Origin of the sequence: Leisingera sp. MMG026, from assembly GCF_021654205.1 — a bacterium.
Taxonomy (GTDB): domain Bacteria; phylum Pseudomonadota; class Alphaproteobacteria; order Rhodobacterales; family Rhodobacteraceae; genus Leisingera.
Genome location: NZ_JAKFZM010000017.1, coordinates 1 through 107,432 on the forward strand (window position 1 = coordinate 1; position 107,432 = coordinate 107,432).

Sequence of the window (107,432 nt, forward strand, 5' to 3'; positions counted from 1 at the left end):
AATCATAGGGACGGACCACTTCTTTGGGGGAGGCTCAAGCTGGCCCTTTCACGGCGCGCCGCGCCGTCTGGCCCCCGATTGCACACTGTGCGGTTGGGGAATTGAAGGAAAGAACCTGGCCAGGTGTGAGCTTCAGTCCTGCTCAATACGGCTGTTTCAGTCAACAGGTGGCGCTGATCTTCGGAGGGGAAACGGATCCCTTCAGCATGTAGAAGGCAGAGATCACATAAGTCATTGTTTTAAAATAAAACCACCGGCCGAAGATCGGCCGGTGGCAATTAACCTCGTGTCAGAATGGCAGAAAACCCCCACCAATGGCAGTTATTTCTTGGGTCCGACATCAGTCAACAGGAGACGCTTCACTGCAAGGGTAAGCCGGGTCCGATGACCAAAGAAATCCGGGGGCATTGGGTCTGAATTCTTCACGGGTCATCCCAGCCCCCCGCAACTAGGGTCTCGGTTAAGGAATTGGCGGCACTTCCGGGCCTGCAGGGCGTGCCGCATCCCACACGCAGGCAAGGGAAACAAACGCATGAAAACCCATGCACAGGCAGTTGTTATCGGCGGCGGGCTGGTCGGCTGCTCTATCCTCTACCACCTCGCGAAACTTGGCTGGACCGACGTGGTTCTGCTGGAACGCGACGAGCTGACCGCCGGCTCCACCTGGCACGCGGCGGCCAACATCCACGGGCTGCACGACAACAACAACGTGACCCGCGTTCAGCACTACACGATGAATCTTTACAAGGAGCTGGAGAAGGAAACCGGCCAGGGCTGCGGCGTGTTCCAGCCCGGCTCGCTGTACCTGGCCAAGACCGAACAGCGCGAGCACCAGTTGCGCCTGCAGGAGGCCAAGGCGAAGTATTATGGCCTGAACTTCCACGAGGTCAGCCGCGAACAGGCCAAGGAGCTGCACCCGCTGGCGCAGTTCGACGATATCCGCTGCATCATGTTCGAACCCGACGGCGGCAACGTGGACCCTTCGGGCGTGACCATGGCCTATGCGGCCGGCGCCCGCGCCATGGGTGCGCAGATCGAACGGTTCTGTCCGGTGATCGGCACCGAACAGCAGCCCGACGGCAGCTGGATTGTGAAGACGGAAAAGGGCGACATCCATGCGCAATGGGTGGTGAACGCAGGTGGTCTTTGGGGCCGCGAGGTGGCGGCGATGGCGGGCCTCACCCTGCCGCTGCAGCCGACCGAACACCAGTATTTTGTGACCGAGTCCATCGACGAAGTGGCGAACATTGGCCGCCGCCTGCCCTCGATCGCGGACCGTGACGGCGAATACTACTTCCGGCAGGAGGGCAACGGCTTCCTGATCGGCGCTTATGAAAAGGACATGCGGTTCTGGGCCGAAAACGGCACGCCCTTGGACTTTGCCCATGAGCTGTTCCCCGACGATCTGGACCGGATCATGGAGAACGTTATCCGCGCCACCGAACGGGTGCCCTGCGCCGAAACAGCCGGCGTCAAGCGCGTGATCAACGGCCCGATGATCTGGTCGCCGGATTCTAATGCCATCTGGGGCCCGGTGCCGGAACTGAAAAACTACTTCTGCTGCACCGGCATTATCCCCGGCTTCTCGCAGTCCGGCGGCCTCGGCCTGCTGGCCGCCCAGTGGATGATCGAAGGCGAGCCGCAATACGACATGTTTGCCTGGGATCTGGCGCGGTTTGGCGACTGGGCCGACAAGGCATTCACCAAATCCCGCGTAGAAGACCAGTATGCACACCGGTTCGCCATTCACTTCCCGAACGAGGAACGCAGCGCCGGCCGTCCGGCCCGTGTGCGCCCGGCCTATGAAATGCAGCAGGAACTGGGCTGCGTCTTTGGCCTGAACTGCGGCTGGGAACATCCGCTGTGGTTCTCCGGCACCCCCGGCACCAAGGACACCAACAGCTTCAACCGCCAGAACTGGTGGGAGCCGGTGGGCCGCGAGGTCAGCATGCTGCGCGAAAACGTCGGCGTGATCGACATCTCGAACTTCGCCAACTACGTGGTCAAGGGTCCGGGCGCGTTTGACTGGCTGGACAAGCTGGTCGCCAACAAGGTGCCAACCGAAGCGGGCCGTTCCTGCCTGACCCCGCTGATTTCGGTCCGCGGCGGCGTGGCCGGCGACTTCACCATCACCAAGGTTGCGGATGACGAATACATGATGGTCGGCTCCGGCATGGCGGAACGCTATCACCAGCGCTTCTTCAACATGGTCGAGCTGCCGGAAGGCACCACATTCGAGGTCGCCACCAACCGCATCGCGGGCTTCAATGTCGCAGGCCCGAAGTCCCGCAACATGCTGCAGCGGCTGACCAATGCGGATCTGAGCAATGAAAACTTCCGCTTCATGCGCTCGCGCACCATCGACGTGGCAGGGGTGGAATGCCTGGCAATCCGGGTGTCCTTCACCGGCGATCTGGGCTGGGAACTGCACTGCGCCGAGGACGACCAGGTCAAACTGTACTCTGCCCTGCTGGCAGCTGCCGCAGAGTTCGGCGGCGGCCCGGTTGGCGGCCGCGCGCTGGGGAGCTTACGGATCGAAAAGGGCTATGGCTCCTGGGGCCGCGAGTACAGCCAGGAATACTGGCCGCAGGAGGTGGGCCTGGCCGGTCTCATCAAGCTGGACAAGGATTTCCTCCACAAGGACGCCTATCTGAAGGTCAAGGACAACGCCCCGCGCGAAATGCTGTCCGCCTTCGAGATCGACGCGGTGAACGATGCCGATGCCTCCGGCGGCGAGCCCATTTTCACGCCCGAAGGCAAACCGGTGGGCCGGGTGACGTCTGGCGCCTATGGCTACTCCGTCGGCAAGTCGCTGGCGCTGGGATATGCTAATCCGGCAGTTGCCAAACCCGGTGACGAGGTCGAGGTTTTCATCCTGGGCAAGCCGCATAAGGCGCGTATTCTGGAAGCCGCCGCCTTTGACCCCTCCGGCGCACGGCTTCGGGCCTGATCAGGAATGAGCACTTGGCCCGTCGCGTCAGCGGCGGGCACGCGTCCGCCCGCCCCACGGCGGGCGCGTTCCGCTCCCGCCCGGGCGAACGCTCACCGTGATACTTCCAGGTAAGGCGCTGGTTCAGATTGGTGCCATTCCCGCTGTCAGCCATTCTGCAAATGCAGCCTCATCCACATCCCCCGTGGCGAGGTCCTCCATCATCCGTACACCCTCCACCGGGTCCGGGCGGAACTGGTAGCCATTGAGGCGCAGAAAGGTCACAGCGGTCACAAAGGCCGTGCGCTTGTTGCCATCGACAAAGGCATGCGCCTTGGCGATGCCAAATGCATAAGCCGCGGCAACCTCGGCCACTCCCGCGTCCGAATAGGCTGCCAGATTCATCGCCCGCGCACAGCCCATTTCGAGCAGTGCCTTGTCGCGCATCCCCGCAGCGCCGCCATGGCGGGCGATCTGCCGGTCATGGAAAACTACAACTGCCGCCAGCGGCACCCATTTGTATCTGCTCACGCCAGGGCCTGAAGCAGATCCCGGTTCTCATCCATCACGATTTCAGCCGCGGCCAGCGCCTCGGCAACCGAGGGATCATGCGCCATCACCCGCAGGCTGCCGTCATCGCCGCGCACCACAAACAGCGTATCGCCTTCCTTGGCGTCCAGCATCGTCAGCATCTCCGTCGTCAGCGTGATGACGGCAGAGTTTCCGACTTTCCTGATCTTGGTCTCAATCATTGGCAGGCCTCGCGTATATATACCCGTATATACGGTGAATGCCGCCAAATTTCAATGCTGCCTGCAGGCAGCGTTAAAGCTACAGTTCCATCCCCGCCGCGGCCTTCAGCAGCCAAGTCTTGAAATGCTTGACCGAGGGCGTTGCCGCCTTGTCCTTGAAGGTGGCGAAATAGGTCCACGGGCAGTCAAGATCAAAGGCGAAGGGCGCCACCAGCCGCCCGGCCTCCACATGGCTCCGCACCAGGGATTTCGGCAAAACCACGCAGCCAAGCGCGTTGACCGCAAATTCCAGCCCCATATTGGAGGAGTTGGTCTGCAAGCCGCCCCTCAGTTCAATCCCGGATAGCCCATAATGCTTGGCGATTTTCTCCCAATAGATCGGGCGGCCCAGAATGTGGATCAGCTTGGCCTCCATCAGCTGCTCCGGCCTGCTCAGCGCCGCGCCATTCACCCGGAAGTCAGGGGAGCAGACCAGCGCCAGTTTTTCATCCCACAGTTTGACCGCCGGCCCCATCACATCATCGACATGGTTGATGGTGATCGAAATGTCCGAAACGTTGGTCTCCACATCCACCCAGATGGTGCTGTGAATGGTCAGGTCGATATCGGGATGCACCTTGGTGAAATCCTCGATCACGTCGATCAGCCATTTCTCCGCCAGGCTGACGGGACAGGAAATCACCACCTCCCGTTTGTGGCTTTGCGAGATCAACAGCTGGGTAGCGGAATCAATCTCCTGCAGCGCGTGTCGGACCGAAGGCAGATAGGCCTCGCCCACATCCGTCAGCGACAAGGACCGCGGATGCCGCACGAACAACGGCCGGCCGATGAATTCCTCCAGGCTGCGCACATGGTTCGACACCGCCGACTGGGTGCAGTTCAGCTCATCTGCCGCCGAAGTGAAGCTTAGATAGCGGGCGGCGGCCTCAAACGAGCGCAGGAAAGTCAGATGGGGGAGATTCTTCATCAGGCGGTCCGCTGGCGGTTTCTGGGCCATGTTCACATGCTTTGGAATGCGCCGCAATTCCCAAGGGTTAGCGGCCCGGAATGGTCAAAAAACGACGTCTAACACGCATTTCACGAAATAACCCATCCCTATGACCCCGGTTTATTTGCGGGTCACCGGACCCAGGACACCCTAGCCTGACGCGGAAACCGCCCCTGCGAGAGATCCGCCATGACCGCCACTTTCGACCGCGCCGCCGACTTCACCTTCGGCCTCACCCCCGCCGCTCTGCCGGACAGCACCCGCAAGGCGGCAGCACTGATGTTCCTCGACACCTTGGGCATCACCATCGGCGCCACCCCGATGGAGGCCGGCCGCATCGCCCGCGAAACCGCCGTGGCGCTTTATGGCTGCGGCGAGGAGGGATTGGCGGCGCGCATGTTGTTCGACGGCCGCAGGGTAAGCGTCGCAGGCGCCGCCTATGCCGCCGCCACCGCCACCGACAATCTGGACGGCCATGACGGCTATTACCCGACCAAGGGCCACATCGGTGTGGTGGTGATCCCGGCAATTGCGGCGCTGGCGGAAACCGTGCCGGATTTTTCGGGGCCGGAGGTGCTTGCGATCACCACACTGGGCTATGAGCTGGCGGGCCGCGCGGCGCTGTCGCTGCACAGCACCGTCAGCGACTACCACACCTCCGGCGCCTGGAACGCCCTGGGGGTGGCGGCGATTGCAGCCCGGATCCGCGGCCTCAGCCGCGACCAACTGCGCCAGGCGCTGGGGATCGCCGAATTCCACGGCCCCCGCAGCCAGATGATGCGCGAGATCGCCAACCCCTCGATGCTGCATGACGGCTCCGGCTGGGGGGCGATGGCGGGCATGTCCTCGGCAATTCTGGCCGAGAAAGGTTTTACCGGCGCGCCCGCGATCACCCTCGAGGAAGACCGGGTTGCGGAATACTGGCAGGACCTAGGCAGCTTCTGGCAGATGGAGCATCAATACGTGAAGCCCTACCCGATCTGCCGCTGGGCCCATGCGCCGATCGACGCGCTGCGCCAGGTGATGCTGGAGCACGATCTTACCCATGAACAGATCGCCAGGATCCGCATCAACACCTTTCACGAAAGCGCCTGCCTCTATCCCGGCATCCCGTCGACCACCAGCCAGGCGCAGTATTCGCTGGGTTTTGCCGTCGCAACCCAGGCCGCCTATGGCCGGATCGGGGTTGAACATATTACCGGCGAGGGGCTTGCAGATCCGCTGGTGGCCTCGATCCACCAGCGGATCTCGGTCGCCGAGGCCGCGCGCCATTCGGTGCGCTTCCCGGTTTGCCGGGTTGCCGATGTGGTGGTGACGCTGACCGACGGGCGGGTGATAGAGAGCGGCGATGTCCACGCCCGCGGCGGCCCCGAGGCGCCATTCTCGCAGGCGGATGTGGTGCGCAAATTCATGGAATTTGCCGCCCCGGTGCTGGGCGAGGCCCGCGCCAGCGGCATCCGCGATGCGGTGCTGGGGTTCACCAGCGACGGCAGCAAATTCTCCGATCTGGGCCGTCTGATCTACGATGCGCCGGAAACCTAAGCCTGCAAACTGACCAGAAAGATATAAGACATGGCACGTGAAAGACGCGGCGGCGGACGCCGCGGGAAATCCAGCCGGTCCGGCGGCAGCATCGAACAGCTGCCGTGGCAACAGGTGAAAAACACCTATCCGCCGTTTGAGCTGCTGAACCCCGACCAGACGGACCAGCTGCACGCCACCTCGATGCGGATCCTGTCGGAGGCCGGCATCCGGGTGATGGGCGATAATGTCATGGACATCTTCGAGTGTGCGGGCGCCATCGTTGACCGGGACAGCAAGACCATCCGCATGGATGAAAGCCTCGTCATGGAGGCGCTGAAGACGGTGCCGCACACCTTCACCCTGACCGCGCGCAACCGCGCCAAGCAGATCACCCTGGGCGGCAACAACGTGACCTTCGGCCTGGTGGCCGGGCCGCCCAATGTGCATGACTGCATCAATGGGCGCCGGTCGGGCAACCTCACCGATTATCAGAACTTCATCAAGCTGGCGCATCACTTCAACTCCATCCACTTGATCGGCAACCAGGTGACCGCGCCGCTGGAGCTGCCCGCCAACAACCGTCATCTGGACACCTATCTGGCCAACCTGATCTATTCAGACCTATCGTTCCACTGTTCCGCCATCGGCCGCGGCCGGGCGCTGGACGGGATCAACATGATGGCGATCACCCGCGGCCAGAAACCGGAAGATATGAAGGAGGATCCGGGCGTCATCACCATCATCTCAGTCAACTCGCCGCGGCTGTTCGACGATGCGATGGGCGACGGGCTGATTGCCATGGCAGAGTACGGCCAACCGGTGACAGTGACGCCGTTCACCCTGATGGGCGCCATGACCCCGGTGACCTTGCCCGCCGCCCTGGCGCAGCAGAATGCCGAGGCGCTGTTCGGCGTGGTGCTGACCCAGCTGGTCAATCCCGGCACGCCGGTGATGTACGGCTCGTTCACGTCAAACGTCGACATGCGCTCCGGCGCGCCGGCCTTCGGCACGCCGGAAAACGCCAAGGCCAATATCGCCGGCGGCCAGCTGGCGCGGCGCTATGGCATCCCCTACCGGACCTCCAACGCCAATGCCTCCAACGCGGTGGACCTGCAGGCGGCCTATGAAACCATGATGGGCACCTGGGGCGCGGTGCTGGGCGGTGCCAATGTGATCTATCACGCGGCCGGCTGGCTGGAGGGCGGCCTGACTGCGTCTTATGAGAAATTCATTATGGATGTGGAGATCATCCAGAACATGATCGAATTCCTGAAGCCGATGAAATTCGACGCCGATGAGCTGGGCTTTGACGCCATCCAGTCGGTGCCCGCCGGCGGCCATTTCTTTGGTGCCGGGCACACCATGGCACGCTATGAAACTGCGTTCTACACCCCGATGCTGTCGGACTGGCAGAACTACGAGAATTGGGAAGCGGCCGGCGCCAAGGATGCGCTGAGCCGCGCCACCGGCATCTGGCAGCAGGCGCTGCGGGATTATGCGGAACCGCCGATGGATCCGGCCATCAGGGAAGAGCTGGAAGCCTATGCGGCCAGGCGGCGCGAAGAAATCGGGTCCGGCGAGCCTTGAGAAGGCGGGTGCGAGGGGCCTGCCCCTCGCGCTCCCCGGAGTATTTTGGGAAAGATGAAACAGTCAGGGACCGGCAGGCACCCTGGTCTTCGTTTTACAGCAATTCGAACAACCGGCCCGGCACATTGCTTTGACGGGGCAGCCCGAGCGCCCGCATCACCGCAAACATCATTGCCTGGTTTGAAGTGACAACCGGCTTATCAAGCGCCATTTCGATCCGGCTGACAGCCTCAACCGCACGCATGTCCGTACAGCTGAGCACAATGGCCTGGGCCTCCCGGTGATCGGCCTGGCAGGCCAGGTCGAATACCTCCTCCGGTGTCAGCTCCCCCTGGCCGTAGTTGCCAAGCTCGCGCCCCGCATCGGCGCATTTCACCGTGGTGATCCGGTTCTGCGACAGGAAGTCCATTGCTTGCGTGTTGATCTCGCCCAGGTAGGGAGAGGAGAAGCCCACTTTGGTTGCGCCGAGGGCCTTGATCGCGTCAACCAGCGCCCCGGCAGCGGTAAAGGACAGCGCGCCACAGCCTGCCTTGATGTCCTGCGCCAGCTTCTTATCAAACTCCGGCCCATGGGTCAGCGTTGCCGAGGTGCAACCGTAAAGCACCACATCAGGGCGCACGCCCGAGATCATCCTGAGATCATGGCTGATGTCGGAGACGCCAAGCCCGGCCATCTGGTCGGAACCCGGGATCTCGTCCACATCATAACCTCCCAAGCGCTGAAAGTGCACCGTGGTACCCGGTGCGCGCATCAGCAACATGTCCGGTTCCAGATTGGTGTTGGTGTAAGGCACCAGCACGCCGATTTTCGCGCGGGTGCGGGTTTCATGAGTCATGTGAGCACTCCTTTCAGCACCGCCAGTGCGCGGTCCATCACGTCCTGGCTGCTGATGGTGGCGCGCAGGCAATCGCTGAGGCCATAGCCGCCCATGCCGCGCATCAGCAGCTTTTCCGCCCGCAGCGCCGCATCCGCTGCCTGCGCCTGCACCGGCGAGGCAAAGCGCATCAGCACGAAATTGGTGTGGCTTTGCGGCACCGTCAGCCCCAGCGCGCGGCAGCCCGCGGCAAAGCCATCACGGATCGCGGCAGTTTTGGCCACTGTATCACGCATATGCGCCTGGTCCTGCATTGCTGCTGCCGCCATCGCCTGTGACGGGATGGAGATATTGTTGGGGTTCAACAGCTTGCGCACTTCGCCCGCGATCTGAGGCGGGAAATAGCCCCAACCGGCCCGGGCACCTGCCAGACCATAAGCCTTGGACAATGTGCGCATCACCACGGTATCGCCGCGCTCTGCCAGGGCGAAGATTTCGGCAGGGTTGTTTTCCGCATCGGCAAACTCGGCATAGGCCTGATCCACCACCAGCAGCACATCTGCAGGCAGGCCCGCGCGCAGGCGCTGAATATCAGCGTTGGGGATCAGCGTGCCGGTAGGATTGCCTGGGTTGCAGACAAAGACAATGCGGGTTTGCGGCGTAACGGCGGCAAGAATGTCATCGACTGAGACCGTAAGCGCCCGTTCCCGCGCCTTGACGTACTCCGCCTGCACCTGGGCCGAGGCCGAGGACACAAAGGCATAGCCGTAATCAGTGCCCAAGACCCGGTCGCCCGGCCCGGCAAAGGCGCGGATCAGGCAGGTGATCAGCTCCATCGAACCGGCGCCGCACAGCACCTTGGCCGGGTCCAGCCTGTGTACCTCCGCCACCGCGGCGCGCAGATCGGGCCATTCCGGGTCCGGATAAAGCGGCATCTGATCCAGCACCGCCTTGCCCGCGGCAATCGCGGCGGGGCTGGCGGCAAAGGCGCTTTCGTTCTGGGCGAGGGAAATGACCCCCTCGCAGCCGAGATCCGCCAGCGCATAAGGCGCCATGGCGGCAACATGCGGAACGGCGCGGATCATTTGGCACCTCCATAGGCGCTTGCGCCTTCCGCGGTCACCAGCCCGCGTTTCAGATCCAGCGCCAGGGCGTCCGGGTCGCGTTCCGCCGGGTCGCCAAAACCGCCGCCGCCTGGGGTTTCAAAGATCAGATAGTCGCCTGCCTCCACCCGCAGCTCGCCCTTGCCGGGGATGTCCTGCCCGCCATCGCGCAAGCGGATGCGGCCCGGGGCGCCGGGTAAACCGCCCATCCTGCCAAGCGCCGGGAACTTCAGCCGCTCCACCGACAGGAACACGATGAAGGGCGCATCGTTGGAGGCGGTCATTTCGATCCGCTGGCCAAGGCCGCCGCGATATTTGCCTGCCCCGCCGGAGTCTGGACGCAACTCTCGCCGCCACATGATGACCGGGGCAACCGACTCGGTGATTTCCACCTGGCTGCCATAGACGCCAGAGGGATAGGCAGTCGCCGACAGCCCGTCCGCGTTGGGCCGCGCTCCGGTGCCGCCATTGTGGACCGGCTCAATGGCGAATTCGCGGCCGCCGTCTCGGGCCACTTCGGGTGCGTGGCGCATCGGCAGGTCGAACATGCAGCTGGCGCCTTCGGCCGGTACCTGATCGGGCAGCGCCTGATGCAAGCAACCCAGCACCAGATCCGGCGTCACCTGCCCCAGCGTGTGGCGCATCGCCACCGGCACCGGACGCTGCGCGTTCAGGATGCAGCCCTTGGGGCCATCCACCGTGAACAGCCCCAAAGACCCGGCATTGTTGGGAATATCCGGCCCGACAATGCAGCGCAGCGCAAACACGGTATAGGCGGTGGCATAGTTCAAGGGCACGTTGATACCCTTCTTGGAACAGCCCGAGGTGCCGGTGAAATCCACATGCATTCCGGTTTTGGAGACCGTCAGCGTTGCGTGCAGCTCCAGCTCATTCTCATAGCCGTCCATTTTCAGGGCGTTCTTGTAGACGCCTTCTGGCACCTCCGCGATCGCCTCCAGCGTGCCGCGGCGGGAGGTGTCGATGATATAGGCGCCCAGGGCATCCAGATCACCGATGCCGAACTCCTCCATCATGTCCACCAGCCGCTTCACCCCCGCCTCGCAGCAGGCAATCAGCGCATAAATGTCGCCCTCATTGGCGATGGGCTCGCGGCTGTTGGCGCGGATGATATCCATCAGCAGCGCATTGGGCTCACCCTCCTCCACCAGCTTGCAGGGCGGGATCAAGAGCCCCTCGTCATAGATGTCGGATCCTTCCGGCCCCATGCCAAGGCCGCCCAGATCCACAAGATGCGAGGTGCAGGAGGTGAAGCCGACCACCCTGCCGCCCTTGAACACCGGCATCATCAGCAGGAAATCGTTCAAATGCCCCGAGGCGAGCCAGGGATCGTTGGTCATGTAGATATCGCCGGGCTTCATGGTCTCCGCCGGGAAGCGTTCGCGCAGATGCATCACCGCCTCGGCCATGGTGTTGATATGGCCGGGCGTGCCGGTCACGGCCTGGGCCAGCATCCGGCCCTGCACATCAAAGATGCCGGCCGAGATGTCGCCGCATTCGCGCACGATGGGGCTAAACGCGGCGCGGATCAGGGTCTGGCCCTGCTCCTCAACCACCGCCAGAAGGCGGTTCCACATGACTTGAAGCCGGGCCGGCGAGAGATCGTGTGAGAGGTCGGCCATCATGCGCCTCCTTTCTGGTCGTTTTTCTGATCCTGGATCAGGACGAGGTTGCCAATTGCGTCCACATGGGCAGAGAAATCCGCCGAAACCAGCGTGGTGGTTTGCGGTTCGGTGATCAGAGCGGGGCCGCAAACCTGGTCGCCGGGCTGCAAGCTGTCACGCGGCACAAACGCCGCCTGCTTTGTCGTGCCATCCACGTCGCAGGTGATCGGGCGGAAGGCTGCGGCACAGATGTTCTTAAGTTCCGGCGTTTCCGGCACCGCCGTGACCGCGGCATCCGGCGTCGCCACCCGCACCGCCCAGTTCAAGATCTCGATCTTCATACCCGGCACCGGGCGCGAGAACTGCTTGGCGTATTCACGCTCAAACGCCGCGGTCAGGGGGCAACGATCCTCAGCCGTCAGATCGCGGTCCGGCAGGGTGATCTCAATCTCATGCCCTTGCCCGGTATAGCGCATGAAGGCGGTGCGCCGGATCTCTGTTTCCGCGTCGCCAGCGCCCTGCGCCACCACCGATTTCGCCTCGTCGATCATCTGGGCAAACAGGCTGTTGATGCCGCCCATACCCATGGTTTCGAGCAGCGAGTAACGCGAGCGCACGATCTCGAAACTGACCGGCGCAAACAGGAACCCCACAGCCGACCCGACACCCGGATTCGGCGGGATCAAGATGCGCGACACGCCTGCCGAGCGCGCCACCCGGCTTGCATGCAGCGGGCCGTTGCCGCCAAATGCAATCATGGTGCGCGGCCCCAGATCCTTGCCCGATTCCACGGCATGCATCCGCCCGGCGCTGGCCATGCTTTCATCAACAATGCGGCTGACGCCATCGGCGGCGCCAACGCCGTCCAGCTCCAGCCGTGAACCGATCACCCGCCCCAGCGCCTCCTTGGAGGCTGCCGGGTCGATCTTGATAAACCCTTCGGCAAAAGTATCCGGCACGATGTAGCCCAGCGTAATGTCGCTGTCGGTCACGGTCGGTTCCGTCCCGCCGCGCCCGAACGCCACCGGGCCGGGTTCAGACCCCGCTGATTTCGGTCCCACAGTCAGGCGGCCCAGCCGGTCCACCCCGGCAATGGAGCCGCCGCCCGCACCAATCTCGATCATCTCGATCACCGGGATGCGCACCGGCATGCCCGACCCTTTGATGAACCGCGCCGCGCGGGCGATTTCAAACTGGCGCGAGGTTTGCGGGCGGGCGTTATCAATCAGGCACAGCTTGGCAGTGGTGCCGCCGACGTCGAACGACAAGACCTGATCCAGCCCCGCCTGTGCCGCGATACGGGCGGCAAGGATTGCACCGCCGGCGGGTCCGCTCTCCACCAGCCGGACCGGAAAGCGCGCCGCGGTCTGGATGGTGCACATGCCGCCGCCGGCGGTCATCATCAGGATCGGGCAGGTCACGCCTTCCGCCGCAAACCGTTCGGCAAAGCGCGCGAGGTAAGTCTCCATCAGCGGCTGGATACAGGCATTGGCCACGGTGGTGCAAAGCCGGTCGAATTCCCGCGCCTCGGGGCTGACCTCGGACGAGATCGACACCGTCAGGCCGGGACGGCGCTCAGCCAAGGTATCGCGCAGCCAGCGTTCATGATCCGGATTGGCGTAAGAATGCATCAGGCAGACCGCCACCGCATCAGCACTGCAGGCATCCAGCCCGGCAATCAGCGCGTCGACCGCGCTGTCCTCCATGCCGATCAGCACCTCGCCCGCGGCCGACATCCGTTCGCGGATGGTCAGCGCGCGTTCGCGCGGCACCAGCAGGCCGGGCTTTTCCAGATTGATGTCATACTGCGAATAACGCCGCTCATAGGCGATTTCCAGAATGTCCCGGAACCCCTCGGTGGTCACCGTCGCCACCGTTGCCCCGCGCCGCTCGATCAGCGCGTTGGTGGCCAGCGTGGTGCCATGGATGAAGCCCGTCACTTCCCCCAGAGAACGCCCCGATTGCGCCATCACCCGCGCGGCACCTTCCATGGCGCCGTCTGCCGGGTTCTGATGGGTGGTCAGGGTCTTGGTCGAGGCCAGGATTGTGTCTTCGCCCGCCACCAGAACAGTGTCGGTAAAGGTGCCGCCTATATCAATGGCAAGGCGCAGCGTGTTTGAGGCTGTCATGTTTCATTCCAAAGTCTGCCTTTAGGGATCCGTCCAACGCCCGGTCAGGGCTGACAGACTTCAGGCAGCGACCAGATTGCATCCGGTTGCGCGGCGATCCATGCGTTTGGGAATGAAGGTGTGCTTCATGCTTGTATCCTGCGGTGCGGCCCTTCGGACAGCTTGGCGGATTGCGACATGTAAATTGTCTGATTGCGCCGCAAAACCCACAGGCAGCAGCCTTCCCCTCCCGGCAGCGAATTCCGCCGGAAGGGGAAATGACTTAGCCGAAGTGCAGGGTTTTGACTTCCTGATAATCCTCCAGCCCCAGCATGCCGCCTTCGCGGCCGTTGCCGGACTGTTTGTAGCCGCCAAAAGGCGAGCCGTAGTTGAAGCCGCCGCCGTTGATATGCACGGCACCTGCCCGCAGGCGGGCGGCGACACGTTCCGCGCGTTCCGGGTTGCCGGTCTGCAAATAGGCCGCCAGGCCATAAGGCGTGTCGTTGGCGATGCGGATGGCGTCTTCTTCATCCTCAAACGGGATGATCACCAGGACCGGGCCAAAGATCTCTTGCTGCGCGATCGCCATCCCGTTGGTCACATCGGCAAAAACCGTCGGGCGCACGTACCAGCCCTTGTCCAGCCCTTCGGGACGGCCCAGTCCGCCCGCCAGTACCGTGGCGCCTTCGTCAATGCCCGTTTGGATCATCGACTGTACCCGGTCGAACTGGATGCGGTCGAACATCGGGCCGATGTGGCCGCCCTCATGCGCAGGATCACCAACCGCTTGGCCCTCAGCTGCCGCCTTGGCAATCTCCAGCACTTGATCGTAGCAGCTGCGCTCCACCAGCATCCGGGTCGGCGCGTCACAGCTTTGGCCGGTGTTATACATGCACTCCAGCACCGAGGCCGTTACCTTCTCCGGCAGATCGGCATCGGCGAACACCAGGTTCGGGGACTTGCCCCCCAGTTCCAGCGTCACCCGTTTGACCGTATCCGCGGAATCCTTGGCCACCGCAACGCCCGCCCGGGTCGAACCGGTAAAGGACATCATGTCCACGTCCCTGTGCCGCGACAGCCCCGCACCCACGGTTGGCCCGTCGCCATGGATCAGGTTGAACACACCGGCGGGATAGCCCGCATCATGGATCATCTGCGCATAGACCGCTGCCGACATCGGCGTGTGCTCTGACGGTTTCAGCACGCAGGTGGACCCGGTCGCAAGCGCCGGCAGCACCTTCAGTGCGATCTGGTTCACCGGCCAGTTCCACGGCGTGATCAACCCGCAAACGCCAATCGGCTCGCGCACCAGAATGTCGCCGTTGGTCAGGGTTTCGCGCAGCTCCTGGGTTTTCAGCGCCTCAAGAATCCCCTCCAAATGGCCAATGCCCGCATCCGCCTGGGCGTCGCGCGCCATCGAGATCGGCGCGCCCATTTCCGCGCTCAATGCCTGCGCCATCTCCTCGCGGCGCGCGTTGCTGATCTCCAGCAACCGCTCCAAAAGCGCGATCCGCTCATCGCGCGAAGTGCGGGAGAAACTCTCAAACGCCGCTTTGGCCGCCGCCACCGCGGCGTTCACATCCACTTCGTCGCCCAGGATTATTGTCCCGATCCGGCCCTCGGTCGCGGGGTTCAGAACCGGGAATTCGCGGCTGGAATGCGGTGTCACCCAGGCGCCGCCGATATAGAATTTTTGCAGGTCCATCAGATCAGTCTCACTTTTGCGTGGTGATTTCGGTTCAGAAGCTCAAGGAGCCGGGGCCGATGCGCCGGCACCGGACGCACCTCAGCCGTTTCAGAAACAGTGGACGGGGGCCCTGCCGCCGTCAAGCGCAGGGACAGCCCTGCTGTAAACTCTTCCAGCCCTCCCGGGCTGCGCGTGCTGACACCGGAGAATGACCGGCCTGGCGCCGCGCCGGCACAGCAAAAACGGCAAGACGGCATCATTTTGCGCAGTCCCCGGGTTGTGGGTTGCGCGCATCAGTGCCCGACAAAGACGCCGATTGCGGCAGGAATCTGTTCGCGGCCCGCGCTGCCCGGTTTAGGTTTTTCAAAAGCCCGCACCAAAAAGACCGGGCGTCTAGAGGCAAGTCATGAGCAGATCCAAGTGGACAGCCCGTTGTGTGCTGCTGGCCGGGACCATCCTGTGCAGCTGCACCGTTGTTGGCGTTGACTACCAGCGCCCGGACTTTGCGGTGCCGGCGGCCTATTACCAATCCCGCAGCTATGCGACCGCGCAGGGCGCGGCTGAGACCTGGTGGCAGGGGCTGAACGATGCCACGCTGAACCGCATGGTTGACGCAGGCCTGGCGCAAAACCTTGGCATCAAGGCCGCCCGCGAACGCCTGAAAGCCGCCGAAGCCCTGCGCCGCGGCAGCGGCCGGCCGCAGCAGGTCAGCGGCAGCCTGGAAGGCAGTTCGATCTTTTCGCGCCGCGAATCCCAGAACAATTCCTCCAGCCAGGATGTTGCCGAGGTTGGCGCAACCTACGTCTTTGACCTGTTCGGCGAATTCGAGCGCCGCTCTGAACGCGCCGTTGCCGACCGGGACGCGCAGTTTTACCAGATGGCCACCACCCGGCTGGCGATCACCGACGCGATCACCCGCACCTATATCCAGGCCCGCTTTTTCCAGCGCGGCGCAGCTGTCACCCGCAAGACGATCCGCCTGCGCGAACAAATCCTGGGAACCGTGGTTGAACTGCAGGAAGCCCGCGCTGTGCTGGCGCTGGATGTGGAACGCACCAAACTGCAGGTCGCCAGTGCCAAGGCGGACCTGCCCGGCTTTATTGCCAGCTATGAATCCTCGGTGTTTGCCCTGGCCACCTTGCTGGACCGCGACGCGTCCGAAGTTTTTGCGATGATGAAGGGCAGCTACAGCCAGCCCTACCCGGCGACCAAGCCGGAACTGGGCGTGCCCGCCACCCTGCTGCGCAACCGCCCTGACATCCTGCTGGCCGAGGCCCAGCTGCGCAGCGCCACCGCCGATATCGGCGTCACCGAGGCGGAACTCTACCCGTCGCTGGAAATTACCGGCTCGGTGCAGGCGGTCCGGCATGTGCCCGATCTCTACTCCATCGGTCCGAGCCTGAATTTCCCGCTGTTCAACCGTCCTGTGCTGCGTGCCTTCCACAAACGGGCCATCGCCGAGGCCAAAGCGACGGAGTACGATTACCGCGCAGCCGTGCGCGGCGCCGTTGAAGAAGTCCAGTCCCAGCAAAGCACGCTGCGCGCCGCCCGCCAGCGCACCGCGGCGCAGGTCCGCGCCGTCAATCTGGGCACCAAAGTTGCCGATCTGGCGCGCGAAACCTTCACCGCCAGCGAAATCACCTTGTTCGACCTGCTCAACACCGAAGAAGCACTGCGCGACAATGAGCTGAACCTGATCTCCGCCCGCCGTGACCTGGCGCTGGCCTGGGCCGGCCTGCAGATTTCACTGGGCAAAGGCTGGGCACCGGATCAAACCCCGGCCAGCGCAGCAGCAGCTTTGTCAGCAAAGGCTGAGTAAGTTCAGGCGTCTTGTTCCGGTGCAGGACAGGTTCAGCGCGGGATAGGTCCCGAGCGGTCTCAGGCCTGTTCCTGCTGCATCTGTTCGACCATCCGGCGCGCGCGCTTGCACTGCAGCTTGTCGCGCAGCGGGCTGTCGGGGTCGATGTCCTTCGAGCAGACCACGCATTTGTCGGCGCCCGAGATCGCATTCAGCCCGCCGCAGCTGCCCTTGATCTTCTTGCCCATCAGGATCACGCCCAGCGACATGCCCAGGGTGACGATCAGCAGCAGGATGAAGGCCAGAAGAAAGGTGCTCATGTGTGGTCCCTCGCAGGATGGCTTGGTGCGCGGCTTCAGTTTCCGGTCAGCGCCTCGAATGCGCTGCTGGCAGTGGTCATATAGGCATCCGCACCGGCTTGCACGTCCCGATCAATGAAAAACACGGCAAGTTTATGCTCTTGGGCAAGCTTAAGCCCGTTTTCGCGGCCCAAAACCAGCATCGCGGTGGCCCAGGCATCCGCCAGCATCGCGTTTTCCGCAATCACCGTGACAGAAGTGGTGCTGTGCGTCACCGGCCGACCCGCCACCGGATCCAGGATATGGGAATAGCGCGAGCCCTCATGCTCAAAGTAATTCCGGTAATCACCGGATGTCGCCAGGCCCAGATTGCTGACCGGCACTATCAGTTGCACCGTCTGCGCCGCCGCATCGGGTTTTTCGATGCCGATGCGCCAGGCCTCGCCCTTGGCGTTTTCGCCCTTGGTCACCAGATCGCCGCCGATTTCCACCATGTAGTGCTCGATACCGAACCCCTGCAGCGCCCCGGCCACCGCATCAACGCCATAGCCCTTGGCGATGGCGGACAGGTTGATGCCGGTGCCCGGCGCCGATTTCTTCAGCGTGCCCGCCGCGGCATCCAGCACCAGCAGCCGGGCCTGTCCCACATTTTCCAGCGCCTTGGCAATAGCGGCATCGGACGGCACCGGATCCTCGGGCTGGCGCGGGCCGAAGCCCCACAGCTCGATCAGCGGCCCCAGGGTCACGTCAAACTTGCCGCCTGTCTTTTCATGCACATCATTGGCCGCAGCCAGCACATGGGCAAACTCCGGCGACACCCGCACCGGCGCAGTGCTGCGCTCGGCTGAGAAGGTGGAGACCTCCGAGGCCGGATCCCAGTTCGACATCTTGGCATTGACTGCCGCCAGGGTGCCCTCCACCGCGGACCCCAGCGCCTCGGCGTCCAGATCCTCGCCAATCGCTATCACGCTGTAAGTGGTGCCCATGGTTTCACCCGACAGCCGCACCTCTTGCGGCGCGCTTTCGAACCAGCAGCCGGACACCGCCAGCACCGCGGGCAGGATCAGGGCAAACAAAAACCTTCTGGGCATTGGTACATCTCCGGCGGCAAAACTGGCGCTGCTATGCCCCCGCCCTGCGCCAGAGTCAAATTTGGCGCACCAAGGATCAGAACTTCAGCGGCACAAAAGCCAGCGCCAGCAGGCCCAAGGCGGCAGGCACCCCGAACAGCCAGGCCCGCAGCCGGCCGTTCGGCGCTTCGCTCTTCCAGGTCTGCCGGTACATATGGCCGCAGACCACCACCAGGAACACGGTCAGCGCACCGGTCACGGGGGTCAGATAAAGGGTGTCGAACATGTTGTTTTCCGGCCTATGTTAGCGCTCGCGTCATTTCGCCCCTTCCCGGATCGTAATCCCGCGTTAAGATGAGCATATCACCTGATCCAGGATAGGAGGAGACCCGCGCAATGGCACCGACCTCATACCAAGCTCCGATGCGGGGCGACAAGGAGGACAAGCACAGTTACAGCCAGTCCGCCGAGTCAAACCTGTCGCATTCGCAGACAACAGTGGCCAAGCTGCTGGAGGGCAAGGGCGATGCCATCTTTGCGGTGCGCCCCAATGATACCATCGGCCATGTGGTGGATGTGCTGAAGGAAAAACACATCGGCGCGCTAGTGGTGACCGATCAGAACGGCGACCTGCAGGGCATCCTGTCGGAACGCGACATCGTGCGGCGGATGGCGGAAACGCCCGGCCACACCCTGCCGCAGGAAGTTTCGGCGCTGATGACCACAGCCGTCAAATCCTGCACCCCCGATGACTATCTGCATGACGTGCTGAAAACCATGAGCGAAGGCCGCTTCCGCCACATGCCAGTTCTGAAGGACGGAAAGCTGGCCGGCATGATCACCGTGGGCGACGTGGTGAATTTCCGCCTGAAAGAGCTGGAATATGAAACCCTGCGGATGAAACAGATGATCGTCGGCTAAGGTTTTTGACGGCGGCGGGTCACGGAAACGGCCCGCCGCCTGTTTCCTGCAGAATGGTCAGGAACGACTGAACATCTTCTGCTTCGGCCAGCGCCGCCATGCTGCGTTTGATTGCCGGACCGTAGATCCCCCACATCCGCAGGCGCAGCGCTGCGCCAGCCGCGGTCAGGTGCAGCACCTTGCCGCGCCGGTCGTGTTCATAGACCGCTTCGCGCACCAGACCCTGCTTTGCCATCTGAGCCAGGATGCGCGACAGGTTCGATTGCTCAAACAGCAGGTTCCTGGTCAGCTCAAAAGCACGCACCCCGCCGTCCCCCGCCAATTCGATCCCCCACAGCACGTCGTACCAGCGCATGCCGGGCAGCCCCGCCTCGCGCAGTTCCGTTTCAATATCCCGATGGGTCTGCCGGCAGGCCCGGTTCAGCAGGATCCATATCTCGGTTTCCCGTTTGCTCGGCGTCATAGGCAATCACGAATTGGTGAACGAAGCACGCGGCAGGCATTTTTGCATGCGGATGCGGCGGAATAGATGCCATAACATCTATACGGGGTTCCGCGCCAGGATTGAACCCCGCAATTCAATACCGCCCCAAGGGCAAATCCAAACAGGGATACCGTCATGCTGATCAAGATTGCACCGCTTGCCGCCGCCGCACTGCTGGCCGCGCCCGCCGCTTTTGCTGCCACGTATAAAACCGATCAGGGCCACAGCGAAGTTCAGTTCAGCTGGAGCCACGCCGGCGTTTCGGTCCAGTCCGGCGAGTTCACCCAAGCCGAGGGCACGCTGGAAATCGACCCCGAAAACCCCGAAGCCGCATCGTTGAATGTCACCATCAAGACAGACAGCTTGGCCACCGGCTTTGGCCCGCTGGACGATCACATCTCCAGCGCCGATTTTCTGGAGGTTGCGACCTATCCCGAAATCACCTTTGTCAGCACCAGCGTTGAAAAGACCGGCGAAAACACGGCCAATGTCACCGGCGACCTGACCATCCATGGCACCACCAAGCCGGTTGTGCTGGAAACCACCATGACCCACTTCGGCCCGCATCCGCTGGGCGGCGCGATTGAATATTACCAGGGCGACTGGGCTGCGTTTAAGGCCAGCACCACCATCGACCATCAGGCCTTCGGCGTCGGCGGCTTTTCCACCGGGCCGATCACCATCCGCATCAGCACCGAGATGAGAGCACAGTAAACGCCGCCAGGCGCTGGAACAAAGAAAGCCCCGGATGAAAACATCCGGGGCTTTTGATTTTCCGCGCTGCGTTCCGGCTTAGCCGCCGAAGTCGTCCAGCATGATGTCCTCACGGTCCACACCCAGATCCAGCAGCATGTTGATAACCGACTGGTTCATGATCGGCGGGCCGCACATGTAGAATTCGCAGTCTTCCGGCGCCGGATGGTTCTTGAGGTATTCCTCGAACAGAACGTTATGGATAAAGCCGGTATAGCCTTTCCAATCGTCCTCGGGCTGGGCATCCGACAGCGCCACATGCCAGTCAAAGTTGTCGAACTCCTCGGCCAGGCTGTCGAAATCCTCGACAAAGAACATCTCTTTCTTGGAACGCGCACCGTACCAGAAGCTGATCTTGCGGTCGCGGTTTTGCAGCCGCTTCAGCTGGTCGAAGATGTGGCTGCGCATCGGCGCCATGCCGGCACCGCCGCCGATGAACACCATTTCCTTTTGGGTGTCGCGGGCAAAGAATTCGCCGAACGGACCGGAAATAGTGACTTCATCACCCGGCTTCAGGTTAAAGATGTAGGACGACATCATGCCCGCAGGAATGCCCTCGGAGCCCGGAGGCGGCGAGGCGACACGGACGTTCAGCATGATAATGCCCTTTTCGTCCGGGTAGTTCGCCATTGAATAGGCGCGTTCAACCGGTTCGTTCACCTGGGACTTATACTGCCACAGATTGAAACGGTCCCAGTCCTCGCGGTATTCTTCCTGGATGTCGAAATCGGTATAAGCCAGCTGGTGCGCGGGTGCCTCGATCTGGATGTAGCCGCCGGCGCGGAAATTCACATCCTCGCCTTCGGGCAGTTCCAGCACCAGCGCCTTGATAAAGGTCGCCACGTTGTCGTTCGAGCGCACCTTGCAGCGCCATTTCTTGACGCCAAAGACTTCCTCGGGGACTTCGACTTCCATGTCCTGCTTGACCGCAACCTGGCAGGACAGGCGGTCGCCGCAGCCCGCTTCGCGCTTGGTGATATGGCTTTCCTCGGTCGGTAGGATCGACCCGCCGCCCGAATGCACCCGCACCCGGCACTGGGCACAGGTGCCGCCGCCGCCGCAGGCGGAGGGGACGAACAGTTTTTCCGCCGCCAGCGTTTGCAGCAGCTTGCCGCCCGCAGGCACCGAGATGGTTTTTTCACCGTTGATGGTGATATTGACGTTGCCGGTTGAGACCAGGCGGGAACGGGCGACCAGGATGATGGTCACCAGCGCCAGCACGATCACCGTGAAAAGGGCTACGCCGAGCGTGAAAGTTTCCATGTTTCCGCGCTCTCCTTACAGTTTGACGCCGCTGAAGGACATAAAGGCCATCGCCATCAGTCCCGCGGTGATAAAGGTGATGCCAAGGCCCTGCAGACCGTCCGGCACGTCGGAATACTTCAGCTTCTCGCGCACACCGGCCATCGCGGTGATCGCCAGCGCCCAGCCAAAGCCGGAAGACAGGCCATAGGTGGTTGCTTCGGCAAAATTGTAATCGCGTTCCACCATGAACAGCGAACCGCCCAGAATGGCGCAGTTCACCGTGATCAGCGGCAGGAAGATCCCCAGCGCGTTGTAGAGCGGCGGGAAATACTTATCCAGGATCATCTCCAGGATCTGCACCATCGCCGCAATCACCCCGATGTACGAAATCAGACCAAGAAAGGTCAGATCCACATCCGGGAATCCGGCCCAGGCCAGCGCGCCGGGTTTCAACAGGTAGGTCAGCAGCAGGTTGTTGGCCGGCACGGTGATGGCCTGCACCACCATGACCGAAATCCCCAGCCCCAGCGCGGTCGAGATCTTTTTCGACACCGCAATGAAGGTACACATGCCCAGGAAGAAGGACAGCGCCAGGTTTTCAACAAAGATGGCCTTGACGGCGAGTGAAATCAGCCCTTCCATCAGTGCGCCTCCACGGATTGGATTTTATATTCACGCTCTTCCACCTGGTTCGGTTTCCAGGTGCGGAAGCCCCAGATCAGCAAGCCGATGACAAAGAACGCCGAGGGCGGCAGCAGCAGCAGGCCGTTGGGCACATACCAGCCGCCGTTGTTCACGGTCTCCAGAATGGTGATGCCGAACAGCGAGCCGGAGCCGAACAGCTCTCGGATCACGCCGACCAGCATCAGGATCAACCCATAGCCCAGACCGTTGCCGATGCCGTCGATAAAGGACGCGACCGGCGGGTTCTTCATCGCAAACGCTTCGGCGCGGCCCATCACGATACAGTTGGTGATGATCAGGCCAACAAAGACCGACAGGGTTTTTGAGATCTCGAACGCATAGGCCTTCAGCACCTGATCCACCAGGATCACCAGGGATGCAATGATCACCATCTGCACGATGATCCGGATCGAGCCGGGGATCTGGTTGCGCAGGACCGAAATGAACATTGACGAGAACGCGGTCACAAATGTCACCGCCAGGGTCATCACAAAGGCCACCTGCAGCGACGATGTCACCGCCAGCGCCGAGCAGATGCCCAGAACCTGCAGCGTGATCGGGTTGTTGTCGACCAGCGGGTCGACCAGCATTTCCTTCTTGGTCTGCGACATCAGAAGTCTCCCGCTTGCAGGGCGGTCAGGAAGGGCGCGTAACCCTCCTCGCCCATCCAGAATTTCACCAGGTTGTCGACACCGACAGAGGTCAGCGTCGCACCGGCCAGTGCATCAATATGGTGCTCCGGCCCGGCCGGGCCTTGCGCCTTGGCAACGGTGATCTGCAATTCGCCATCAGCATCATGCAGCTTCTTGCCGCTCCACAGGGATTTCCAGCGCGGGTTGTCCACCTCGGCGCCCAGGCCGGGGGTTTCACCGTGCTGGTAGAACTGCAGACCAAAGATGTCGTTGCCGTTCTCCTCAACCGCGATAAAGCCATAGAGGGTCGACCACAGGCCATAGCCGTGGATCGGCAGGATCACCTTGTCCAGATCACCGGCTTCGTCGCGCAGCAGGTAAACGGTCTTGTAGCGCGACTGGCGGCCGATGCCGGCCGGATCATTGTCCAGCGCGCGGCTCAGCTCCGGGTCCTGCGCGGCGGCCAGACCGTCAAAGCTGGCGGCGTCGAACTGATCGGTGAATTCACCGGTCTGCAGATCCAGCACCTGCGGTTCAAACGCGGCAAAGGCTTCGGCGACATCTGTGCCCGGCTCATACAATCCCGCCACCTGCAGCACGTTCAGCTGCTTGTCGCGTTTGCGGTTGGTTTCCTGCACCGGGCGCAAGCTGACAGCGGCGGAGGACACGATCATCGAGGCCACCAGACAGACGGCGACAGCAATGAACACGGTCTTGCCAACCGAATCCGGCGATGCGGCAAGGAAGCGGCCGATCAGGCCCTTGCTTTGGGTATCAGCCATGGCGGCGCGCCCTCCGTTTGATGTTGGCCTGCACGACGAAGTAGTCGATCAGCGGTGCAAAGACGTTGCCGAACAGGATCGCCAGCATCATGCCTTCGGGGAAGGCCGGGTTCAGCACCCGGATCAGCACAACCATCACACCGATGAGGGCACCATAGATATAGCGGCCCGCGTTGGTGTGCGATGCGGATACCGGTTCCGTGACCATGAACACCAGACCGAACGCATAGCCGCCCAGCACCAGGTGCCAGTACCACGGCATTGCAAACATCGGGTTGGTGTCGGAGCCGATCAGGTTCAGCAGCAGCGAGAACGCAATCATCCCGCCCAAACAGCCCGCGATCAGGCGCCAGTTGGCGATCTTGGTGAACAGCAGGAAGGCCAGACCAATCGCGCAGGCCACGGTCGAGGTCTCGCCAAAACTGCCCTGAATGGTGCCAATGAAGGCGTCCGACCATTCGATGCCCTTGGCAGCCAGCGCCTGCACACCGTCGGCGGCTGTCACACCCAGCGCGGTGGCGCCGGAAAACCCGTCAACCGGGGTCCAGACACTGTCGCCCGACATGTTCGCCGGATAGGCGAAATACAGGAACGCCCTGCCGGTCAATGCGGGGTTCAGGAAGTTCTTGCCGGTGCCGCCAAAAACTTCCTTACCGATCACCACGCCAAAGATAATGCCCAATGCCACCTGCCACAGCGGCGCCGAGGCCGGCATGATCAGCGTGTAAAGCATCGAAGTCACAAGGAAGCCCTCGTTCACCTCGTGGCCGCGCACGGTGGCAAAGATCACCTCGAAAATGCCGCCGGCAATCAGCGTCACCAGATAGATCGGCAGGAAATACAGGAACCCGTGCGCGATATTGGCCATCGGGTTCGCCGCATCCAGCGAAATGCCGAACATCTGCAGAATGGCAATGCGCCAGCCGGTCGCAGCATCAGCGCCAAGCCCGGCAATCGCCGCGTTCGCCTGATAGCCGGTGTTCCACATACCCCACAGAATGCAGGGGATGGTCGCGATCACCACATAGGTCATGATCCGCTTCATATCGACGTATGAACGCGCATGCGGCGCTGCGGTGGTCACAGTCTTGGGGGTGTAAAGAAAGCTCTCCACCATCTCATAGACGGGGAAGAGTTTCTCGTATTTGCCGCCCTTTTCAAAGTGCGGCTCGATCCTGTCAAAGAAGCTGCGCAATCCCATCCGGCTCAGCCCTCCTTTTCAATCTTGGCGAGGCAGTCGCGCAGCGCTTGCCCGTATTCATATTTGGCGGGGCAGGCAAAACCGACGAGGCCCATGTCCTCTTCGTCCAGCTCCAGCGCACCCAGCGCCTGCGCGGTGTCGGTGTCCATCACCAGCAATGCCCGCAACAGCTGTGTCGGCAGATAGTCCTGCGGCATCAGCTGTTCGAACGTGCCGGTGGGCACCATCGCGCGGCGGCCGCCGTTCAGATTGCTGGTCAGGCTGAACAGCTTGCGCGACAGGGCGGACCCCAGCACCGGCTGCACCGCGTATTTGCCGCCCATGGGGCGGATCCAGCCCAGCGGGATCTGCTTGCGGTCTTCTTCCATCAGGGCAACCTGACGGGCGAACCGGCCCAGATAGGCAAACGGACCCGCAGCCTGACGGCCCGACAGGATCGAGCCGGAGATCACCCGCACCGGGCCGTCCGCAGCAATCTCGCCGCGGGTCAGCTCATCGGTGGAGGCCCCCATCACGGTGCGGACCAGACGCGGCTCGCGCGCCGCAGGCCCGGCGAGCGCAACAACAATGGAAGGGTCCAGATGGCCGGTCAGCAGCAGGCGGCCGATGGCGATCACATCCTGATAGGAAATCGTCCAGACCTGATCCTCGGCGCGCAGCGGTTTCAGGAAATGAATATGGGTCCCGGCAAGACCTGCAGGGTGCGGGCCGGAGAAAGCCGCCGCCTCAACCCCGGCAACATCGGTGCCCGGAATGCTGTCGCCAGCCTTCTGGCACAAATAGGTGGTGCCCTCGGTCAGCAGGGTCAGCGCTTTCAGACCTGCCGCAAATGCCTCAGCCGCATCATTGATGATCACGGCAGCGTCAGCCGCCAGCGGCTCGCTGTCGATCGCAGTCACAAAGATCGCGCCCGGCTTGGAACCCGGCTGCGGCATCTTGGAATAAGGACGGGTGCGGAACGCGGTCCACAAACCAGCCGCGCACAGCTTTTCGGTCAGCCCCTCGGCAGAATCGGCATTGCCGGTGGCCGAGAAATCAACGCCGTTGTCGTCCGCATCGGACACCGCGATCACCACGCTTTCCAGCACCCGGCGCGCACCGCGGTTGATCGCCACGACCTTGCCGGTCATCGGCGCGACCATCATCGCGGCTTCGGCATCCTTGTGGCAGAACAGCGGAGTTCCGCGCTGGACCTCCTCGCCTTCCTGCACCAGCATGCGGGGTTTCAAACCCAGATAATCGGGGCCCAGAACCGCCACCGAAGTGATGGCCGGGCCGGGGTGAATGGTCTGTTCCGGCGCGCCTGTCACCGGCAGATCCAGCCCCTTCCTCAAGTTAAATGTCTTCATATTTGCGCTACGTCCTTGTGAGGCCGATTCCCGTGGCGGTACTTATCTGTTTCCGGCGGCGGAGACAAAGAAAACGCAAGATGCGGTCGCTTTTGACTCTTCACCAGCCGGGTCCGGCCCTGTTTGATCGGGCGCACTCGAATCAAATTTGCCGCCGAATGGCAAGGCCGCCCCCCTGCTTGCCGGGCAGATTCCTCCGTGATCGCAGCTTCTAAGCCAGAATGCCGCATCTGCAGCCTGCCAATACGTCAGATGCGCCACCCGGAAGCGGCAATCGCACGCCCTGCCTGTGGACAAAACACCCCGGCCAAGCAACGCTTGCCGGGGCGGTCCAATGTGATGGCGCTAACGCCTGCGGCAGCCCGCATGTGATTCGCGACAGGCCTGCGGATTTTGCGCTGATCTCACGCTTCCCAGACAGCCTGCGGCGCGCCCATCAGATCGCGGTCAACGATGATCCCAAGCCCCGGCGCATCCGGCACCAGCACGCCGCCGTCCTGCACAGGCGCGTCGAATTCCGCGGTTTTCAGCGTCACCATATCGCGGCAGTCCAAAATGCAGCGCAGGGACCGCTCCGGCACCGTGGCGCCCAGATGCGCAATGGCGGAAAACGCCACGGCAGAGCCGACGGTATCCTGCACACTGACCGTCGCACCGGCAGCCAGGCACATGTCCCGGTGCCGCCGCCCATGGGTCAGCCCGCCGGCCTTGGAGATCTTGAGGCCGATGCCGTCGGCCACATCCTCGGCCAGCATCAGGGCGATGTCCTCATCCTGCTGCACCAGCTCATCCAGGATGATCGGCACGCTGCAGCGCTTGCGCAGCGACATCGTCTCGCGCCAGGTCTTGCAGGGCGCCTCCAGCACAAAATCCAGCCCCTCGGGCAGCAACCGCAGCATCCGCATGGCGGTCTCCGGCGTCAGCCCGCCATTGGCATCGACCAGAAAGAACTCCCCCGGCTGCCGGTCCGCCAAGGACGCGCGGATACGCTCCGCGTCCAGCGCCGGGCCGCCTTCGCTGTCCAGCGCGCCGACCTTGACCGAATGCCCCAGATAGCCCATCTCGCGGTGCTGCGCGACGCGCGCGCGCATGTCCTCAGGGCTGCCCGCATAGATCGAAGAGATCACCGGCAGGCGTTTGCCCGTAGAGCCGCCCAGCAATTCGCAGACCGGCAGGTTCACCGATTTGCCGAACAGGTCCCAGCAGGCCAGATCAATTGCCGATTTGGCGTGATTGTGGCCCAGCAGCGCCTCGTCCATCGCATCGTTGATGCGGTCCATCTGCCGCGGATCGCGGTCCAGCAGATACGGCGCAATCTCGGCGATCCCCGCTCGCGCACCCAAGGCGTGCGCGGCGATATAGGTGGCGCCGAACGGCGTGCTCTCGCCCCAGCCTTCCAGCCCGGTGTCGGTGGTGATCCGCACAAAAGAGGCATCAAAACTGCGGTACTCCCGACCGCCCGACAACATGTAGGTGCCGCCGGAATAGGGCAGGTCCAGCTGATACAATTCGATTTTCTTGATCTTCACGCCTCGGCCTCCGGGATCATCAGCACCAGCTTGCCGGTATGTTTCTTGCTAAGGAAGTCCTCCTGCGCGGTTGCAATCTCAGCCAGCGGATAGGTTTTGGCGACCAGCGGGCGGATTTCCCCGGCCTCGATATATGAGATCAGATTGGCGAACACCTCATCCACCTGAAAGGTGCAGCCCATCAGGGTCAGGTCCTTCAGGTACAGCGTGCGCACGTCGATCTCAGCAATCGGCCCCGCAATGGCGCCGGCGGTGGCATAACGCCCGCCACGCCGTAAAACGTCCATAAACGCAGGCCATTGCGGGCCAGCGACCAGATCGACCACCACATCGACGGATCCCTCGCCCAGCTCTGTGCGCAGATCAGCGTTGCGGTCCACCACACGATCGGCGCCAAGCGCCAGCACCTCCTCCGCCTTCGCAGCAGAGGACAGCGCGATCACGGTGGCGCCGCGACGCTTGGCCAATTGCACGGCGGCAGAGCCGACTCCGCCCGACGCGCCCGAGATCAGCACGGTTTCGGCGGCAAGGCCAACCCGGTGCAACATGTTCTCAGCCGTCGAATAGGCGCAAGGGATCGAGGCCAGCTCGGCATCGGACCAGTTGCAGTTCACCGCATGGGTCTCGCGCGCCGGGGTGACCGCGAACTGGGCAAAACCGCCGTCGCATTCGCTGCCGAAGGTCCAGCATTCATAAGGGCGGTAATCGACGTAAGAACGCAGCATGTTGCGCACCAGCACCCGCTCGCCGATACGGGACGGGTCGACCCCCTCCCCCACCGCCGCGATGTGCCCGCAGGCATCCGCGCCCTGAATGCGCGGGAATTCCAGCGGCTTGCCGGACCAGCTGGCGTCATCGTCATCGACGCTGTCAAACCCGGTGGCGCCGCCCGCATTGGTGTCCGCATCCACCGCCTTGGAGTACCAGCCGATGCGGGTGTTGATATCGGTGTTGTTGATGCCCGCTGCTGCGATGCGGATCAGCACCTCGCCCGCCTTGGGCTGCGGCACCGGCACATCGGTGCGGTAGTCCAGTTTCTCGATGCCGCCGTGGCCGGTTAGCAGCACGGCTGCCATTTTACTGGGGATCATGAGTGTCTCTCCCTGAATAAAACTGGCCGGCCCTCCCCTGCCGGCCAAACAGGCTGCTGTCCCCGTGGGGACAACACCCTGAAACCTGTGTTACAGATCCAGCGGATGCGCCCGGCCCCGCTCCGCCAGGCGGCGGTTCAGTTCCCTGGCTTCCGGCAGACCCGCTTCCAGCGCAAAGACAAAGGCGTGGGTCAGGTAGAAGCAGGCGGCGTCGATATTGCCGGCCTCCTCAGCCCTGTCCCCGGCCAGCGTATAGAGCCGCACCAGCTCGGCATTGTCCTTATCTTCATGCGCCTGCAAAAGTGCGCGGTCGAGATCTGCACGCTCCATCCCTCAGCCCTTCAGCGAGATCGCGATGTTCTTGGTGCGCACATAATTATAAAGCGCCTCCAATCCCTTTTCACGGCCAAAGCCCGATTTGCCAACGCCGCCGAACGGGGTTGAGATGCCGCCAGCGAACCATTCGTTCACAAACACCTGCCCGGCGCGCAGGCGGTTCGCGACCCGGTGCGCCCGTGCGAGGTCTCGGGTAAAGACGCCGGCCACCAGCCCGAACGCGGTGCCGTTGGCCATGGCGATCGCCTCGGCCTCGGTGTCGAAGGGGGTGAAGCAGGTGACGGGGCCAAAGATCTCTTCCTGCGCGACACGGGACGCGGGATCCACATCCGCCAGAATGGTCGGCGCCATAAAGTAGCCGTCGCGTTCCAGCCGGGCGCCGCCGGACGCCGCGCGCGCACCGCTTTGGCGGGCGGTGGCCACCAGGGTTTCGATGCCGTCCAGCTGACGCGCCGAGATCACCGGGGTGAGGCCGGGGTTTTCCAGTCCGTGGCCAACACTGAGGCCATTTGCCAGCGCTGCGGCGCGCTCAACCGCCTCGTCATAGATCGAACGGTGCACCAGCACCCGAGACATCGCCGAGCACACCTGACCGGCGTTATAGAAGATGCCGCTTTGCAAGCTGGACATCAGCGTGTCCAGATTGGTGTCCTCAAACGCCACAGCCGCGGATTTGCCGCCCAGCTCCATCAGCGCGGGCGTCACCGGATTGGCCGCCGCGCGCAGGATCGCCTGGCCGGTCGGCACCGAGCCGGTAAAGACGATCTGGTCGATTTGGCTGCTTTCCACCAGCCGCGCGCCAAGGTCTGCACCGATGCCGTTCAGAATCGAGACTGCCCCAGCGGGGACGTCAGCGCGTTCCAATGCGACGCCCAACATCGCCAGCGCCATCGGGTCCAGCTCCGGCGATTTGATGATCACCGAGTTGCCCGCCGCCATCGCAGGCGCCAGCGAGCGTGCGGCAATCGACACCGGGAAGTTCCACGGCACGATCTGGGCAGAGACGCCATAAGGCTCATAGACCGTAAAGTCAGCGTAATCCGGGCCAAGCGGGATAGACTTGCCTTCGATCTTGTCGGCCATGCCGCCGTAATATTCGAAATACTGCGCGGCTTCTTCGAATTCGTCATGCGCCGCGCTGAGGCTCTTGCCGCTTTCGCGGCACAAAAGCTCTGCGCCCTCATCCGCGATGCCGCGGATTTCCGCTGCAATGCGCTGCATCAGCTGGCCGCGTTTTGCGGGCTTCATGGCCGCTAGATCGCCGCGATCAAAACTGGCGCGGGCGGCTTCCAGCGCGCGGGCCAGGCTTTCCTCGCCCGCCAGCGCGCAATCCGCCACATGGCTGCCGTTGCCAGGGTCCTCAACGGCGATGCGTTTGCCGCCATCGCCCTCAGCCCAGGCTCCGGCCAGGAAATTCCTGGCCAGACCGTCTTGCAGGAAAGAACTCATGCCGCGCGGCCCTTGGTCACCTGATCGGCCACCCAGGCGTGGAAGTTATGGGTCGGCCCGTCCATCGCAGGCGAGAAACGGCCGCCGTCGAACAGCTCGCCGTGGCGGCCCTTCTGCATGCCCTCGACGACAAAGACGTCTTCCTCGAACACGGTCTTCCACAGTTTGGCGTTCTCATCGCGCAGCTGTTCCAGGTCCGGCGTGTCGTCGGCGGATTTGGCGTAATAGAGCTCGATGTGTTCAACGGTGTTTTCGGTGTCGACCGGCTCAAGGATGATCGCAAAGGCATGGTCGCGCTGCACACCCAGCAGCACGTTCGGGTAGACGGCCACATATTCGCCGCCCTCATCCCACTTGCTGCTCAGCCCCTCGAAATCCGGGAACATCTTGCCGTCATCGCCCTTCATCTGGCGGTAGACCAGGGTGCCCTGGCCGGAATAATGGCCCGGAACCTCGATGTTGTAATGGTCTTCCAGCCGGGAATAGCTGTTCAGCCCCGGATGCACCCAGGGCAGGTGATAGCTTTCGCAGTAGTTCTCAACCGCCAGTTTCCAGTTGGTTTTGACCTCCAGCTGAAAGCCCGAGGTTTCGCCGCCGTGATGCACCGGGGTCTCAAATTCCTTCCAGCGTTCCAGAAGGCCAGCGTGGGCGTCCTCAAACGCGGGCGCGTTGCCGTCGACATTGGCAAAGATCACGTCGCGCCAGACATAGGAACGGATGCGGACCAGGCCCAGCTCGTCCAGCTTGATATCTTCATGTTTGTTGTTGCCGGGGCCGCCCACATGCGGGGTTGAGACCAGGCGGCCGTTCAGGCCATAGCACCAGCTGTGATAGGGGCAGCGGATGGCGCCGCGGATCTTGCCGGGTTTTTCAACCAGGATCATTCCACGGTGGCGGCAGGTGTTCTGAAACACGCCGACTTCGCCATCATTGTCGCGCACGATCAACAGCGGCATCCCGAGGAAATCCACCGGTTTGGCATAGCCCGGTTCCGGCACATCCTTGCCAAAGCCGATGCCGGACCAATTGGCAAACAGCACCGAGCGTTTCTCTTCGGCAAAGACGGCGGGGTCGATGTAATGGGCGTTCGGCAGGCCGTTGGCCACGTTGACCGGAGCCATCACCGGGGCAAGCGTGTCATGCTTGTTCATCTGGGTCTCTCCAAACCTGAATAAAGATGTGCGCGTTGTGCGCCATTGAAAGGAGAGAGCGGAATCACTCAATATCAGAAAACTTCGCGCTGACCTTAGCTGAATTCATCTGAGGCGTGACTCAGCTCGTCAATCACCCAATTGCGAAGCAACCGGGCGGATTCCGACATTTCCGCATCCGGGCGGCCCACCAGGTGGAACCCGTGCGGGGCGGCCAGCACATGCGGGCCGATCGGCACCAGTTGGCCCGTGGTCAGCAAGGGGTTCAGCAGGCGCTGCCACCCCAGCGCCAGCCCGGTTCCGTCCTGCGCGGCCTGCAGCGCAACCGAGTAGTTGTTGACCCGCACCCCTGGCGCGATGGGGCCGTCATAGCCCTGCTGCTGGAACCAGTCGGCCCAGGTGGTCCAGCTTTTGTCGTCGGATTCCAGATGCAGCAGCCGCTGCTGCGCCAGCTCCTCCAGCGGGCAGCCGGTCAGCTTTTCAGCCAATTCCCGGTTGCCCACCGGCACCAGGTGGTCGCGGTACAACTCGGTCTGTTGCAGCCTGGTGTCGCGCTCGCGCCCGTAGCGGATGTAGAAATCCACGTCGGGCATACTGCGCAAGGGCCGGTCGTTGACGATCTGGTTGACGTTCACATCCGGGTGCCGGCGCCAGAACCGCACCACCGACGGCGACAGCCACAATGAGGCCACCGCAGAGGTGGAACCGATGGTCACGGTGTCGCCGGTATGGCGGTCGCGGATGGTTTTCAGGCTAAGCGAGATTTTTGAAAACGAGGTCGCCAGCGTATCAAACAACGCCTCGCCTTCCTCGGTCAGCTCGACTCCGCGGTGCTTGCGCTGAAACAGCGGCACCTGCAGCTCGGCCTCCAGCGCCTTGACCTGATGGCTGACGGCGCCGGGGGTAACGGACAGCTCCTGCGCGGCGTTCTTGAAGCTGAGATGGCGGGCGGCGGCCTCAAACGCGGCCAGGGTGGTCAGCGGCGGCAGGCTGTAATGGCGGCGGGACATCTGCGGCTCCTGGCATGCGGCTGGGATGAGAGGGTTTCATTTCAATATGGGAAATACGCCTTTGATTACCAGCACGGAATTTGCGGACGCGCGCGGTGTTCCGGCGCGCCTAGTCGATCCGGCCCCGTTGCAGCATTGGCGTCACGTTAAAGGCAGCCTTGTACACCCTTGAGAAATGGCCGGGGCTGTCAAATCCGCAGGACAGCGCCACCTCGGTCACCGAAGACTCAGTCTGGATCAGCAGATTGCGGGCGCGCTCCAACCGCATCTCCATTGAATATTTCTTGGGCGAGGTGTTCAGGTATTTGCCGAACAGCCGCTCCAGCTGGCGGGTAGAGATGCCGATATCCTCGGCAATCAGCGCAGGCGAGATGGGATCGCTGATATGGTCGTGCATCATCTGGATCGCCCGCGCCAGATGCCGGTTGCGCATGCCGTTGCGCGATTGCAGCGAAACCTTCTGCTCGGCAGTTGCATTGCGCACCGCGTTGTAAACCATCTGGTCCGCCACCGCGACGGCCAGATCATAGCCGTGATCGCGCTCAATCAGATGCAGCATCAAATCCGCCGTGGCGGTGCCGCCCGAGGCGGTCATGTGCTTTTCATCGGCCACAAACACGCTGCGCACCAGGTTCACCTCCGGAAAGCCCTCCATGAAACTGTCATGGTATTCCCAGTGGATTGCCGCCTGCATGCCGTTGAGAAACCCGGCCTCGGCCAGCACCCATGCGCCGGAACACAGGGCGCCGATCCGCGTACCGCGCGCCCGTTCGCGCCGCAACGCTGCCAGCAGCGGCTTGGTCACATGGTTGCGCATATGGATGCCGGACAGGGCAAACAGCTGGCGGCATTTCGGGATCGCATCAAAGCCGTAATGCACCAGCGTCACCGAGCCATTGGAACAGGTCGCGGTCTCGCCGTTCTCTGATCCGAACGACCAGTCATACAAGTCCTGCCCGCTGACCAGATTGGCAATGCGCAAGGGCTCCACCGCGCAGGAAAAGGCGAGATGCGAGAATTCCTCGACCAGAAGAAAGGCGAAATGCTGGGTGTTGGACATGGTGTGACCGCCTGACAAAAACCGCGCGGGACCGCCCTGTGCAACACAGCCCTGCGGTCCGGGCAGGCTACGCCCCCTGCCCCGTCCGCCGCAAGCTGCTGCACTGCGCAAAGCGCCCGCAAACTGCACACATCATATTTTTTCCGTGTACACAATATGTATTTTTTCTGTACTGGACGCATATAGTCATGACATAGAGACTGCGACCCGACGAATCCCACCCGCAACAGCGGCAGGAGAGAGATCCATGAAAGACGCCTCCAAGACCCGTAAGGCCGAGCTGCACAACCGTCTCAAGGCGGCCATCATGACGCTGGAGCTGCGCCCGGGCGCTGATCTGGACGAGGCGAAACTGTCCGAAGACACCGGCCTGTCGCGCACGCCTTTGCGCGAAGTGCTGCGCCAGCTGGCAGGCGAAGGCTATGTGGATCTGCGCGAAAACCGCGGTGCCCGGGTCAGCGAGATGTCGCATATGACCCTGCGCGATTTCTTCCTGGCGGCGCCGATGATCTATGGCGCGGTGCTGCAACTGGCGGCGAAACACGCAACGCCCGCCCAGATCGAGGTGCTGAAGGCCGCGCAGGAGGATTTCAAAGCCGCCCTGCGCAGCGGCTCCAGCGCCGAGCGGGCGATGGCCAACAACCGTTTCCACGAAGTGACCGGCGAGATGGCCGACAACATCTATCTGCTGCCCTCGTTTCAGCGGCTGCTGATTGACCACGCCCGAATTTCGATGACCTTTTACCGGCCGCAAAGCCCCGAGATGGCCGAAAACGTCTCGGAAGCCAGCGCCCAGCATGACGCCATCATCACCGCGATCGAGACGGGCGACGAGGCGGCGGCGGCGCAGCTGGCGATTGATCACTGGAACCTGTCACGCGACCGGATTGAACTGTTTGTCATGCCCGCCGGGCTGGACGTGCCGCTGGGCACGGTCGCACGCAAAACCCCTGCATAGAGGACAAAATGACCCCAATATTCCGCTTTGAAGGGATCTACACCCCTGTGGTGACGCCCTATCACGAGGACGGCAGCGTCAATTGGGACGCGCAGGCCGAGGTGATCGAATACCTGGTTGAAAACGGCGTGCATGGCCTGATCTCCGGCGGCTCGACCGGTGAAAACTATGCCCAGACCGTCGAGGAACGGCTGGAGCTGGCAAAGTTCACCCATGAGCAGCTCAAGGGCCGGCTGCCGCTGGTTGTCGGCACCGGCGCGATGCTGACCGGCGACTCCGTGGCGCTGGCCGCGGGTGCCCGCGACATCGGCGCCGACAGTATCCTCTTGGCCTCGCCCCCCTATTCGGTGCCGACCGACCGCGAAAATGCGCTGAATGCGCTGGCCATCGACAAGGCTGCTGATCTGCCGGTGATGCTGTACAATTACCCGCACCGCACCGGCACCATGATGGGCGAGGAGTTCCTGGACCGGGTCGGGCGCAGCCGCAATTTCTGCGGCATCAAGGAAAGCTCGGGCGATATCAACCGGGTGCACCTGCTGGCCCGCGACTATCCGCATATCCAGCTGGGCTGCGGCATGGATGATCAGGCGCTGGAATTCTTTGCCTGGGGCGCGCCCTTCTGGGTCTGCGGCGGATCGAACTTCCTGCCGGCCGAACATGTGGCGCTGTATAACGCCTGCGTGGTGGAGGGCAATTACACCAAGGGCCGCCGCATCATGTCGGCGATGATGCCCTTGATGCATGTGCTGGAGCAGGGCGGAAAATTCATCCAGACCATCAAACACGGCGTCACCCTGAACGGCATCGCAGCCGGTGCCATGCGCGCACCGCTGAAAGGGCTGAACAAGGACGACAAACGCGCATTGGAACAGGTTGTGCGCGTGCTGAAACAGAAAATTGCCGACATTCAGGCGGAGGGCTGAGCCATGACATTGCTGACCCAGGACGAATACACATCCATCGCCGCAGGGCTGGCCCTGCCCACTGGTGCCTTCATCGACGGTAAATTCCGCCCGGCAGCTTCGGGAAACACCTTTGAAACGGTGAACCCGGCCACTGGAGTGAAACTCGCCGATATTGCCGCCTGCGGCGCCGAGGATGTTGATTTCGCGGTTGAAAAGGCCCGCGAAGCCTTTGACGACGGGCGCTGGTCCCGCCTGCACCCGTCTGAGCGCAAAGACGTGCTGATCCGGCTGGCCAAGCTGATGACCCGCAACGCGCGTGAACTGGCGGTGATGGAAAGCATCGACAGCGGCAAAACCATCTATGACTGCGAAACCGTTGATGTGCCGGAGACCATCCACTGCATCAAATGGCACGCCGAGGCGATCGACAAGATCTATGATCAGGTATCGCCTGCCTCGGATGATCACATCGCCATGGTGGTGCGCGAACCCATCGGCGTGGTCGGCCTGGTGCTGCCGTGGAATTTCCCGCTCTTGATGCTGGCGTGGAAGATCGGCCCGGCGCTGGCGGCGGGCTGCTCGGTTGTGGTGAAGCCTGCGGCGGAGACCACCCTGACCGCCCTGAGGGTGGCGGAACTGGCGATGGAAGCCGGCCTGCCCCGCGGTGTCTTGAACATTGTTCCCGGCGGCGGCGCCGACGTGGGCGAGCCCATCGGGCGGCATATGGATATCGACATGGTGTCCTTCACCGGCTCCACCGTGACCGGCAAGCGGTTCCTGTCTTATTCGGCCGAAAGCAACGCCAAGGAAGTGGTGCTGGAGATGGGCGGCAAGAACCCCGCCATCGTGATGGACGACGCCGAAAACCTGGACCGGGTTGCCGCCCATGTGGTGAACGGCGCGTTTTGGAACATGGGCGAGAATTGCTCGGCCTCCTCGCGGCTGATCGTGCATAAGGACGTGAAGGCCGAGCTTTTGGAGCGGATTGCGCATCACGCCAAGCAATGGAACATCGGTGATCCGCTGGACCCGGAGGTCCGCATGGGCGCGCTGGTCTCACCCGCGCATTTCGACAAGGTCTGCGGCTATCTGGAGCAGGCGGAAAACGTGGTTCTGGGCGGCAGATCGCATGATGGCGCCTTTGTCGAACCCACGGTGGTTGAAGTGCCCGGCAATGATGCGGTGCTGGCGCGCGAAGAGATTTTCGGCCCCGTCCTGTCGGTGATCGAAGTCACTGGCTTTGACGAGGCTATCCGGATCGCCAATGACACCGACTATGGCCTCTGTGCGTCGATCTTCACCGCCAATGCCAAACGCGCCATCCGCGGCGCGCGGGCTATCCGGGCGGGCACGGTGACGGTGAACAGCTTTGGCGAGGGTGACATCTCCACACCATTTGGCGGCTACAAGCAGTCGGGTTTTGGCGGCCGCGACAACTCGGTCCATGCCCATGACCAGTACACCCAGCTGAAAACCATCTGGATTGATCTGGCCGACGACGCAGATGAGGCCGTGGATTGAGCACCTACACCGCCAAACGCCTGCCCCGGCAGACCGCAGCGGCGGGATGGAATGCCATCCTGCCGCCGCAAGATCCGCTGCCGGTGCTGGACCAGGATCTGACCGCCGATGTGACCATCATCGGCGGCGGATTTGCCGGGCTGTCGGCGGCCCGGCGCCTGCATCAGCTGGACCCGTCCCTGACGGTCGCGGTACTGGAAGCCGGGCAATTCGCCGAAGGCTCAGCCGGGCGCAATTCCGGCTTTATGATCGACCTGCCGCATGATCTGGCCTCGGATAATTACGCCGGCGACGCGTTGGAGGCCGACCGCGCCGCCATTGCCCTGAACCGCCAGGCCATCGCGTTTGCCAAGGGCATCGCCGAAGACTGTGCGCTGCCGCAGGAGATCTTTGATCCTGCCGGTAAAATCAACGCCGCCGCCACCCGTGCAGGCGATCGGCACAACCGCGACTTTGCCGCCCATCTGGAGCGGCTGGGCGAGCCGCATACGCTCTACTCGCAAACGGAAATGCAGGCGCTGACAGGCAGCCCGCATTACACCTCCGGCCTTTATGCGCCGGGTACGGTGATGATCCAGCCCGCGGGCTATATCAGGGCCTTGTCGGCACATCTGGCCGGGCAAATCAGCGTCTTTGAAAACACCCCCGCCACAGGGTTTGAAAAACAGGGCAGAGGCTGGCTGGTTTCCACCCCCAAGGGCCGCATCAGCACCGGCAGGATTATCCTGGCCAACAACGGCCATCTGGAAAGCTTCGGCTTTTACCAGCGCCGCCTGATGCATATCTGCCTTTATGCCTCGATGACCAAACGCCTGACACCGGAACAAATCGCCCGGCTGGGCGGCGAAGCGCGCTGGTCGGTGACGCCATCGGACCCGGTCGGCACCTCGGTGCGGCGGATTTCCGGCTCATACGGCGACCGGATCCTGATCCGCACCTGCGCCAGTTTTCACCCCACGATTGAGACCAGCCGGATGCGCCTGCGCAATGCCGGCTGGGTGCATGACCGCAAGTTCCGCGAACGCTTCCCGCATCTGGGGGATGTGCAGATGGAGCACCGCTGGGCCGGGATGCTGTGCCTTAGCCGCAACGGGTCTGCGGCGTTCGGCGAGCTGGAACAGGGTGTCTTTTCCGCCTGCTGCCAGAACGGCCTTGGCATTGCCCGCGGCACCCAGCAGGGGATGGGGGCGGCTGAACTGCTGCTGCAGGGCGGATCGGAGATTGCCAACCATTTTCTGGCCCAGCCGGAGCCGCCGAGGCTGCCGCCGGAACCCTTTGCCTCGCTTGGGGCGAACACCTATCTGATGTGGAAGGAATGGCGGTCCGGGAAGGAATAAGGCGTTGGGGGCGCTGCCCCCGGCCTGCGGCCTCCCCCGGAGTATTTTTGCAAAGATGAAGCGGGGCCGGGCCTTGAAGGTCCGGCTTTTGGTTCAAGGCAGGCTCAGCTTGGCCATTCGCCCGCCGTCAACGGTATAGACCTGGCCGGTGATGAAGCCCGCGTCCTCTGATGCCAGGAAAGCCACCAGCGCCGCCACTTCCTGCGGCTTGCCGGTGCGGGCCACCGGGTGGATGCCGGCGATATCGCGGCGGAAGGCCTCTGGATCGGGCATGGCGCCGATGAAATCGAGGTTCAGCTCGGTGTCAATCCAGCCCGGCGCCACCGCGTTGCAGCGGATGCCTTCCGCTCCGTGATCCACCGCCACCGCGCGGGTGAGGCCATGCAGCCCGGCCTTGGAGGCGCAATAGGCGGCGTGGCCGGGATTACTGCCCAGGCCTTCGATGGATCCGGTGTTGACGATACTGCCCTTGGATTTGCGCAGATGCGGCAGGGCGGCCTGGATCATCAGGAAGGGTGCCGTCAGGTTCACGGTCAAATTGCGTTGCCAGTCGGCGAGGGTCATGTCCTCGACCCGGGCCTCCTGCATCATGCCGGCGTTGTTGACCAGCACATCAAGGCGCCCTGCCCTGTTGACGGCCTCGGCGATGACCTGCGCCGGGCTGTCCGGGTCGGTGAAATCGGCGGCGATGCCCTCAAAATTTGCATCCGTGCCGCGCTGCGCGGTGAAGACGCGCGCCCCCTCGTCGCGCAGACGGCGGGCGATGGCCTGACCGATACCGCTGCGGCCGCCGGTGACCAGCGCAACCTTGCCTTCAAACCGGCTCATGACACCGGTTTCCCGCCGTTCACCTCAACCAGCGCGCCGCACATGTAGCGGGCGGCGTCCGAGGCGAGGAACAGCACCACATCGGCGATATCCTCGGGCTCGGCAATCCGGCCCAGCGGCACCGATTTGCCCAGCTCGGCTACTGCCGAGTCCGGATCAAAGCCGCGTTTGGCAAAGCCCGAACGCAGCATCGGGGTGTTCACCTCATTCGGGCAGACCGCGTTGATGCGGATGCCCTGATGCGCATGGTCCATCCCCATGCATTGGGTCAGCGAGGCAATTGCCGCCTTGGTCATGCAGTAAAGCGCGTGGTTCGGCCCCGGAGCCTTGCCGCCCCAGCAGGACGCGGTGTTAACGATGGCGCCGCCGCCGGTTTCCGCCATCAGCGGGATTGCGGCGCGGCAGATGCGGAACGGCGCCTGCACATTGACGCCCATCGACAGGTCCCAGTCGGCATCCGAGGTCTCTGTCACCGGGCCGCGGGTGATGACGCCGGCGTTGTTGATGACAATATCCAGCCCGCCAAGCGCCTCTGCGGCGGCCAGCGGCAGGGTGTTGGCATAATCCGCGTCCAGCAGATCGCCGGGCAGACGCGCTTCGGCCTCAATACCGCTGGTGTCGCGGTCGGCAACCGCCACCTTGGCGCCAGCGGCGCGCAGGCGTTGCGCGATGGAGGCACCGATGCCCCCTGCTGCGCCGGTGACCAGCGCGCATTTTCCCTGAAATTCCATAATTCTGTCTCCAATCAAAAGGATGCCACCGGCGCGCCGAACAGGCTCTCGTCCGGGGTAATGCCGAGGCCGGGACCTTGCGGGACGCTGATATGGCCACCCTCGATGCGGATACCGTTTTCCGCGTCGTAGTTGCCCTCGATATAGGGGGCCGCCAGCCAGACACCCTCCAGCAGGTCCGGCTTAACGGTGGCGCCGATATGGGTGCAGGCCGCCGCAATGATATCGCCGCCCCAGCTGTCGTCGCAGGTGTGCGGCAGGTTGCGGGCCTCGCAGATGTCGCGGAAGGCGCGCATCGGCTGCAGGCCGCCAATCCGTGTCACCTTCATGCCGAACCCATCCACCAGCCCGGTGCCGGCGGCAGTGACCACCGTGTTCAGGCTGGTGCTGTTTTCATCCATGTAGAGGCCGTGGCTGATCTGCGGGCGGATTTTCTGCAGGTCTTCCAGCGTGTTGCAGGGCTGCTCCATGATAAAGGGGATCTCAGAGCATTCGCGGCTGACGCGCAGCGCATCCCGCGTGGTCCAGCCGCGGTTGCCGTCCACCGCCAGCCGCATGCCGGAACCGCCAATCTGTTCCCAGACCTTGCGAATGGTCTCAATGTCCAGTTCCACAGGCCGTCCGCCGACCTTGACCTGCAGGCGGGGATAGCCCTCGGCCAGTTTCCCGGCAGCCAGCCGCGCGATATCATCGGGCGCGCCGACGCCGGTGGCATAGTAGGAGGGCACGCGGTCGGTGACCGCACCGCCCAAAAGGGTTGAGACGCTGACGCCGAACTGCTTGCCCAAGAGATCATGCGCGGCGATGTCGATGGCGGCCTTGGCGTAATTGTGTCCGTTCAGCAGCCCGTCCATGCGCCGGTGCAGGGTCACGGGTGCGATTTCGGCGCCAATCAGCCCCTCTGCCATCGCGGCCAGCGCTGCGCGGGCGCCGCCGGCGTGGGATTCGGCGTAAGTGGGGCCAACCGGACAGGTCTCGCCCCAGCCTTCCAACCCGTTGTCCGCCACCAGCTTCACCAGCGTTGTGTCCAGCGACCAAACCGCGGCGTTGGCCATGGTGTAGGGGCCGTTTTTCACCGGCAGATCGTGCTGATAAATATGGATTTCCGCAATTTTCATATGCTTGCCCTGTTGGAAAAAAGGCCCGCCCGCTAATCGCCGGGGCGGGCCAGTCGGGGGAAAGGTCAGTAGCTTTGGTTCAGCTCATCCGCAGCGGGGATTTCGCGTTCGCGCCGGGCGATGTAGTCCAGCAATTCTTCGTTCCTGGCCTCGTCCAGCTTCGGCTCCTGGTATTCTGACAGCAGCTTCTTGGCACGGGTCAGGGCGCGTTCGGTGATCTCAACCCCGCCTTCGGCCTGCCATTGCTCGATCGAGTTGTTGTCGAACATCTCCGGCATAAAAAACGCCTCCTGGAAATTCTCCTGGGTATGCGGATGGCCCAGATAATGGCCGCCCGGCCCGACATCCGGCACCGCCGACAGCGCCTGATCAAAGTCATGCCATTTCGGCCCCTCTGCCATCCGGTAGGCCATCGCGCATTGCTCGGCATCGACGATGAACTTGGCGACGGAACAATGCATCCCGGCCTCGTTCCAGCCCGCCGAATGCCAGATATAGTTGGCGCCGGCATGCATCACCGCCTGCAGTGTGGTGGCGCTCTCATAGCCGGCCTGCGCGTCGAACGTCTTGGCCCCGCCCAGCGTGTTGGAGGTCCGCCACGGCACGCCATAGTAGCGCGCCATCTGGCCGATCATGAAGTTCATCAGGCTGATTTCCGGCGTCCCCGCCATCGGCGCGCCGGACTTCATGCTGACGGTGGACAGGTAGTGGCCATAGATCGCAGGCGCGCCCTTGCGGATCACCTGGGTATAGGCCAGCGCGCTCAGCGCCTCGGCGTTCAGCTGCGCCACGGTGGCGGGGACCGAGGCAGGCGTATTGGCGCCGCCCAGCACAAACGGCGAGCACAGCACCGGCTGGTTGCGGCGGCAAAAGGCGCGCATCGCGCCCAGCATGGTTTCGTCCCAGACCAGCGGCGAGTTGCCGTTGCAATTGCCGGTCACCACCGGGTGGCTGTCGATGAAATCCGCGCCGAACAGGATCGCGCACATGTCCAGCACATCCTCGGCGTTCTTAGGCGAAGTGGTCATGCCCATGAACGTCTTGTCGGAATACTTCATCGACGAATAGGTGATCCGCAGATGCCGCTGGCTGATCGGGTGATCATAGGGCTCCACAATGTGATGCGCCGAGGAGTGCAAGGACGGCATCATATGCGCCAGCTTGTGGAACATCGCCAGGTCGTCCATCATCGGATTGCGGCGCACGTCGTCCAGATCGCGCAGGAACGGCGCGCCGGTCATCGGGATGAACATCGAATGCTTGCCGCCCAGGCGCAGGTTCTTCTTGGGGTCGCGCGCGTGATAGGTGAAATCACTGGGGATTGTCGCAATCAGCTCCCGTACCAATCCGCGGTCCAGATAGACCAGCTCGCCCTCGACCTTGGCGCCGGCGCGCTTCCAGTCTTCCAGCGCGATGGGATCGCGGAACTGGACGCCTACGTTTTCCAGAATATCCATCGAGGCGTTGTCGATCATCTCAACCTGGGCGCCGTCCATTACCTCGCACAGGGGGATTTTGCGGGTGAGGCCCGGCAGCATGTCGAATTTCGGGGCGGTGCGCAGGGCGCGGCGGGCGGTGCGGCCGCCCGAGCGCGAACGGGTCGCAGTGGCTTGCTCAGTCATGGCAGGGTCTCCTTTGACGGAGAGTTTTTCTGAAATTTCCGGGCTTCACCTGCAGGATTACGAAATGCGATTGCAAAAACCGACACTCCGCCCGGCGGAAGCGGCCAGGAGGCTGCTGCCTTGCTTTGCGGCGGATTCTCCGACCCTGTCAGACCTCAAATCAGACCCTAAGTAACGCCTGTTCGGGCCTAAACCGGGGGAATCCCCGATCTGCCGCGACTCAGCCTATGCGCCATCTACGGATCATCTACAAAGAGGGCCGGATAATGCGCATTTCCCGGCCACGTCTGGCAGAACTTGATTTAAATGTTTTATTTCAATACATTACCCATCACTTACGGACAGAGCCGGCCTTCGGTGAGAAACCCCGGACATCCGCCTGCAACCTGTAAATGAAGGAATCTATTGCAAAACACTGTGCGCATTGCGTATAGAAACGATAAATAAAGCGCTGACGCAAAACAGCGTTACTATCGAGAGGGCAGCAGTTGGCAGTAGCACTCCACATCAATCAGCGAATCCGCGAAAACGCGGAAAGCCTCAGTGCGGCTCTCGAAAGCCACATGCTGGCGAGTTTCGCGCCGGATGCAAGGAAGGAATTGCGTCTGTTCAGCGCCGGCGAAGCGGCGGAAATGCTGGGCATTTCCTCCAGTTTCCTGCGCAAGCTGCATTTTGACGGCAAACTGCCCGAGGTACACACCACGCCGGGCGGGCGGCGCCACTATTCCGCCGCTGATCTGCTGGAAATGCGCAAGATCCTGGATGCCGCGGCCAAAACGCCCGGCACCTATCTGCGCGGCCGCCGCGACGGCGACAAGGTGCAGGTGCTGTCATTCCTGAACTTCAAGGGCGGATCGGGCAAAACCACCTCGTCCATCCACACCGCCCAGCGTCTGGCGCTGAAAGGCTACCGGGTGCTGGCAGTGGATATCGACCCGCAGGCGTCCTTGACGACGCTTTTCGGCTATCGGCCCGAGGTCGATTTCCTTGAAACAGGGACGATTTATGACGCAATCCGCTATGAAGACCCCCTGCCCCTGCGCCAAATCATCCAGCAGACTTACTTCAGCGGTCTGGATCTGGCCCCCGGCGGGCTGATCCTGCAGGAATTCGAGCATGAGACGCCTCAAGCCCTTTTGAACAACGTTCAACCAGCGTTTTTCTCGCGCATGGCCGCAGCATTGCAGGAGGTCGAGAAGGATTACGACGTGATCATCTTCGACTGCCCGCCGCAGCTGGGCTATCTGACCATGTCGGCGCTTTGTGCGTCCACCGGCGTGATCATCACCGTGGTGCCGAACATGCTCGACATCGCGTCGATGTCGCAGTTCCTGCAGATGTCAGCCGAACTGCTGGATGTGGTCTCAAATGCCGGCGCCGCGCTGGAGTTTGATTTCCTGCGCTTCCTGATCAACCGGTACGAACCCAACGACGGACCGCAGCAACAGGTGGTTGCCTTCATGCGGCAGCTGTTCGGCGAAGAAGTTATGGTGGCCCCGATGCTGAAATCCACCGCGATTTCCGACGCAGGACTGACCCAGCAGACCGTTTACGAGGTGGAAAGATCCCAGTTTCACAGGTCAACCTATGACCGTGCGGTCGATTCACTGAATCAAGTTAACGATGAAATAGAATCGCTCCTTCAACACGCATGGAGGCGTTGATGGCACGCAAAGGCATTCTCAGCACGGCCCTGAACACCCCCGCAGCATCCGCTGGCGGGCCGAAACCCAAAATGATGCCGCGCGGCGCCGTCGGGGCGCTGCAATCCTCTCTCAGCAAGCTGCAGGAAAGCGCGGTGCAGGAGATCGAAACCGCGCTGATCGACGATGCGGGCTATGAGGACCGCCTGGGCATGGACGGGGCGGCTTTCAACCAGTTGAAGGACAGCCTGCAGACCTATGGCCAGCAGGTGCCGGTGCTGCTGCGCCCGCATCCCAAGACACAGGGGCGGTTCGAAATCGTCTATGGCCGCCGCCGCCTGAAGGCGCTGCGCGAGCTGGGCCAGCCGGTCAAGGCGATGGTGCGGCAGCTGGATGATCATGCGCTGGTGATGGCCCAGGGCCAGGAAAACACCTCGCGCCAGGACCTCAGTTTCATTGAAAAGGCCGCCTTTGCGGCGCAGTTGCAGGCGGATGGCTATGGACGGCAGACAATTGCCGCCGCACTGTCGATCGACCTGCCGATGGTGTCGCGGATGCTCAAGGTCGGCACGGCCTTTGATTTGCCGTTCCTGCGGACGATCGGCTCAGCCCCCGGCATTGGCCGCGACCGCTGGATGATGCTGGTTAAGCTGTTCGACGATCCACCGGCACGGACCCGGGCCATCACCCGGACGAACCGGCCCGACTTTACGACCTATGACTCTGACGGGCGGTTCGAGGCGGTTCTGAAACATGCCCGGAACGTGCCGCAAGAACCCGAACCGGCCCCTGCCCCGCCGAAAGTCCGCGCCCTGCCCGGCAACGGCGGCGCTGAGGTGGCGGGCATCAAAACCACCGCCAAAGGTATTACCCTGACGATCTCTGCCAAGGACACGCCCGGCTTTGACACCTGGTTCGACGCCCATGCAGAAGAGATCATGGAAGAGCTTCACGGCCGCTGGCAGCAAGACCAGCCCGAGCAGCCGGAAGACTGAGCAAGAGCAGAAACACTAAGGACAGGAGGCACGTAAGCAGGCAAAAGAAAAGCCCCCCAGGACATTACATCCCAGAAGGCCGTTCTCAGATTTAGCACCTTTGGAATAGCCCTTCAGACTCGTCACTGTCAACTCCATGCGCTGCATGGGGGCGGGAATTCTTTGTCTTTCGTGAAATTAACATGGAACAGACGTCCCAAATCGCATTTGGGCGGCAGCATCCGTGCGGCCGGCTGGCGGGGACTCACGACAAGTGGGACCTTCTGGCTGCGCTGACGCACGCCGCCGCGGAATTTGAACTGAGCCACCGCACCCTGAGTGTGCTGAAGGCCCTGCTAACCTTTTTCCCCGACCGGGCGCTGCCTGCGGAACCGGACAGCGCAATCGTGTTCCCGTCAAACCGCAAACTGATGGAGCGGCTGAACGGGATGCCCGAAAGCACCCTGCGCCGCCATCTGGCCACCCTCACCCGGCTGGGTATTGTCAGCCGGAAGAACAGCCCCAACCGCAAACGCTATGCCCGCCGCAGCGGCAGTGACATGCCGCTGGCCTTTGGCTTTGATCTGTCCCCCCTCGCCTGCCACGCCAGCCGGATCTTTGACGCAGCACTGGATGCCAAGGCCCGTGCCGAGCATCTGGCGGTTCTGCGCGACCGGGTAGCCGTGCTGCGGAAAGACCTGCTGGAACTGGCTGATGGCACGGCAGAGGCGCTGCTGGAGGCCGTGCGCAAACTGCTGCGCCGTAAACCCTGCGAGGCCGAATTGACCCAAGCGGCAGACACGCTGCGCATTGAAATTGCCAGCCGTACACCCGAAGAAAGCCCACCGGTCCCCAATCTACCTGCACCCGTTTTGAGCGGCCCCGGCGACCAGAATGAGCGGCACATACAGGATTCATTAAAAAAAGATTCTGACTCTGAAGAGGCGCAGACCAAACCGCTTTCAAAGCCGACGCAAAGGTCAAACGCAGAGGACAGCACAGCAGAGAAAAACAGTGAGCTGGCGACCCTCCGTCGTGCCTGCCCCGAAGTGCAAACCTACTTCCCCGGCAGTCTGCGCAATTGGCAGGATGCTGATCGCATAGCCGAGAATCTTTCACCGATGATCGGCATCGACATGCCTGTCCTCAGCGACGCCCGCGCAGCGATGGGCCGTCAGGAGGCGGCTACTGCAGTGATGTGCATCCTGGAAAAGCTCGGCACTATCCGCAGCCCAGGCGCCTATCTGCGGCGGCTGGCACAGAAGGCACGTACGGGTCAGTTTTCTACCGCGCCGATGCTGAACGCGCTGTTGCAGGCAAGCCATCGCAGAGAAATTGTCAGCTGACAATTTTGGTGCCCGTAGGGTTTTCTTTGTGTGCTCAGGCCCGGATTTGGTCTCCCTCTGCTGCAGAAGCTCTGCCAGACAGCCCGGCAGGGAATAGCTTGCATTGATGCCTCGGGGCAAAATTGTCAGCTGACAATTTTTGCCTACCGCTGGAATTCACGGCGAGGCAGGCTGCGGGATGTTTCCAGGCATAGAACGACCGCGTGGTAATCCGGCCCCCATGTTTTTTTAGGCGCCGGCCCGGGCATCATTGCAGAAATTGTCAGCTGACAATTTCTCATTTGCCGCACTGATACGGCCAATCAATCCATTGCCTTCGCCACCGCAGGAAGGCCACAGTGACGGGATCTTCAAAGCGAAAGGAACCCGCCGCTCCATGCTCTCTATCCTGCGCAACCGGACTTACCGGCATCTATTCCTGGCCCAGATTGTGGCGTTGACCGGCACCGGCCTTGCCACTGTCGCGTTGGGGCTGCTGGCCTATGATCTGGCCGGAGATCGCGCCGGGCTGGTGCTGGGCACAGCACTCACCATCAAGATGGTGGCCTATGTCACTGTTGCCCCCATCGCAGCCGCCTGGGCCGAACAAGTGAACCGGCGAAAGATGCTGGTCACACTGGATCTGCTGCGGATGGCAGTTGCGGTTTGCCTGCCGTTTGTCTCTGAAGTCTGGCAAGTCTATGTGCTGATCTTTGTGCTGCAGTCCGCCTCTGCCGGATTCACGCCTGCGTTCCAGGCCTCGATCCCCGATGTGCTGACAGAGGAGAAGGACTATACGCAGGCGCTGTCCCTGTCGCGGATGGCCTATGAGCTGGAGAGCCTGGTCAGTCCGATGCTGGCAGCGGCACTGCTGGTTCTGGTGAGTTTCTCGACACTGTTCTGGGGCACTGCCGCGGGGTTTGCGGGATCTGCGCTGCTGCTGCTGTCGGTCACCCTGCCGTCGCCTGCGCCGAAGGCGCCCCGGCCGGTCTGGCAGCGCACCACCCGCGGTATCCGGAACTATCTGCGGACACCCCGGCTGCGCGGGCTGCTGGCATTGAATTGGGTGGTATCGGCGATGGCGGCGATGGTGCTGGTGAACACAGTGGTGCTGGTGCGGGCAGGCCTGGGGCAGGGCGAAAGCGCGGTTGCCTTGGCGCTGGCCGCCTTTGGGGGCGGCTCAATGCTGGCAGCCATGCTGCTGCCGCGGCTGCTGGAGCGGGTCCCCGACCGGACGGTGATGCTGGCGGGCGGCGCCCTGGGCAGTGCCGCACTTGCGGTGCTGTCGCTCAACCTGTTTGCTGCGCCGCTGGGGTTTGCACGGCTGGCAATTGCCTGGGCCGTTATCGGCGTGGGATACTCAGCCGTGCTGACGCCCACGGGGCGGTTGCTGGCACGCTCGGCCCATGCGGCGGACCGGCCTGCGATCTTTGCCGCGCAGTTCACTCTGTCGCATGCCTGCTGGCTGCTGTTCTACCCGCTGTCGGCCTGGCTGATGGCCGCCTGGGGCGGGGGAGCGGCGATGCTGGCCTTGGCTCTCCTGGCAACCGCGGGGCTGATCGCCGCGCACTTCCTGTGGCCCAAGGACAGCGCATCCCCCGTTGCGCACAGCCACCCCGATCTGCCGCCGGACCATCCGCATCTGCAGGGCGGCCACCCGCATGCGCATCCGGTTATTATCGACGATCTGCACCCGCGGATCCCGCAGCAAGCGGGTAGATAGGACAGGAGAGTTGCCTCATTTTATGACTAGACATAATAGCCTAATTCCGTAGTTTATTGCCGAAATGGCAGTAAAGGGACTTAGGGATTCTGTGACTGGGGAGTTTGTTCTGACAGGCGCGCGTCTGGCCACCATGGCCGGGACGGACGCGCCTTACGGGCTGATCGAGGACGGCGCGGTTGCGGTCTCCGGCGGCAGGATTGTCTGGGCCGGTCCGCGGCAAAAATTGTCAGCTGACAATTTTTCCTGGGAACAGGTTGATCTGGGCGGACGGCTGGTGACACCGGGGCTGATTGACTGCCACACCCATATCGTCTTTGGCGGCAACCGGGCGATGGAGTTTGAGATGCGCCTGAATGGTGCGTCTTATGAAGAGATCGCAAGGGCAGGGGGCGGTATCGTCTCGACCGTATCCGCGACCCGCACCGCATCGCTTGGGGATCTGGTGCAGGGCGCGCTGCCGCGGCTGGATGCGTTGATCGCCGAGGGCGCGACTGTGGTGGAGGTGAAATCCGGCTATGGGCTGGACCGCGAAACCGAACTGAACATGCTGCGCGCCGCCCGTCGTCTGGGCGAACTGCGCCCGGTGACCGTGAAAACCACCTTCCTTGGCGCGCATGCCACGCCCGGCGAATACAAAGGCCGCGATGATGCCTATATAGACGAGGTCTGCATTCCCGCCTTGCGTGCGGCCCATGCCGAGGGGCTGGTCGATGCGGTTGATGGCTTCTGCGAGAACATCGCCTTTGCGCCCGCGCAGATCGAACGGGTGTTCAAGGTGGCACAGGAGCTGGGCCTTCCAGTAAAACTACACGCCGAACAGCTGAGCCATCAGGGTGGCACCGCTTTGGCCGCGCAATACGGTGCATTGTCAGTCGATCACGTGGAATACGCCACCGAGGACGACGCCAAGGCGATGGCCGCCGCGGGTTCCGTCGCGGTGATCCTGCCCGGTGCGTTTTATACCATACGCGAAACCCAGGTGCCGCCGATTGAGCATTTCCGCAGCCATGGCGTGCCGATGGCGCTGGCGACGGACTGCAATCCTGGCTCCTCGCCGCTGACCTCGCTGCTCCTGACAATGAACATGGGCTGCACCCTGTTCCGCATGACGCCGGAAGAGGCGCTGGCAGGCGTCACTTGCAATGCCGCCCGCGCGCTGGGGCTGACGGACCGCGGTCAGATCGCCGCCGGCATGCGCGCCGATCTGGCGGTCTGGGACGTGGAAACGCCCGGCGAGCTTGCCTACCGCATCGGCTTCAACCCGCTTTACACCCGTATCTATGAGGGCAAACAATGATCGAGATGATTCAGATGGTTCCGGGCACAGTGACCCTGTCCACGCTGGAAGATATCTACCGCAACCTGACCCCGGCCAAGCTGGACGCCTCTGCCCGTGAGCCGGTGGAGGCCGCCGCGCAGATGGTGGCGGAAGCTGCGGCGGGTGAGGACGCCGTTTATGGCATCAACACCGGGTTCGGCAAGCTGGCCTCGACCAAGATCGCACCGGAAGACACCGCTACTCTGCAGCGCAACCTGATCCTTTCGCATTGCTGCGGAGTAGGGGAGGCGCTGCCGGAGGACAAGACCCGGCTGATGATGACGCTGAAACTGCTGTCGATGGGCCGCGGCGCCTCTGGCGTGCGCTGGCTGGTGATTGAGCAGATCGAGCAGATGCTGGAACGCGGCGTGGTGCCGGTGATCCCGTCGCAGGGCTCCGTCGGCGCATCGGGCGATCTGGCGCCGCTGGCGCATATGGCGGCGGCGATGATCGGGGCAGGGGAAGCCACGTTCGAGGGCACCCGCATGTCCAGCGCGGATGCGCTGAAAAAGGCCGGGTTAGAGCCGATTGTGCTGGGTCCCAAGGAGGGCTTGGGGTTGATCAATGGCACCCAGTTTTCAACCGCTTGTGCGCTCGCCGGACTGTTTGACGCCTGGCGCATGGCAGAGGCGTCGATGGCAATCGCGTCGCTGAGCACGGACGCGATTATGGGCTCCACCGCGCCGCTGATCGCCGATATCCACACACTGCGCGGCCATGCCGGGCAGATCGACGTTGCGCAACAGATGCGCGGGATCATGGACGGCTCCGAGATCCGCGAGAGCCACCGCGAGGACGACACAAGGGTGCAGGATCCCTATTGCATCCGCTGCCAGCCGCAGGTGGTCGGTGCGGCGCTGGACGTGTTGCGGATGGCTGCCAAGACACTGGAGATCGAGGCCAACGCTGTCACCGACAATCCGCTGGTGCTGGTGAACGAAGGGCGCATTGTCTCGGGCGGAAACTTCCACGCCGAATACGTGGGCTTTGCCGCCGACCAGATTGCGCTGGCCGTCGCCGAAATCGGCGCGATTGCACAGCGCCGGGTGGCGCTGATGGTGGACCCGACCCTCAGCCACGACCTGCCGCCGTTCCTGACGCCTGATCCGGGCCTGAACTCGGGCTTCATGATTGCTGAGGTGACCACCGCCGCGCTGATGAGCGAGAACAAGCATCTGGCGAATCCCTGCGTGACCGACTCGACGCCGACCTCCGCCAACCAGGAGGACCACGTGTCGATGGCCGCCCACGGTGCGCTGCGGCTGTCGAAGATGAACGCCAACCTGTCGGTGATCCTGGGCGTTGAAATGCTCTGTGCCGCGCAAGGGGTGGAGGCACGTGCGCCGCTGCAAACCTCCGCGCGCCTGCAGGATGTGCTGGGTATGCTGCGCGCGGAGATCCCTTCACTGGCTGAGGACCGCTATCTGGCGCCGGATATTGAATCCGCCAGCGCCATGGTGCGCGCGGGCCGGGTGGCGGATACGGCGGGCGTGAAGGTGACGGCATGATCGAGGTGACCCAAGGCGCGTCGCCGCTGGTGCTGGGTTTGCCCCACACCGGCACCGATGTGCCGCCGGAGGTCTGGGCCTGCCTGAACGAGACAGGCAGGGCGCTGGCTGATACCGACTGGCACATTCACGACCTCTACGCGGGGCTGGCGGAGGGCATCACAACGGTCCGCACTCCCATCCACCGTTATGTGATCGACGCGAACCGCGATCCCGCGGGTATCAGTCTCTATCCGGGGCAAAACACCACCACTTTGGTGCCGCTCACGGATTTCGACGGGCTGCCGATCTGGCAGGAGGGCAAGGAGCCGGATGAGGCCGAAATCGCCCGCCGCCGCGATGCCTATCACGTGCCTTATCACACCGCGCTGGCGGCAGAGCTGGAACGGGTGCAGGCGATCCACGGCTTTGCCATCCTCTATGACTGCCACTCGATCCGCAGCGGCATTCCGTTCCTGTTCGAAGGCCGCCTGCCGGATTTCAACGTCGGCACCAACATGGGGCAGACCTGCGATGCGGCCATCGAGGCGCTGACCGTGGCCCATTGCGAGGCGGCGGAGGGCTATACCTCCACCCTCAACGGCCGTTTCAAGGGCGGCTGGACCACCCGCCATTACGGGCGACCCTCGGATGGGTTTCACGCGATCCAAATGGAACTGGCGCAGGCCACCTATTGCCAGGAAAGCCCCCCCTGGACCTATCTGCCGGAGCGCGCGGACAACCTGCGCACCCATCTGACCAAAATCCTGACTGATCTCAAAAACTGGAGGCCCTCGGCATGAGCGATCCCCGCAAGAACACCCGCGACATCTTCCCGCCCACCGGTTCGGAAATCACCGCCAAGTCCTGGATGACCGAAGCGCCGATGCGGATGATGATGAACAACCTGCATCCCGATGTGGCCGAAAACCCGCATGAGCTGGTGGTCTACGGCGGCATCGGCCGCGCCGCGCGCACCTGGCAGGATTTCGACCTGATCGTCGAGACCCTGAAAAACCTGGAGGAAGACCAGACCTTGATGGTGCAGTCCGGCAAGCCGGTCGGCGTGTTCCAGACCCACAAGGACGCGCCGCGGGTGCTGATCGCCAACTCCAACCTGGTGCCGCATTGGGCCAATTGGGACCACTTCAACGAGCTCGATAAGAAGGGCCTGATGATGTACGGCCAGATGACGGCCGGTTCGTGGATTTACATCGGCACCCAAGGCATCGTGCAGGGCACCTACGAGACCTTTGCCGAGGCCGGCCGCCAGCATTTCGGCGGCGATTTGACCGGCAAGTGGATCCTGACCGGCGGTCTTGGCGGCATGGGCGGCGCGCAGCCTTTGGCGGCGGTATTCGCCGGGGCATCCTGCCTGGCGGTGGAGTGCAACCCAGATTCGATCGACTTCCGCCTGCGCACCAAATACCTGGACGAAAAGGCTGAAACCCTGGACGAAGCGCTGGAAATGATCGAGCGCTGGACCGCCGCGGGCGAGGCGAAATCCGTGGGCCTCTTGGGCAACGCGGCAGAGATTTTCCCGGAACTGGTGAAGCGCGCCGAAGCAGGCGGCATCCGTCCCGATATCGTGACCGACCAGACCTCGGCGCATGATCCGGTCAACGGCTATCTGCCGCTGGGCTGGACCATGGGCGAGTGGAAAGAGCGCCGCGAGAGCGACAAGAAAGCGGTTGAGAAAGCCGCCCGCGCCTCGATGAAGGTGCAGGTCAAGGCGATGTGCGATTTCCACGCGATGGGCGTGCCTACGGTGGATTACGGCAACAACATCCGCCAGATGGCGCTGGAGGAGGGGCTGGAGAACGCCTTTGACTTCCCCGGTTTCGTGCCTGCCTATATCCGCCCGCTGTTTTGCCGCGGCATCGGCCCGTTCCGCTGGTGCGCGCTGTCGGGTGACCCGGAAGATATCCGGAAGACCGACGCCAAGATGAAAGAACTGTTCCCCGAGAACGAAGGCCTGCACCGCTGGCTGGACATGGCGCAGGAACGGATTGCATTCCAGGGTCTGCCCGCGCGGATTTGCTGGATCGGCCTGGGTGATCGCCACAAGGCCGGCCTTGCGTTCAACGAAATGGTCCGCACGGGTGAGTTGTCGGCGCCGGTGGTGATTGGCCGTGACCATCTGGATAGCGGCTCGGTGGCGTCGCCCAACCGCGAAACGGAATCGATGCTGGATGGCTCGGACGCGGTGTCCGACTGGCCGCTGCTGAATGCGCTGCTGAACACCGCTTCGGGTGCGACCTGGGTGTCGCTGCACCATGGCGGCGGGGTTGGCATGGGCTTTTCGCAGCATTCCGGCGTGGTGATCTGCTGTGATGGCAGTGACGACGCCGAGCGCCGCATCGGGCGCGTTCTGTGGAACGATCCGGCAACCGGGGTCATGCGCCATGCGGATGCAGGATATGACATTGCCAAGGACTGCGCGCGCGAGCATGGGCTGAACTTGCCCGGTATTCTGGGGTGACCCTCCGGGTAAAGAGAGGCTGAAATCCGGCGCGGGTTTCAGCCGTAAAGAACTGATTTTTGGCCGTTTCCCTCAAAGGGAAACGGCTTTTTTACTTGGTGTGCCAGTGCAGGCCGTGCATCAGCAGCTGCCGCTGCACCCGCCCTGGGTAGTCTGTGCAGATCGCATCCACGCCGAGGGTTATCATCCGTTCGATGTCCTGCGGTTCATTCACTGTCCAAACAACCGTCACCAACCCCAGATCGCGGGCGCGGGCCAGCGACCCTGCCGTGATGTCCAGGAGATAGGGGCACCAGAACCGCCCCCCGGCCGCGGCAACGCGATCCGGCAGGTCCAGCACGGTGCAGCCCGCCACCGGGTTCACCGCCTTGGAAGAATCCTCGCCCGCATCGGCGGCATTCTGTGGCAGTTGGGTCAGGAAGGAGGCAGGCATTTCCGGCGCTATCCGCTGGCAGAGGGCCAGCAGATCCCAGTCGAAACTGTGCAGCACGGTGCGGGGCTGCATGCGCGCGGCGCGGACGTCGGAAACGACGGCTTCGACCAGCGCCTGGCGCGCGGCGGTGTCACCCAGCAGATCGGGGTCGGATTTGATTTCCAACAGCAGATGCACACCCAGATGCTGCGGCTGTTGCAGCAGCGCCAGCAGGTAGGCAAGGCGGGGAATGCGCAGGCCGGTCAGAAAAGCCTGATCCGGGAACCGGCGGCCATAGGCGGTGGCACCATCCAGCCCGCCCACATCGTAATCCTGCAAGTCCGCAAAGCTGAGGGCAGAAACTTTGGGTTCCGCGCCTTGCAGCCAGTTGCCGTTCCCATCGCGGACCATCGACCGGGTCAGATGGTGGTTGTGGGTGATCACCGCGACGCCGTCGCGGGTGGCGGTGACGTCCAGCTCCAACAGCTCCACCCCGGTTTTCAGGGTGAATTCAAAGCCTTCCATAGTGTTCTCCGGCAGCACGCCGCGGGCGCCGCGGTGGCCGATCAGCCGGATCACCCCGGGCGTGCCGGTAAATGCAGGGATCTGCGGAAAGGCCATCAGTCCGCCAGACGCTTGCCGGAGGCGGTATCGAACAAATGTGTCAGCGCCGGCGTGGCCGAGAAGCGGCGGGTGCTGCCGATGCTGTCGTTCGCGTGGCCCGGAACGCTGGCGGTCAGGGTGTGTTCGGTGCCCTGCAGGTGCCCGTGGATCAGGGTGTTGGCACCCAGCTGCTCCAGCAGGTCCACCTCCAGCGCGATGGGGCCTGCGGGGTCGTCCGTAAGGTGTTCGGGGCGCAGACCAAGGGTAACGGCGCCGTGGCTGCGGGAAGACACGGCCAGCACCGCCCCATCGGGCAGGGTGGCACGGCCGGCGTTCAGATCAGCAGGCAGGAAGTTCATCGCCGGGCTGCCGATAAAGCCCGCCACAAACACCGAAGCCGGATGGTCATACAGCTCTATCGGGGTGCCGAACTGCTCGACATAGCCGCCGTTCAGAACCATCAGCCGGTCGCCCAGTGTCATCGCCTCGACCTGATCATGGGTCACATAGATCGAGGTCACCCCCAGCCGTTGCTGCAGCTTGCGGATTTCCAGCCGCATCTGCACCCGCAACTTGGCATCAAGGTTGGAAAGCGGCTCGTCAAACAGGAACACCTGCGGATCGCGCACGATGGCGCGGCCCATGGCGACGCGCTGGCGCTGGCCGCCCGACAGCTGCCGCGGCTTGCGGTCAAGGTACTGACTGATCTCCAGGATCTCGGCGGCTTCTTCGACGCGGCGGTTGATCTCTTCTTTAGGCAGTTTGCGGATTTTCAGCCCGTAAGCCATGTTCTGGCGCACCGACATATGCGGGTAAAGCGCGTAGTTCTGGAACACCATGGCGATGTCGCGCGCCGAGGGTTCCAGCTCATTCACCCGGCGCCCGCCGATGGAAATTTCGCCGGAGGTGACGCTTTCCAGCCCCGCCACCATCCGCAAGAGCGTGGACTTGCCGCAGCCGGAGGGGCCGACGATGACGATGAATTCGCCATCGTTGATGTCGCCTGCGACATGGTGCAGCACCTCGGTAGGCCCGTAGGATTTCACCAGGTCTTTGAGTTGAATATCAGCCATTTCGGGGCGCCTTACTTATCGGTTTCCGTCAAGCCCTGCACAAAGAGCTTTTGCATTGCGATGACCACAAACACCGGCGGGATCATCGCCAGAAGGGCCGTGGTCATGATGATGTTCCATTGCGGGCTTTGCTCGGCCGCCTCCAGCATCTGCTTGATCGACATGACGATGGTGGTCATCGAGGTGTCGGTGGTGATCAAAAGCGGCCAGAGGTACTGGTTCCAGCCGAAGATGAAGAGGATCACAAACAGCGCCGCGATATTGGTGCGCGACAAGGGCAGCAGAATGTCAAAGAAGAACCTGAGCGGCCCGGCGCCGTCGATACGGGCGCTTTCAAGCAGCTCATCCGGCACTGTCAGGAACACCTGGCGGAACATGAATGTTGCGGTGGCCGAGGCGATCAGCGGGATCGACAAACCCCAGTAGCTGTTCAGCAGTCCCAGGTTCGCGACCACCTCAAACGTGGGCAGGATCCGCACTTCGACCGGCAGCATCAGGGTGATGAAGATCATCCAGAAAAACCCCATGCGGAACGGGAATTTGAAATAGACGATGGCAAAGGCCGACAGCAGCGAAATGGCGATCTTGCCAGTGGAGATCATCAGTGCCATCGCCAGGGAGTTCAGCAGCATCAGCCAGACCGGCGCGGTCTCTGTCCCGCTGAGGCCGGATCCGAACAGGGTCTGTTTCATGTTCTCAAGGAAGTAATTCCCCGGCCACAGCGGCAGCGGCGCCTGGTTCATGCGCAGCTGGTCATGGGTGGAGGCGACAAAGGTGATCCACACCGGCAGGGCAATCGCCAGAACGCCAAGCACCAGCACCAGATGGGTCAGGAAAGCGACCAGGGGGCGGTTTTCAACCATCAGTATGCCACCTTTCTTTCAACAAAGCGGAACTGGACCACGGTCATCGCAATCACCAGCACCATCAGCACCACCGATTGAGCCGCCGAGCCGCCAAGGTCGAGGCCGACAAAGCCGTCGTTGAAAACCTTGTAGACCAGAATGGTGGTCGAGGTGCCGGGGCCGCCTTGGGTGACGGCATGGATGATGCCGAAGGTCTCGAAAAAGGCGTAGACCATGTTGATGACCAGCAGGAAAAATGTGGTGGGCGAGATCAGCGGAAAGATGATGGTCCAGAACCGGCGTGCGGGGCCTGCACCGTCGATTGCGGCGGCCTCGATCACGGAATTCGGGATGGATTGCATGGCAGCAAGGTAGAACAGGAAATTATAGGCGACCTGCTTCCACGCCGCGGCCAGGATCACCAGCGCCATCGCCTGGGTGCCGTTCAGGTAGTGGTTCCAGGTGATGCCCGCGAATTCCAGGAAATAGGGGAAGATGCCAAGGGTCGGGTTGAACATGAACACCCACAGCGCCCCGGCCAGAACCGGCGCCACCGCATAAGGCCAGATCAGCAGGGTGCGGTAGAACATCGCGCCGCGCACCACCCGCTGGGCAAAGCCCGCCAGCAAGAGCGCCACGCCCATCGACAGCCCCGCCACCAGCAATGAGAACACCGCGGTGCGCTGAAAACTGGCCAGGTAATGGCTGTCCGACCACAGGATTTCGAAATTCTCGAACCAGACAAATTCGGTGCCAAGGCCAAAGGCGTCTTCGATCAGGAAAGACTGGTACATCGCCTGGCTGGCGGGCCAGATGAAGAACACCAGCGTGATGAGGATTTGCGGTGCGACCAGCAGGTAAGGCAGCGCCGAGGTTGGGAAATGCACCCGTTTGAGCATGAATGGCCCCAGTCAGGAAAGCGGCCCTGCCGCCCCGGGAAAAGGGCGGCAGGGACAGGTCATCAGGATCGGTTAGGACGGGTTGGCGGTGCGCTCGAACCGGCGCAGCAGGTCGTTGCCGCGCGACACCGCCGCATCCAGCGCGTCCTGTGCGGTTTTCCCGCCGCCCCACAGGGCTTCCAGTTCTTCGTTGATCACGTCGCGGACCTGAACGAAGTTGCCATAGCGCAGGCCGCGGCTGTTGGCGGTGGGGGTGTTCAGGCTCAGCTGTTTGATCGCGGTGTCGGTGCCCGGGTTGCTGTCATAGAACCCCTGTTCCTTGGACAGCTCATAGGCGGCGGTGGTGATCGGCACATAGCCGGTCTCCTGGTGCCACCAGGACTGCACCTCGGGCGAGGACAGATAGGTCAGGAACTTGGCGGTGCCTTTGTATTCCGCCTCGTCATGGCCCTCGAGCACCCACAGGGTGGCGCCGCCGATGATCGAGTTTTGCGGCGCGTCTGCCACGTTGGTGTCCAGAGGCAGCATGGCCTGGCCGAATTCGAACTTGGCCTGCGAGGAAATCGAGCCGTAATAGGCCGAGGAGTTCATCCACATGCCGCATTCGCCGTTGGTGAACATCGGCAGGCTGTCGCCGCGGCGGCCGCCGTAGACAAACAACCCGTCCTTGCCCATCGAGGCGACATCATCCAGCCGCGCCGCCACTTGCGCGTTGTTGAACGTCAGCTCGGTATCGAACCCGGCAAAGCCGTTTTCCTTGGTGCCGGTAGGCAGGTTGTGCCAGGCCGAGAAGTTCTCGATCATCACCCAGGACTGCCAGCCAAAAGACACACCGCATTTCATGCCGTTATCAACTAGCTTCTGCGAGGCGGTCTTGACCTCGTCCCAGGTGGCGGGCACTGCGGCGCCGGCTGCGTCCAGCGCGTCCTTGTTGTACCACAGCACCGGGGTGGAGCTGTTGAAGGGCATCGACAGCAGCTCGCCCTCGGGGGTCTCATAGTAGGACACCACCGCAGGCAGGAAGGCGTCGCCGTCAAACGGCTCGCCTGCGTCGTTCATCAGTTTTTCAACCGGGTAGATGGCGCCTTTGGCGGCCATCATGGTGGCGGTGCCGACCTCGAAGACCTGCACAATCTGCGGGTGTTCCTTGGCGCGGAAGGCCGCAATCGCCGCGGTCATGGTTTCGGTGTAGTTGCCCTTGTAGACGGGCACCACCTTGTAATCGGACTGGGTGGCGTTGAAGTCTTCGGCGATTTTGTTGACGCGTTCGCCGTTGGTGCCGCCCATGGCGTGCCACCACTGAATTTCGGTTTCTGCAAATGCGGTGCTGCCAGCAACGGCCAGAACGGCCGAGGCGCAGAGCATGGATTTGATCGGCATGAGCTTCTCTCCCAAGGTTGGCTATGGCGATAGCTTTTGTCTGGCGGGAAAGATAATTCAAGCAAAAGTTTTTTGACAAAAAACATAACATGATGTTATGCGGTGGCGCGTCAATCTTCCTTTGAAAGCGGCTAACCCCTTGAAATTCAAACTCCGCCAGCTTGAGGCATTTCAGGCCGTTGCCCGTACGGGCTCTGTTACCCGCGCCGCTGAGAGCCTCGGGATTTCCCAGCCGGCGGCCAGCCGTCTGCTGTCTGATTTTTCAAAAACGGTGGCGGTGGATCTGTTCACCCGCAAGGACGGGCTGCTGATTCCCACCTCCGAGGCGCGCTATCTGCTGTCCGAGGTGGGCCGGGTGTTCGACAGTCTGAACCACCTGGAGGAACTCAACCGGGACTTGACCGAACGCACCGCCGGCCATCTGCGCATCGCCTGTCTGCCGGGCTTTGCCACGGCGCTGCTGCCCAAGCTGCTGGCCGGATTTCTGGAGCACCGCCCCGGCGTGCGGCTGACGCTGGAACCGGACCGGCCCGAGCGGATTTTGGAATGGATCATCGGCGAGCAGTATGACTGCGGCATCACCGACGGGTTTGCCGCCCATCCGGCGGTGGAAAACATCGACATCCCCGTCCGTACCGTCTGTGTGCTGCCGCAGAATGATCCGCTGGCAGAACAGGATGTTATCACGCCGCGTGATCTGCAGCACCGCAAGATCATCCACACCCGCCGCGACAGCCCGTTTTTCCGCAAGCTGCACAAATCCTTTTCCGAAGCGGGGGTGGAATTGAACAGCTGGATCGAGGTGCGCCAGTTCTCCACCGCGTGCATCATGGTCGGCCAGGGGCAGGGGGCGTCCGTGGTCAGCGCCCTGGATGCCGAACAGTTTCGCGGCCAGGGCATTGCCATCGTGCCCTTCGCGCCCGAGCTGCATCACCGGCTGTCGATCCTGCGGCCGGTGTCGGGCAGCCGGTCGCTGCTGGCGCTGGACTTTCTGGACGCCTTTACCAACAGCCTCGCGCCATTCCGCGCCGATCTGGAACCGGCGCGGGGCTGAACGCTATTCGTCACCCTTGTAATAGCCGATCACATCGTTTTCCGTCGTGGCGCCAAGTCCGTTCAGCAAGCGGTTCGAGTAGTTGAAATAAGCGCAGACCTGGTTCACCTCCAGGATCTCGCCATCGTCGCAGCCCGCGATCTTGAGCACCTCAAAATCCGATTTCACCATCTTGCCCGCATCGGTGGTCAGCTTGCCGGCATAACGCAGCAGGGCCAGGTCTTTGCCCTGAAACGCATCCTCGGGGCGGTGCGCCTTAAGCGCTGTGAAAATCCGGTCACTGCGCGGCTGGTCCTTCAGCAAGTTGCGCACGTTCATGAAATGATGGGTCAGCGAATAGCTGCAGTCGTTCAGGATCGAGGTGTAGCTGGCGATCACTTCCAGGAACCAGAACGGCAGTTTGTTGTCCTTGGAATGCAGCACCGAGCGGTAGAGCGTCACATGGCCGTTCATCGTCTCGGGGCGCAGTGAATGCACCCGCATCACCGTGTCGACGGTGCCATGCGGCGTGCGCGCCTTGTCCAGCAACTCCTTGAGCCGGCCTGCGGCCTTTTCGTCCGGGATCATCTCAATCCATGCGCTCATATGCTTTCTCCGCGGTTTCCGGGGGCAGGATAGGGGAAGGGGCGCCCTGAATGACAGTAGAAATTTCTACTGTTGTGAAATTTACCTGGATCGGAGGGGGCGGCTACGGGTAACATCCGCGTGAGGATCAAGAGGGGGAATTGCGGGATGCAGGATGCGGATTTGCGCAGGGGCGCTGAAAATCTGCTGGTGACCTGCGGCGGTTTGCGCGCCGGGGACCATCTGCTGATCCTGCGGGAGGATCCCGCGAACGGCTATTACGACGCGGCGATTGCCGGGGCGGTGCTGGACAGCGCCGGCGAGCTGGGGATCAAGGCGCAGGCCGAAATCCTGCCGTTTGATCCGATGGGTGCCGCGTTGCCGCCAACGCTGGTAGAGCGGATGAAGGCCGCGGACCGGGTGCTGTTCCTGTCGCGCAGCGGCGATCAGATCCGGTTCAATGCGGATATGCAGGGCATCCGCCCGATCATGTCTTATGCACTGGATGCGGGGATGCTGGCCTCCGGCTTTGGCCGCGCGAACTATCAGGGGTTTGTGGCGCTGAAAGACGCGGTCAATGCGCTGATGGCGGCGGCCCGGCATATCCGGGTGACCTGTCCGCTGGGCACGGATTTCAGCGGGCCGGGCGCGGGTTATCCCAAATCCGGCGCTGCGGATGTGGCCGTCAAACGGTTTCCGATGTCGGTCTTTGCACCGGTGCCGGCGCAGGGGTTCTCGGGCGTGGTGATGCAGGATGGCTTTCTGGTCGGGACCGGCTCGAAATTCTATGCCCCCTACGGCTGCGATCTGCGCGAACCGCTGGCGGTGCATTTCCGCGGCAGCGTGCTGGAGAGGTTCAAGGGCCACGATATGGACGAGCATTGCGCCCGGATGCACTACGCACGCGTGGGGAAGCAGTTTGGTCTGGAGCCGATGACCATGCATTCCTGGCATGCCGGCATCCATCCGGGCTGTGCCTATGGCATGGCGGCAGCCGAGAATTACGAGCGCTGGAGCGGCGCGGCCTTTGGCAACCCGCGGCTGATGCATTTCCACACCTGCGGGCATTACGCACCCGGAGAGATTTCGCTGAACGTGCTGGATCCGACGATTGAGGTGGACGGCGCTGCGGTCTGGAAAGACGGCGTGTTCGACCCGCATCTGGTTCCGGGCGGGTCGGACGTTTTGGCGCAATTCCCCTGCATCAAGGCGGTGTTTGATGCACCTGCAAAAGCGGTGGGGCAGGGACCGGGCGGGCGGCTCGCCGGCTGAAATCCGGCGGGGAAACGGCTTTGCTTTCAGCCGGCTTCGGATTTGATGTGCCGGGCGACGCGGGTGCGGAACCGCATCGCGCCTGCGTCCAGTCCAAGGTTGATATAGGGGGTCTTGCGTTCCGCCATGCCGGTCTGGACGTATTCCAGCACTTCCTTGTCTTCGGTAAAGGCCATGATGGCGCCGTCGAACATGCGCTGCGACATCGCCGCGTCCCCCGCATGCATATTGCGGTGCTGGAACCAGAAATAGCGCGAACGCCCGCCGTCCACCGGGGTGATGAAGTTGTAGGAGATATTCACAAACGCATTCGGCGACTGGGGCACATCCTTGCCGCCTTCGCCCCTTGGAGTGTAGACCGACATGTTGATTGCGGTGGCGGGCAGGCGGCATTCGTAATGCTGCTTGCGGTCGCAGGTCGGGCCAAAGGGCAGCATGTCCTTGTAATAGGGTGGCGGCGCCTCATCCAGCACCCAGCGGGAGACGATGACGCCGTCCCCGGTCTCCTCCAGATCCAGCGGGCGGTTGTCGGTGCCGGCCCCGGCAAAGGAGGTCAGATGCACCCAGGCCACATGGCTGGGGTCCAGCAAGTTGTCGGTGATGTAGAGGTAATGACAGGCCATCTCCATCGCGCCCTTTTGCGTCTTGCCCCACGCCGGATCGTCGAAGTTCGGGATGTGGATGATCTTGCCCCGGTCGGCCTGCTCCGGATCGCCCATCCACAGCCACAGGAATCCCCAGCGGTCCTCGGCCGGGTAGGACTGCACCGCGGCGCGGCGCGGCGGGTTGTCGAGCTGGGTGGGGGCAATCACGCATTCGCCGCGGCAATCAAATGTCAGCCCGTGGTAGCCGCAGACCACATGGTCGCCCTCGATGGTGCCGCGCGACAGCGGCAGCTTGCGGTGCGGGCAGGCGTCCTCCAGCGCGATGGCCTTGCCTTGCGTGTCGCGGTAGATCACGATCTGTTCTTCCAGCATGGTGAGCGCGGTCAGTTCGCGCCCGAAATCCTCGCTGCGCCCTGCCACATACCAGCAATTGCGAAGATAGCCCTCGCCGCCGATCAGATCTGGTCTCATGACTGCCCCTTACTCCGAAAACTCATCAAAAGCCTTCAGCGCCTTGGCGCTGTAGGCATAGGAAGGTCCGCCGCCCATATAGGTGGCCATTGCCAGCGCCTCGCAGAGTTCCTGCCGCGTGGCGCCCAGCCGCACCAGCGAGCGGACATGAAAGCCGATGCAGCTGTCGCAGCGGGTGGCGATGGCGATGCCAAGGGCGATGAACTCCTTGGTCTTTTCACTCAGCGCGCCGTCCTTTTTGGCGGCCTGGCCCATGGTGGCGAAACCGCGCACGGTGTCGGGGACTTCTTTCGAGAAGGTGCTGATCTCGGCCTCGGTCCCGGCCATGAAGGTTTTCCAGTCCATATCTTGTCTCCTCAGCCTCTTTCGTCCGATCCCATGCGGCGTTCCAGCCAGCGCACCCCGGCGCTGATGATCAGCACCAGCACCAGGTATTCCAGGATCAGCAGGGTGTAGATTTCCAGCGGGCGGTATTCGCTGACCACCAGCTCATTTGCGCGCCGTGTCAGTTCCTGCATGCCGATGACGGAGGCAAAGGCGCTCATCTTGACGATGTAGATGAACTGGTTTGCCAAGGGCGGAAGGATGCGGCGGATTGCCTGCGGCAGGATCACATAGCGCATCGTTTGCAGGTAGTTGAGGCCGATGGTCTGGGCCGCCTCTGTCTGGCCCTTGGCAATCGATTGGATACCGGCGCGGTAAATCTCGGCGGTAAAGGCACTGTCGGACAGCGCCAAAGTGATGATGGCGCCCCAGAACGGATCAATCGGCACGTTCATCCCCATTTCGCGGAAGATGATCGGCAAGCCGTAGAACACCCAGAACAGCATCGGCAAGAGGGGGATCGAGCGGACAAGCTCCACATAGACACGGTTCACCATCCGCCAGCCGCGGCTTTTGGCGAGGCCGGGCAGGGCGATGATCAGGCCAAGGCCGATGGAGATTGCGGCGGCAATCACCGAGATCAGGATGGTGTCGCCCATGCCGGCGATCAGGAATTTCACGTTCACCCAGCCGCTGGCGGTCATCGGGTTGATCACATACCAGCCCCAGGTTGAAGAGCTGGAGCAGCCCGCAAGCGCCAGCAGCGGCAGCAAAAGGATCAGGGTCTTTTTCATGCTTGATCCTTCCGGTCAGTGCTGCAGGATCTGCGACAGGAATTTCTGGCAGCGCGGCGAGCGGGGGGAGCCGAAGAACTCTTGGGGCGGGCCCTGTTCGACAATTTCGCCTGCATCCATGAACACCATCTGGTCGGCCACCTTGCGGGCAAATCCCATCTCATGGGTGACCACCACCATGGTCATGCCGTCCACCGCCAGTTCCGCCATTACGTCCAAGACTTCTGAGATCATCTCCGGGTCCAGCGCCGAGGTCGGCTCGTCAAACAGCAACACCTTGGGTTCCATGCAAAGCGAGCGCGCAATCGCCACCCGCTGCTGCTGGCCGCCGGACAGCTGGCCGGGGCGCTTGCGGGCCTGGTCCGGGATATGCACCCGCTCCAGATAATGCATTGCCTTGGCTTCGGCCTCGGCCCTGGACAGGCCGCGGGCTTTGACCGGGCCCAGCGTCAGGTTCTCCAGCACCGTCAGATGCGGGAACAGGTTGAACTGCTGGAACACCATGCCGACCTCGGACCGGATCGCGACCACGGATTGCGGATCGTTTGTCAGCTCGGTCCCGTCGACCCGGATGATGCCCTTCTGATGCTCCTCCAGCCGGTTGATGCAGCGCACCACGGTGGATTTGCCGGACCCGGACGGCCCGCAGATCACAACCTTTTCACCGGCACGCACCGTCAGGCTGATGTCCTTCAGCACATGAAACGTGCCATACCATTTGTTGACACCGGCAAGTTCGATGGCAAATGCGGGGTCTGGTTGCGGGTTCCCTGGCATATTTTTCTTCCCAAGAAAAATTTTTCTTGAGGTTAACGACCCAGTTGCCGTTAAATCAAGCATCAAATCTGCTACTTTTCCGAGGCAGCCAAAAACGCACCAACGGGGAGATACCGATGAAACATATTCTAAAGGCGGTGGCCGCCGCAGCAGTGACAGTGGTGCTGGCGGGGTCCGCGCAGGCGCAATCGGCGCTGCACGAAATCCTGGACAGCGGTGTGCTGAAGGTCGGCACGACGGGCGACTGGAACCCGATGACGCTGCGCGATCCGGCGACCAACAGCTACAAAGGGTATGACATCGACATCATGGCCGAACTGGCCAAGGATCTGGGCGTCGAGGTGGAATTTGTGCCGGCCGACTGGAAAACCCTGGTGAATGGCGTGGTGGCGGGCAAGTATCATCTGACCGGTTCCGCCTCGATCTCGGCGCCGCGGATGAAGGTTGCGGGTTTTTCCGACAGCTATATCGCGGTGGAGATTTTTCCGTTCACACTTAAGGAAAAGGCCGGGAATTTTTCCGGCTACGCGTCGATCAACCAGCCGGGAGTAAAGGTGGCCACCACGCTGGGCACCACGTTCGAGAAACTGGCGCGCGAATGGTTCCCCGAGGCCGATATCAAAGTGGTTGAGGCGCCAGCGCGCGGGTTTCAGGAAGTGCTGGCGGGCCGCGCCGACGTGTTCATCACCTCCAACATCGAAGGCTCCACCCTGGAAGAGAAATTCCCGGTGACCCGGGTGCCGGACACCGGCCCGCGTGCGCCCACGCCGATTGCAATGCTGCTGCCGCAGGATGATCAGGTCTGGATCAACTACATGAACAACTGGGTGAAAGTGAAGAAGGCCACCGGTTTCTTTGAAGCCACCCAGGCAAAGTGGGGGCTGTAGAGGCCCATCGCGCAGCCGTTCCGGCGGCTGCGTTCCGGTCAGGCTTCGCTGGATTGGGCCTTGGTGACCATAGTGATGAAGCTCACCCTGTCCGTCTTCAGCTCTACCGGGCCGTGGGCGTTGCTGGAATCAAAGCTGATGCTGTCGCCGGGCTTCATATGGTACGAGGCCTCGCCGCATTGAAACACCATCTCGCCGCTGGTGATATGCATGAACTCAAGTCCGCGGTGACGGTACAGCGGGCGCGGCTTCAGCGGCTGTTCCAGGGTGACGGCAAAGCTCTCGAAACTCACATGGCTGGCCTCGGCCCGGCCGATCATCTTGTAGGTATGGCCAAAACCGCTGCCCAGCCGCTGCACCGTCATACCTTCACCAGCCGCAACAAAGGACACGTCCGAATGCTCCACCGTGCCGGCAAAGAAATTGATCAGCGGCGCACCGATCGCGTTGGCCAGTGCCTCAAGCGTCGTGAGCGAGGCCGAGACCTGGCCGCGCTCGATCTTGGAGATCATCGCAGTGGACACGCCCGCGCGCTCTGACAGTCCGGCCAGCGTCAGCCCGGCCAGCATCCGGTGGGTCTTGACCGCGGCGCCGACCAGCTGGTCCAGCGCGGGTTTTTCAATCTCAGCGGGCGATGAATCTTCCATTGGCACAGACTATGCCGCCTGCGTGCAAAGGAAAAGCTGCGCGTGGCGAATTGACAGGAGAAGACGATGCAGCTTGCCCATATGACCTGGCTAGAGGTTGAAGCCCGCCTGAAGGCGGGCGCGGCGGTGATGGTGCCGGTGGGGTCGACCGAGCAACACGGGCCGATGGGCATGATCGGCACCGACACCATCTGCGCCGAGGCGGTGGCACTGCGGGCGGCTGATCTGTGCGATGCTATCGTCGCGCCCGCGCTGGCCTATACGCCGGCGCCCTTCAACACTGCGTTTCCCGGCACTGTCTCAATGCCGGAGGATCTGTTTCAGGCTCATGCCGCCGCCGTCTTTCGCGGGCTGCTGGCGCAGGGGTTTTCGGGAGTGTTTATCGTCAATGGCCACGGTGCGAATTTGGCGCCATTGCAGCGCGCGGCACAGGCGCTGGATCCGGAGCGCGTCGCCATCCGCAGCTGGTGGGAGCCGCAGGAGGTCAACGAAATGCGCAAGGATCTGTATGGCGTTTGGGAGGGGATGCATGCGACCCCGTCCGAGGTCGCCATCACCCAGGCTCTGCTTGGTGAACTGCCCGCAGGCGAGGCGGCGAAACCGCCGCAGAAGCTGAGCCCGGCGTTCATCAAGGCCCATGCCGGCGACAAGCACGGCCCGCCGCAGGAACACAGGGCAGAGTTTCCGGACGGGCGTGTCGGCTCGCATTCCGCCCTGGCCAATCCGCAGGACGGCGCCCGCTTGCTGCAGGCAGCGGCGCGGGGGATTTGCGAGGCGTTTCTGGCGTTCTCGGCGCTGGCCGCTGGCAGAGGCGCTTAACCCAGCGGCTTTTCCTCCAGCAGCAACCGCTGCGCGGTGCGCTTGGCGTCGCCGAGATGCTGCTCGATGGCCGCCCGCGCGGCCTTTGCATTGGCTGAAACAATGGCCTGGCAGATATCCTGCATATGGGCAGGCCCCGGTTTCAGGCGGTCTTCGGTCGACAGGGTCACCGCCCGCAGCCGGCTGATGCGGCCGTTCAGACGCTGGGCGATTTCCCAGGCGACGCTGTGGCCGGCGCCTTCGAATATGATCCGGTAGAATTCTGTCGTGGCGCGCAGCATGGGGCCGGGCACGCCCGCCGCCACAGCGTCCTGCAAGGCGTGTTGCGCGGCTTGAAGCTGCTCTGCCAGCTCTGGTGTCATGTTCCGGGCGCAGGCGGTGGCGGCGGCGGTTTCCAGCATCTGGCGGATGTCATAGATCTGCCGCGCGTCTTCCCAGCTGAGCTGTGCCACAATCGGACCCTTGCCGGGCAGGATTTCGACCAGCCCCTCAGCCTCCAGATAGCGGATGGTTTCGCGCACCACGGTGCGGCTGACGCCCAGCTGATCACACAGGGGGCGTTCCACCAGCCGCTCGCCGGGGGCGAACTGGCCTGCAATGATCGCCTCGCGCATCCGCTCCTGCACGATGTCGCGCAGGGTCTGCGGCGGCTGGTCAATTTTGCGCATCACGGGTGGGTTTGTTGGGCGGTCTGCTGGGTGGTTCATGGGTCCTCCGATACCAGCACCGCCAGGGCGGAACAAGTCTGCATTGACATACTGTCTTATGGTATACCATATTACGTCAACTGGAATCACTGACGAAAGACACGCCCATGCCCGCTGAAATCCGCAAGACGCTGCTGCATGTCGAAGAGACCCTGATCGAGGGCGGCAAGGCCGCAGAGGTGCCGCTGAAGATGATTGCCGCGGTGGCGGTAATCAAAAACCCCTGGGCGGGGCAGGGCTTTACCGAGGACCTGCGCCCGGCGATCCATGATTGCGCGCCGGGTCTGGGCGAGAAGCTGACCGCGATGATCCTTGAGGCCGCAGGCGGCGGCGACCGGGTGGAGGGCTACGGCAAATCCGCCATCGTCGGGGTGAATGGCGAGGTGGAGCATGCCTCTGCGCTCATTCACACGCTGCGCTTCGGCAACCACTTCCGCGAGGCGGTGGGGGCGAAATCCTATCTCGCTTTCACCAACACCCGCGGGCCTGCAAATGCCGCGTTGCAGATCCCGCTGATGGACAAGAACGACGGCGGGCGGCGCAGCCATTACCTGACCATCCAGCTGTCGGTGGCCGATGCGCCCGGCCCGGATGAGATCGTGATCGCACTGGGTGCCTCCATCGGCGGCCGTCCGCATCACCGTATTGGCGACCGTTATCAGGACCTGAAGGAACTGGGGCATGACCTCGACAATCCTGCATCTGTCTGAGCCTTACGGGGCTGTCACGTGCCAGCGGCAAGGGCCGGAGATAGGCAATGGGGCGCCGGTTGTGCTGATCCACGGGGTCGGCATGCAATCGGCGGCCTGGGCGCCGCAGATCGCGGCGCTGGCTGAAACCCATCAGGTGATCGCGCTGGACATGCCCGGCCATGGCGGCAGCGCGCCGCTGCCAGACGGCGCGGAACTGCCGGATTATGTGGCCTGGCTGCACGCGGTCCTGCAGGCAATGGACCTGGGGCCTGTGTCGCTGGCCGGCCATTCCATGGGGGCGCTGATTGCAGGCGGCTATGCGGTCTGCCATCCTGAACGCACCGCCCGCGTGGCACTGCTGAACGGGGTGTTCCGGCGTTCGCCGGAGGCACGGGCTGCGGTTGAGGCCCGCGCCGCCGAAATCCGCGCCGGCAGTTTTGATCTGGAAACGCCGCTGATCCGCTGGTTCGGCGATACTGCGGCGGATCAGGCTGCGCGGGCGCAGGTGGCTGAATGGCTGTCGGGCGTGAACCCTCAAGGCTACGCTGCCGCCTATACCGCCTTTGCCCGTGGTGACAGCACCTATGCCGACGGGTTCGCCGGTATCACTTGCCCGCTCTTGGCGCTGACCGGTGATGGCGACCCGAACTCGACGCCCGGAATGGCGCAGATGATGGCCGATGCCGCGCCGCAGGGCCGCGCGCTTGTCATTGAGGGCCACCGGCATATGGTCAACCTGACTGCCCCCGCCGCGGTCAACGCCGCCCTGCGGGTCTGGCTGAACACGGAAGGAGCGACGTCATGAGCGACATCGACCCGCGCGCATTGCGCAATGCCTTTGGCACCTTCATGACCGGCGTCACCGTTGTGACGGCGCAGGATCCGGACGGCAATCCGATTGGCTTCACCGCCAACTCCTTTACCTCGGTCTCTTTGGATCCGCCTTTGGTTCTGGTGTGCCTTGCCAATTCCTCCAGCAACTACGCCGCGTTTGAACAGGCGGACGGCTTTGCCATAAACGTGCTGGCGGAGGACCAGAAAGACGTCTCCAACACCTTTGCCCGCCCCGTTGAGGACCGCTTTGCCGCTGTCAATTGGCGCAAGGGGCCGGAAGGCAGCCCGGTGTTTGACGGTGTCTCGGCCTGGTTTGACTGTTCGATGCACAACCGGGTCCAGGCGGGCGACCACCTGATCCTGATCGGCAGGGTGGAGGCGTTTGAAACCTCGCCCGCACCCGGTCTGGGCTATGCCCGGGGCGCTTATGTGACCGCAGCAGCTGAGGCCGAGGCGCTGGCACAGGGCGCCAAGCTGATCGTCTCGGCCCTGATCGAGCATGAAGGCAAGGTGCTGCTGCTGGGCAGTGATCAGGGCAAGCTGACCCTGCCGGAAACCCGCGTCGGCAAGGAAGGCGCCTCAGCCGCGCTGGCCAGGCTGATCGCAGAGACCGGCGTCGCGGCAGAGCCGGGGTTTATTTATTCAGTTTTCGAGGACGACACGCGCGAACATCAGCACATCTCGTTTCTGTGCCAATCCGCCGGGGGCACGCCGGCCAAAGGGGTTTTCACACCGCTGACCCAATCCACGCTGATGGACATCGCCGATGCGGCGGTTTGCGTCATGCTGGAACGGTTCGCCAGTGAAAGCCGGATGGGCAATTTCGGGGTGTATTATGGAAACCAGACCCGCGGCCAGGTCCGCGCGGTGGGGACAGGGGGCAGCGGCTCATGAAGTTTTCGCTTTTTGCGCATATGGAGCGGATTTCGGACGATCAGGACCAGAAACAGCTTTATGACGAGTTCATCCAGCTGTGCAAAATCGCCGATGACGGCGGCATGCATGCGGTCTGGACGGGTGAGCATCACGGGATGAATTTCACCATCGCGCCGAACCCGTTTCTGAACCTGGTGGATGTGGCGCGCCAGACCAGGAACGTGCGTTTGGGCACCGGCACGGTGATTGCGCCGTTCTGGCATCCGATCCGGCTGGCGGGCGAGGCGGCGATGACCGATATCATCACCGATGGCCGCCTGGATCTGGGCATTGCGCGGGGTGCCTATTCCTATGAGTACGAACGGATGCTGCCCGGCATGGACGCCTGGGAAGCAGGTCAGCGGATGCGCGAGCTGATCCCGGCGGTGCAGGGTCTGTGGCAGGGCGATTATGCGCAGGAGGGGGAGTTTCATTCCTTCCCCAAGACCACCTCGTCGCCCAAGCCGGTGCAGGAAAACGGCCCGCCGATCTGGGTCGCGGCGCGCGATCCCAACAGCCATGAATTCGCCGTGGCAAACGGTTGCAATGTGCAGGTGACGCCGCTGTGGCAGGGCGACGGCGAGATCGAAGAGCTGATGGGCAAGTTCAATGCCGCTTGCGCCAAACACCCGGAGGTGCCGCGGCCCAGGATCATGCTGCTGCAGCACACTTATGTGGCCGAAAGTGCTGCGGATGTGAAGCGCGGGGCGGAGGAGCTGAACCGGTTCTACAATTACTTCGGCGCCTGGTTCATGAACAAGCGCGACGTCTCACAGGGTCTGATCGACCCGCTCAGCGACGCGGACATCGCCGCCCATCCGTTCTACTCGCCCGAGGCGATGGAGCGCGATCTGGTGATCGGTGAACCGGATGCGGTGATCGGGCGGCTGAAGAAATACGAGGCCTTGGGCTATGATGAATATTCGTTCTGGATCGATAGCAGCATGAGTTTCGCGCGCAAGAAAGCCTCGCTTGAGCGGTTCATCGCGCAAGTCATGCCCGCCTTTCAGTAAGGAGCCAGAGAATGCAGACCTTCCAGCAGTATATCGGCGGCGCGTTTGAGGACGCAGGCAGCACCTTTGAAAGCTTGGATCCCGCTACCGGCGGCCCTTGGGCGCAGATGCCAAGCGCTTCCGTCGCGGATGTGGACCGGGCTGTCCGGGCGGCGGAGGCTGCGTTTTTCTCCGCTGAATGGGCCGGGATGATTGCCACCCAGCGCGGCAAGCTTTTGCTGCGGCTGGCTGATCTGGTGGCAGAAAACGCGCCGCGCCTTGCAGAACTGGAAACCCGCGACACTGGCAAGATCATCCGCGAGACCTCGGCGCAGATCGCCTATGTGGCGGAATACTACCGCTATTACGCCGGGCTGGCGGATAAGATCGAGGGCGCGCATTTGCCGATCGACAAGCCCGACATGGAAGTCTGGCTGCGGCGCGAGCCGGTGGGCGTGGTGGCCGCCATCGTGCCGTGGAATTCGCAGCTGTTTCTGTCGGCGGTGAAAATCGGCCCGGCGCTGGCGGCGGGCTGCACGGTGGTGCTGAAAGCGTCCGAGGAAGGCCCGGCGCCGATGCTGGAATTCGCCCGGATCTTTGATCAGGCGGGTTTCCCGCCGGGTGTTTTCAACGTCATAACCGGCGGGCCAGAGGCTGGTGCTGCGCTGACCAGCCACGCAAAAGTGGCCCATGTGGCGTTCACCGGCGGGCCGGAAACGGCGCGCCATATCGTGCGCAACTCGGCAGAAAACCTCGCGTCCACCTCGCTTGAGCTGGGCGGCAAGTCGCCCTTTATCGTGTTTGATGACGCCGATCTGGAAAGCGCGGTGAATGCGCAGGTCTCGGGCATCTTCGCCGCCACCGGGCAAAGCTGTGTCGCAGGCTCGCGGCTGGTGATCCAAAAGGGGATCAAGGATGCCTTTCTGGCCCGGCTGAAAGAAAAGGCCGAGGCGGTGGTGATCGGCGCGCCGCAGGATATGGCCACCGAGGTCGGCCCCTTATGCACCCGGAAACAGCGCGACCATGCACTGCGGCTGATCGGGGCCTCGGTTGCGGCCGGTGCCAAACTGATTACCGGCGGCACCGTGCCGGAGGGGGAGGGTTTCTACTTCCCGCCCACTATTCTGGATTGTTCGGACACGCCGGAGGCGCCCTGCCTGTCGAGCGAGTTCTTTGGCCCGGTCCTGTCGGTCGTCAGCTTCGAGACTGAGGCTGAGGCACTGGAGATTGCCAACAGCACCGCCTTTGGGCTGGCGTCTGGGGTGTTCACCCGGAACCTGACCCGCGCACACCGGATGATCCGGGGCATCCGGGCGGGCATCGTCTGGGTCAACACCTACCGCGCGGTCAGCCCGATTGCGCCCTTTGGCGGCCACGGCCTGTCCGGCCACGGGCGCGAGGGCGGGCTGCAGGCGGCGCTGGATTACACCAAGGTCAAGGCCGTCTGGCTGCGCACCAGCGACGAGCCGATCCCTGATCCCTTTGTAATGCGCTGACCTTTCCCGGGGCGTTTTACAGAACAAGCCATGCCCTCAGCCGACCCGCCATTCATCTGGCAGGGCGGTTTCCGGGTTGAAACCTTGGACGGGGAGATCGAGGCGCAGCGGATCTTCCTGCCAACCCTCGGCGCGGGGCTGCCGGGCGGTCCGCCAGTGGCCCGCAGGGGCCGCCGCGCTATGTGGTGGAAGGCTATGGGTTGTTCCCGCCCGGTGCGTCTCGTGCCCCGGGCGGGCGCTGCGCGTGGCGGGACCCTGCGGGGGCCGGCCTTCAGTGCCCGGCTTGATGAGGAGCGTTTCCCCATGATGACCAGTGCCCGGATTGTGATTGTGCTTGGCGGCACCGGGTTTCTCGGCCAGCGGGTGGTGCGCCGGCTGCAGGAACACGGCTGCCAAGTCAGCACCGGCACACGGTTCCCGGAGGCGGCAGCGGCGCAGAGCGGCTTCGCCAGCAACGGCATCCGGCTGGTCAAAACGGAACTGGCAGACCCGGACGGATTGGCACAGGCTCTGTCGGGCTTTGGGGCCGTGGTCAACTGCATCGGCTGCTACGCCGAGAGCCGCGGCCAGAGTTTCCAGGACATTCACGTCGAGGGCGCCCAAAGAATTGCCCGGATCGTGCGCCGGAACGACGGCCAGCGGCTGATCCACATTTCCGGAATCGGTGCCAGCCTGCATTCCCCATCAGCCTATGTGCGGAGCCGCGCCGAAGGTGAGGCGGCCGTCCGCAGTATCTGCCCCGGCGCCATTGTTTTGCGGCCCGGCGTGATGTTCAGCCGCAGCGGCGCCTTTTTCGGCGATCTGCAAAAAATCGTTGACCGCCTGCCGGTGATCCCGCTGTTCGGCACCGGGCGCACGCGTTTGCAGCCGGTCTGGGCGGGGGATGTGGCGGAAGCCGTCTGCCGGTTGCTCGACGCTCCGCACGCGCGCAGAAAAGTGTTTGAGCTGGGCGGGCCGGATATCCTTACCTACCGCGGCATCCTGCAGCGCCTGACGGCGCGTTCCGGGCGCCGCCGGGTGCTGCTGCCGGTGCCTTTTGCGCTGTGGCGGATTGCGGCGGCTGTGCTTTGGGTGATGCGCAATCCGCCGCTGACCCAGGCGCAGGTCGCCTTGATGCGGCAGGACAATACCGCCGGTGAGGCCATGGCAGGTTTTGCTGACCTGGGTATCACGCCGCACTCGGCCATCGCCATGGGGCTGATTTGAACAGCGCTGCAAACCCCGCACCAGGCATCAGTCCCGGTGCGGGGAAAAAGGTCAGGTGAAACTGACGCCGTTCAGGTTCATCGGCAGTTCCGTCACCCGCGGGCCATGGGCTGCAATGGCATTGGCCAGTGCCGGCGCCGAGGGCGGCGTGCCGGGTTCGCCCACCCCGGTGGGGGCTTCGGCGGAGGGCAGGATGTGCACCTCGATGGCGGCAATGTCACCGATCCGCAGCGGCTCGTAATCGGGGAAGTTGGACTGATCCACCGCACCGTCTGTCAGGGTGATCTCATTACGCATCGCATGGCCCAGGCCATAACCGATGCCGCCCTCCATCTGCGCGACGATCACATCCGGGTTGACCGCGATACCGCAATCCACCGCACAAGTGACTTTTTCAATCTGCACCCCGTCACCCGCATTGCCCGAGATTTCCACCACCTCGGCCACATAGCTGCCAAAGCTTTTGTGGACGGCGATACCTTGGCTGCGGCCCTCGGGCGCGCTGCCCCAGCTGCCCTTGTCCGCAGCCAGTTTCAAAACCCCTGCCAGACGCTGCTGATCAGCGCCGCCGCCCTCCAGCAGCGCCAGCCGGAACGCCACCGGATCACGGCCCGCGGCGCGGGCGGCTGCGTCCATCATGGTTTCCATCACATAGGCGGTGTGGGTGTGCCCGACCGAGCGCCACCACAGCACCGTTGTAGCCTTGGCCGTGTCAGTGAGACCGACAAACTGGCCGGGGATCAGGTAGGGGCTGTCCGCCACGCCTTCGACTGAGCTGTGGTCGACGCCGTCATGCACCGTGAAGGCCTCGAACGGGGTGCCCTTCATGATCGACTGGGCCGCAACCCGGTGGTCCCAGCCGGCTATATTGCCATCGCCGTCCAGCCCCACGCGCACCCGATGCGCCACTGCCGGGCGGTAGTAGCCGCCGGTGATGTCATCCTCGCGCGACCAGACCAGTTTCACCGGGCGGGTTCGGTCAGTCAGGACAAAGGCCAGCGCCGCCTCCACCTGGTAATCCGCCGTCGGCGTGGCACGGCGGCCAAAGGAGCCGCCTGCAAACATCGTGTTGATGCGGATCTTTTCCATCGGCAACTGAAAGATCTCCGCCATTGCCATATGCGGGCCGGTCGGCATCTGGGCGCCGTCGTGCAGGGTGACGCCGCCGTCCGCGTCAGCCTCGATGGTGCAGGTGAGCGGCTCCATCGGCGCATGCGCCAGCAGCGGGAAATAGAAAGTGTGATCCACCACTTTCTCAGCCCCGTCGATCAGCGCAGCGGTGGCGGATTGGTCAGCACCGTTGGCATTATACTGCGGCGCCGCGTTCACTGCGGCCAGCAGCTGCTCGCGGATCTGGTCCGAGCTGCGGCTTTCGGCGGCGGAGAAATCCCACTCCACGCTGATCGCTTCGCGGGCCTGAAACGCGCCCCATGTGTCTTCGGCATAGACCGCGACACCCGCCTTGTTGGGCAGAATGGCGGCACGGATGTAGCCCTTGACCGCTTTGGCATCGCTATCGTCAAAACCGGTTGCCAGTCCGCCCATGCGCGGGCTGCGGGCAATCACCACAACCATCTGTCCCGGCAGATGCAGGTCCATCGCATATTTTGCGGTGCCGTTGGTTTTGGGCAGGGAATCCTTACGCTTCACCGATGCATTGCCGATCAGGCGGAATTCGCCGGGGTCTTTCAGACGCGGCTCCGCAGGGGCCTCCATCTGCGCGGCGGCGGCAACAAATTCCGCCAGCGGTGCCTTATGGCCTGCACCCTTGATGATACCGTCTTCGATGGTCAGCCCGGCGGGGTCGGCGCCCCAGTCCTTGGCTGCCGCAGAGATCAGCATCTCCCGTGCTGCTGCCCCGGCCTTGCGGTACTGCATAAAGGAATTCGCCATCGCGGTAGAGCCGCCGGTGCCCTGGAACGGCCCGAACATCAGGTTGTTGTAGCGCGACGGGTCGGAAGGCGCGAACTCATACTGGATGTCTTCGATCGACACGCCTAGCTCTTCGGCGATCAGGGTGGTCAGGCCGGTGGCCGGTCCCTGGCCCTTCTCGAAATGCTTGACGATGGCGGTGACGGTGCCGTCAGCGTCGATTTTCACGAACGGGTTCAGCTGGGCCGGCGCGGAACCGGCTGCCAGCACGCCATCGGCGCGGGCACCCACATAGAGAACCGCGGCGGCGGCGGCGGCACTTTTCAAAAAACCGCGGCGGGAGGTATTGAGGGTCATATCAGGCCTCCATCATGTCGGATGCGCGCAGGATCGCGGCACGGATGCGCTGGTAGGTGGCGCAGCGGCAGGCATTGCCGTTCATGTAATCGTCGATCTCTTCCACGGTTGGATTAGGGTTTTCGCTCAGCAAACCCACGGCGGACATGATCTGGCCCGACTGGCAATAACCGCATTGCACCACATCCAGCTCGACCCAGGCGGCCTGCACTGCTTGCGAGACCTTCGATTCCAGCCCTTCGATGGTGGTGATTTCAGCGCCTTCCACGTCCTCGACATAGGTCTGGCACGCGCGCACCGGCTCGCCGTCCAGATGCACGGTGCAAGCGCCGCAAGACGCAACGCCGCAGCCGAATTTGGTGCCGGTCAGCTTCAGTTCATCCCGGATCACCCACAGCAGCGGGGTTCCCGGCTCGGCCTCGACCTGATGCGTCCGGCCGTTGAGTTTCAATGTTGTTGTCATAGCTGCGGGGCCTCCCCTTGGCTGGAAAAATCCGCCCGGTGCGGACCGGGCAACGACAGGCAGTTCTGTTCTTAGTACCCGCAAGGTAGGCCTAGAGGGGCGGATCGCCGTGCCCGATTCTCCGGAAAATCTGCCTGATCCTCCGCCGTGCCGGGATTTGCGGTTCTTTCCTTCGGAAGGCCGCCTATATTCAACCCCGACAGGAGACACGCCCATGGTGCCGCAGGATCTGATTAATGACATCGCGACTTATGTGCGCGAACAAGGCGGGCTTGAGACCGGCTGCGGAACCGGGGTGGACGGGTTGTATGCCATCTGCCGCGAGAACCCGACCCGGTTTGAAGCGATCATCTATGAGCCGATCATGTGCCTGGTCCTGCAAGGCGCCAAGGAGGCACAGCTGGAGGACCGCAGGGTCCGGTACGGCGCGGGCATGTCGCTGATTGTCAGCCATGCGCTGCCGGTCAGTGCCGGGGTGACCGATGCCACGCCGGACCAGCCCTATGTCGCGCTGGCGCTGCGGCTGGATCTGGCCACGGCGCGCAGCCTCTATGATGAAATAGGCGTGGCAGACGGGCAGGAAAAGGCGGCGCATTCGATGAGCGTGGCAGACAGCGATGCAGCGCTGATTGATGCGGTCGGGCGGTTGTTCCGCCTGTCGCAGAACCCGGTTGAGGTGCAGGCGCTGGCGCCCTTGGTGCTGCGGGAGATCCATTTCCGCCTGCTGCGCGCCCAGCATGGCGGCATGCTGCGGCAATTGCTGCTGCATGAAAGTCCGGCCAGCCGGATTTCCAAGGCAATTGCGATGCTCCGGGACCGGTACAAGGCGCCCCTGCCGGTGGCGGATCTGGCCGCCGCGGCGGGGATGAGCCAGTCCAGCTTTCATGAGCATTTCAAGACCCTGACCTCTACCACGCCGTTGCAGTACCAAAAGGAGCTGCGCCTGATGGAGGCCCGCCGCCTGCTGATCAGCGGCGGCACCTCGGTTGCGGCGGCGGCTTATGACGTGGGTTATGAAAGCCCGACCCAGTTCAGCCGGGAATATGCCCGCAAATTCGGGGTGCCGCCGCGGGATGAAAAACCGGTGCCGGCTGCTGTGTCCTAGCGTTCCCTGCCGTTATCGCCGGATGCCGCCCAAGGCCGTTCCTGAACCCGCGCCTCGCGGAGGGTCCGGCCATAAAGCCCGCTGTACGACCGCCCCAATGAAGACGCCGAGGAAAACCCGCAGCGCAGCGCGATTTGCTCCAGGCTCAGATGGGTTTCCTCGGAGAGGTAACGGGCGTGCTGCAACCGCAGCATCTTGTAGTATTTGCCCGGTGTCATGCCCAATTCGCGCTGAAAGGCGCGGGCCAGGGTGCGTTCGGACAGCGATACACGCTTTGCCAGCTCAGCGGTATTCAAAGGCGCTTCGATCGTCTCTGCCATCAGGTTTGCAGCTTTCAGCACCTTGGGCGAGCCCTTCTGCTCCAGCCGCGCGGCGCCGCGGTTCAGTTCCGACTGGCGTGAGGGGTCATAGACAAACATGGTCGAGGCGCCGAAGGCTGCGGCGGATCCATAAAGATCCTGAATGAGGCTCAGCATCAAATCCAGCGCGGTGCTGGCACCGCCGCAGGTGAAGAACGGGCCGGAACGCACAAACCGAGCGGTGGAGACTTCGACCTTGGGAAAGGCCTCGGCAAAGGCGTCCAGCTCCTGCCAGTGGATTGTCGCTGCATGGCCCTCCAGGACCCCCGCTTCCGCCAGCAGCCAGGCGGCGGTGTCCAGCGCCAGAACCAGCTTTGCCTGCCGGGCGGCGGTTCTGAGTTTTGCCAGCAGCGCCGGGCTGAGCTGCCCGCGCACGCGGTAACCCGCAACCAGCACCAGGGTGCGGTTGCCCTGGCGTTCGTCAAAACCGCCGTCGGGCGTGATTTGCAGCCCGCTGGAGCTGCGTACCGGCGCCCCGTCCAGAGTGGTGACCCGCCAGCCCGCTGTTTCCTGACCAGCGTTCATCCGCACATCGCGCAGGGGTTCCATAGCGCTGGCCAGCACCATGTTCGAAAACCCGTCGAACAGCAGAAATTCAAAGATCGGCGGCACATTTGGCGGCATCTGTATTCTATCTGACCGAAACTGTATAAACGCCGCGTCATTTCCTGCGCTATTGACGCGGAAAGTCAAGCTTCTTGACGATCCGCCGATGACCTGACGACCGCTCTCTAACCACGAATGATGCCATGACAACCGCTCCGCTTCTTTGGCAGCCGGATCTTTCGGCGCGCCGCAAACCTCTGATGTGTGATTTCACGACGCAGGCGGCGAAAACCGCAGGCCGGGCGCTGGATACGTTCGCGGATCTGCACGCCTGGTCGGTTGCCCGGCCACAGGAATTCTGGCCGCTGGCCTGGGATTTCTGCGGGCTGGAAGGGGACAAGGGCGCGGTGCCGCTGCTGCCCGATGCCGATCCGATGCAGGTGCGGTTCTTCCCCGAGGCGCGGCTGAACATCGCGGACACCTTCCTGAAGAACGCCGACGGCCGCGAGGCGATTGTCTTCATAGGCGAAGACGGCCGCCGCATGGCCTGGACCCGCGCCGGGCTGAAGCGCGAGGTTGAACAGCTCGCCGCTGCATTGCGCGCCGCCGGAATCACCGCAGGCGACCATGTTGCGGGTTACGTGCCGAACATGCCGCAGAGTGTGGCGGCGATGCTGGCCACGGCGTCTTTGGGGGCGGTCTGGTCCTCCTGCGCGCCGGAAAGCGGGCCGGATGTGGTGGTGGACCGGCTTGGCCAGATCGCGCCCAAGCTGATGTTTGCCGCCGACGGTTACTTCTACAATGGCAAGACCTTCGAGACCCGCGATGCGATTACCGAGGTTGCGTCCCGGGTGCCCTCGATAGAGCAGATCGTGGTCTGGTCCTATGCAGGCGGGGCCGAGGATTTGCCCGAGGGGATGATGGCCTATGAGGCCTTCAAGCAACCGGACGCCCCGGCGCTGGACTGCCGTGTGATGGGCTTTCGCGATCCGCTTTATGTGATGTTCTCCTCCGGCACCACCGGCAAGCCTAAGTGCATCGAGCATTCGGGCGGCGGCACCCTCTTGCGGATGCTGGTGGAACAGCAGCTGCATTGCGACCTGCGCCCCGGCGACCGGATGTTCTATTACACCACCTGCAACTGGATGATGTGGAACTGGCAGGTGGCGGCGTTGGCTTCGGAGGCTTCAATCGTGCTGTTCGACGGCAACCCGGCGCATCCCGGCATCAAGCGGCTGTTTGACGTCGTGGAGGCCGAGAAAGTCACCCATTTTGGTATTTCCGCCAAATACATAGACGCCTCTCTGAAACGCCGGAACCGGCCTGCGGACAGCCACGATCTGGCCGCGTTGCGGGTGGTTCTGTCCACCGGCTCGCCGCTCTCGCCCGAAGGCTTTGCCCATGTCTATGCCGACTGGAAAGCGGATGTGCAGCTGGCCTCGATCTGCGGCGGCACCGACATTCTGGGCTGCTTCATTGGCGGCTGCCCGGTGCTGCCGGTGCATCAGGGTGAGATCCAGGCGCCGATGCTGGGGCTGGATGCGGCGACCCTGAACGATCAGGGCGAAGTGGTTGAGGGCGTGGCGGGCGAGCTGGTCTGCCGCAACGCGCATCCGTCGATGCCGACGCGGTTTCTCAACGATCCCTGCAATGCGCGCTATCGCGCCAGTTACTATGAGACTTATCCGGATATCTGGCGGCAGGGCGATTTCACCATCCGCACCGGGCACGGCGGTTTTGTGGTGCTGGGCCGTTCGGATGCGACCCTGAACCCCGGCGGCGTACGGATCGGCACGGCGGAGATTTACCGGCAGCTCGACAAGATCAATGAGGTCGCCGACGCGGTGGTTGTCGGCCAGTCCTTTGACAATGACGTGCGGGTGGTTCTGTTTGTGCAGACTGCCGGGGGCGCGGAGCTGGATGATGCGCTAACCACCCGTGTCAAAACGGAAATCCGCAAGAATGCCTCGCCGCGCCATGTGCCCGTGAAAATCATCGCTGTCTCTGACATCCCGCGCACCAAATCCGGCAAGACCGCCGAGCTGGCGGTGCGTGATGTGGTGAACAAACACCCTGTCCGCAACCTTTCCGGCCTGGCGAACCCGCAGGCGCTGGCGCTGTTTGCGGATCACCCTGAATTGCAATTCTGACCTCAAAGGATCCCGATCATGCCCCTGACCATGAACCGAGACGTCTTCATCACCTGTGCCGTGACCGGCTCGGGCGGCACCCAGGATAAATCTCCCCACGTGCCGCGTTCGCCCAAGCAGATTGCCGACAGCGCAATCGCAGCCGCCAAAGCCGGCGCCGCCGTAGTTCACTGCCATGTGCGCGACCCGGAAACCGGCGCGCCGAGCCGGAAACTTGAGCTTTACCGGGAGCTGACCGACCGTATCCGCGATTCCGAGGTGGACGTGGTGCTGAACCTGACCGCGGGCATGGGCGGCGATATTGTCTTTGGCGGGGTTGAGAGCCCGTTCCCGGTGAATGAGGCCGCCACCGATATGATCGGCGCGACCGAACGGATGGCCCATATCGCCGAATGCCTGCCGGAAATCTGCACCCTGGACTGCGGCACCATGAACTTTGCCGAGGCCGATTACGTGATGACCAACACGCCCGGCATGCTGCGCACGATGGGGCAGATGATGACCGATCTGGGCGTGAAGCCCGAGATCGAGGCCTTTGATACCGGTCATCTGTGGTTTGCCAAGCAACTGGTAAAAGAGGGAGTTCTGGAACCGAACGCGCTGGTGCAGCTTTGCATGGGGGTGCCGTGGGGGGCGCCCAATGACCTCAACACCTTTATGGCGATGGTCAACAACGTGCCTGGCGATTGGACCTGGTCGGCGTTCTCCTTGGGCAGGGATCAGATGCCTTATGCCGCCGCTGCGGTGCTGGCGGGCGGCAATGTGCGGGTCGGGCTGGAGGACAACCTGTTTCTGGAAAAAGGCGTTCTGGCCACCAACGCGCAGCTGGTGGAGCGTGCGGCAGGCGTGATCGAGGGCCTGGGCGCCCGGATCATCGGCCCGGATGCGGTGCGTGAAAAGCTGGGCCTGACCAAACGGGCGCCGGTGGCAAAGTAGGCGGCGGTGCAGGGGGTGCTTTGCGTGCGCCGCCTGTACACCGCTTATGCACCGCTGCGTTGCGGCAAAGAGGGCGGATTGGGGGCTAGCCCCCAAACACCCAGGATATTTTCGGCAAGAGGAAGAACCGGGCGGTTCTTATGAGGACATCAGATGAAGACAGCAGCAATTATCGGCGGCGGGGTGATCGGTGGCGGCTGGGCCGCGCGGTTCCTTCTGAACGGCTGGAATGTGCGGGTGTTCGACCCGGACCCGGAGGCGGAACGCAAGATCGGCGAGGTGCTGGCCAACGCCCGCCGCGCGCTGCCGTCGCTGTATGACAAGGCTTTGCCGCCTGAGGGCGCGCTGACCTTTCACGCGGATATGGCCGAAGCCGTGGCGGACGCGTCTTGGATCCAGGAGAGCGTGCCGGAGCGGTTGGACCTGAAGCACAGGATCCATGCGCAGATCCAGGCGCACGCGCCGGTGAACGCGGTAATCGGCTCGTCTACCAGCGGTTTTAAACCCTCGGAGCTGAATGCTGCGGGTGCCCGCGCCGTGGTGGCGCATCCGTTCAACCCGGTTTACCTGCTGCCGTTGGTCGAGCTGGTGGGCGATGCGGGCACTTGCGCGCAGGCCTCGGACCTGCTGCGCGGAGTGGGGATGTATCCGCTGACCGTGCGCAAGGAGATCGACGCCCATATCGCCGACCGGCTGCTGGAAGCGGTCTGGCGCGAGGGGCTGTGGCTGATCAAGGACGGCATCTGCACCACCGAAGAGCTGGACGAGTCGATCCGCATGGGCTTTGGCCTGCGGTGGGCGCAGATGGGCCTTTTCGAGACCTACCGGATTGCCGGCGGCGAGGCAGGCATGAAGCATTTCATGGCCCAGTTCGGCCCGGCGCTGGAATGGCCCTGGACCAAGCTGATGGACGTGCCGGAGTTCACTGAGGACCTTGTGGATCTGATCGCGGGCCAGTCGGATGCGCAATCGGGCCATATGCCGATCCGCGAGCTGGAGCGTCTGCGGGATGACAATCTGGTCGGCATGATGCGGGCACTGAAGAAATCCGGCAGCGGAGCGGGCGGTGTGATCAACACCCATGAGGCCGCGCTGCCGGTGCCGGACGCGGCGGATCTGCCGGTCACTGTCAGCCGCCCGGTGCCGCAGAGCTGGACCGACTACAACGGCCATATGAACGAGGCGCATTACACCGAGGCCTCGGCCCAGGCGACTGACCGTTTTATGGAGATGATCGGCTGCGATGCGGAATATATCGCCGCGGGCGGCAGCTATTTCACGGTCGAGAACCACGTGCGCTTTCTGGATGAGCTGCACGAAGGCGATGCGCTGACTGTGACCACCCAGGTGCTGCAGGGCGACGGCAAGAAGATGCATCTGTTCCATCGCCTGCACGGCCCCGAGGGCCGGCTGGCAGCAACCGTGGAGACGCTGCTGTTGCACATGGATCTGACGGCGCGCGGCACTTCACTGCCGTCGCAGGCCGTGGCGGACAAACTGGCGTCATATGCCGCCGCCCATGCCGGGATGCCGCTGCCCGGGGGCGCGGGGCGCCGCGTCGGCCAGCGGGGCTGAATTGAAAACCGGCGGCTTGCGGGCTGCCGGTTTTCTCTTGCGGGCCGGGCCTCCTCCCCGGTCCGGCCCGCAATTTCGAACCATGGCCGTTGGGGAGGGCCGGAAATTTGCCGCCCGGGCAACCGGGCAGCCCCCGCGGCGGAGGAGCGCCGGGGGCAATTGTTCAGGGACAAGGGAGGACAAAATGTCTGAGAGGAATTCCAACAACAGCCACCTGGTGGCAAAGTCCGGTTTCTTTACCGGTTTGCATCCGGGGATGGGCATCGCGGCCAAGGGGATGATCGCCGCCTTTGTGATTTTCACCGTCCTGAATGTCGAATTTGCAGGCGGATTATACAAATCCATCCGCGGCTGGATCGAAGGCGGCCTCAGCTGGTATTATATCTCGGTTCTGGCCGGGATCATGTTTTTCTGCTTCTTCCTGATGTTCTCGAAGTTTGGCAGCCTGCGGCTGGGGGACGATGACTCGCGCCCGGAATTCAGCAGCTTCAGCTGGTTTGCGATGCTGTTCTCGGCCGGGATCGGCATTGGCATCCTGTTCTTTGGCGTGGCGGAGCCGATCTTTTATTTCGATAACTCGGCGGTCTGGGGCTATCCCAACAACCCGCATGCCGAGCTTCAGGGCCATTCGGAAATGAACATGCAGCGCGCCGTTGATGCGATGCGGGTGACTTATTTCCACTGGGGTTTCCACGGCTGGGCCTTATACGTGATCGTCGGCCTGTGCCTGGCTTACTTCGGCTTTCGCAAGAAGCTGCCGCTGACCATGCGCTCGGCGCTGTATCCGCTGATCGGTGAACGGATCTACGGCCCCTGGGGCCACTGTGTGGACCTGCTGGCGGTGTTCGGTTCGGTGTTCGGGATTGCGACATCGCTGGGTCTGGGCACCAGCCAGATGGCCACCGGCCTTAATGTGCTGTTCGGGCTGGAGCCGACTATGACGCTCAAGATTGTGCTGATTGTGATCGTGACAATCATTGCAACCGTGTCGACCGTTTCCGGCGTGGGCAAGGGCATCCGGCTGATTTCCGAATGGAATATCTGGCTGTCGATGTTCCTGCTTGCGGCCTTTGTGGTGATCGGGCCGGTCAAATGGCTGCTGGGGTTCTATGTGACGACGCTGGGCGATTACATCTGGAACTTCATCCCGATGGGGTTCTGGACAGCCAGTTCCGAGGAAAACATCGCCTGGCAGGGCGGCTGGACCATCTTTTACTGGGGCTGGTGGATTGCCTGGGCGCCGATGGTGGGCATGTTCATTGCCCGCATCTCGCGCGGGCGCACCATCCGCGAGTTCATGGTGGGCGTGCTGTTCGTGCCGACCGCGATTGCTTTCTTCTGGCTGTGCATGTTCGGCGGCAACGCCATCTGGCAGGAGCTGAACATGGCCGGCGGTCCGGGTGCCGATGGCGGCGCAGGCGTTATTGCCACCGTGCAGGCCTGGGATCTGCCGTCGGCGCTGTACGGCACCATCGGCAATCTGGGCGCCACTTCCTGGCTGGGGGATCTGAGCTGGACCGCCTGGCCGCTGTCGGCGCTGGCGACGCTGCTGTTGTTCTCGTGGTTTGTGACCTCGGCGGACTCCGGCACGCTGGTGATCACCACCATGCTGTCGATGGGCGACGACAACCCGCCCAAGAAGTTCCGGATTATCTGGGGCGCGGGCATTGGCGCCACTGCGATTGTGCTGCTGTGGGCCGGGGGGCTTGGCGCCCTGCAGACCGCGTCGATTGCTGCGGCCTTCCCGATTTCGTTCGTGATCATCGCGATGACATTGGGGCTTTACAAGTCGCTGAAAACTGATCCGTCTGCGTCGCCGATCAGTGAAGCCGGCGCTGCGCCGGATGGCACCCGTATTGTGCAGGACCTGCGCGCCTGAGGCGGACCCCGCCGGTGATACGAAAATGCGCCGGGCCTGTAGAAAGGCCCGGCGCAAAAAATTGTCAGCTGACAATTTTGATCAGTCGCAGGCAGCGGTGACGATGATCTCAACCTTCAGGATCTCGCGCGCCAATTTGGCCTCGCCGCAGGCACGCGCCGGGGCGTGGCCCTCGGGAACCCAGGCGTTCCAGACCTCGTTCAGCTCGGCGAAGTAGGACATGTCCGACAGCCAGATCACGGTCTGCAGCAGGCGGGTCTTGTCGCTGCCGGCCTCGGCCAGCAGGGCGTCGACCTTGGACAGGATTTCGCGGGTCTGCTCGGCTGCGGTGTCTGCTTCGGACACTTGGCCGCTGAAATAGGCAACACCGTTGTGCTTGACGATTTTGCTGGAGCGGGCGGTGGTGCCGGAACGGGTGATGGTCATGCTGTACGCCTTTTCTGTCATGAGATGCTGCGGACATACCGGCTGGAGCTGCTGGCGGAAAGGCCGCAGATGCAAAAGACATGCCGGGCCGGGGTCTGCGGCATCCCGGCCCGCTGGCATCACAGCTTGATCACCGCCATCTTGTCCTGGGCCATGTCATGCATGGTGTAACCGATGCCGCCGGTGTTGTAGCCGGACTGGCGGCGGCCGGCAAAGGGCATCCAGTCAACCCTGAACGCCGTGTGGTCATTGACCATGACGGCGGTGGCGTCCAGCTGGCGCACGGCCTGCATTGCGGTGTCCAGGTTTTTGGTAAAGACCGCCGCCTGAAACGCGACCGGCAGGCTGTTGGCAACCTCAATCGCTTGCGGGATGCTGGCGGAGCTGTAAACGCAGATCACCGGGCCGAAGATTTCCTGTTGCGAGACGCGGGCGTCCGCGGGCGGGTCCAGCAGCACGGTGGGAGCATAGGTGGTCTCGCCCAGGCGCTTGCCGCCGGTCAGGACCTTGGCGCCACCCTGTACTGCCTCATTCACCCAGTCCTCGACCCGGTCAACCTCGGCAGGGCGGATCAGCGGGCCGCAATCGACGCTCGGGTCGGTGGCGTCGCCGACCGTCAGCGCCTGTGCTGCCTTGGCCAGTTTCTGCGCGATCTCTTCGGCCTTGGCGGCGGGGGCGAACACCCGCTGGACCGAGACGCAGACCTGGCCGGAGTGATAGAAACCGCCCTTGGCCAACGCCGGGATCATCGCGTCAATGTCCGCGTCCCCGGCCACGATCACCGGGGCGGCGCCGCCGTGTTCCAGCGCGCAGCGGGTGCCGGGGGCCAGTTTGGAACGCAGCATCCAGCCCACACGGGCAGAGCCGATGAAGGAGAAGAAGCCGGCGCGGGCGTCGGTGATCATCTTCTCGGCTATGTCGTTGCTGCAGACCACTGAACGGCACCAGTCCTGCGGCAGCCCGGCCTCATGCAGCATGGCAACAAAGGTCTGGCACGACAGCGGCGTGTCCTGCGCCGGTTTCACAATCACCGGGCAGCCTGTGGCCACGGCGGGGGCGACCTGATGCACGATCAGGTTCAGCGGGTGGTTAAAGGCGCTGGCAGCCACCACGACGCCGATCGGCTCGCGCTGGGTAAAGGCGATGCGGCCTGCGCCTGCCGCGGTCAGGTCCATCGGGATTTCCCGCCCCGTCATCTGGCCGGTCTCATGCACGCACAGTTCCACCCCGTCGATGGCGCGTTTGACCTCGACGCGTGCGTCCACCAGCGGCTTGCCGCCTTCGCTGGCGATCAAAAGGGCCAGCTCGTCAAACCGCGCCTCCATCAATCGGGCGGTTTTCCGCAGGATTTCAATGCGCTGGTAGGCGGGCAGCCAGCCATCCCGCTGGCGGAACAACCCATGCGCGGTGTCCAGCATCGCATCTATCTGCGCCCAATCACTGGTCTCGACCGTGCCGATGCGTTCCAGGCTGTAGGGGTTCACGACTTCGACGGTTCTGGTCATATCAGGCAGACCTTTGCGGCCAGCTCATCAATCAGCACGCGCTGGTTTTCGCTGTAATCAACCGGCACGTCGATCAGATGCACGCCGCCTGCGGTAAAGGCTTTCTCAAACGTGGGCACCAGATCTTCGGTGCGCGCGATCCGGTGGCCGGTAGCGCCGTAACTGTTTGCATACTGGACAAAATCCGGGTTGTTGAATTCCAGCCCCCAGTCGGCGAACCCGGCGTGCGCCTGCTTCCAGCGGATCATGCCGTATGAGCTGTCGTTCAGCACTGTCACCACGAGGTTGAGGCCAAGGCGGACAGCGGTTTCCAGCTCCTGACTGTTCATCATAAAGCCGCCGTCGCCGCAGATCGCCATCACCCGGCGGTCCGGGTTCAGCTGCGCGGCCATCATTGCCGAGGGCAGGCCCGCCCCCATGGTCGCCAGCGCGTTGTCCAGAAGCACGGTGTTGGGCTGATAAGCCTTGTAGTTGCGGGCGTACCAGATCTTGTAGATGCCATTGTCGAGCGCAATGATATCGCAGTCATCCATCACCTTGCGGGTGTCCGCGACCAGCCGCTGCGGGATGATGGGAAAGCGCGGGTCATCGGCACCTTCGGCGATATGCTGGTCGGTCTCTTTCTTGATGCGCTGGAAATAGCCGCGGTCAAACTCCAGCGGCCCGCCCAGAATTTCCCCCAGCCGGTTGATGGATTGTTCCAGATCGCCGACCACCTCCACCTGCGGGAAATAGACTTGATCGACCTGCGCCGCCTTATAGTTCACATGGATCACCTTGGTGCCGCCGTGCTCCATGAAGAAGGGCGGTTTTTCGACCACATCGTGGCCGACGTTGATGATCAGATCGGCGCGGTCTATGGCGCAGTGCAGATAATCACCATCAGACAGCGCGGCAGTGCCCAGGAACAGGTCCGAGCGTTCGTCGATCACCCCCTTGCCCATCTGGGTGTTGAAGAAGGGGATCCGGGTCAGATCCGCAAAATCGCACAGGGCTGAACGCGCCTTGCGCCGGTTGGCCCCGGCCCCCAGCAGCAGCAGCGGCATTTTGGCATTGCGGATCATCTCTGCCGCCTCGTTCAGCACCGCGTCGCCGGCCACCGCGTAATGGCGGGGATGCGGCTGCAGGACCGTGGTATCGGTGTCTTCGGCGGCGATATCCTCGGGCAGTTCCAGCAGCACGGCACCGGGGCGTTCCTCCTGCGCGGTGCGGAAGGCCTCGCGGATCAGCGCCGGGATGGTGTTGCCGTGCACGATCTGCTTGGACATCTTGCAAATCGGATCGAACAGGCTGACCACGTCAATGATCTGGAACTGGCCCTGTTTCGATTTCTTGATCGGCTTCTGGCCGGTGATCATGATCAGCGGCATGCCGCCCAGATGGGCATAAGCGGCAGGGGTGGCCAGGTTGGTGGCGCCGGGGCCAAGCGTCGCCATGCAGACGCCCGCCTTGCCGGTGAGACGGCCATAGGTTGCGGCCATGAAGGCGGCGCCTTGTTCATGCCGGGTCAGCACCAGTTCGATCGATGAGGGACGCAGGGATTCCAGCAGGTCAAGGTTTTCTTCGCCCGGAACGGCAAAGACATACTTGACACCTTCAGCCTCCAGCGCGGCGACAAGAAGGTCCGAGGCTTTGACCGGCCCATGGGGTGCAGAATGAGAGTCAGGCATGAGGGCTCCTGTTCGTTGAATGTGGTGTTGACGGCGGATGAAGTTACTCCGCTGCGTGTTTCTGTTCCGGCACCGGAAACAGCTCCTCCATCGAGACAGAGCGGCCGTTATCCATCACAATCCTGGCGTGATAGCGTTTCAGCAGCCGCGGTTCGGCAACGCCGCAGCTGTGGGCGAGAATGCCGACCTCCTTAACCATGTTTTTGGCGTAATAGGCGACGCGTTCGGATTTGCTGGCAGGATCCAGGCCGAACTGCAATTTGGGGTCATGGGTGGTGATGCCGGTGGGGCAGGTGTTCTTGTTGCATTGCAGCGCCTGGATGCAGCCAAGCGCAAACATGAAACCGCGTGCGGAATTGACGAAATCCGCCCCGGCGCAGAACGCCCAGGCAACCTCGGACGGGTTGATCAGCTTGCCGCTGGCGCAGACCTTGATGCGGCCGCGCAACCCGTAGCGGGTCAGGATGTCCACCGTCAGCGGCAGGCTTTCGCGCAGGGGCATGCCCATATTGTCGATCAGGCTCATCGGGGCGGCGCCGGTGCCGCCATCGGCGCTGTCGATGGTGATGAAGTCCGGCGCGCTTTCAACACCGCGCGACAGGATTTCCTGGCACAGCCCTTCGACAAACCCATAGGCGCCGACCACCGCCTTGAAGCCCACCGGCTTGCCGGTCACGTCGCGCAAATAGGCGATCATGTCCAGCAGATCGCCGACGCAGTCGACCTCGGGATGGCGGTTGGGGCTGATGGCGTCCTCGCCCGGGGTAAGGCCGCGGATGGCGGCGATTTCCTCGGTCACCTTGGCGCCGGGCAGGATGCCGCCCTTGCCCGGTTTGGCGCCCTGGCTGAGCTTGAGTTCGAACATACGCACGCAGTCATGCGCCGCGACCGCACGCAGCTTATCCTCGTCAAAGCCGCCCCCGGGCTTGCGCACGCCGAATTTACCGGTGCCGATCTGGAACACGATGTCGGCGCCGCCCTCCAGGTGATAGGGCGACAATCCGCCCTCGCCGGTGTTCAGCCAGATGCCCGCCTTTTTGGCGCCATGCGACAGCGCCCGCACGGCAGGAACGGAAATGGCGCCAAAGCTCATGCCGGAAATGTTGAAGATCGACGCGGTGGTATACGGCGTGCGGGCATAGGGCCCGATAGTGACAGCCGCTGGATCCCTGGCGTCCTGCTCCAGCGCCGGGAAGGGGCAGTTGGCGAAATAGACCGTGCCCGCCGGGCGCAGATCGCGGGTGGAGCCGAAGGCGACGGTGGAATCCACATTCTTGGCCGCGCGGTACGCCCAGGAGCGTTCGGCCCGGTTGAATGGCATCTCCTCGCGGTCCAGGGCAAAGAAATACTGCCGGAAAAACTCCCCCATATGTTCGAAGAAATAACGGAAACGGGCCACCACCGGGTAATTGCGGCGCAATGTGCTGTCGGTCTGGGTCTTGTCGCGGATGTAGATCACCACCAGCCACAAAACGCCGGCGCCGAAGGCAAAGATAAACGCATAAGACAGGAATTCGAGCAGCGCCAGTACGGTGCTGGATATCTGGGACATGTTTTCCGTCGCTCCTTCAGGGGCTTGGCGGTGCGGTTGGATCCGCGTGCCTGGCTTTTGTCGTTATAGAATGCGTCCTTGTACCGGGCATTGCATTCACGGGGTGATCACTTCCTTTGGAGCCGCAGAGACAGGCAGATTGCTGTCGCAAAGGAGAACGCGCGCTATTGCGCAATGGTTCCGCACGAAACGGCCAATACCCGGATAGTGCGGCAATGGGGGGAACCTTGTCCAGCCTGCGGGCGCGGCTGCTGCTGCTGGGCCAGATCCGAGGCGCCGGATCAAGTGGATGCCGAGCTGCACTTTGGCTCGGGCGGCTGGGCCGCGGCGGCGCGTCATGTGTCTGGCCCGGCCCTTCGGGCTTTACAGGGCCGCACTGCAGGCGTCGCGCATATCCTGGCCAAACAGTTCCACCGCGCGCCGCTGGACCTGACTGCGCCGGACGGCAAGCGAAAAGGCGGACTGCCAGCGCAACTGCGGGTGTGCCAGCTCCCGGAACCGGCCTGCCTTGACCCGGCTTTCCGCGAAATGCACCGGCAGCGGACCCAGATACTGCCCGGTCTCGATCAGCATCGCCATCGCTTCCATATTCGCGGCCAATGCAGTTGGATCCGGGCGGTCAAGACCGGGAGAGACAGGCCTGTCATATGAGCGCTGGCAGTGCGGATACCTGGCGATCTCCTGCGGGTTGATCAACGCATCCGGCGCAGTGAACAAAGGGTGGTCCCGGCCGCAATAAAGCCGGTGCTCTTCGCGGCACAGCGGCTCATAGGACAGGTCCGTGACCTGGTTGCGAAACGGCGCAATGGCCAGATTCAGCGCGCCTGATATCAGCTGCTGGGTCAATCCAGCAGGAGAGGCGACAACGATTTCCAGCCGCACCTCGTTCGGGCGGGCCAGAAAACGCCGCAGGGCCTGGGCCAGATTGAGGCCGGGCAGGCTGCTCACGGCATCGACCACGCCGATGCGCAGATCGCCGGTGACCGCATCGCGCAGTTCCAGCAGTTCGGCGTCGAAATCGCGGGCGCTGCGCAGGATGCTGCGGGCCTTCTGATAGGCGATGGCGCCGCGTTCCGTCAGCCGGAACCCGCCGCGGCCGCGCTCGCACACCCGGTAGCCGAGCGCGGTTTCCAGATCGCGGATGCGGATGCTGATGGCGGATTGGGTGATCCCCAACGCATATTGCGCATCGGAGAACCCGCCGCAGTCGGTCACGGTGACAAAAGTTTCCAGCAGCGTGTTGCGCAGCAGTTTCACGTGCCTGTTCCTCCCCGGCGGTCCTGCAGGCATTGCATGATAGTCTTTCATGTGAAGATAAACAGCATAATATTTTTTCATACAGTGATCTGTGCTGAGGTGCCGCCGGACCCGCAAATGGAGACACATATGTCTGGACACGGTTACGAAGCCGGCCGCCTGAACCTGCCCTTTGTCGGCATCGCCACCTTCGGCAAGAAACCCTATGTCGAGGATTGGGACAGCATAAACGCTGACGTCGCCATCCTTGGCGCGCCGTTTGATTCCGGCTGCCAGTTCCGCCCGGGCGCGCGTTTCGGCCCGCGCGCAGTGCGCGAGGCCTCGACGCTGTTCAGCTTCGGCCATGCCGGCGCTTACGACCACGAAGATGACGCCACCTACCTGGGCGAAGATGTGCGGATCGTCGATCTGGGCGATGCTGACATCATCCACACCAAGACTGAGGAAAGCCACGCCAATATCGAATACGGCGTGAAGAAGATCCTGGCGGCCGGCGCCTTGCCCGTCACGATCGGCGGCGATCATTCGATCAACATTCCCTGCATCAGCGCCTACGCCGCAGACTGCGCCGGAAATGGCCCGATCCATGTGGTGCAGATCGACGCGCATCTGGATTTTGTCGATGTACGTCATGGGGTTACGGACGGGCACGGCAACCCGATGCGCCGTGCGATCGAAAAGGATTATGTCTCCGGCATGACCCAGCTGGGCATTCGCAATGTGTCCTCCACCGCCCGCGAAGGGTATACTGACGCACGGGCGCGCGGCTCGGACATTCTGTCGGTTCGCCAGGTGCGCAAGCTGGGGACGGATGCGGTGCTGGCGCGCATCCCCGAAGGTGCCCGCTATTACGTCACCATTGACATCGACGCCTTCTGTCCGTCGATCGCGCCGGGCACCGGCACGCCAAGCCATGGCGGTTTCCAGTATTACGACGTGCTGGAGATCCTGCAGGGTCTCAGCAAACGCGGCGATGTTGCCGGTATCGACCTGGTGGAAGTGGCCCCAGCCTATGACCCTTCGGAAAGCACTCAGATTCTGGCCGCACAGCTCTTGTTGAATTTCATCGGCTTCATCTTCCACAACCGGCGCTGAGATTGCAGGCGCTGCTTCTTTCTGGCCGGAAATACCCCGGGGAGCGCGAGGGGCCGGCCCCTCGCTCCTGCCATTGCCGCAGGCGCCGGGGTGTCAGGGGGCCATCTTACCCTCGGCAAAGGCCCGGGCGGCTGCGACCGCCTCCGGATCAGGCTCTGCCCCGGTGAATCCCAGCAGATACCCTTCCAGCCGCGCGGTGCGGGCCTGCATCGGTTCGCGCACCTCCAGCGCGTGGTAGCCGCATTGCATGAAATACAGGATCCGGGCGCGGGAATCGGCCTCATACGGCGCATACCCGTGGCGCATGAACATGGCGGTGACCGCCTCCAGCCGCAGCGCATCCGCCGCATCGATCCGGTTACGCACGTTGCCGTCGCGCCGCGACCATTCGCGGACCGCAAAGTCCAGCGACGCGTCGAACAGCTCCGGATCGACAAAACAGCGGAAGAAATTGCAGACCGCCCAGGAAATATTGCCGGCCGGCAATTCGCAATGGGTAAGGATCGGATCGGTGTTGCGGGTCTCCCAATCGTCCAGCAGCGCCTCCAGCAGGTGCTTGCGGCTTTTGAAATACCAGTAGAAGCTGGAGCGCGAGACCCCCAGCCGCTCACCGATGGCCAGCACCTTGACCCCCGCCACCCCGTCGCTGATCAGCAGGTCGCGGGCCACGTTCAGCCAGTCCTCGGGCGTCACTTTGACATGGCCGCTTAGGGGTTCCTTGTCCGGGTTATCCCGGTGCAGCACCGGGGCGGCGCGTTTGGCCATGTCAGCTCTCCGGCGGTGCGCCGCCCTGGGCGGTGCGCTTGGCGATGAAGCTTTTCAAAGCCTCAACGCGGGTGTCGTCAGTCTTGGGCCGGTTATCATGGGCCAGGATGTCCTTCCAGACCCGGGTTGCGCGTTGGTTGGCGTCCAATGCCCCGCGCTCGCTCCAGGTGCCGAAATTGGCATAGTCATGCACCACGGGTTCGTAGAATTCTGTATTATAGCGCGCCATGGTCTGGGGAGTGGCAAAGAAATGGCCGCTTGGCTCCACCTCTTTGATCGCAGTGCCGTAGCCGATTTCGTCCGTTCCGGCCTGGGCGCCTGCGCAAAGCTCGGCAATCATGTTGAGGACTTCGGCGTCGGTTATCAGTTTCTCGTAGGAGACCGAAAGCCCGCCTTCGAGCCAGCCGGCCGAGTGGATGATCACGGTGGCACCCGCCATCAGACAGCCCCAGAGCCCCATCTGGTTTTCATTGGCCGCCTGCACGTCGTTGCAGTTTGACGCGGACCCTGCGGCAGAGCGCCATGGAAGCCCGAGGTGCCGCGCCAGCTGGCCTGCCGCCAAGGACGCCTGGAAATGCGACGGGGTGCCGAACGCAGGCGCGCCTGATTTCATGTCCACGTTGGAGGTAAAGGTGCCATAACAGACCGGCGCGCCGGGGTTGGTCAGCTGGGTCAGGGTCAGGGCCGCCAGCACCTCGGCATGGCTGAGGGTGATGGCGCCCGCGACGGTGATCGGCGCCATGGCCCCCATCAGGGTGAACGGCGTGATGATCGAAACCTGGCTGTGCCGTGCAAAGTCGATCAGCCCCTGCGCCATCGGAATGTCCAGCGTGCGCGGGCTGTTGGTGTTTATGATGGTGTAGCAGCGCGGCTCAGACCGGAATTCCGCATCCGACAGCCCGCGGAAATCGCGGATCATCTCGAAACAATCCATCACCTGCGGCGTCCCGCGTGAGAAGATGAAGGGGAACTTGTCGGTGCGCGTCATCTGTGCCTCGGTGGTGAAATAGTGGCGCAGATGCATCGGCACGTCCTGCGGCTCCACCTGGGGGGAGATCATGTGAAAGACGTCGAAGTGATGGGTAAGCTGCAGATATTCCAGGTAATCCTGCGCTGATCCGGGGCGGCGTCCGCGCTCCAGATCGGTGGCATTGGGCGCGCCTGCACCGGCCTGAAACACCAGGCTGCCCAGCTCCAGCGTGATGTCGCGCTCCCGCGCCCCGGCCCGGCAGATGATTGAGCGGGGCGCGGTGGCCAGCGCCGCCTCGATGATGTCGCGGCCGATATAGACCATCTGGCTGTCTTCATCGACGCGGGCACCGCCCTTGGCATAGATCCGGCGCGCCTCGGGCAACAGCACCTTCATGCCCAGTTCCTCGAGCATCTTCAGCGCGGTTTCGTGCATGTCCGCGATCTGATGCTCCGGGAATACCTCCATCAGCGGAAATGGGTTTTTCAGCTGGCGGTAATTCACATTGCGCTGCGGCGCGGCCCCGGCTGCGGTTTTGCGGGTCCGGCGGCGCCCGCGGGTATTGCCTTCGTTCTCAAGGGTCATCGGGTCAGCCTCTCATCGCTGTGCCGGAGGGGTCGTAGGGGGAAGGGGCAATCACCCGGGCGGCGCGTTCCTGGCCGACGATGTGCAGGGTCAAGTCAGTGCCTTCCGCCGCCGCATCGCGGTCCACCATTGCCATTGCCAGCGATTTTCCGGTGCTGTGGCCATGGCCGCCGGAGGTGACAAATCCGACGCGTTTGCCGTTCCGCCAAACCGGTTCGTAACCGCTGGCGTCTGCGTCCGTCGCCTCGACTTCCAGCGTCACAACGACCTGTGCGGGGCCACCTGCCTCGCGTTCCTTCTGCGCGGCCTCGCGGCCGATGAAGTCCTTGTGCCAGTCGATCCAGCGGTCCATGCCGGTCTGCGCGGCGGTGTAGCCTTGGGTGAATTCGGCGCTCCAGATGCCAAAGCTTTTCTCCAGCCGCAGGCTAAGCAGCGCGTTGAAACCGACTTCGCGCAGCCCCAGGTCCGCGCCAGCCGTCAGCAGGGTCTCGCGCAGGGTGATGTGCTCGGCAGCGGAGCAGTGGAGCTCATAGCCCAGTTCACCCGCGACCGAGAGGCGGCCAACCTTGAGACGCAGCATGCCGATGTCGAAGGTGCCGCAGCCCATGAACGGCAGGTCGGCGATGGGGGCGTCTGTCAGTTTTTCCAAGACTTTGCGGCTGTTTGGCCCCGACAGGCTGAAGCCGGTGACGGCATCGGTCACGTCGCGGATTTCGACCCCTTCGCCCATGTGATCCTGGAACCAGCGCATGTGCCATTCGCGCAGGTAGTAGCTGCCCATGATCCACCATGTTCCGCCGCCCCAGTTGAACACCGTGAGGTCGCCCTTGAGGCGGCCGTCGGGCGACAGCATCGGCGCCAGTTTGGCGCGGCCCGGCTTGGGCAGTTTCGAGGCCATGATGCGGTTGAGCCAGGCCTCGGCGCCCGTACCCGAGACCTCGAAACGGGAGAAGGCGGAGATGTCCAACAGTCCCACGGCCTCGCGCACCGCCTTGCATTCCTGGGCGACGATGCCGAAGGCATTGGAGCGTTTCAGGGTCGGGGTTTCGGTGAAGTCTTCCGACGGAGCAAAGTACAGCGGGATTTCCAGCCCGTAGCTGGCGCCCCAGCGGCAGCCTGCGCGGGTCATGTCCGAATAGGCGGGGGCCTTCTTCAGCGGGCGGCCTGCGGGCAATTGCTCGTTCGGGTAGGTCATCACGAAGCGGCGGGTGTAGAACTGGCCGGTGGTCTCCTTGATGAACCGCTTGTTCTGGGCGTAGTCGCCGAATCGCGCCACATCCATGCCGAACACATCGGCCTCCGGCTCGCCATGGATCATCCACTCAGCCAGCGATTTGCCGACGCCGCCGCCCTGCAGGAAGCCCGCCATCACGCCGCAGGCGCACCAGTAGCCGGGCTTGCCGCGCACCGGGCCGACCAGCGGGTTGCCGTCGGGGGCAAAGGTGAAGGCGCCGTTGACCCAGGTTTTGACGCCGGTGGTTTGCAGCGCCGGGTAGCGCTCAAACCCCAGCGTCAGCTCACGTTCAATCCGGTCAGGGTCTTCCTGCTGCAGCTCAAAGCCATACTCCCAAGGCGCGCCGTCCATCATCCAATGCTGATGGTCGATCTCGTAAATACCCAGCAGAATGCCCTTCTGATCCTGCCGCATATAGGTGAAACCTTCGAGGTCGACGGTCATCGGCACCTCGAAATCGAGCTGTTCCAGTGCGGGAATGGTGTCGGAGATCAGATAGTGGTGGTTCAGCGGCGAGACCGGCAGGTCTACGCCCGCCATGCGCCCCACCTGTTTGGCCCAAAGACCGGCGGCGTTGACCACATGTTCGGCGTGAATGGTGCCTTTTTCGGTGACGATCTGCCAGCCATCGTCCACCTGATGCAGTTCCAGCACCCGGTTGTTCTCAATCACTTCCGCGCCGCGTTTCTTGGCAGCACCCGCATAGGCGTGCACGGTGCCGGTGGTGTCCACGTACCCCTCGCGGTCGGCCCACATGCCGCCGAGGATGCCTTCGGTGGACATGATCGGACACAGCTCACCCGCCTCTTGCGGGGTGATCAGGCGGCAATCGTCAATGCCGATGGATTGGAAGGTGCGGTAGGCCGATTGCAGCCATTCCCAGCGGTCCGGGGTGCCTGCCAGGGTCATGCCGCCGGTCATATGCATGCCGACGGATTGGCCGGATTCCTGTTCGATCTCGGACAACAGGTCAATTGTGTAGGCCTGCAACGAGGCGATGTTCGGGTCGGCGTTCAACGCATGAAACCCGCCCGCGGCGTGCCAGCTGGACCCGGCGGTCAGCACCGAACGCTCGATCAGGCAAACGTCGGTCCAGCCGAATTTCGCCAGGTGATAAAGGACCGAGGCGCCGACAACGCCGCCCCCGATAACAACGGCACGATAGTGCGATTTCATGGGCTTGCTCCTTGTCTGCTGCCGCGGGGCCGGGCCCCCCCGAATCCGCCTTTTGGACATTCCTGTCCAATTGATCGGCGATCCTGGACAGTCTTGTCCAGAGAAATCGTGCGCAGCGGGGTCAGGAGCGGGGCCGGGTCACAAATCCAGTTCGATTGCACCAGTGGCAGGGACGGCACAGCAGATCAGAGCTTCACCCTCCACAGGTTCGGCAGAAGGCGGGGTTCGGTAGGCGAGCTTGCCTGCCTGCAGCCGGGTGCTGCAGCTGCCGCACTTGCCGGATCGGCAGCTGAATTCGGGCGTCAGGCCATGGTTTTCAGCCAGTTCCAGCAGGGTGCCGTCTGCAGGGGTCCATGGTTGTTCAAATCCGGATCTGGTGAAGCGGACAATGGCGGTTTCCGTTTCTGGCACGGTTTCAGGGACAGGCGGGGCATCTGCAGTGCGCGCCAAGGCGGACGGCCCGAACGCCTCGGCGTGGATGTCCGCGTCATCAACCCCAAGACTGAGGAGGCCGTCATAGGCGGCTTGCATAAACCCGCCGGGACCGCAGAGATAGATATCAGCCCCTTCCTGCGGCAGCAGCTGTTGCAAAACTTCAGCATTGACCCGGCCTTCCAGATCGAAATCCCGGCCCTCGGTTTCGCCCTTTGCAGGCGTGCTGATCAGGGAGAAATAGGGGATCTGCCCGCCAGAGGCCTGCTCTAATGCACGGAATTCGCGGGCAAAAGCGCGCTCCTGCACTGTGCGGGCCGCGTGCAGGATGGTGAGCGGGCGCAGATGCCGGGTGCGCAGCCCCTCGCGGAGAACATGCCGGGCCATGGCGATCATCGGGGTGATCCCAACGCCGCCTGCGACCAAAAGTGCAGGACGCCGGTCTGAGGCATCCAGAAAGAACGCGCCCCGCGGGGCTTTGGCCTCAATCACCGAACCCGGCTGCAGGGCGTCATGCAGCAGGCGGGACACGGTGCCGTTCTCCTCGCGTTTGACCGAGATACGATAGGGGCCTTCGCCTGGTGCAGAAGACACGGTGTAAGTCCGCAACAGCGGTTTTTGAGCGCCGGGCGGCGTGGCGCGGAGGGTCAGGAACTGGCCAGCCTCAAACGGCAGCAGCGGGCCGCCATCCTCCGGTTGCAGGTAAAAGGAGCGGATTGAGGTGCTTTCCTGTTCGACACGCGCAATCCGGAAGCGGCGCCAGGTGCTGCGCTGTGTTTCCAGGGTTTTGCGGGCCTCGGCCTCGGCCCAGGTATCCGTCAAACCTGAGTTGGGTGAAAAATCACCGCGTTCGGCGCGGAAGGGCAGAGCGCCCTCCAGCCAGACGCCTTGGCGCAGGGTGAAGCGCCAGCCGCGCTCGGCGCCGTGAAAGGCGGTGACATCCGGGTGGTCTTCGCCCAGCAGTTCAACCGTGCCGGTCAGCAGCAGCAGGCTGCCGGTGGTAAAATCCGCAAACGCCAGGCCCGCGCGCGGGTTCAGCAGGAAGTTTCCCAGCGTGTTGAAATGGTTGTTGCCGGGAAAGTCGGGGATGGTGAGGGTGTTGCCGTCGATGCGGACAAAGCCGGGCCGCCCGCCCCGGTGCGAGACATCGACGCCTTCGCGTTCAGGGTGATCCGCTGCAGGCACATGGCTGGCGGCAAAGAACATGTCGGCATCGGAAATCAGCGCAGTATGGGCGCTGTCAAAACTGTCAAAGCGCTGCGGCTTGGCAGGCGGCTGCGGCTCTGCCGGCTTCAAGTCCCGCAGCTGGATGTATTGCGGGCAATTGCCAAAGGACTGATCGACCCGCAGGGTAAACCCGTTGCGCGCGGCAGCAATGACCCGGCCGTTGACCCGGTTGCGGCGGCGGCTGTGCAGCTCGATCCCCAACAGCCCCAAGGGAGCACCTTTGCGGATGGCGGCATGGACAGGATCCCCTGTGCCGCCGCTCAGCGAAACATGCAGATGCCGCGCATCCGGCGTTGCGGCAAAGCCGGGCGGGCCGCTCAGCAGACTTGCCCAGGGCCAGCCCTGATGATCCACCGCGCCTGCCGCAAGGAACGGCAGCTGCGCATAAAATTTCCGGTGCTGATCGGGCATAAAGGGGCGGATCACCCGGCGGGCGAAGGCTTCCATTGCGTCGCGCTTGCCCGCTCGGCGCTGCATTTCCTGCTCGCCCTCATGAAAGGGAGAGGGGCTGTCTGCGTCAAAGGGAGTCATGGAAACCTCCTGTTTGCTGAAAGAAAGAGGCGGCAGCCGCCAAAGGAGCCGCCGCGCAAGGGGTCAGGCCGCGAGGCCAACCTTGGTGGCGGGCATCGGCTTGAAACCTTTCAGACCTTCGATGCGGGCCAGATGGGCGCGCACATTCGGGTAGGGTTCCAGCGAGATACCGCCCTCGGGCGCGTGTGCCACATAAGAGTAGACCGCCACGTCGGCGATTGTGGGGGCGTCGCCGGCCAGGAAGCTGCGGCCTTCCATATGGGCATCGATCTTGCCCAGCACACGGGCGGCGACGGTGGCGCAGAACTCCGCGTCCAGGGCTGCGTTGAAGACGGTGATCAGCCGCGCTGCAGCGGGTCCAAAGGCAATTTCGCCCGCGGCCAAGGTCAGGAACTTCTGCACTTCCGCTTCCAGAACCGGATCGGACGGCAGCCAGGACGGCGCGTATTTGCGGGCGAGATAGACCAGAATGGCGTTGGAATCGGTGATGACGGTGCTGCCGTCCTCAATCACCGGGACCTGGCCGGCAGGGTTCAGCGCCAGGAAGGCGGGCTGCTTGTGTTCGCCGCCTGCGAGGTCGACGTTGATCACCTCGTGGGCGATGCCGGCAAGATTGGCGAACAGCTCCACCCGGTGGGCGTGGCCGGAGAGGGGGAAGCTGTGAATGCGGATGGAATGCGACATGTTTCGGGGTCCTTTTCTGTGGCATGTGCCATGAGGTGTTGAAGACACAGGCAAGATAGCGGCCGCAGGCATAGGCGATAATATTCTCTTTTGGCGATTGATTGTGTATGCAGGGTTCATAAAACGCCGCGCCGGGGGAGACGTGATGGACAAATTGGACTGCATGCGCACCTTTGCGGCGGTTGCGGCGCAAAGCTCCTTTACCAGCGGTGCCTTGCAGCTGGGGATCAGCACCAAACTGGCCAGCAAATATGTCGCCCGGCTGGAGGAGCAGCTGGGTGCACAGCTGCTGAACCGCACCACCCGCAAGGTGACGCTGACCGACACGGGCCGCGCCTATCTGGAGCGCTGCCTGCCGCTGCTGGATCAGTTCGACGAGCTGGAGGATGTGGTGCAGCTGCGCCAGCAAGAGCTGGCAGGCCCGGTCCGGATCACCGCCCCCACCGGCTTTGGCAGCCGCGAGCTGGTCGAAGCGCTGCAGCCGTTCCAGCAGATGCACCCCAAAGTGACGGTTGAGCTGGTTCTGTCCGACCGCCATCTGCCTATCTTGGAGGAGGGGGTGGATCTGGCGGTCCGTTTTGGAACCCTCAAGGGTTCGACGCTGGTGGCCCGAAAACTCTGCGCCATGCGGCTGGTGGTGGTGGCGTCGCCGGCCAATCTGGCGGCACAGGGCACCCCCGCCGAACCTGAAACACTGGCCACCCACAACTGCCTGCTGCAGATGACCTCGCCGCAGCCGGATGCCTGGACCTTTGGCCGCAAGGACCGGCAGCGTACCATAATTGTCGGCGGCAGCTTTCGCGCCAATTCACCGCGTGCGGTGGCCCATATGGCGTCCAGCGGCCTGGGGATTGCCCGTTGCCCGCACTATACTGCACTGCCGTTTCTGCAGGACGGCAGACTGCAAGTGCTGTTCGAAAAACAGGAAACCGACCCGATCACGCTCTACGCTGTTTACCCGCCCAGCCGCCATCTGACGGCGCGGATCCGCGCCTTGATCGACCATTTGGCGGCCTACTTTGGACCGGGCTGACCTAGGCGCGCAGCACGGTCCTGCCGGCCCTTCTTCATCTTTCACGAAATACTCCGGGGAGCGCGAGGGGCTGGCCCCTCGCAGCCCGGGTCCGGTTTTCGGAACGGTTCCCGACCGGCAGGACAACATTGTTGCCCTATATATTTTATACTTGAAATAAATCTTCAAGCCTGCGTAGGCTCGTATCAAGGGCTGGCGGAAGATCAGCCGGGGAGATGCAGGCTGCAGCGGGTCTTGGCTTCTGCCGGGGCGGCGTTAAAGTCGCAAGCATTTGATCCAAAACCCTGGCTTCGGTCCAGGGTATGTTCTGGGAGGAAAGACGTAATGAAGACCATTCGGATGCTCGCCATGGCAGCAGCAGTCCCGGCGCTGGCGGCTGCGGCCCAGGCTGACACCAAGATCGGCATGATCACCACATTGTCCGGCGGCGGCGCGGGGCTGGGTGTGGACGTGCGCGACGGCTTTATGCTGGCAATCGAACAGGACGGCCGCGACGGTGTCGAGGTGGTGATCGAGGACGATCAGCGCAAACCCGATGCCGCGGTGCAGATCGCTGACCGGATGATCCAGTCCGAAAAGGTGGATATCCTGACCGGCATCATCTGGTCCAACCTGGCGATGGCGGTGGTGCCCGCTGCCACTGCGCAGGGTGTGTTCTACCTGTCGCCGAACGCCGGACCGTCGGCGCTGGCGGGCAAGCGCTGCCATCCGAACTACTTCAACGTCGCCTGGCAGAACGACAACCTGCACGAGGCCGCGGGTGCCTATGCCAATGAGGCAGATCTGAAAAACAGCTTCATTCTGGCGCCGAACTACCCGGCGGGCAAGGACGCGCTGACCGGCTACAAACGGATGTACGGCGGTGAACTGGCCGGTGAGATTTATACCAAGCTGGGTCAGACCGACTATGCTGCTGAGATCGCGCAGATCCGCGCCTCCGGTGCCGACTCGGTCTATTTCTTCCTGCCCGGCGGCATGGGGATTTCCTTCCTGAAACAATACGCTGGCAGCGGTGTGGACCTGCCGGTGGTTGGTCCTGCGTTCTCGTTTGATCAGGGCATCCTGCAGGCGGTGGGCGACGCCGCGCTGGGGGTCAAAAACACCTCGCAGTGGAACAAGGACATCGACAACGCGGCCAATGCCGGTTTTGTCGCGACTTTTCAGGAAAAATACGGCCGTCTGCCCTCGCTTTATGCCAGCCAGGGCTTTGATACCGCCAACCTGATCCTGAGCGCATTGAACAAGGCTGAGGCCTCCGATGCGGATGCCTTCCGCGCAGCACTGAAGGCGGCAGAGTTCGCATCGGTCCGCGGCGATTTCAAATTCGGTGACAACCATCACCCGGTGCAGGACATCTATGTCCGCGAAGTGATCAAGGAAGGTGATGTCTTTACCAACAAGATCATCGCCACCGGGCTGAGCGACCACGCCGACGCTTACGCCGGCGAGTGCAAGATGTAAGACAGACCGTCAAGCGGAGGCGCTACAGCGCCTCCGCCGCGGCAAAACTACCCCTTCGGAAATTCAAATGACCTATATTCTAGTTCTGGAGCAGATCCTGAACGGGCTGCAGTTCGGCGTCATGCTGTTTCTGATGGCCGCCGGGCTGACGCTGGTGTTCGGGGTGATGGGGCTGATCAATCTGGCCCATGGTTCGCTTTACATGGTGGGCGCCTTTGCAGCTGCCGCGGTGGCGGGCTGGACCGGCTCGTTCCTGCTGGCGCTGATCGCCAGCCTTGCCGCTGCGGCCGCAGCCGGGGCGCTGATGGAGCTGGTGGTGATCCGCCGCCTGTACCGGCGCGACCATCTGGATCAGGTGCTGGCGACATTTGCGCTGATCCTGATCTTTTCCGAAGGCACCCGCTGGCTGTTCGGATCTTTCCCGCTGTTTCTGGATGTTCCGTCTTATCTGTCGGGGCCGGTTACCCTGCCGGGCGGCATTGAATACCCGCTGTACCGGCTGGCGATCATCCTGATTGGGCTGGCCATCGCCGCGGGCCTGTTCCTGCTGATCGCCCGCACGCGAATTGGCATCCAGATCCGCGCAGGCGAAGCCGACCGCGAGATGATTGCCGCCCTTGGTGTCGATATCTCCAAACTCTACACGCTGGTGTTTGCCCTTGGCGCCGCACTGGCCGGTCTGGCCGGCGCGCTGGTGGGCGCGATCCAATCGGTGCAGGTCGGCATGGGCGAGCCGGTGCTGATCCTGGCCTTTGTGGTGATCGTCATCGGCGGTATCGGTTCGATCAAGGGCGCATTGGCCGGCGCGCTGCTGGTGGGGATGACCGACACGCTGGGCGGGGTGTTCCTGCCGCGGCTTTTCACCCTGTTCATGGAGCCTGCCAGTGCGGCCTCGGCGGGTGCGTCGCTGGCCTCGATGCTGATCTACATTCTGATGGCGGCGGTTCTGCTGGTGCGCCCCTCGGGCCTTTATGGAGGGAGCGCATGATGCTGACCCGCGAAACCCTGCTGAACTGGGCAATGATTGCGGCGCTGCTGATTGTGCCGCTGGCAGCGTGGAGCCTGGATGAGCCGTTCATCATCACCCTGGCAACCAAGGCTGCGATCCTGGCGCTGGCCGGGGTGGGGCTGAACATCGCGCTGGGGCAGGGCGGGCTGATCAGCCTGGGCCATGCGGCGTTTTTCGGCATTGGCGGCTATGCCATGGGCATCCTTGCCGCCCATGCGCAGAACTATGAGCCGCTGTTTGACTGGCCGTTCCTGTTTGAAGGCAGCAACCAGATGCCGCTGATCTGGCTGGTGGCGGTGGTGTTCAGCGCGCTTGCGGCGCTGGTGATCGGCGCACTGTCTTTGCGCACTTCGGGCGTCTATTTCATCATGATCACCTTGGCGTTCGGCCAGATGCTGTATTACTTCGCGATCAGCTGGAGCGCCTATGGCGGCGAGGACGGGCTGTCGATCTGGGTCAGGAATGACTTCCCGGGCCTGAACACATTGGACCCGATCCAGTTCTTTGCCATTGCCTATGTGATCCTGTGCGGCGCGCTGTTTTTTGCCGCCCGGCTTGCGCGCTCACCCTTTGGGCTGGCACTGGCCGCCGCGCGCCAGAACGAGGACCGGGTGGAGGCAGTGGGCCTCACGCCCTTTACCCTGCGGCTGACCGCCTTTGTGATTTCCGGTGCTGTCACCGGGCTGGCAGGGGCGCTGTTTGCCGATCTGAACCGGTTCGTCAGCCCCACCATGCTCAGCTGGCACACCAGCGGCGAGATCATGATTTTTGTGATCCTTGGCGGTGTCGGGCGGCTGTACGGTCCGGTGGCGGGCGCTGCGCTGTACATCCTCTTGGAGCATCTTCTGGGCGGGATCAGCGATTACTGGCAGATCTTCCTGGGCGTTTTGCTGCTTCTGATCGTGCTGTTTGCCCGCGGCGGGCTGATCGGAGCCATTGCCGGACGGGAGAAGGCGCATGGCTGAAACGGTTCTGAAAACCAGGTGCCTGAACAAGAGCTTTGGCGCGCTGCAGGCGAGCCGCGATGTGTCGCTGGACCTGCGGGCGGGCGAAATCCACGCGCTGATCGGCCCCAATGGCGCGGGAAAGTCCACCCTGATCAAGCAAATTGCGGGCAACCTGCAGCCCGACAGCGGCGCGGTGGAGCTGCTGGGGCGGGATGTGACTGCGCTGAATACCGTTGCGCGGGCGCGGATGGGGCTGGGGCGGACGTTCCAGATCTCGGCGCTGGCGATGGACTACAGCGTCCTGCAGAACGCTGTGCTGGGCGCTTTGGGGGGCAGGGGCGGTCCGTTCCGGTTCTTTCGCAACGTGATGAAGGATCCGGAGCTTCTGGAGCAGGCAGGCGACGCGCTGGAGCGGGTCGGGCTGGTACAGGACGCGCATCGCCGCACTGCCGACCTGTCGCACGGCCAGCGCCGCCAGTTGGAGGTCGCCGTGGCGCTGACGCTGCAGCCAAAATTGTTCCTGATGGATGAGCCGATGGCCGGGCTTGGGTCCGCAGGCTCCAAGGCGCTGACCGGCTTCCTTGACGGCTTGCGGCAGGAGGCGCCGATCCTTTTGGTGGAACACGACATGGACGCGGTTTTTACCTTGGCCGACCGGATCAGCGTGCTGGTTTACGGCCAGATCATCGCAACCGGCACCGCCGATGACATCCGCGCCAATGCCGATGTGCGCCGTGCCTATCTGGGAGAGGAGGACGCCGCATGAGCCTGCTGTCTTTACAAGGGGTTGAAGCCGCCTACGGCCCGGCGCAGGCGCTGTTCGGGGTCGATCTGGAACTCGCCGAGGGCGAAGTGGTGGCGTTGATGGGCCGCAACGGCATGGGCAAATCCACCACCATCAAGACAATTTGCGGCATGCTTGCAGCCACCAAGGGAGAGCTGCGGTTTGACGGCCACGACCTGCGCCGGCTGCCCTCATACAAGATTGCCCGGCTGGGTATCGGGCTGGTGCCCGAAGGACGGCGCTGCTTTGCGCCGCTGACGGTTGAGGAAAACCTGACGGCTGCAGCACGCCCTGGCCCGTGGGATTTCAAGAAAGCAGCAGAGCTGTTTCCGCGGCTGGAGGAACGGCGAAGCCAGAAAGCCGGATCGTTGTCGGGCGGCGAGCAGCAGATGCTGACCATAAGCCGCGCCCTGATGACCAACCCGCGTCTGCTGATCCTGGACGAGGCAACCGAAGGTTTGGCGCCTGTGGTCCGGCAGGAGATCTGGGCCGCGATTGGGCGCCTCAAGCGTGAGGCGGGGCTGGCCATTCTGGTGGTGGACAAGTCGCTGAAGGAGCTGTCGGCTATTGCAGACCGTGCGGTGATCCTGAACAAGGGCAGCAATGCTTGGGGCGGTGGCATCGGCGAACTGCCGGCAGAAGTGGCGGACCGGTTTCTAGGGGTTTAGATTGTAAACCCCATTCAGAAATGCCACTGGCCGCGCAAAGCAGGACTGTCACCGCATAGCGCAACAGGAACAAGGCTTGGCAGCCCGGAGACCTCAAATACCGAAGGGCTGAAAAGCCTTGCGGGTGAAAAGTGACGCGGTGGTATGCATTCAATCTCGAATTGCTGGCTTGAGCTCAAATTGGATGGCCTCAGGATATGGGCATATGTTAGCTTCGAAAGCTGTGATGCAACGAGCAGGTAGATGACTGTGCGACTTCTTCAGGTTTGGTCAGTTAGTTTGCTGTTTTTCCTGGCTGGCCTTGCCTTTTCGCCTGCGTATGGAGAGCAAAACTCTCCGAACGAAACCGTCATCAGGTGCTACTTAAAGGGCTCAGAAGGTGAAGAGGTTCACGCAGTTCTTAGAACCATCGGAGAGGATATTAAGCTAAAAATCAATGAGTTGGAGATCCACAGAGTAACCCCTCTCTGGGGCCATAGTCATTCTCCGAGCATTGCTGTTTCGAGTAATATGGGTACTAGAGGTGTGTATACTCTAGCCATTCATAGAAACTTTTTCCGACCGCACCCTATAGGGTTTGATCCAGACAATCCTCCAGCCACTCTGACGGTGCAACAAGCCGATGACGACGTTATCCCTACAGTTAAGTCGTTCCAAGGAACTTGCAGTTTCGACTAAATCTGAGAAGTCCGCGTTGCCGTCATTCGCTTGCCGGTCACCGCCTCCGACAATTCCTTTTTACGAGGCCTGGGCTTATACCCCATCTTCTCGGAATTGGTCCGCACCTTGGGCTTTGGCGGTGCTTTCTCCTGCATCTCTTTGACAAGGGCCAGACGGCAGCATGAGTGACCCGCTGATCCATATCAAAGACCCTGTAGGGCAGGGTCGGCCTTTCCAGCTAACCTCAAACCGGCCATCGGTATCCACGTATTTGCCGACCAAAGCGCGTTAAAGCTCGTTCGCTTCCAGGTCCAG

Annotated in this window: 93 protein-coding genes and 1 pseudogene; 40 read left to right on the forward strand and 54 right to left on the reverse strand. The window is 63.0% G+C overall.

All coding sequences use genetic code 11. The features are described 5' to 3' along the window. The first annotated feature begins 532 nt into the window (after positions 1 to 532). A pseudogene (locus tag L1069_RS11050) lies at positions 533 to 2,960 on the forward strand (FAD-dependent oxidoreductase). Positions 2,961 to 3,073: 113 nt separating this feature from the next. On the opposite strand, the gene L1069_RS11055 reads toward L1069_RS11050, so the two are convergent. The 3 genes from L1069_RS11055 to L1069_RS11065 form a co-directional block, all read right to left on the reverse strand. Continuing rightward, positions 3,074 to 3,460, reverse strand: coding sequence for a type II toxin-antitoxin system death-on-curing family toxin (locus tag L1069_RS11055; RefSeq protein WP_237455703.1), 387 nt, complete (start codon positions 3,458 to 3,460; stop codon positions 3,074 to 3,076). Next, positions 3,457 to 3,681 carry a MazE family transcriptional regulator gene (locus L1069_RS11060; RefSeq protein WP_024092785.1) on the reverse strand — a complete coding sequence of 75 codons (225 nt, stop codon included), beginning with the start codon at positions 3,679 to 3,681 and terminating at the stop codon, positions 3,457 to 3,459. The genes L1069_RS11055 and L1069_RS11060 overlap by 4 nt, the downstream gene beginning before the upstream one ends. 79 nt (positions 3,682 to 3,760) lie before the next feature. Next, positions 3,761 to 4,648, reverse strand: a complete 888-nt coding sequence (locus L1069_RS11065) for a LysR substrate-binding domain-containing protein (protein ID WP_129373052.1) — start codon at positions 4,646 to 4,648, stop codon at positions 3,761 to 3,763. 210 nt (positions 4,649 to 4,858) lie between these two features. Here L1069_RS11065 and L1069_RS11070 point away from each other — a divergent pair, with 210 nt between their 5' ends. Together L1069_RS11070 and L1069_RS11075 are read left to right on the forward strand one after the other, a co-directional pair. Then, positions 4,859 to 6,211 (forward strand): MmgE/PrpD family protein, encoded by a 1,353-nt coding sequence (locus L1069_RS11070; protein WP_237455704.1) that lies wholly within the window; start codon positions 4,859 to 4,861, stop codon positions 6,209 to 6,211. Between the two features lie 30 nt (positions 6,212 to 6,241). Further along, positions 6,242 to 7,780 (forward strand): trimethylamine methyltransferase family protein, encoded by a 1,539-nt coding sequence (locus L1069_RS11075; protein ID WP_237455705.1) that lies wholly within the window; start codon positions 6,242 to 6,244, stop codon positions 7,778 to 7,780. 94 nt (positions 7,781 to 7,874) lie between these two features. Here L1069_RS11075 and L1069_RS11080 read toward each other — a convergent pair whose 3' ends face one another. The 5 genes from L1069_RS11080 to L1069_RS11100 all read right to left on the reverse strand — a co-directional run bounded on the left by L1069_RS11080 (position 7,875) and on the right by L1069_RS11100 (position 15,132). After that, positions 7,875 to 8,615: an Asp/Glu racemase gene (locus L1069_RS11080; RefSeq protein ID WP_237455706.1), complete on the reverse strand. Its 741-nt coding sequence runs from the start codon at positions 8,613 to 8,615 to the stop codon at positions 7,875 to 7,877. Beyond that, positions 8,612 to 9,679: a histidinol-phosphate transaminase gene (locus L1069_RS11085; RefSeq protein ID WP_237455707.1), complete on the reverse strand. Its 1,068-nt coding sequence runs from the start codon at positions 9,677 to 9,679 to the stop codon at positions 8,612 to 8,614. Before L1069_RS11085 ends, L1069_RS11080 begins: the two co-directional genes overlap by 4 nt. Then, positions 9,676 to 11,337, reverse strand: a complete 1,662-nt coding sequence (locus tag L1069_RS11090) for a hydantoinase B/oxoprolinase family protein (RefSeq protein WP_237455708.1) — start codon at positions 11,335 to 11,337, stop codon at positions 9,676 to 9,678. Before L1069_RS11090 ends, L1069_RS11085 begins: the two co-directional genes overlap by 4 nt. Beyond that, positions 11,337 to 13,448, reverse strand: coding sequence for a hydantoinase/oxoprolinase family protein (locus tag L1069_RS11095; protein WP_237455709.1), 2,112 nt, complete (start codon positions 13,446 to 13,448; stop codon positions 11,337 to 11,339). The genes L1069_RS11090 and L1069_RS11095 overlap by 1 nt, the downstream gene beginning before the upstream one ends. A gap of 262 nt (positions 13,449 to 13,710) precedes the next feature. After that, entirely contained in the window at positions 13,711 to 15,132 is a 1,422-nt protein-coding gene (locus L1069_RS11100; RefSeq protein ID WP_237455710.1) for an aldehyde dehydrogenase family protein, read from the reverse strand. Between the two features lie 388 nt (positions 15,133 to 15,520). Between L1069_RS11100 and L1069_RS11105 the strand changes: the two genes are divergently transcribed. After that, positions 15,521 to 16,933 carry an efflux transporter outer membrane subunit gene (locus tag L1069_RS11105; protein ID WP_237455711.1) on the forward strand — a complete coding sequence of 471 codons (1,413 nt, stop codon included), beginning with the start codon at positions 15,521 to 15,523 and terminating at the stop codon, positions 16,931 to 16,933. A 59-nt stretch (positions 16,934 to 16,992) separates the two neighbouring features. Here L1069_RS11105 and nqrM read toward each other — a convergent pair whose 3' ends face one another. From nqrM to L1069_RS11120, 3 genes are all read right to left on the reverse strand, one after another. Further along, a complete protein-coding gene (gene nqrM, locus L1069_RS11110) occupies positions 16,993 to 17,232 on the reverse strand; it encodes a (Na+)-NQR maturation NqrM (protein WP_129373061.1) in 240 nt (79 codons plus the stop codon). Positions 17,233 to 17,267: 35 nt separating this feature from the next. Next, on the reverse strand, positions 17,268 to 18,302 hold the full coding sequence (locus tag L1069_RS11115) for an FAD:protein FMN transferase (RefSeq protein ID WP_237455712.1): 1,035 nt from the start codon (positions 18,300 to 18,302) through the stop codon (positions 17,268 to 17,270). Between the two features lie 76 nt (positions 18,303 to 18,378). Then, entirely contained in the window at positions 18,379 to 18,567 is a 189-nt protein-coding gene (locus tag L1069_RS11120; RefSeq protein ID WP_129373063.1) for a hypothetical protein, read from the reverse strand. A gap of 110 nt (positions 18,568 to 18,677) precedes the next feature. On the opposite strand from L1069_RS11120, the gene L1069_RS11125 reads away from it, so the two are divergent. Further along, positions 18,678 to 19,202: a CBS domain-containing protein gene (locus tag L1069_RS11125; RefSeq protein WP_134831523.1), complete on the forward strand. Its 525-nt coding sequence runs from the start codon at positions 18,678 to 18,680 to the stop codon at positions 19,200 to 19,202. 19 nt (positions 19,203 to 19,221) lie between these two features. Here the strand turns inward: L1069_RS11125 and L1069_RS11130 are convergent, their stop codons facing one another. After that, positions 19,222 to 19,665 (reverse strand): MarR family winged helix-turn-helix transcriptional regulator, encoded by a 444-nt coding sequence (locus tag L1069_RS11130; protein ID WP_129373065.1) that lies wholly within the window; start codon positions 19,663 to 19,665, stop codon positions 19,222 to 19,224. Positions 19,666 to 19,821: 156 nt separating this feature from the next. Between L1069_RS11130 and L1069_RS11135 the strand changes: the two genes are divergently transcribed. Continuing rightward, positions 19,822 to 20,400 carry a YceI family protein gene (locus L1069_RS11135; RefSeq protein WP_237455713.1) on the forward strand — a complete coding sequence of 193 codons (579 nt, stop codon included), beginning with the start codon at positions 19,822 to 19,824 and terminating at the stop codon, positions 20,398 to 20,400. A 78-nt stretch (positions 20,401 to 20,478) separates the two neighbouring features. Here the strand turns inward: L1069_RS11135 and nqrF are convergent, their stop codons facing one another. The 13 genes from nqrF to L1069_RS11200 form a co-directional block, all read right to left on the reverse strand. Beyond that, entirely contained in the window at positions 20,479 to 21,702 is a 1,224-nt protein-coding gene (nqrF, locus tag L1069_RS11140; protein WP_129373067.1) for an NADH:ubiquinone reductase (Na(+)-transporting) subunit F, read from the reverse strand. A gap of 15 nt (positions 21,703 to 21,717) precedes the next feature. Next, on the reverse strand, positions 21,718 to 22,326 hold the full coding sequence (nqrE, locus tag L1069_RS11145) for an NADH:ubiquinone reductase (Na(+)-transporting) subunit E (RefSeq protein ID WP_058284773.1): 609 nt from the start codon (positions 22,324 to 22,326) through the stop codon (positions 21,718 to 21,720). Next, entirely contained in the window at positions 22,326 to 22,979 is a 654-nt protein-coding gene (locus L1069_RS11150) for an NADH:ubiquinone reductase (Na(+)-transporting) subunit D (protein ID WP_134831521.1), read from the reverse strand. Before L1069_RS11150 ends, nqrE begins: the two co-directional genes overlap by 1 nt. Beyond that, positions 22,979 to 23,782 (reverse strand): Na(+)-translocating NADH-quinone reductase subunit C, encoded by an 804-nt coding sequence (locus L1069_RS11155; protein ID WP_237455714.1) that lies wholly within the window; start codon positions 23,780 to 23,782, stop codon positions 22,979 to 22,981. Before L1069_RS11155 ends, L1069_RS11150 begins: the two co-directional genes overlap by 1 nt. Continuing rightward, positions 23,775 to 24,983 carry an NADH:ubiquinone reductase (Na(+)-transporting) subunit B gene (locus L1069_RS11160; protein WP_129373070.1) on the reverse strand — a complete coding sequence of 403 codons (1,209 nt, stop codon included), beginning with the start codon at positions 24,981 to 24,983 and terminating at the stop codon, positions 23,775 to 23,777. The genes L1069_RS11155 and L1069_RS11160 overlap by 8 nt, the downstream gene beginning before the upstream one ends. Before the next feature lie 5 nt (positions 24,984 to 24,988). Beyond that, a complete protein-coding gene (locus L1069_RS11165) occupies positions 24,989 to 26,332 on the reverse strand; it encodes a Na(+)-translocating NADH-quinone reductase subunit A (protein WP_237455715.1) in 1,344 nt (447 codons plus the stop codon). A 404-nt stretch (positions 26,333 to 26,736) separates the two neighbouring features. Beyond that, on the reverse strand, positions 26,737 to 27,861 hold the full coding sequence (locus L1069_RS11170; RefSeq protein WP_237455716.1) for a mandelate racemase/muconate lactonizing enzyme family protein: 1,125 nt from the start codon (positions 27,859 to 27,861) through the stop codon (positions 26,737 to 26,739). Then, positions 27,858 to 28,952, reverse strand: coding sequence for an alcohol dehydrogenase family protein (locus tag L1069_RS11175; RefSeq protein WP_237455717.1), 1,095 nt, complete (start codon positions 28,950 to 28,952; stop codon positions 27,858 to 27,860). Before L1069_RS11175 ends, L1069_RS11170 begins: the two co-directional genes overlap by 4 nt. 90 nt (positions 28,953 to 29,042) lie before the next feature. After that, positions 29,043 to 29,282: a hypothetical protein gene (locus L1069_RS11180; protein WP_129373074.1), complete on the reverse strand. Its 240-nt coding sequence runs from the start codon at positions 29,280 to 29,282 to the stop codon at positions 29,043 to 29,045. 3 nt (positions 29,283 to 29,285) lie between these two features. Further along, on the reverse strand, positions 29,286 to 30,737 hold the full coding sequence (locus tag L1069_RS11185) for an aldehyde dehydrogenase family protein (protein WP_237455718.1): 1,452 nt from the start codon (positions 30,735 to 30,737) through the stop codon (positions 29,286 to 29,288). Next, positions 30,734 to 31,888 carry an aromatic ring-hydroxylating dioxygenase subunit alpha gene (locus L1069_RS11190; protein WP_237455719.1) on the reverse strand — a complete coding sequence of 385 codons (1,155 nt, stop codon included), beginning with the start codon at positions 31,886 to 31,888 and terminating at the stop codon, positions 30,734 to 30,736. The genes L1069_RS11185 and L1069_RS11190 overlap by 4 nt, the downstream gene beginning before the upstream one ends. 95 nt (positions 31,889 to 31,983) lie before the next feature. Then, the gene (locus L1069_RS11195; RefSeq protein ID WP_237455720.1) at positions 31,984 to 32,898 is read right to left on the reverse strand and encodes a LysR substrate-binding domain-containing protein; all 915 of its coding nucleotides are present in this window, start codon (positions 32,896 to 32,898) and stop codon (positions 31,984 to 31,986) included. A 109-nt stretch (positions 32,899 to 33,007) separates the two neighbouring features. Beyond that, a complete protein-coding gene (locus tag L1069_RS11200; protein WP_129373078.1) occupies positions 33,008 to 33,958 on the reverse strand; it encodes a GlxA family transcriptional regulator in 951 nt (316 codons plus the stop codon). A 247-nt stretch (positions 33,959 to 34,205) separates the two neighbouring features. Between L1069_RS11200 and L1069_RS11205 the strand changes: the two genes are divergently transcribed. From L1069_RS11205 to L1069_RS11220, 4 genes are read left to right on the forward strand one after another with little or no spacing between them, the layout of a single operon-like run. Continuing rightward, entirely contained in the window at positions 34,206 to 34,916 is a 711-nt protein-coding gene (locus tag L1069_RS11205) for a GntR family transcriptional regulator (protein WP_237455721.1), read from the forward strand. A gap of 8 nt (positions 34,917 to 34,924) precedes the next feature. Further along, on the forward strand, positions 34,925 to 35,842 hold the full coding sequence (locus L1069_RS11210) for a dihydrodipicolinate synthase family protein (protein WP_129373080.1): 918 nt from the start codon (positions 34,925 to 34,927) through the stop codon (positions 35,840 to 35,842). 3 nt (positions 35,843 to 35,845) lie between these two features. Beyond that, on the forward strand, positions 35,846 to 37,345 hold the full coding sequence (locus L1069_RS11215; protein ID WP_237455722.1) for an aldehyde dehydrogenase: 1,500 nt from the start codon (positions 35,846 to 35,848) through the stop codon (positions 37,343 to 37,345). Further along, entirely contained in the window at positions 37,342 to 38,682 is a 1,341-nt protein-coding gene (locus tag L1069_RS11220; RefSeq protein ID WP_237455723.1) for an FAD-binding oxidoreductase, read from the forward strand. Before L1069_RS11215 ends, L1069_RS11220 begins: the two co-directional genes overlap by 4 nt. 93 nt (positions 38,683 to 38,775) lie before the next feature. Here L1069_RS11220 and L1069_RS11225 read toward each other — a convergent pair whose 3' ends face one another. The 4 genes from L1069_RS11225 to L1069_RS11240 all read right to left on the reverse strand — a co-directional run bounded on the left by L1069_RS11225 (position 38,776) and on the right by L1069_RS11240 (position 42,981). Beyond that, on the reverse strand, positions 38,776 to 39,510 hold the full coding sequence (locus L1069_RS11225) for an SDR family oxidoreductase (protein ID WP_237455724.1): 735 nt from the start codon (positions 39,508 to 39,510) through the stop codon (positions 38,776 to 38,778). After that, complete coding sequence (locus tag L1069_RS11230; protein WP_237455725.1) at positions 39,507 to 40,241, reverse strand: SDR family oxidoreductase; 735 nt, start codon at positions 40,239 to 40,241, stop codon at positions 39,507 to 39,509. The genes L1069_RS11225 and L1069_RS11230 overlap by 4 nt, the downstream gene beginning before the upstream one ends. 14 nt (positions 40,242 to 40,255) lie before the next feature. Further along, complete coding sequence (locus L1069_RS11235) at positions 40,256 to 41,359, reverse strand: mandelate racemase/muconate lactonizing enzyme family protein (protein WP_237455726.1); 1,104 nt, start codon at positions 41,357 to 41,359, stop codon at positions 40,256 to 40,258. Positions 41,360 to 41,424: 65 nt separating this feature from the next. Then, the gene (locus L1069_RS11240; RefSeq protein ID WP_237455727.1) at positions 41,425 to 42,981 is read right to left on the reverse strand and encodes a trimethylamine methyltransferase family protein; all 1,557 of its coding nucleotides are present in this window, start codon (positions 42,979 to 42,981) and stop codon (positions 41,425 to 41,427) included. A 488-nt stretch (positions 42,982 to 43,469) separates the two neighbouring features. On the opposite strand from L1069_RS11240, the gene repA reads away from it, so the two are divergent. The 8 genes from repA (at position 43,470) to hutU (ending at position 53,936) form a co-directional block, all read left to right on the forward strand. Further along, positions 43,470 to 44,645, forward strand: a complete 1,176-nt coding sequence (repA, locus tag L1069_RS11245; RefSeq protein WP_129373086.1) for a plasmid partitioning protein RepA — start codon at positions 43,470 to 43,472, stop codon at positions 44,643 to 44,645. Continuing rightward, on the forward strand, positions 44,645 to 45,619 hold the full coding sequence (gene repB / locus L1069_RS11250) for a plasmid partitioning protein RepB (protein ID WP_237455728.1): 975 nt from the start codon (positions 44,645 to 44,647) through the stop codon (positions 45,617 to 45,619). Before repA ends, repB begins: the two co-directional genes overlap by 1 nt. A gap of 182 nt (positions 45,620 to 45,801) precedes the next feature. Next, positions 45,802 to 46,944: a plasmid replication protein RepC gene (repC, locus tag L1069_RS11255; protein WP_237455729.1), complete on the forward strand. Its 1,143-nt coding sequence runs from the start codon at positions 45,802 to 45,804 to the stop codon at positions 46,942 to 46,944. 376 nt (positions 46,945 to 47,320) lie between these two features. Then, complete coding sequence (locus L1069_RS11260) at positions 47,321 to 48,646, forward strand: MFS transporter (protein ID WP_237455730.1); 1,326 nt, start codon at positions 47,321 to 47,323, stop codon at positions 48,644 to 48,646. Between the two features lie 91 nt (positions 48,647 to 48,737). Beyond that, positions 48,738 to 49,946, forward strand: coding sequence for an imidazolonepropionase (gene hutI, locus L1069_RS11265; protein ID WP_237455731.1), 1,209 nt, complete (start codon positions 48,738 to 48,740; stop codon positions 49,944 to 49,946). A 5-nt stretch (positions 49,947 to 49,951) separates the two neighbouring features. Continuing rightward, complete coding sequence (gene hutH, locus L1069_RS11270; RefSeq protein WP_237455770.1) at positions 49,952 to 51,475, forward strand: histidine ammonia-lyase; 1,524 nt, start codon at positions 49,952 to 49,954, stop codon at positions 51,473 to 51,475. Next, the gene (gene hutG, locus L1069_RS11275; protein ID WP_237455732.1) at positions 51,472 to 52,257 is read left to right on the forward strand and encodes an N-formylglutamate deformylase; all 786 of its coding nucleotides are present in this window, start codon (positions 51,472 to 51,474) and stop codon (positions 52,255 to 52,257) included. The genes hutH and hutG overlap by 4 nt, the downstream gene beginning before the upstream one ends. After that, a complete protein-coding gene (gene hutU / locus L1069_RS11280; RefSeq protein WP_237455733.1) occupies positions 52,254 to 53,936 on the forward strand; it encodes a urocanate hydratase in 1,683 nt (560 codons plus the stop codon). Before hutG ends, hutU begins: the two co-directional genes overlap by 4 nt. Before the next feature lie 91 nt (positions 53,937 to 54,027). Here the strand turns inward: hutU and L1069_RS11285 are convergent, their stop codons facing one another. The 5 genes from L1069_RS11285 to ugpB all read right to left on the reverse strand — a co-directional run bounded on the left by L1069_RS11285 (position 54,028) and on the right by ugpB (position 59,148). After that, positions 54,028 to 54,969, reverse strand: coding sequence for a glycerophosphodiester phosphodiesterase family protein (locus tag L1069_RS11285; protein ID WP_237455734.1), 942 nt, complete (start codon positions 54,967 to 54,969; stop codon positions 54,028 to 54,030). Beyond that, positions 54,969 to 56,024, reverse strand: a complete 1,056-nt coding sequence (locus L1069_RS11290; RefSeq protein ID WP_237455735.1) for a sn-glycerol-3-phosphate import ATP-binding protein UgpC — start codon at positions 56,022 to 56,024, stop codon at positions 54,969 to 54,971. Before L1069_RS11290 ends, L1069_RS11285 begins: the two co-directional genes overlap by 1 nt. An 11-nt stretch (positions 56,025 to 56,035) precedes the next feature. Further along, entirely contained in the window at positions 56,036 to 56,887 is an 852-nt protein-coding gene (gene ugpE, locus L1069_RS11295; RefSeq protein ID WP_237455736.1) for a sn-glycerol-3-phosphate ABC transporter permease UgpE, read from the reverse strand. Further along, complete coding sequence (gene ugpA, locus L1069_RS11300; protein ID WP_129373097.1) at positions 56,887 to 57,768, reverse strand: sn-glycerol-3-phosphate ABC transporter permease UgpA; 882 nt, start codon at positions 57,766 to 57,768, stop codon at positions 56,887 to 56,889. Before ugpA ends, ugpE begins: the two co-directional genes overlap by 1 nt. 72 nt (positions 57,769 to 57,840) lie before the next feature. After that, entirely contained in the window at positions 57,841 to 59,148 is a 1,308-nt protein-coding gene (ugpB, locus tag L1069_RS11305) for a sn-glycerol-3-phosphate ABC transporter substrate-binding protein UgpB (RefSeq protein ID WP_237455737.1), read from the reverse strand. A gap of 139 nt (positions 59,149 to 59,287) precedes the next feature. Here ugpB and L1069_RS11310 point away from each other — a divergent pair, with 139 nt between their 5' ends. Next, a complete protein-coding gene (locus L1069_RS11310; RefSeq protein ID WP_129373099.1) occupies positions 59,288 to 60,202 on the forward strand; it encodes a LysR substrate-binding domain-containing protein in 915 nt (304 codons plus the stop codon). Positions 60,203 to 60,205: 3 nt separating this feature from the next. Here the strand turns inward: L1069_RS11310 and L1069_RS11315 are convergent, their stop codons facing one another. Then, positions 60,206 to 60,787, reverse strand: coding sequence for a peroxidase-related enzyme (locus L1069_RS11315; protein WP_134831497.1), 582 nt, complete (start codon positions 60,785 to 60,787; stop codon positions 60,206 to 60,208). A gap of 147 nt (positions 60,788 to 60,934) precedes the next feature. Here L1069_RS11315 and L1069_RS11320 point away from each other — a divergent pair, with 147 nt between their 5' ends. Then, positions 60,935 to 62,038: a hypothetical protein gene (locus tag L1069_RS11320; RefSeq protein ID WP_237455738.1), complete on the forward strand. Its 1,104-nt coding sequence runs from the start codon at positions 60,935 to 60,937 to the stop codon at positions 62,036 to 62,038. A 26-nt stretch (positions 62,039 to 62,064) separates the two neighbouring features. On the opposite strand, the gene L1069_RS11325 is transcribed toward L1069_RS11320, so the two are convergent. Genes L1069_RS11325 through L1069_RS11340 form a run of 4 tightly spaced genes read right to left on the reverse strand, consistent with a single transcriptional unit; the run spans position 62,065 to position 65,009 of the window. Then, a complete protein-coding gene (locus L1069_RS11325; RefSeq protein ID WP_237455739.1) occupies positions 62,065 to 63,114 on the reverse strand; it encodes an aromatic ring-hydroxylating dioxygenase subunit alpha in 1,050 nt (349 codons plus the stop codon). Positions 63,115 to 63,123: 9 nt separating this feature from the next. Further along, the gene (locus tag L1069_RS11330; RefSeq protein WP_237455740.1) at positions 63,124 to 63,459 is read right to left on the reverse strand and encodes a carboxymuconolactone decarboxylase family protein; all 336 of its coding nucleotides are present in this window, start codon (positions 63,457 to 63,459) and stop codon (positions 63,124 to 63,126) included. An 11-nt stretch (positions 63,460 to 63,470) separates the two neighbouring features. Further along, entirely contained in the window at positions 63,471 to 64,232 is a 762-nt protein-coding gene (locus tag L1069_RS11335; protein ID WP_237455741.1) for an amino acid ABC transporter permease, read from the reverse strand. 15 nt (positions 64,233 to 64,247) lie between these two features. Continuing rightward, complete coding sequence (locus L1069_RS11340; protein WP_237455742.1) at positions 64,248 to 65,009, reverse strand: amino acid ABC transporter ATP-binding protein; 762 nt, start codon at positions 65,007 to 65,009, stop codon at positions 64,248 to 64,250. A gap of 116 nt (positions 65,010 to 65,125) precedes the next feature. Between L1069_RS11340 and L1069_RS11345 the strand changes: the two genes are divergently transcribed. Further along, entirely contained in the window at positions 65,126 to 65,896 is a 771-nt protein-coding gene (locus L1069_RS11345; protein WP_129373106.1) for a transporter substrate-binding domain-containing protein, read from the forward strand. Positions 65,897 to 65,934: 38 nt separating this feature from the next. On the opposite strand, the gene L1069_RS11350 is transcribed toward L1069_RS11345, so the two are convergent. Next, positions 65,935 to 66,543 (reverse strand): XRE family transcriptional regulator, encoded by a 609-nt coding sequence (locus tag L1069_RS11350; protein WP_129373107.1) that lies wholly within the window; start codon positions 66,541 to 66,543, stop codon positions 65,935 to 65,937. Between the two features lie 66 nt (positions 66,544 to 66,609). Between L1069_RS11350 and L1069_RS11355 the strand changes: the two genes are divergently transcribed. Next, a complete protein-coding gene (locus L1069_RS11355) occupies positions 66,610 to 67,362 on the forward strand; it encodes a creatininase family protein (RefSeq protein ID WP_237455743.1) in 753 nt (250 codons plus the stop codon). Here the strand turns inward: L1069_RS11355 and L1069_RS11360 are convergent. Further along, on the reverse strand, positions 67,359 to 68,030 hold the full coding sequence (locus L1069_RS11360; protein ID WP_129373109.1) for a GntR family transcriptional regulator: 672 nt from the start codon (positions 68,028 to 68,030) through the stop codon (positions 67,359 to 67,361). The genes L1069_RS11355 and L1069_RS11360 overlap by 4 nt on opposite strands. Before the next feature lie 146 nt (positions 68,031 to 68,176). On the opposite strand from L1069_RS11360, the gene L1069_RS11365 reads away from it, so the two are divergent. The 6 genes from L1069_RS11365 (at position 68,177) to L1069_RS11390 (ending at position 74,204) form a co-directional block, all read left to right on the forward strand. After that, positions 68,177 to 68,779, forward strand: a complete 603-nt coding sequence (locus L1069_RS11365) for an amino acid synthesis family protein (protein WP_129373110.1) — start codon at positions 68,177 to 68,179, stop codon at positions 68,777 to 68,779. Beyond that, positions 68,751 to 69,566 (forward strand): alpha/beta hydrolase, encoded by an 816-nt coding sequence (locus L1069_RS11370; RefSeq protein ID WP_237455744.1) that lies wholly within the window; start codon positions 68,751 to 68,753, stop codon positions 69,564 to 69,566. The genes L1069_RS11365 and L1069_RS11370 overlap by 29 nt, the downstream gene beginning before the upstream one ends. Next, on the forward strand, positions 69,563 to 70,489 hold the full coding sequence (locus L1069_RS11375) for a flavin reductase (RefSeq protein WP_237455745.1): 927 nt from the start codon (positions 69,563 to 69,565) through the stop codon (positions 70,487 to 70,489). Before L1069_RS11370 ends, L1069_RS11375 begins: the two co-directional genes overlap by 4 nt. Beyond that, a complete protein-coding gene (locus L1069_RS11380) occupies positions 70,486 to 71,523 on the forward strand; it encodes an LLM class flavin-dependent oxidoreductase (protein WP_237455746.1) in 1,038 nt (345 codons plus the stop codon). Before L1069_RS11375 ends, L1069_RS11380 begins: the two co-directional genes overlap by 4 nt. Positions 71,524 to 71,534: 11 nt before the next feature. After that, positions 71,535 to 72,998 (forward strand): aldehyde dehydrogenase, encoded by a 1,464-nt coding sequence (locus L1069_RS11385; protein ID WP_237455747.1) that lies wholly within the window; start codon positions 71,535 to 71,537, stop codon positions 72,996 to 72,998. 303 nt (positions 72,999 to 73,301) lie between these two features. Then, positions 73,302 to 74,204 (forward strand): complex I NDUFA9 subunit family protein, encoded by a 903-nt coding sequence (locus tag L1069_RS11390; RefSeq protein WP_237455748.1) that lies wholly within the window; start codon positions 73,302 to 73,304, stop codon positions 74,202 to 74,204. A gap of 51 nt (positions 74,205 to 74,255) precedes the next feature. Here the strand turns inward: L1069_RS11390 and L1069_RS11395 are convergent, their stop codons facing one another. Both L1069_RS11395 and L1069_RS11400 read right to left on the reverse strand, forming a co-directional pair. Beyond that, a complete protein-coding gene (locus tag L1069_RS11395) occupies positions 74,256 to 76,433 on the reverse strand; it encodes a molybdopterin cofactor-binding domain-containing protein (protein ID WP_237455749.1) in 2,178 nt (725 codons plus the stop codon). 1 nt (position 76,434) lies between these two features. Then, positions 76,435 to 76,896 (reverse strand): (2Fe-2S)-binding protein, encoded by a 462-nt coding sequence (locus tag L1069_RS11400; RefSeq protein WP_129372998.1) that lies wholly within the window; start codon positions 76,894 to 76,896, stop codon positions 76,435 to 76,437. A gap of 214 nt (positions 76,897 to 77,110) precedes the next feature. On the opposite strand from L1069_RS11400, the gene L1069_RS11405 reads away from it, so the two are divergent. Further along, positions 77,111 to 78,001, forward strand: coding sequence for an AraC family transcriptional regulator (locus tag L1069_RS11405; protein WP_237455750.1), 891 nt, complete (start codon positions 77,111 to 77,113; stop codon positions 77,999 to 78,001). Here the strand turns inward: L1069_RS11405 and L1069_RS11410 are convergent. Further along, on the reverse strand, positions 77,998 to 78,984 hold the full coding sequence (locus L1069_RS11410) for a GlxA family transcriptional regulator (protein ID WP_237455751.1): 987 nt from the start codon (positions 78,982 to 78,984) through the stop codon (positions 77,998 to 78,000). The genes L1069_RS11405 and L1069_RS11410 overlap by 4 nt on opposite strands. A gap of 125 nt (positions 78,985 to 79,109) precedes the next feature. On the opposite strand from L1069_RS11410, the gene L1069_RS11415 reads away from it, so the two are divergent. From L1069_RS11415 to L1069_RS11430, 4 genes are all read left to right on the forward strand, one after another. Continuing rightward, positions 79,110 to 81,056, forward strand: coding sequence for an acetoacetate--CoA ligase (locus L1069_RS11415; RefSeq protein WP_275423069.1), 1,947 nt, complete (start codon positions 79,110 to 79,112; stop codon positions 81,054 to 81,056). An 18-nt stretch (positions 81,057 to 81,074) separates the two neighbouring features. Then, a complete protein-coding gene (locus tag L1069_RS11420; RefSeq protein ID WP_237455753.1) occupies positions 81,075 to 81,992 on the forward strand; it encodes a 3-keto-5-aminohexanoate cleavage protein in 918 nt (305 codons plus the stop codon). 153 nt (positions 81,993 to 82,145) lie between these two features. Then, positions 82,146 to 83,567, forward strand: coding sequence for a carnitine 3-dehydrogenase (locus L1069_RS11425; protein ID WP_237455754.1), 1,422 nt, complete (start codon positions 82,146 to 82,148; stop codon positions 83,565 to 83,567). Between the two features lie 184 nt (positions 83,568 to 83,751). Beyond that, positions 83,752 to 85,446, forward strand: a complete 1,695-nt coding sequence (locus tag L1069_RS11430; protein ID WP_134831563.1) for a BCCT family transporter — start codon at positions 83,752 to 83,754, stop codon at positions 85,444 to 85,446. Between the two features lie 81 nt (positions 85,447 to 85,527). Here the strand turns inward: L1069_RS11430 and L1069_RS11435 are convergent, their stop codons facing one another. The 5 genes from L1069_RS11435 to L1069_RS11455 all read right to left on the reverse strand — a co-directional run bounded on the left by L1069_RS11435 (position 85,528) and on the right by L1069_RS11455 (position 91,856). After that, positions 85,528 to 85,872: a RidA family protein gene (locus L1069_RS11435; protein ID WP_237455755.1), complete on the reverse strand. Its 345-nt coding sequence runs from the start codon at positions 85,870 to 85,872 to the stop codon at positions 85,528 to 85,530. A gap of 119 nt (positions 85,873 to 85,991) precedes the next feature. After that, positions 85,992 to 87,377, reverse strand: coding sequence for an aldehyde dehydrogenase family protein (locus tag L1069_RS11440; protein WP_237455756.1), 1,386 nt, complete (start codon positions 87,375 to 87,377; stop codon positions 85,992 to 85,994). Next, a complete protein-coding gene (locus L1069_RS11445) occupies positions 87,374 to 89,047 on the reverse strand; it encodes an acetolactate synthase large subunit (protein WP_237455757.1) in 1,674 nt (557 codons plus the stop codon). Before L1069_RS11445 ends, L1069_RS11440 begins: the two co-directional genes overlap by 4 nt. A 43-nt stretch (positions 89,048 to 89,090) precedes the next feature. Next, on the reverse strand, positions 89,091 to 90,599 hold the full coding sequence (locus L1069_RS11450) for an FMN-binding glutamate synthase family protein (RefSeq protein ID WP_237455758.1): 1,509 nt from the start codon (positions 90,597 to 90,599) through the stop codon (positions 89,091 to 89,093). Between the two features lie 363 nt (positions 90,600 to 90,962). After that, positions 90,963 to 91,856, reverse strand: a complete 894-nt coding sequence (locus L1069_RS11455; protein ID WP_237455759.1) for a LysR substrate-binding domain-containing protein — start codon at positions 91,854 to 91,856, stop codon at positions 90,963 to 90,965. 129 nt (positions 91,857 to 91,985) lie between these two features. Here L1069_RS11455 and speB point away from each other — a divergent pair, with 129 nt between their 5' ends. Next, entirely contained in the window at positions 91,986 to 92,951 is a 966-nt protein-coding gene (speB, locus tag L1069_RS11460) for an agmatinase (protein WP_237455760.1), read from the forward strand. A gap of 93 nt (positions 92,952 to 93,044) precedes the next feature. On the opposite strand, the gene L1069_RS11465 is transcribed toward speB, so the two are convergent. From L1069_RS11465 to L1069_RS11485, 5 genes are all read right to left on the reverse strand, one after another. After that, a complete protein-coding gene (locus L1069_RS11465; RefSeq protein ID WP_237455761.1) occupies positions 93,045 to 93,716 on the reverse strand; it encodes a TetR/AcrR family transcriptional regulator in 672 nt (223 codons plus the stop codon). 1 nt (position 93,717) lies between these two features. Continuing rightward, positions 93,718 to 95,271: a trimethylamine methyltransferase family protein gene (locus L1069_RS11470; protein ID WP_237455762.1), complete on the reverse strand. Its 1,554-nt coding sequence runs from the start codon at positions 95,269 to 95,271 to the stop codon at positions 93,718 to 93,720. A 4-nt stretch (positions 95,272 to 95,275) separates the two neighbouring features. Continuing rightward, complete coding sequence (locus L1069_RS11475) at positions 95,276 to 97,681, reverse strand: FAD-dependent oxidoreductase (RefSeq protein WP_237455763.1); 2,406 nt, start codon at positions 97,679 to 97,681, stop codon at positions 95,276 to 95,278. Positions 97,682 to 97,819: 138 nt separating this feature from the next. After that, positions 97,820 to 99,871 carry a pyridoxamine 5'-phosphate oxidase family protein gene (locus L1069_RS11480; RefSeq protein WP_237455764.1) on the reverse strand — a complete coding sequence of 684 codons (2,052 nt, stop codon included), beginning with the start codon at positions 99,869 to 99,871 and terminating at the stop codon, positions 97,820 to 97,822. 63 nt (positions 99,872 to 99,934) lie between these two features. Beyond that, positions 99,935 to 100,555 (reverse strand): glutathione S-transferase, encoded by a 621-nt coding sequence (locus L1069_RS11485; protein WP_237455765.1) that lies wholly within the window; start codon positions 100,553 to 100,555, stop codon positions 99,935 to 99,937. Between the two features lie 145 nt (positions 100,556 to 100,700). Here L1069_RS11485 and L1069_RS11490 point away from each other — a divergent pair, with 145 nt between their 5' ends. From L1069_RS11490 to L1069_RS11515, 6 genes are all read left to right on the forward strand, one after another. Next, a complete protein-coding gene (locus L1069_RS11490; RefSeq protein WP_237455766.1) occupies positions 100,701 to 101,588 on the forward strand; it encodes a LysR family transcriptional regulator in 888 nt (295 codons plus the stop codon). A gap of 324 nt (positions 101,589 to 101,912) precedes the next feature. Further along, complete coding sequence (locus L1069_RS11495) at positions 101,913 to 103,049, forward strand: ABC transporter substrate-binding protein (RefSeq protein WP_237455767.1); 1,137 nt, start codon at positions 101,913 to 101,915, stop codon at positions 103,047 to 103,049. Between the two features lie 67 nt (positions 103,050 to 103,116). Beyond that, a complete protein-coding gene (locus L1069_RS11500) occupies positions 103,117 to 104,037 on the forward strand; it encodes a branched-chain amino acid ABC transporter permease (protein WP_129373018.1) in 921 nt (306 codons plus the stop codon). Between the two features lie 2 nt (positions 104,038 to 104,039). After that, a complete protein-coding gene (locus L1069_RS11505) occupies positions 104,040 to 105,023 on the forward strand; it encodes a branched-chain amino acid ABC transporter permease (RefSeq protein WP_205877440.1) in 984 nt (327 codons plus the stop codon). Continuing rightward, a complete protein-coding gene (locus tag L1069_RS11510) occupies positions 105,016 to 105,771 on the forward strand; it encodes an ABC transporter ATP-binding protein (RefSeq protein ID WP_237455768.1) in 756 nt (251 codons plus the stop codon). The genes L1069_RS11505 and L1069_RS11510 overlap by 8 nt, the downstream gene beginning before the upstream one ends. Beyond that, complete coding sequence (locus tag L1069_RS11515; RefSeq protein ID WP_237455769.1) at positions 105,768 to 106,457, forward strand: ABC transporter ATP-binding protein; 690 nt, start codon at positions 105,768 to 105,770, stop codon at positions 106,455 to 106,457. Before L1069_RS11510 ends, L1069_RS11515 begins: the two co-directional genes overlap by 4 nt. Positions 106,458 to 107,432: the final 975 nt, after the last annotated feature.

Bases quoted from the DNA above. Each gene is read 5' to 3' on its own strand.
- L1069_RS11330 (WP_237455740.1), bottom strand. From the start codon at position 63,459: ATGGACTGGAAAACCTTCATGGCCGGGACCGAGGCCGAGATCAGCACC.
- speB (WP_237455760.1), top strand. From the start codon at position 91,986: ATGTCTGGACACGGTTACGAAGCCGGCCGCCTGAACCTGCCCTTTGTC.
- L1069_RS11415 (WP_275423069.1), top strand. From the start codon at position 79,110: ATGACAACCGCTCCGCTTCTTTGGCAGCCGGATCTTTCGGCGCGCCGC.
- L1069_RS11225 (WP_237455724.1), bottom strand. From the start codon at position 39,510: ATGAGCCGGTTTGAAGGCAAGGTTGCGCTGGTCACCGGCGGCCGCAGC.
- L1069_RS11510 (WP_237455768.1), top strand. From the start codon at position 105,016: ATGGCTGAAACGGTTCTGAAAACCAGGTGCCTGAACAAGAGCTTTGGC.
- L1069_RS11155 (WP_237455714.1), bottom strand. From the start codon at position 23,782: ATGGCTGATACCCAAAGCAAGGGCCTGATCGGCCGCTTCCTTGCCGCA.
- L1069_RS11135 (WP_237455713.1), top strand. From the start codon at position 19,822: ATGCTGATCAAGATTGCACCGCTTGCCGCCGCCGCACTGCTGGCCGCG.
- L1069_RS11240 (WP_237455727.1), bottom strand. From the start codon at position 42,981: ATGACTGAGCAAGCCACTGCGACCCGTTCGCGCTCGGGCGGCCGCACC.
- L1069_RS11075 (WP_237455705.1), top strand. From the start codon at position 6,242: ATGGCACGTGAAAGACGCGGCGGCGGACGCCGCGGGAAATCCAGCCGG.
- L1069_RS11380 (WP_237455746.1), top strand. From the start codon at position 70,486: ATGAAGTTTTCGCTTTTTGCGCATATGGAGCGGATTTCGGACGATCAG.
- L1069_RS11480 (WP_237455764.1), bottom strand. From the start codon at position 99,871: ATGACTCCCTTTGACGCAGACAGCCCCTCTCCCTTTCATGAGGGCGAG.
- ugpA (WP_129373097.1), bottom strand. From the start codon at position 57,768: ATGCTCAAACGGGTGCATTTCCCAACCTCGGCGCTGCCTTACCTGCTG.
- L1069_RS11230 (WP_237455725.1), bottom strand. From the start codon at position 40,241: ATGGAATTTCAGGGAAAATGCGCGCTGGTCACCGGCGCAGCAGGGGGC.
- L1069_RS11190 (WP_237455719.1), bottom strand. From the start codon at position 31,888: ATGAACAAGCATGACACGCTTGCCCCGGTGATGGCTCCGGTCAACGTG.
- L1069_RS11370 (WP_237455744.1), top strand. From the start codon at position 68,751: ATGACCTCGACAATCCTGCATCTGTCTGAGCCTTACGGGGCTGTCACG.
- L1069_RS11215 (WP_237455722.1), top strand. From the start codon at position 35,846: ATGACATTGCTGACCCAGGACGAATACACATCCATCGCCGCAGGGCTG.
- L1069_RS11160 (WP_129373070.1), bottom strand. From the start codon at position 24,983: ATGGGATTGCGCAGCTTCTTTGACAGGATCGAGCCGCACTTTGAAAAG.
- L1069_RS11200 (WP_129373078.1), bottom strand. From the start codon at position 33,958: ATGTCCAACACCCAGCATTTCGCCTTTCTTCTGGTCGAGGAATTCTCG.
- L1069_RS11115 (WP_237455712.1), bottom strand. From the start codon at position 18,302: ATGCCCAGAAGGTTTTTGTTTGCCCTGATCCTGCCCGCGGTGCTGGCG.
- L1069_RS11420 (WP_237455753.1), top strand. From the start codon at position 81,075: ATGCCCCTGACCATGAACCGAGACGTCTTCATCACCTGTGCCGTGACC.
- L1069_RS11090 (WP_237455708.1), bottom strand. From the start codon at position 11,337: ATGGCCGACCTCTCACACGATCTCTCGCCGGCCCGGCTTCAAGTCATG.
- L1069_RS11440 (WP_237455756.1), bottom strand. From the start codon at position 87,377: ATGACCAGAACCGTCGAAGTCGTGAACCCCTACAGCCTGGAACGCATC.
- repB (WP_237455728.1), top strand. From the start codon at position 44,645: ATGGCACGCAAAGGCATTCTCAGCACGGCCCTGAACACCCCCGCAGCA.
- L1069_RS11080 (WP_237455706.1), bottom strand. From the start codon at position 8,615: ATGACTCATGAAACCCGCACCCGCGCGAAAATCGGCGTGCTGGTGCCT.
- L1069_RS11430 (WP_134831563.1), top strand. From the start codon at position 83,752: ATGTCTGAGAGGAATTCCAACAACAGCCACCTGGTGGCAAAGTCCGGT.
- L1069_RS11120 (WP_129373063.1), bottom strand. From the start codon at position 18,567: ATGTTCGACACCCTTTATCTGACCCCCGTGACCGGTGCGCTGACCGTG.
- L1069_RS11205 (WP_237455721.1), top strand. From the start codon at position 34,206: ATGAAAGACGCCTCCAAGACCCGTAAGGCCGAGCTGCACAACCGTCTC.
- L1069_RS11365 (WP_129373110.1), top strand. From the start codon at position 68,177: ATGCCCGCTGAAATCCGCAAGACGCTGCTGCATGTCGAAGAGACCCTG.
- L1069_RS11195 (WP_237455720.1), bottom strand. From the start codon at position 32,898: ATGTCCCGCCGCCATTACAGCCTGCCGCCGCTGACCACCCTGGCCGCG.
- L1069_RS11355 (WP_237455743.1), top strand. From the start codon at position 66,610: ATGCAGCTTGCCCATATGACCTGGCTAGAGGTTGAAGCCCGCCTGAAG.
- L1069_RS11390 (WP_237455748.1), top strand. From the start codon at position 73,302: ATGATGACCAGTGCCCGGATTGTGATTGTGCTTGGCGGCACCGGGTTT.
- hutU (WP_237455733.1), top strand. From the start codon at position 52,254: ATGAGCGATCCCCGCAAGAACACCCGCGACATCTTCCCGCCCACCGGT.
- L1069_RS11100 (WP_237455710.1), bottom strand. From the start codon at position 15,132: ATGGACCTGCAAAAATTCTATATCGGCGGCGCCTGGGTGACACCGCAT.
- L1069_RS11395 (WP_237455749.1), bottom strand. From the start codon at position 76,433: ATGACCCTCAATACCTCCCGCCGCGGTTTTTTGAAAAGTGCCGCCGCC.
- L1069_RS11185 (WP_237455718.1), bottom strand. From the start codon at position 30,737: ATGAGTTCTTTCCTGCAAGACGGTCTGGCCAGGAATTTCCTGGCCGGA.
- L1069_RS11435 (WP_237455755.1), bottom strand. From the start codon at position 85,872: ATGACCATCACCCGTTCCGGCACCACCGCCCGCTCCAGCAAAATCGTC.
- repC (WP_237455729.1), top strand. From the start codon at position 45,802: ATGGAACAGACGTCCCAAATCGCATTTGGGCGGCAGCATCCGTGCGGC.
- L1069_RS11060 (WP_024092785.1), bottom strand. From the start codon at position 3,681: ATGATTGAGACCAAGATCAGGAAAGTCGGAAACTCTGCCGTCATCACG.
- L1069_RS11150 (WP_134831521.1), bottom strand. From the start codon at position 22,979: ATGTCGCAGACCAAGAAGGAAATGCTGGTCGACCCGCTGGTCGACAAC.
- L1069_RS11285 (WP_237455734.1), bottom strand. From the start codon at position 54,969: ATGGCCTTTCCGCAGATCCCTGCATTTACCGGCACGCCCGGGGTGATC.
- L1069_RS11405 (WP_237455750.1), top strand. From the start codon at position 77,111: ATGGTGCCGCAGGATCTGATTAATGACATCGCGACTTATGTGCGCGAA.
- L1069_RS11235 (WP_237455726.1), bottom strand. From the start codon at position 41,359: ATGAAAATTGCGGAAATCCATATTTATCAGCACGATCTGCCGGTGAAA.
- L1069_RS11290 (WP_237455735.1), bottom strand. From the start codon at position 56,024: ATGGCTGATATTCAACTCAAAGACCTGGTGAAATCCTACGGGCCTACC.
- L1069_RS11320 (WP_237455738.1), top strand. From the start codon at position 60,935: ATGCAGGATGCGGATTTGCGCAGGGGCGCTGAAAATCTGCTGGTGACC.
- L1069_RS11165 (WP_237455715.1), bottom strand. From the start codon at position 26,332: ATGAAGACATTTAACTTGAGGAAGGGGCTGGATCTGCCGGTGACAGGC.
- L1069_RS11425 (WP_237455754.1), top strand. From the start codon at position 82,146: ATGAAGACAGCAGCAATTATCGGCGGCGGGGTGATCGGTGGCGGCTGG.
- L1069_RS11350 (WP_129373107.1), bottom strand. From the start codon at position 66,543: ATGGAAGATTCATCGCCCGCTGAGATTGAAAAACCCGCGCTGGACCAG.
- L1069_RS11085 (WP_237455707.1), bottom strand. From the start codon at position 9,679: ATGATCCGCGCCGTTCCGCATGTTGCCGCCATGGCGCCTTATGCGCTG.
- hutH (WP_237455770.1), top strand. From the start codon at position 49,952: ATGATTCAGATGGTTCCGGGCACAGTGACCCTGTCCACGCTGGAAGAT.
- L1069_RS11315 (WP_134831497.1), bottom strand. From the start codon at position 60,787: ATGAGCGCATGGATTGAGATGATCCCGGACGAAAAGGCCGCAGGCCGG.
- L1069_RS11410 (WP_237455751.1), bottom strand. From the start codon at position 78,984: ATGCCGCCAAATGTGCCGCCGATCTTTGAATTTCTGCTGTTCGACGGG.
- L1069_RS11325 (WP_237455739.1), bottom strand. From the start codon at position 63,114: ATGAGACCAGATCTGATCGGCGGCGAGGGCTATCTTCGCAATTGCTGG.
- L1069_RS11485 (WP_237455765.1), bottom strand. From the start codon at position 100,555: ATGTCGCATTCCATCCGCATTCACAGCTTCCCCCTCTCCGGCCACGCC.
- L1069_RS11360 (WP_129373109.1), bottom strand. From the start codon at position 68,030: ATGCGCAAAATTGACCAGCCGCCGCAGACCCTGCGCGACATCGTGCAG.
- L1069_RS11500 (WP_129373018.1), top strand. From the start codon at position 103,117: ATGACCTATATTCTAGTTCTGGAGCAGATCCTGAACGGGCTGCAGTTC.
- L1069_RS11515 (WP_237455769.1), top strand. From the start codon at position 105,768: ATGAGCCTGCTGTCTTTACAAGGGGTTGAAGCCGCCTACGGCCCGGCG.
- L1069_RS11105 (WP_237455711.1), top strand. From the start codon at position 15,521: ATGAGCAGATCCAAGTGGACAGCCCGTTGTGTGCTGCTGGCCGGGACC.
- L1069_RS11450 (WP_237455758.1), bottom strand. From the start codon at position 90,599: ATGTCCCAGATATCCAGCACCGTACTGGCGCTGCTCGAATTCCTGTCT.
- L1069_RS11125 (WP_134831523.1), top strand. From the start codon at position 18,678: ATGGCACCGACCTCATACCAAGCTCCGATGCGGGGCGACAAGGAGGAC.
- L1069_RS11065 (WP_129373052.1), bottom strand. From the start codon at position 4,648: ATGAAGAATCTCCCCCATCTGACTTTCCTGCGCTCGTTTGAGGCCGCC.
- L1069_RS11490 (WP_237455766.1), top strand. From the start codon at position 100,701: ATGGACAAATTGGACTGCATGCGCACCTTTGCGGCGGTTGCGGCGCAA.
- L1069_RS11385 (WP_237455747.1), top strand. From the start codon at position 71,535: ATGCAGACCTTCCAGCAGTATATCGGCGGCGCGTTTGAGGACGCAGGC.
- L1069_RS11175 (WP_237455717.1), bottom strand. From the start codon at position 28,952: ATGATCCCCAGTAAAATGGCAGCCGTGCTGCTAACCGGCCACGGCGGC.
- nqrF (WP_129373067.1), bottom strand. From the start codon at position 21,702: ATGGAAACTTTCACGCTCGGCGTAGCCCTTTTCACGGTGATCGTGCTG.
- hutG (WP_237455732.1), top strand. From the start codon at position 51,472: ATGATCGAGGTGACCCAAGGCGCGTCGCCGCTGGTGCTGGGTTTGCCC.
- L1069_RS11470 (WP_237455762.1), bottom strand. From the start codon at position 95,271: ATGACCCTTGAGAACGAAGGCAATACCCGCGGGCGCCGCCGGACCCGC.
- L1069_RS11345 (WP_129373106.1), top strand. From the start codon at position 65,126: ATGAAACATATTCTAAAGGCGGTGGCCGCCGCAGCAGTGACAGTGGTG.
- nqrE (WP_058284773.1), bottom strand. From the start codon at position 22,326: ATGGAAGGGCTGATTTCACTCGCCGTCAAGGCCATCTTTGTTGAAAAC.
- nqrM (WP_129373061.1), bottom strand. From the start codon at position 17,232: ATGAGCACCTTTCTTCTGGCCTTCATCCTGCTGCTGATCGTCACCCTG.
- L1069_RS11445 (WP_237455757.1), bottom strand. From the start codon at position 89,047: ATGCCTGACTCTCATTCTGCACCCCATGGGCCGGTCAAAGCCTCGGAC.
- L1069_RS11475 (WP_237455763.1), bottom strand. From the start codon at position 97,681: ATGAAATCGCACTATCGTGCCGTTGTTATCGGGGGCGGCGTTGTCGGC.
- ugpE (WP_237455736.1), bottom strand. From the start codon at position 56,887: ATGGTTGAAAACCGCCCCCTGGTCGCTTTCCTGACCCATCTGGTGCTG.
- L1069_RS11495 (WP_237455767.1), top strand. From the start codon at position 101,913: ATGAAGACCATTCGGATGCTCGCCATGGCAGCAGCAGTCCCGGCGCTG.
- ugpB (WP_237455737.1), bottom strand. From the start codon at position 59,148: ATGCCGATCAAATCCATGCTCTGCGCCTCGGCCGTTCTGGCCGTTGCT.
- L1069_RS11130 (WP_129373065.1), bottom strand. From the start codon at position 19,665: ATGACGCCGAGCAAACGGGAAACCGAGATATGGATCCTGCTGAACCGG.
- L1069_RS11400 (WP_129372998.1), bottom strand. From the start codon at position 76,896: ATGACAACAACATTGAAACTCAACGGCCGGACGCATCAGGTCGAGGCC.
- L1069_RS11260 (WP_237455730.1), top strand. From the start codon at position 47,321: ATGCTCTCTATCCTGCGCAACCGGACTTACCGGCATCTATTCCTGGCC.
- L1069_RS11375 (WP_237455745.1), top strand. From the start codon at position 69,563: ATGAGCGACATCGACCCGCGCGCATTGCGCAATGCCTTTGGCACCTTC.
- L1069_RS11340 (WP_237455742.1), bottom strand. From the start codon at position 65,009: ATGCCAGGGAACCCGCAACCAGACCCCGCATTTGCCATCGAACTTGCC.
- L1069_RS11210 (WP_129373080.1), top strand. From the start codon at position 34,925: ATGACCCCAATATTCCGCTTTGAAGGGATCTACACCCCTGTGGTGACG.
- L1069_RS11070 (WP_237455704.1), top strand. From the start codon at position 4,859: ATGACCGCCACTTTCGACCGCGCCGCCGACTTCACCTTCGGCCTCACC.
- L1069_RS11095 (WP_237455709.1), bottom strand. From the start codon at position 13,448: ATGACAGCCTCAAACACGCTGCGCCTTGCCATTGATATAGGCGGCACC.
- L1069_RS11180 (WP_129373074.1), bottom strand. From the start codon at position 29,282: ATGGAGCGTGCAGATCTCGACCGCGCACTTTTGCAGGCGCATGAAGAT.
- L1069_RS11465 (WP_237455761.1), bottom strand. From the start codon at position 93,716: ATGGCCAAACGCGCCGCCCCGGTGCTGCACCGGGATAACCCGGACAAG.
- L1069_RS11335 (WP_237455741.1), bottom strand. From the start codon at position 64,232: ATGAAAAAGACCCTGATCCTTTTGCTGCCGCTGCTGGCGCTTGCGGGC.